This window comes from Enterobacter sp. Tr-810, assembly GCF_011752765.1.
Classification (GTDB): Bacteria; Pseudomonadota; Gammaproteobacteria; order Enterobacterales; family Enterobacteriaceae; genus Enterobacter; species Enterobacter soli.
The window spans coordinates 1-111,922 of the sequence record NZ_VWWW01000004.1 but is presented as its reverse complement, the minus strand read 5'-3'; the positions used below and the strand labels follow the sequence as shown (position 1 = coordinate 111,922).

Sequence of the window (111,922 nt, the reverse complement as noted above, 5' to 3'; positions counted from 1 at the left end):
TGCCTTCCCGGAACTGAAGCACGTCATTCTGGTGGATGAGGACGTGGATATTTTCGACAGCGACGACGTGATGTGGGCGATGCAGACCCGCTACCAGGGCGATGTGGACACCGTATTCATTCCCGGCGTGCGCTGCCATCCGCTCGACCCGTCACAGGTGCCGGAATACAGCCCGAGCATTCTCCAGCAGGGGATGTCGTGCAAAACCATTTTCGACTGCACCGTACCGTTCCACCTCAAACACCATTTTGAACGTTCGAAATTCAAAGAGGTCGATGTGAAACGCTTCCTGCCAGACTTCGAGTAAGAGGAATTAACGTGACCACACAACGTATCATCATCGGGATCAGCGGAGCATCGGGATTCCAGTATGGCGTTAAAGCGCTTGAGCTACTGAAACCACTGGATCTGGAAGTGCATCTGGTGGTCTCAAAAGGGGCTGAGCGCACCTGCGAACTGGAAACCGACTATCAGCTCGATAAGGTGATGTCGCTGGCGGATGTCGTTCATCCCATTAGCAATCTGGGGGCGTCGATATCCAGTGGTTCGTTTAAAACGCTGGGGATGCTGGTTGCCCCTTGCTCCATGAGAACGCTTGGCGCAGTGGCTCACTGCCTGACGGATAATCTGCTGACCCGCGCCGCCGATGTGGTGCTGAAAGAGCGGCGTCGCCTGGTCCTGCTGGCCCGCGAAACACCACTGAATCTTGGGCATATCCGCAACATGGCTGCGGTAACGGAAATGGGCGGGATTATCTTCCCGCCGGTTCCGGCGCTTTATCAGCGGCCGCAGAGTACAGATGAGATCATTAATCACAGCGTCAGCCGCGCACTGGACCTCTTCGGTCTGGACGTGAAAAACATCCCGCGCTGGGGCGAAGGCAACCTGCTCTACACAGAATAATATTTAGGAAAACATCATGTTAATTGGTCCTTATGTGAATGGCGCGGCCGTCATTCTGGGTGGATTCGCAGGTTCTCTGGTCGGGACACGCATCCCTGACCGGGTGAAAACCGCGCTGCCCTTGACGTTTGGCCTCTGCTCCGTGGGTCTGGGCATCAACCTGGTTATCAAAGTGAAGTTTATGCCCGCCGTGGTCCTGGCCATGGTTCTGGGCGCGGTGATTGGTGAACTCTTCTTTCTGGAAAAACAGATTGGCAAAGCGGCGGGAACCACGCGCGGGCTGATCAACCGTATTTTCCCGCCGGTTCAGGGGCTATCGCATGACGAATTTACGGAAAAATTTGTCGCCATTCTGGTGCTGTTTTGCGCCAGCGGAACGGGGATTTTTGGTGCGATGCATGAGGGAATGACCGGCGATCCGTCTATTCTCTACATCAAAACGGTGCTGGATCTCTTTACCGCGGCTATCTTCGCGACCATGCTCGGCTTCTCGGTGATGACCATCGGTATTCCGCTTATCGCTGTGCAGGTCGCACTGGCCACGCTCGCGGTGTTTATTCTGCACCTGATCACGCCTGATATGATGGCCGATTTCTCCTGCGCAGGCGGGCTTATCATGGTGGCGACCGGGCTTCGCATCTGCAACATTAAGGCATTCCCGGTGGCCAATATGTTACCCGGTCTGATACTGGTTATGCCTTTTTCAGCTCTGTGGGCCAAACTGTTCGTATAAGAATGCCGTATAATAAAGCCGCAGGTGGTGGTGCACAGCCCTAACCTGCGGTCTTTGTACTGGAGCAATAATGAGCATTCAAGAACACGTCATTTTAGTAAATGACCAGGGAACGGTAATTGGCACTCAGGAAAAATACGCCGCACACACGTCACATACCCCGCTGCATCTGGCCTTCTCATCCTGGCTGTTTAACGCAAAAGGCGAATGTTTGGTGACACGGCGCGCCATGAGCAAAAAAGCCTGGCCAGGCGTCTGGACCAATTCCGTGTGCGGTCACCCTCAATCCGGCGAAGAGATTGAACAGGCTATTATCCGCCGCTGCCGCTTTGAAGTGGGTGCAGAGATTACGGACATTACTGCCGTCGCGCCTGAATTTCGCTACCGTGAGGTCGATCCTTCCGGGATTGTCGAAAACGAGATCTGCCCGGTTTATGCCGCACGCGTCACTGCCGGCATCGTCATCAACCATGATGAAGTGATGGAATACCAGTGGGTCGCGCTGGAAGCGTTATTCTGTGCGCTGGACGCCACGCCGTGGGCATTCAGCCCGTGGATGGTGATGGAAGCCACCGCCGCCCGCGACGCGCTCCGCACGTTCGCCGCACAATAAAAAAGCCCCGGCGATAATCGCACGGGGCTTTTTTTACGTCCTGACGGCTTATTTCACCGGACGCATCGCCGGGAAGAGGATCACGTCACGGATGGTGTGGCTGTTAGTGAACAGCATGACCATACGGTCGATACCAATGCCCAGGCCCGCGGTTGGCGGCAGGCCATGTTCCAGTGCAGTCACGTAGTCTTCGTCGAAGAACATTGCTTCGTCGTCGCCTGCGGCTTTCGCATCAACCTGATCCTGGAAGCGCTGCGCCTGATCTTCCGCATCGTTCAGCTCGCTAAAGCCGTTGCCGATTTCGCGGCCACCGATGAAGAATTCGAAGCGGTCAGTGATTTCCGGGTTCTCGTCATTACGACGCGCCAGCGGAGACACTTCAGCCGGGTATTCAGTGATGAAGGTAGGCTGAATCAGGTGTGCTTCGGCCACTTCTTCGAAGATCTCGGTCACGATACGGCCCAGACCCCAGCTCTTCTCAACCTTGATACCGATGCTTTCCGCGATGGCTTTCGCAGAGTCGAAGTTATCCAGGTCAGCCATCTCAGTTTCTGGACGGTATTTCTTGATAGCTTCGCGCATGGTCAGCTTAACGAACGGCTTACCAAAGTCGAACACCTCATCACCGTAAGGCACTTCGGTGGTACCCAGAATGTCCTGTGCCAGGGTGCGGAACAGGGATTCGGTCAGCTCGATCAGGTCTTTGTAATCTGCATACGCCATATAGAGTTCCATCATGGTGAACTCTGGGTTATGACGAACGGAGATACCTTCGTTACGGAAGTTACGGTTGATTTCGAATACGCGGTCAAAACCACCCACCACCAGACGCTTCAGGTACAGTTCCGGCGCGATACGCAGGTACATGTCCAGGTCCAGGGCATTGTGATGCGTGATAAACGGACGTGCAGACGCACCGCCTGGGATCACCTGCATCATTGGGGTTTCCACTTCCATAAAGTCACGGTTAACCATGAACTGGCGGATACCGGCCATGATCTGGGAGCGGATTTTGAAGGTCTTGCGGGATTCATCGTTAGAGATGAGATCCAGGTAACGCTGACGATAGCGCGCTTCCTGATCCTGCAAACCGTGGAATTTGTCCGGCAGTGGGCGCAGTGCTTTGGTCAGCAGACGCAGTTCGGTACAGTGGATAGACAGCTCGCCGGTCTTGGTTTTGAACAGCTTGCCTTTCGCGCCCAGGATATCGCCCAGGTCCCACTTCTTGAACTGCTCGTTGTAGATGCCTTCTGGCAGATCGTCACGGGAAACGTACAGCTGAATACGGCCGCCAACGTCCTGTAAGGTCACGAAAGAGGCTTTACCCATGATACGACGCGTCATCATACGGCCAGCCACAGACACTTCTACGTTCAGCGCTTCCAGCTCTTCGTTTTCTTTACCGTCGAAGTCAGCGTGCAGTTGGTCTGAGGTGTGGTCACGACGAAAATCGTTCGGGAACGGCACGCCCTGCTCGCGCAGTGCTGCCAGCTTCTCGCGGCGGGTTTTCAGTTCGTTGTTAAGATCGACTACCGCGTCAGCGCCCTGTGCTTGTTGTTCAGACATGTTGGTTCCTCATAGCCCTGCTTTCAAACTTGCTTCGATAAATTGGTCCAGGCTGCCATCCAGCACCGCCTGCGTGTTACGGGTTTCAACCCCGGTACGCAGGTCTTTGATGCGGGAGTCATCAAGGACGTAAGAACGAATCTGGCTGCCCCAACCGATGTCAGACTTGTTGTCTTCCATCGCCTGTTTCTCAGCATTTTTCTTTTGCATCTCCAGTTCATAAAGCTTCGCTTTCATCTGCTTCATGGCCTGGTCTTTGTTCTTATGCTGGGAACGGTCGTTCTGGCATTGTGTCACCAGCCCGGTAGGAATGTGGGTAATACGTACCGCAGATTCCGTACGGTTAACGTGCTGACCACCCGCACCTGACGCGCGATACACGTCGATACGCAGGTCCGCTGGGTTGATTTCGATATCAATATCATCTTTCACTTCCGGGTAGACAAACGCGGAGCTGAAAGAGGTGTGGCGACGGCCACCAGAATCGAACGGGCTCTTACGTACCAGGCGATGAACACCCGTTTCGGTGCGCAGCCAGCCGTAAGCGTAATCGCCAATAATCTTGATGGTCACGGATTTCAGGCCCGCGACTTCACCTTCGGACTCTTCGATGATTTCGGTTTTGAAACCACGCGCTTCAGCCCAACGCAGGTACATACGCGTCAGCATACTGGCCCAGTCCTGAGCTTCTGTACCGCCAGAACCTGCCTGAATATCGAGATAGCAGTCAGCGCTATCGTACTCGCCGGAGAACATACGACGGAATTCAAGCTGCGCCAGCTTCTCTTCCAGCACGTCGAGCTCTGCTACGGCTTCGTTAAAGGTTTCTTCGTCGTCGGCTTCGACGGCCAGCTCCAGCAGACCGGAAACATCTTCCAGACCCTGAGCCATTTGATCCAGCGTATCTACGATGGCTTCGAGAGAGGAACGCTCTTTACCCAGCGCCTGTGCGCGTTCAGGTTCGTTCCAGACGTCCGGCTGTTCCAGCTCGGCGTTTACTTCTTCAAGACGCTCTTTCTTGGCATCGTAGTCAAAGATACCCCCTAAGAACGTCGGAGCGCTCGGTGAGGTCCTGAATGCGGTTTTTTACCGGATTAATTTCAAACATGGTCTGTTTTCTTTTATGGACTTGTCAAAATGCGGTGATAAGAGCGGGATTGTACCGAATCCACGCCCTTTTTTATAGAGATTACTGACGCTAAATTGGCCAGATATTGTCGATGATGATTTGCAGGGAGCGGTTACCGCGAAACTCGTTAATATCCAGCTTGTAGGCAAGCTCGACTTCACGCACGCCGTTGTCCGGCCAGATGGCGGTGTCGACGTTAAAGGCAATCCCGTCGAGCAGCGGGCCGCCGCCTGACGGCTCAACCATCACCTTAAGATGACGTTCGCCAACGATACGTTGTTGCAGCAGGCGAAAACGCCCATCGAACAGAGGTTCCGGGAACATCTGTCCCCACGGGCCTGCATCGCGCAGCATCTGCGCCACGTCCATGGTCATTTCCGCGGGCGTTAACGCGCCATCGGAAATCACTTCACCCTGTAACAAAGACGGGTCGATCCAGTCCGTCACCAGCTCGCCAAACAGGCGCTGGAACTCGTCGAACTTCGCCGCTTCCAGCGACAGACCCGCCGCCATCGCGTGCCCGCCGAACTTGATCATCAGCCCCGGGTGGAGTGTATCCAGGCGCTCCAGTGCATCGCGCATGTGCAACCCCTGAATCGAACGGCCCGAACCTTTTAGCGTGCCATCCCCTGCCGGGGCAAAGGCGATCACCGGACGGTGGAAACGCTCTTTGATGCGCGATGCCAGAATGCCCACCACGCCCTGATGCCACTCGGGGTGATACATCGCCAGGCCGCCCGGCAGCGTATCGCCACTGCGTTCCAGCTTTTCGCACAGGGTCAGCGCTTCGGCCTGCATCCCCTGCTCAATCTCTTTGCGGGTCTGGTTTAGCGCATCCAGTTCGTTTGCCAGCATCCGCGCTTCGCCGATGTTGTCACACAACAGCAGCGCAACGCCGACGGACATATCATCCAGCCTTCCGGCTGCGTTCAGACGCGGCCCGAGGGCAAAGCCCAGATCGCTTGCCGCCAGCTTAAGTGGGTCACGGTTGGAGATTTCCAGCAGCGCTTTAATGCCGGGACGACATTTGCCTGCGCGGATACGGCTTAACCCCTGCCAGGTTAAAATACGGTTATTGGTATCGAGCGGCACAACGTCCGCCACGGTGCCCAGCGCCACCAGGTCGAGATACTCCGCCAGGTTCGGCATCGCAATACCGCGGGCTTCAAACCAGCCTTTTTCACGCAGCAGCGTGCGCAGGGCCAGCATAAGATAAAACGCCACGCCCACACCAGCCAGTGATTTGGACGGGAATTCACAGTCGCGCAGGTTGGGGTTAATGATTGCCTCGGCGGCAGGCAGGGTATCACCCGGCAAATGGTGATCGGTAACCAACACCGGGATCCCCAGCTCATGTGCCCGATCGACACCAGCGTGTGACGAGATCCCGTTATCCACGGTCATGATCATCTGCGCGCCAAGCGCATGGGCCTGATCTACCACTTCCGGGCTCAGGCCGTAGCCATCTTCAAAGCGGTTAGGCACCAGGTAGGTGACGTTATCGCACCCGAGCGCGCGCAGGCTGAGCACGCTCAGCGCCGTACTGGTTGCGCCATCGGCATCAAAATCACCGACAACCACAATCCGCGTCCCTTCACGGAACGCGTCGTAGAGCATCGCGGTAGCGGTTTCTACGCCGCTCAGCTGCTGCCAGGGCAGCATCCCTTTCACGCTGCGTTCAAGATCGGCGGTATTTAACACGCCCCGGCTGGCATAAAGCCGACGTAAAAGCGGTGGCATATCCGCAGGGAGATCTGCGTTCTCATTAACTTCACGACGGCGGAGTTGGATGGGTGCTTTCACGCGGATTAGTTACCACCAAACTGTTTCTGGTGCGCGTCGAGGAACTCTTTCATCTCTTTCGGCCCCTGATAACCCGGCACAACGTAGCCATTGCTCAGCACGATAGCAGGTGTGCCGTTCACGCCAAACTGCACGCCCAGCGCGTAGTGGTTAGCGATATCAATGTCGCAGGACGCAGGCTTAACGCCTTTGCCGTTCATTGCATCATCAAACGCTTTGTTGCGGTCTTTCGCACACCAGATAGCCTTCATGTCCTGCTCTGGCTGGCTCTGCACGCCCGCACGTGGGAAGGCCAGATAGCGCACGGTGATACCCAGCGCGTTGTAGTCTTTCATCTCTTCATGCAGCTTGTGGCAGTAGCCACAGGTGATGTCGGTGAAAACAGTAATGACGTGTTTTTCCTGCGCCGCTTTATACACGATCATCTCTTTTTCGAGCGCGTTCAGGTTTTTCATCAGCAGCTGGTTAGTCACGTTCACCGGCTGTGCGCCGCTGACGTCATACATTGGCCCCTGAATGATGTGTTTGCCGTCTTCGGTCACGTACAGCACGCCGCTGTTGGTCAGCACGGTTTTCATACCGGCGACTGGCGCAGGCTGGATATCGCTGCTGGTCACACCAAGCTTGGTCAGCGATTGCTTGATTGCGGCATCGTCAGCGTGAGCAAAACCGGTAAAAGAGGCTGCCAGCAAAGAGAACAGCGCTAAAGACTTTTTCATATTCAATCCTATTACAATTCGTCGGCACTCACGCGCGTGGGTGGTGCTGTTGGTGAAGCTGCCGCAGGCGTTCCGTCGCGACATGGGTATAAATTTGCGTCGTTGAAAGATCGCTGTGCCCAAGTAGCATCTGCACCACGCGTAAATCAGCTCCGTGGTTTAGCAGATGCGTCGCGAAGGCATGACGCAAAACGTGCGGCGACAGTTTTTCGCTATCGATACCTGCCAGTGTGGCGTAATGCTTAATGCGATGCCAGAAAGTTTGCCGCGTCATCTGTTGCGCACGCTGGCTTGGGAAGAGCACATCAATAGAAACGCCGTTCAACAACCACGGGCGGCCGTGCTCCAGATACGTTTCCAGCCAGTACACCGCCTCTTCTCCCAGCGGCACCAGCCGTTCTTTGTTCCCTTTACCGATCACACGCACAACGCCCTGACGCAGGCTGATGTCACTCATCGTCAGCCCGACTAACTCAGAAACACGCAAACCGGTAGCATACAATAGCTCAAGCATGGCTTTATCGCGTAACTCCAGCGGCAGGTCAACCGCTGGCGATTGTAATAATCTCTCAACTTGTGCTTCGCTCAGATCTTTAGGCAGACGCTGCGGGAGTTTAGGCGAGGCCAGCATCGCGCTGGGATCGTCGGCACGAATTTTCTCGCGATAAAGGTGCTGGAACAGCCGCCGTATGGCGCTTAACAGGCGCGCGGAGCTGGTTGCTTTGTAGCCGCCTTCAATACGTTCGGCCAGCAATCCTTGCAGGTCATCGCTTTGCGCGTTCTCAAGCCCCAATTCCCTGTGCGCCAGCCACTCCACCAGCAGGGTGAGGTCACGTCGATAGGCGCTAATGGTGTTGTCGGCCAGGTTTTTCTCCAGCCACAGCGCATCGAGAAACTGTTCAATGAGTGCGAGATCCTTTTCCACATCAGCCCCTTTGTTTCTGCAATCCGCGCATTATGCCTGATTGCCACCGCTTTCTGGTACACTACGCGCAAAGTCAAAGCAAGAATTGAGATATTTACGCGATGAATATTGGTCTGTTCTACGGTTCCAGCACCTGCTACACCGAAATGGCGGCAGAAAAAATTCGTGACATCATTGGCCCGGAACTGGTGACGTTGCACAACCTGAAAGATGACGCGGTCGCGCTGATGGAGCAGTACGATGTGCTGATCCTTGGCATTCCGACATGGGATTTCGGTGAGATCCAGGAAGACTGGGAAGCCATCTGGGATCAGCTTGATACAGTCAACCTCGACGGCAAAATCATTGCCATGTACGGGATGGGCGATCAGTTAGGTTATGGCGAGTGGTTCCTTGATGCGCTGGGAATGCTGCACGATAAACTGGCTCTGAAAGGCGTAACGTTTATCGGTTATTGGCCGACCGAAGGGTACGAGTTCACCAGCAAAAAACCGATTATTGCCGATGGACAGCTTTTTGTCGGGCTGGCGCTGGATGAAACCAACCAGTACGACCTCAGCGAAGAGCGTGTGCAAAACTGGTGCGAGCAAATCCTGGGTGAAATGGCCGAGAAGTTTAGCTAGCCGCCCTATTCCTGCGTCGGTTGTTGCAACACCATCCGACGCAGATCCCGCCACTCCACTTCATCCATACTGTCCGCTGCCAGCCACAAGTGCTGGCGACGCCCGCCACCCACCTTACGTAGCCTGAGCATCATGCCGGAACTTAGCATCCATGGCGTGCCGATAATTTCCCACTCTTTCCCCTGCCAGCGCAGGCGTGAATCCATCATCAGTTTGATTTCGCCCTGACGGGCATTGATACGGCGCTGACTACGCACGCTGTCAAACACCACGAATGACAGTAACAGCAGCCAGAGAGGGGTATAGCTAAGCGGCCACGGCATCAGTAAAACAAATGCCGCGACCAGGCCGTGGAGCAATAAAGACATCCACTGTGAGCGCCATGAAACGCGAAGATCAGATTGCCACAGGACCACGTTCCCGATTCCGTGTTTGAATTAATTGCACCATCCGTTGCAACTCGGTGTCGGCGGGTTTGCCGTGGTTCATCAGCCAGTTGAACAAATCAGGATCGTCGGATTCAAGCAGGCGAACGAACAGACGCTTGTCATCTTCGCTTAAGCTGTCGTACTCGTATTCGAAGAAAGGCATGATGGAAATATCAAGTTCACGCATTCCGCGACGGCAAGCCCAGTGGATACGGGCCTTGTTGTTAATATCCATGTTCTTTTTCCTGCATTACGTTTGGCACAGTCGGTGTCCCGTTCGGTATGCTTTATTTCTGCCGGGAACTCTGGCTAGTGTAACGTGTTTTTGACCGTTTCTTTACTGGAATATTGCAAACCCGGAGCCGGGTTCCAGAATAAACCCTACAAAGAGAGCGGATTACACTATTTTGCGTTGCGCTACGCAGAAGTCAGATATGGCACGAATGGTCTGCTGAAAGCGCTTGCAATGACAACAGTCTCTTTTACCATTAGGCATTATCAAAGCGTTAAGCAATTCAGGATATCACTATGGCTTTTACTCCATTTTCTCCTCGCCAGCCCGTCGCCTCTGCGCGTCTGCCGCTGACGCTTATTACCCTTGATGACTGGGCGCTGGCAACACTGACCGGTGCCGACAGCGAGAAATATTTGCAGGGTCAGGTCACTGCTGACGTCAGCCAGATGACGGAACACCAGCATTTACTGGCTGCGCACTGCGACCCGAAAGGCAAAATGTGGAGCAACCTGCGTCTGTTCCGTCGCCAGGGCGGGTTCGCGCTTATCGAGCGCCGCAGCCTGCGCGATGCCCAACTGACCGAACTGAAAAAATACGCGGTCTTTTCTAAGGTCACCATCGCGCCTGACGATGAGCATGTCCTGCTTGGCGTTGCCGGGTTCCAGGCACGCGCGGCCCTGAAAAATCTGTTCAGCGAACTGCCGGATGCCGAAACACAGCTGGTGCACGACGGTGCAACCTCAATCCTGTGGTTTGAACACCCGACGGAGCGTTTCCTGCTGGTGACCGACGTCGCCACCGCTGAACGCGTCACCGACGCCTTGCGTGGTGAAGCTCAGTTAAATAATAGCCAACAGTGGCTGGCACTCAACATTGAAGCGGGGCTGCCGATCATTGACGCGGCAAACAGCGCGCAATTTATCCCGCAGGCTACTAACCTACAGGCGCTGGGGGGCATTAGCTTTAAGAAAGGTTGCTACACCGGCCAGGAAATGGTCGCGCGCGCAAAATTCCGCGGTGCGAATAAACGCGCGCTGTGGACGCTGGCAGGCCACGCCAGCCGCGTGCCGGAAGCCGGTGAAGATCTGGAGCTGAAAATGGGTGAAAACTGGCGCCGTACCGGCACGGTTTTAGCCGCAGTACAGCTGGACGATGGCCGCGTGCTGGTGCAGGCGGTCATGAATAACGACATGGAGCCAGACAGCGTGTTCCGCGTGCGTGACGATGCCAAAACCCTGAGCATTGAGCCACTGCCGTATTCGCTGGAAGAGTGATGATTACCCGCCCTCTCCCTGTGGGAGAGGGCATCAGACCGCACGGTGCAAAAACTACACCTGCCCCACGTACAAATAAATCGCCAGGAAGTGACACACGCTGCCGCCCAGTACGAAGCCGTGCCAGATAGCATGGTTGTATGGAATACGCTTACAGACGTAGAAAATCACGCCCAGTGAATAGACCACGCCGCCAACGGCCAGCAAGGTTACCCCACCCGCCGCAAGCTTGATTGCCAGCTGATACACCACAATCAGCGATAGCCATCCCATCGTCAGATACGTCACCAGCGACAACACCTTAAACCGGTGCGCAATGGTCAGCTTAAACAGAATACCCAGCAGTGCCAGGCTCCAGATAACAATCATCAGGCCACGCGACAGCGGCGAATTTAACCCCACCAGCAGAAACGGCGTGTAGGTGCCTGCAATAAGAAGATAGATAGCGCAGTGGTCAAATTTCTTGAGCCAGATCTTGGCCCGCTGATGCGGAATAGCGTGGTACAGCGTCGATGCCAGAAACAGCAGGATCATGCTCCCGCCGTACAGGCTGTAGCTGGTAATCGCCATGGCGCTGGCGTTGGTATCCGCCGCCTGCACCAGCAGTAACACTAAACCGACAATCCCAAATACCAGGCCAATGCCGTGGCTAATACTATTGGCTATTTCCTCAGCCAGCGAATATCCCTGTGCGATTAATGGCTTGCTCACCATAAGTAACTCCGGGAAAACAAAAGATGATTATTCATCGCCTGACTATGCTAACTGAGAATGATTCCAGTGAACACCTGTTAGCTAAAATAAAGTTAACTCTCAATTTTTCAATTTACAATCATAGGGTTACAAAAATATTTCAGCTAACAAATGTGTTTGTTTACATTAAAGACATTTAAAATCAATCACATAAAACTGGGTCTGCCCCGGATAGATTTCAGCGATCACACTTCTCAGCGTCCCCACCGTCATGTTTTCCTGCTCAGCATGTTTTTCCGTCAGCGTATCCAGCGTGACGGTCGACGTGCCCGTCACCTCGATGGTGCAAAAATAGCCGTCATCTTCATAACGCCCAACACGCAGGATATCGCCGGTTTTAAAATGGGATTCACTTTCGTCACGAATGGTGATGGTTTTACGCCCGGCCAGAATGTCATCCTGAAAGCGCTGAAAAAAAGTGATGTCGTTTGGCTGCATGTTATTATTCCCTGAAGATAAAGTCTGATGAGTGAGTGTAGCCACTGTGAGCATGTTCTCCCATTCCGCCGTTGCCAGTCTCAACAATCTGGAGATGATGGTCTACAACTATGTCATTAAAAATCGTGACAAAGTGATGTACATGACCATCCGTGAACTGGCGGATGCAGCGGGGGTTTCGACCACCACTATCCTGCGATTTTGCCGCAAGCTCAGTTGCGAAGGCTACTCCGAATTCCGCGTGCGCTTTAAACTCTATTTAGAGCAGAACGAACCCCAGCAGGCAAATTTCGGTGCCAGCGAAATTATTAGCTTCTTTAAAAGCGTTAATAATGAAGAGTTCGATGCGTTATTAGATGATGCCGTTGATATTATATTATCCTCTGAACGCATTATATTTGTCGGCGCTGGCACATCAGGATCGCTTGCAAAATATGGTGCACGTTTTTTCTCGAATATCGGAAAATTCAGCAACCATATCGATGATCCTTATTTCCCGGTAACCAACGACATGGCCAAAAATGCGCTGGCGATCGTGCTTTCCGTTTCGGGAGAAACAGAAGAGATCCTGCGCTTCGCCAGCCAGTTCAGCCTTCACCACTGCAAGGTGCTGTCGATTACCAGCCACGAGCACTCCCGGCTGGCAAAGCTGGCGGACTTTAATCTCTCCTGGCATGTTCCGCAAACGCGTATTGCCGGCGTTTACGATATTACAACGCAAATTCCCGTCATCTATATTCTGGAATCGCTGGGGCGTAAACTGGCGAAGAAATTAACAGAATAAAACACCCTGTTTTTTCGATGTGACAAATCACATTTTCTGAGAATTGTTATATCGTGACATTTAATTCCGCTTTGCTAGACTCGAACGCATTAAGTCATAAATTGAGAATAGCAAAGATGAAAAAACTCACCTTACCAAAAGATTTTTTATGGGGTGGCGCAGTTGCGGCACACCAGGTTGAAGGCGGCTGGAACAAAGGCGGTAAAGGGCCAAGCATTTGTGACGTGCTGACTGGCGGCGCCCACGGCGTACCGCGCGAAATCACCCAGCAAGTGGAGCCAGGCAAATACTACCCAAACCACGAAGCTATCGACTTCCATGGCCACTACAAAGAAGACATCAAGCTGTTTGCTGAGATGGGCTTCAAATGTTTCCGCACCTCTATCGCCTGGACCCGCATCTTCCCGAAAGGTGACGAAACGCTGCCAAATGAAGAAGGGCTGAAGTTCTACGATGACATGTTCGACGAACTGCTGAAATACAATATCGAGCCGGTGATCACCCTCTCCCACTTCGAAATGCCGCTGCACCTGGTGCAGGAATACGGCGGCTGGACCAACCGTAAAGTGGTGGATTTCTTTGTACGCTTCTCCGAAGTGGTCTTCGAGCGCTACAAAAACAAGGTCAAATACTGGATGACCTTCAATGAAATCAACAACCAGCGTAACTGGCGCGCGCCGCTGTTCGGCTACTGCTGCTCTGGCGTGGTCTATACCGAACACGACAACCCGGAAGAAACCATGTACCAGGTGCTGCACCACCAGTTCGTGGCCAGCGCTCTGGCGGTGAAAGCGGCACGCCGTATTAACCCGGAAATGAAAGTCGGCTGTATGCTGGCGATGGTTGCGCTCTATCCGTTCTCCTGCAAACCAGAGGATGTAATGTTTGCCCAAGAATCCATGCGCGAGCGCTATGTCTTTACCGACATGCAGTTGCGTGGTTACTACCCGTCTTACGTGCTGAACGAGTGGGAACGCCGTGGTTTCTCCATCAAAATGGAAGCGGGCGACGAACAGATCCTGCGTGACGGAACCTGTGACTATTTAGGTTTCAGCTACTACATGACCAACGCCGTGAAAGCGGAAGGCGGTACCGGCGATGCTATTTCCGGCTTCGAAGGCAGCGTGCCGAACCCGCACGTGAAAGCATCTGACTGGGGCTGGCAGATTGACCCGGTAGGTCTGCGTTATTCCCTGTGTGAGCTGTACGAGCGTTATCAGAAGCCGCTGTTTATCGTTGAAAACGGCTTTGGCGCATACGACAAAGTGGAAGAAGACGGCAGCATCAACGATGACTACCGCATCGACTATCTGCGTGCTCACGTGGAAGAGATGATGAAAGCGGTCACTTATGATGGCGTGGATCTGATGGGCTACACCCCGTGGGGCTGCATCGACTGTGTATCATTCACCACCGGCCAGTACAGCAAACGCTACGGCTTTATCTACGTGAACAAACACGACGACGGCACCGGCGACATGTCCCGATCCCGCAAAAAGAGCTTCGAGTGGTACAAAGGCGTGATCGCCAGCAACGGCGAACAGCTGTGATCCTTCGCCCTCTCCTCCCGCAGGAGAGGGTAAACCACTTATCTTCCAGACACTTCTTTACAGCTTTCGCGTTGCCAAAAAACCTGCGCCCTATAAGATAAGCCTCGTGAATATTTGAGGCGAACATGATCAAGCGACAACGCAAAGCAATTCTGCTTGTAGCCCTGGCCTGTCTGGTGGTGTTGGTATGCACCGCCCAGCGGATGGCCGGGATGCACGCGCTTGTCATGAATGCCACCGCCTCATCCCAGTCCGTTCAGCAGGGTCAGGAGAGCAGCGACGCGCCGGTGACGCCGTGCGAACTCAGCGCAAAATCACTGATGGCGGTGCCGCCTGTGCTGTTTGAAAGCGCACTGTTCGCCGTTACCCTTTTGCTGGCGCTGCTGGCAGCGATTCCACCGTGCCGCGAACGTCTGTGGCCTCCCCGCGTTATCTCCCCACCCCGATTGCGGGTGCATCTGCGATTATGCGTCTTCCGTGAATGAGCATTCGCCTGACACCTCAGGTTAATTCATCATTTACGGAGAAAATTTATGTTTACTGTATTCAGGCGACTGCTGGTCTGCCTGCTTTGGCTATGGCTACCCCTCAGCCAGGCCGCCGACACGGGCTGGCTGCGCGCCGCCGATAATCAACACGCCAGCGTCAGGCTGCGTGCCCAAACTGAAAACAGTGGCGAAACCCGCCTGCTGCTGGACGTTGCCTTACAGAAAGGCTGGAAGACCTATTGGCGATCGCCGGGAGAAGGCGGGATTGCCCCGGCGATAACCTGGCATCAACCGCTGGAGGCGCTGTGGCGCTGGCCAACGCCCGAGCGTTTCGACGTAGCGGGTATCACCACGCAGGGATATCACGGCGACGTCAGCTTCCCCATCACCCTGCGCGGCAACGTGCCCGAACGCCTTAGCGGAGTGCTGACGCTGTCCACCTGTAGCAACGTCTGTATTCTGACCGACTACCCGTTCTCACTGGATTTGACGGCCTCTACAGGCGGTGGCTTTGATTATGATTTCAACCGGGCGATGGGCACGCTACCGCTCAGCAGTGGATTGACGTCTGCGCTTAGCGTTCGCTACGCCTCCGGCAAGCTGACGGTGACCGCACAACGCGACGCGGGCTGGCAGCAGCCATCGCTATTTATCGACAGCATGGACGATATCGATTTCGGCAAGCCGAGCTTCTCCGTGCGCGACGGCACGCTCACGGCCACCTTGCCAGTGTCCGACAGTTGGGGCGAGACGGCACCGGATCTCAGCGGCAAAACCCTGTCTCTGGTGCTGGCCGATAGCGGTCAGGCGCAGGAGTCCAGCCTGCTTATCGGGCAAGGCAGCTCAGCGCCAGCCCCTGCCTTAGGCTGGGTATTGATGATGGCGCTGGTGGGTGGGTTAATCCTCAACGTGATGCCCTGCGTACTGCCCGTGCTGGCAATGAAGCTGGGCACGCTGATGCAAACCGAACATCAGGCGCGTGGTCAGGTACGCAGGCAGTTTCTGGCTTCGGTGTGCGGGATAGTCATTTCATTCCTCGCGCTGGCGCTGATGATGACCGTGTTACGTTTGGGCAATCAGGCGCTCGGCTGGGGCATCCAGTTCCAGAATCCATGGTTTATCACTGCGATGGCGCTGGTGATGGTGCTGTTCAGCGCCAGCCTGCTGGGGTTATTTGAGATCCGGCTTCCCTCTTCTGCCAGCACCTTCCTCGCCACACGCGGCGGCAATGGGCTGGCGGGCCATTTCTGGCAAGGCGCTTTTGCCACCCTGCTGGCGACGCCGTGTACCGCGCCGTTTCTCGGTACTGCCGTGTCGGTGGCGCTGGCGGCACCGCTCCCGCTGCTGTGGGGCATTTTCCTGGCGATGGGGATCGGAATGAGCCTGCCCTGGCTATTTGTCGTCGCCTGGCCGGGGCTGGCGCAGCGGCTGCCGCGCCCCGGTCGCTGGATGAATGTCGTACGGGTCGTGCTTGGCCTGATGATGCTCGGTTCGGCGTTGTGGCTGCTGAGCCTGCTGGGAGTGCACATCGGCACCCTGCCCGTCATCACGCTGGGTGTGGTGCTGATCCTCATTCTGCTGCTGGTGACGGCCTGGCGCTACCGCTGGCAAACGGCACTGCGCGCCGGAGCGTTAGCCGTTGTGGTTGCGGGTGCTGTCGCGTTTGTGAGCGGCGCCGGAGGAGAAAACTCCCGTCGCGATCGGGTGAACTGGCAGCCGCTTAGCGAACAGGCTATTGCCCGCGCACTGGCCGAGAACAAGCGCGTCTTCGTCGACGTCACCGCCGACTGGTGCGTGACCTGTAAAGCCAATAAATACAACGTGCTGCTTCGCGACGAGGTGCAGGACGCGCTTTCAGCGCCGGATATCGTCGCCCTGCGCGGAGACTGGAGTCGCCCCTCCGCCAGCATTAGCCAGTTCTTAACCACGCGCGGCAGCGCCGCCGTGCCGTTTAACCAGATTTACGGACCGGGACTGCCGCAGGGCCACGTGCTGCCTGCGCTATTGAGCCGCGAAGCGGTGTTAACCACCCTGTCCGATGCGAAAGGAAAATAACATGAGAGCTTTTGTTGCTTTACTGCTGCTGTCTTTATCAACGCTCAGCGTTGCGGCGCCATCCGAACAATCTTCTGATGACCAGCTGGCAGAACTGCTGTTTAACGACCCCTACAGCCCGCGAACCGGTGCCAAAGAGCCAAAACTGACCATTGTATCGTTCACTGACTACAACTGTCCTTACTGCAAGCAGTTCGACCCCATGCTGGAGAAAATCGTGCGCGATAATCCTGACGTGCAGCTGATCATTAAGCTGCTGCCGTTCAAGGGACAAAGCTCGGTGAATGCCGCTAAAGCGGCGCTCTCAGTATGGCGTCAGCAGCCCGATACGTTCTGGCCGCTGCACCAGCGTTTGATGATGAAAAAGGGCTATCACGATGATGCCAGCATCGCGGCGGCACGGGTGAAGACCGGCACGGACAACATCACGACGGATGAAAAAACCATGGACTCGCTGAAAATGAACCTGATTTTGTCGCAGGTGCTGAATATCCAGGGCACTCCGGCGACGATTATCGGCGACCAAATGGTTGCGGGTGCGATCCCCTATGACGATCTGGAGGAGCTGGTGAAAGCGCAGATGGCATCTGCCCGTGGCAAGTAAACTCACGCGCCTGCTGCGCGAGCTCGTTCTGTGGCTGTCGATTGGCGTTGCCGTGAGCATCGCGGTGGACTATTTCCGCCAGCCTGCGCTACCGCAGAATTTCTCCGCGACGGCGCTGCAAACCCTCGACGGTGAGCCCGTTGATCTTGCCGCCATGAGCAAGGAGCGGCCGCTGCTGGTCTACGTCTGGGCGACCTGGTGCGGCGTGTGTCGTTACACCACACCCGCGGTGGCGACGCTTGCCGCAGAGGGTGGTAACGTAATGTCCGTTGCGCTGCGCTCTGGCGATAACGCCATGCTGGAAAAGTGGCTTGCGAAGAAGAAGATGACGCTGCCGACGGTCAATGACGCCAGCGGAGAGCTGGCGCGTCAGTGGGACGTTCAGGTAACGCCGACGCTGGTGGTCATTTCTCACGGTGAGGTGAAGTCGATCACCACCGGCTGGACCAGCAGCTGGGGCATACGCCTGCGGCTGTGGCTGGCGTCGTAGGTTTTACTTTCCGCCAGCAAGCTCGAGGAAACTGCCGGTCACATAGGAAGCTTTGTCGCTCAGCAGCCAGGCAATGGCCTGAGCGACTTCCTCCGGCTGACCGCCGCGCTGCATTGGCAGCAGAGACTTGACCCTATCCACACGCCCCGGCTCGCCGCCGGAGGCGTGAATATCGGTGTAAATCAGCCCGGGACGCACGCAGTTGACGCGAATGCCCTGTGCGGCCACCTCCAGCGCTAAGCCGGTGGTCAGTGAATCCACCGCCCCTTTCGATGCGGCATAGTCCACATATTCCCCCGGCGCACCTAAGCGCGACGCCGCCGAAGAGACATTCACAATGGCCCCTCCCTGGCCGCCATGCTTATGCGACATGCGTTTCACCGCTTCGCGGCAACAGAGAAAATAGCCCGTCACATTGGTGGCCAGCACACGGTTGATACGCTCGGCAGACAGGTTTTCAATGGTGGATTGTTCAAACAGGATCCCGGCGTTGTTTACCAGCGCGGTCAGCGGCTCGCCTTCCCGGTCAAGGCTTTCAAACATCGCCAGTACCTGCGCTTCATCGCTGATATCCGCACGCACGGCAAAAGCTTTCCCGCCCGCATCAACAATCGTTCTGATGACATCCGTTGCCGCCTTGATGTTGCGGTGATAGTTCACCGCAACGGTATAACCTTCGCCTGCCAGCTGTAGCGCGGTGGCTTTACCAATTCCGCGGCTGGCGCCGGTCACAAGTGCAATAGCCATTCACAATCTCCAGATAAAAAAAAACCGGGTGGCGCTAGCGCTTACCCGGCCTACAGTATGGCAAAGAAATTACTGGTATTCGCTCATCGGCACACAGGAGCAGAACAGATTACGGTCACCGTAAACGTCATCAAGACGTTTCACGGTCGGCCAGTATTTGTTCGCCACGCCTGCCGGGAAGACCGCCAGCTCACGGGTATAGCTGTGGTTCCACTCGGCCACCAGCTCGTGCTGGGTGTGCGGTGCGTTAACCAGCGGGTTATCTTCCAGCGTCCATTCGCCGTCCAGCACGCGATCGATCTCTATGCGGATCGCCAGCATCGCATCAATAAAGCGGTCCAGCTCGGCTTTGCTCTCAGATTCCGTTGGCTCTACCATCAGCGTACCCGCTACCGGGAACGACATGGTTGGGGCGTGGAATCCGTAGTCGATCAGACGTTTGGCGATATCCAGTTCGCTGATGCCGCTCTGCTCTTTCAGCGGACGAATATCCAGAATACACTCGTGCGCCACGCGACCATCACGGCCGGTATAGAGCACCGGGAAGGCAGACTTCAGGCGAGTCGCAATGTAGTTGGCATTCAGAATTGCCACCTGACTTGCCTGCTTCAGCCCTTCCGCACCCATCATGCGGATATACATCCAGCTGATAGGCAGGATAGATGCGCTACCAAACGGTGCCGCAGATACCGCGCCCTGACGGGTCAGCATCCCTTCGATTTGCACGACGCTGTGGCCCGGAACAAACGGTGCCAGGTGCGCTTTCACACCGATTGGGCCCATACCTGGGCCGCCACCGCCGTGTGGAATGCAGAAGGTTTTGTGCAGGTTCAGGTGCGACACATCCGCGCCGATAAAGCCCGGAGAGGTAATGCCGACCTGAGCGTTCATGTTGGCGCCATCGAGGTATACCTGGCCACCAAACTGATGCACTACTTCGCACACTTCACGGATAGTCTCTTCGTACACGCCGTGGGTGGACGGGTAAGTCACCATGATGCAGGAGAGCTTATCGCCCGCCTGCTCGGCTTTTGCACGCAGGTCGGCCAGGTCGATATTACCGTTCTTATCGCAAGCCACAACAACCACTTCCATCCCTGCCATCTGTGCAGATGCCGGGTTAGTACCGTGGGCAGAGCTTGGGATCAGGCAGATATCGCGATGCCCTTCATTGCGGCTTTCGTGATAGTGGCGGATCGCCAGCAGACCGGCATATTCACCCTGAGCACCGGAGTTTGGCTGCATACAGAGTGCATCGTAACCGGTCAGTTTCACCAGCCAGTCTGAAAGCTGGTTGATCATCAGGTGATAACCTTCTGCCTGCTCTGGCGGGCAGAACGGGTGCAGCTCAGAGAACTCAGGCCAGGTGATTGGGATCATCTCGGCCGCGGCGTTCAGCTTCATGGTACAAGAGCCCAGCGGGATCATTGCCTGGTTGAGCGCCAGATCTTTGCGTTCCAGAGAGTGCATATAACGCATCATCTCGGTTTCGCTGTGATAGCGATTGAACACCGGGTGCGCCAGGATGGCATCGTCACGCAGCATGGTTGGCTGGATGGAGCGGCTGTCGTGCGCCACCTCTTTATCCAGTGAGTCAATGTCCAGGCCGTGAGCGTCACCCAGCAGCACATTAAACAGGTTCAGGATATCTTCACGCGCGGTGCTTTCATCCAGCGTAATGCCCACTGCGTTGTGAATATCGCTGCGCAGGTTAATTTCTGCCGCTTCGGCGCGTGCCAGCACGGCCGCTTTGTCTGCCACTTCAACACACAGGGTGTCAAAGTAGTGGGCGTGGCGCAGCTTGAGGCCTTTTTGTTGCAGGCCGCAGGCCAGAATATCCGCCAGACGGTGAATACGACCGGCAATGCGCTTCAGGCCAGCCGGGCCGTGGAAGACGGCATACAGGCTGGCGATGTTTGCCAGCAGAACCTGCGAGGTACAAATGTTGGAGTTCGCTTTCTCGCGGCGGATGTGCTGCTCACGAGTCTGCATCGCCATACGCAGTGCGGTGTTACCGGCAGCATCTTTCGATACCCCGATAATACGGCCAGGCATAGAGCGCTTGAATTCATCTTTCGCAGCGAAGAATGCCGCGTGCGGGCCGCCGTAGCCCATCGGTACGCCGAAGCGTTGTGCAGAGCCGAATACAATATCCGCACCCTGTTTGCCCGGCGCAGTCAGCAAGACCAGCGCCATAAAATCAGCGGCAACGCTCACTACCACTTTACGGGCTTTCAGCTCGGCAATCAGCGGGCTGTAGTCGTGAACTTCACCGGTGGTGCCTACCTGTTGCAGCAGCACGCCGAAGACATCCTGGTGATCCAGCACTTTGTCTGCATCATCAACAATCACGTCAAAACCGAAGGTTTCCGCACGGGTGCGTACCACGTCCAGTGTTTGCGGGTGAACATCTGCCGCCACGAAGAAGCGGTTGGCATTTTTCAGCTTGCTGACACGTTTGGCCATCGACATGGCTTCTGCCGCAGCGGTCGCTTCATCCAGCAGAGACGCGGAAGCGATATCCAGTCCAGTCAGATCCAGTGTGACCTGCTGGAAGTTCAGCAGCGCTTCCAGACGGCCCTGAGACACTTCTGGCTGATAAGGGGTGTAAGCGGTGTACCAGCCTGGGTTTTCCAGCATATTGCGCAGGATAACCGGCGGCAACTGCACGTTGGTATAGCCCATGCCAATGTAAGACTTGTAGCGCTTGTTCAGGCCGGCAATTGCCTTCAGCTCCGCCAGTGCGGCGAATTCTGTGGTGGCTTCCCCTACCTGCGGCGGTGTTGCAAGCTGGATGTCTTTTGGCACTATCTGGCCGATCAGTGCGTTTAATGAATCCGCGCCAACCGTGTTCAGCATCTCCTGCTGTTGCTGAGCATCCGGCCCAATGTGACGTTCAATAAAAGCGCCACGGTTTTCAAGCTGGCTTAAAGTCTGTGTCATGAGCGATGGTTCCTGAAACGTGCAGTGAATGTGTTTTCTCCCTCTCCCTTAGGGAGAGGGCTGGGGTGAGGGTGTCGTCTGTTCCCCTCACCCTACCCTCTCCCCAAGGGGGAGAGGGATAATGGCTTACTCGTCTTCTAACAGTGCTTCGTACGCGGTCGCGTCCAGCAGGGCGGCAACTTCCGCTTCGTCGCTGGCTTTAATTTTAAAGATCCAGCCGCCTTCATATGGCTCGCTGTTCACCAGCTCCGGGGAGTCGCTCAGTGCATCGTTCACGGCAACGATTTCGCCGCTGACGGGTGCATAGATGTCGGATGCCGCTTTAACAGACTCCGCAACTGCGCAATCATCGCCTGCGCCTACGGTCGCGCCCACTTCCGGCAGATCAACAAACACCATATCGCCCAGCAGTTCTTGCGCGTGCTCGGTGATCCCTACGGTGTAAGTGCCGTCCGCTTCTTTGCGCAGCCACTCATGTTCTTTGCTGTATTTCAGTTCTGCTGGCACATTGCTCATTGAATTTCTCCTGATAAAAATGATTAGGCGACCGGCTTACCGGCGCGAACAAAAATTGGTTTGGTCACGTTGACCGGCATTTCGCGGTTGCGGATTTGTACCACCGCCGTTTCGCCAATTCCCGCCGGTACACGTGCCAGTGCAATACTGTAGCCCAGAGTCGGAGAGAAGGTACCGCTGGTGATAATGCCTTCGAGGTGATTGCCGTTTGCATCGGTGAAACGCACTGGCAGTTCGCCGCGCAGCACGCCTTTTTCGGTCATCACCAGGCCCACCAGCTGTTCGGTGCCTTTTTCACGCTGGATTTCCAGCGCTTCACGACCAATGAATTCACGGTCAGCGGGTTCCCACGCAATGGTCCAGCCCATGTTGGCTGCCAGCGGAGACACGCTTTCATCCATTTCCTGCCCGTAGAGGTTCATCCCGGCTTCCAGACGCAGCGTATCGCGCGCGCCCAGGCCTGCCGGCTTAACGCCCGCATCTACCAACGCACGCCAGAAATCGGCGGCTTTCTCATTCGGCATAGCAATTTCGTAGCCCGCTTCACCGGTATAGCCGGTGGTCGCGATAAACAGATCGCCTGCCTGCACGCCGAAGAACGGCTTCATCCCTTCCGTTGCTTTGCGCTGTTCATCGCTGAACAGAGAAGCAGCTTTTGCCTGCGCGTTAGGTCCCTGAACGGCGATCAGCGACAGATCGTCACGAACAGTGATGTCGACAGAGAAAGGTTCAGCGTGTTGGGAAATCCAGGAGAGGTCTTTTTCGCGGGTGGCGGAGTTTACAACGAGGCGGAAGAAATCTTCAGTGAAGTAATAAACAATCAGGTCATCAATCACACCGCCGGACGCATTGAGCATCCCGGTGTAGAGCGCTTTGCCTGGGGTCTTCAGTTTTGCGACGTCATTTGCCAGCAGATAACGCAAAAACTCCCGGGTGCGGCTACCGCGCAGGTCGACAATGGTCATATGGGACACGTCGAACATGCCGGCATCGGTGCGCACCGCATGATGCTCATCAATCTGTGAGCCGTAGTGCAGCGGCATCATCCAGCCATGGAAATCCACCATGCGCGCGCCGCATAACACGTGTTGATCGTACAAAGGAGTCTGTTGAGCCATCTTTTCCTCGTTGAATAAGCAGGGCTATCTTGCGTTTCATGCGCCCAAAATCGCCACGAAACCCGGCGTCGGCATCACTTTACGGACGTCGACGCAAACGTTCTCTTTTACCTGAACTTACCACCGAAACCGGTGATTAACCATAAGGTAAAACGGGTCATCACATTAGCTTATGACCAAAAAACGCTAAAAAGCCTACAGAGTTATTCACTGGAAAAATGCGATTAAACCCGCACAAAATTAACATTGAACTAACAGGATTTAGCACATGGTGATATTTCATGCGGAAAAACGGGCCGAATTTCCGCAACATAAAAAACGTAAGATTAGATAATCTAATGCGAAAAATGGCGTGGAATTAGAATATTTCAAACGAGGGAATTTCCCCGGCGCAGAGGCCGGGAAAATAAAGTGTGACGGGTATCTAAGTTAGCGTAGCCAGTCCGGCAGATCGTTAAGACCCATTGCCTGACGCAGGAGTTGCGGTTTTACGCCCGGGAGAGTGTCGGCCAGTTTCAGGCCAATATCACGCAGCAGTTTTTTAGCCGGGTTTGCGCCAGCGAACAGCTCGCGGAAGCCCTGCATTCCTGCCAGCATCATTGCGGCACTGTGCTTGCGGCTACGCTCGTAGCGACGAAGGTATAAATGCTGACCAAAATCTTTGCCTTCACGGTGCAGACGGCGCAACTCATCAACCAGCTCTGCGGCATCCATAAAGCCCAGATTAACCCCCTGCCCGGCCAGCGGGTGAATGGTATGAGCCGCATCGCCTACCAGCGCCAGACGGTGCGCCGCGAACTGACGCGCATAGCGACCGGTAAGCGGGAAGACCTGTCGTTCGCTTTCAAGGGTGCACAGCCCCAGACGATTATCGAAATCAACGCACAGCGCCTGGTTAAACTCTTCAGGCGTAGCTTCCTGCATCTGTTGTGCTTTTTCAGGCACCAGCGACCAGACAATGGAGCACAGGTGCGGGTCGGCAAGCGGCAGGAATGCCAGGATACCGTCATTATGGAAAATTTGACGCGCCACGCCGCCGTGTGGCTCTTCGGTACGGATCGTGGCCACAAGCGCGTGATGGCGATAGTCCCAGAAGGTCAGCGGAATATCCGCTTTATTACGCAGCCAGGAGTTCGCGCCGTCGGCCCCCACCACCAGCCGCGCGGTGAGCATATCGCCACTTTGCAGGGTAAGGAATGCCTCATTTTCGCCCCAGGCTACCTGCTGGATTTGCGCCGGTGCCATCAGCGTGACATCACTACAGCTCTGGGCTTTTTGCCACAGCGCGTGGTGGATCACCGCATTCTCAATAATATGACCCAGATGGCTGTACCCCATGCTTTCGTCATCAAACGCAATGTGGCCAAAGCTGTCTTTGTCCCACACTTCCATTCCGTGATAGCAACTGGCGCGGTGCGCGACAATATCCGACCACACGCCCAGGTGAGTCAGCAGTTTTTCGCTGGCGGCATTGATGGCCGACACACGTAATTCTGGTGGCGCATCCTGTGCAACGGGCTGAGGCTGTTTTTGCTCAAGCACGGCCACACGCAGGCCGCTACCCTGTAAACCACAGGCCAGCGCCAGCCCGACCATTCCGCCGCCGACAATGGCGACATCAACATTCTGCACGGTGATAACTCCTTAACGAGCGACCCAACCAAGAGTCCTCTGCGCCAGCACATCACGTGCCGGGATAAATAATTCCATCGCCATCAGCCCGAGGTTGCGCCCGGCAACCAGCGGCGCCCAGCGATTCGCGAACAGATGCACCAGGCCATCCGTGACGCCGATTGTGGCCTCTTTATCGGCATGACGGCGCTTCTGATAATGGCTAAGCACCGAATACGCACCACAATCTTTTTGTTCACCCCACGCCTGAGCCAGCGATTCCGCCAGGCTCATGACATCGCGCAGGCCCAGATTAAAGCCCTGGCCCGCAATCGGGTGCAGGGTTTGCGCGGCATTTCCTACCAGCGCAACACGATGGGAGATCGACTGGGACGCGGTTGTCAGCGACAGCGGATAAACCGATCGTTTCCCCGCGTGGGTGATGCGCCCAAGCCGCCAGCCGAAGGCTTTTTGCAGCTCAGTGCAAAAGCGCTCATCGCTCCAGGACAGCACTTCATCCGCCTTATCTTGCGGGTGGCACCACACCAGCGAACAGCGATCTTGCGCCATCGGCAACATCGCCAGCGGGCCATGCTGGGTAAAACGCTCAAACGCACGCCCGTGATGCTCGCTCTGTGTAGAGACATTCGCAATGACCGCCACCTGCCCATACGGCTGCGAGCGCCATTCCACGCCACACTGTGTACCCAGCGCAGAGCGAGAACCATCTGCCGCGACCAGTAGCTTACCTTCAAGTGTCGAACCATCGTCGAGCGTGACGTTAACGGCATCTTCGCTGCGGCTAAAACTGGCCACGCGCGCCGGGCAGTGTAAGGTCACACCTGGTGCGTCCTGCAACAAGCGGAACAGGCGGAGCCCAACGTCGTGCAGCTCAACAACCTGTCCAAGCGCATCGATGCGATAATCCTGCGCATCAAGGGTAACAAACCCCGCATGGCCGCGATCGCTGACGTGCACTGTATCGATGGCGGTCGTACAGTCGGCGATAGCCTGCCAGATACCAATGCGCGCTAACTGCTGGCAGGTGCCTTGTGCCAGCGCAATTGCGCGGGCATCAAAGCCTGGATGCTCGGTGGTCTGAGGTGCGACAGCTTCAATCAGATGTACCGGAAGCTGCCCCTGCGTTAAATGAGAAATGGCCAGAGCCAGCGTGGCCCCGGTCATGCCACCGCCAACGATAATCACGCTCATACGCGTGCCGCTGCCATCAGCGCCTCAATGTCGTCGGCATTTTTCACAACAGAGGCGGTCAGGTTTTCATTGCCGGTTTCGGTGATGACGATGTCATCTTCAATACGAATGCCAATCCCACGGTACTCTTGCGGCACATCGGCGTCCGGGGCGATATACAGACCCGGTTCAACGGTTAACACCATGCCCGGCTCCAGCACGCGCGAGCGTTCAGAACCATAGGCGCCCACATCATGAACATCCAGCCCCAGCCAGTGGCTCAGGCCATGCATGAAGTACGGACGATGGGCATTTTCGGTGATCAGGGTATCCACTTCGCCCTTCAGAATGCCAAGACGCACCAGTCCGGCAATCATGATCCGCACGACAGCACCGGTGACTTCCTGAATGGAGGTGCCCGGGCGATAGAGCGTCAGCGCCGTTTCCAGCGACTCAAGAACGATGTCATAAATTGCGCGCTGCGCAGGCGTGAATTTGCCGCTTACCGGGAAAGTACGGGTGATGTCACCTGCATAGCCCTGATATTCGCAACCGGCGTCAATCAGCACCAGGTCGCCATCACGCAGTTCACTTTCGTTCTCGGTGTAGTGCAGGATGCAGCCGTTTTCTCCGCCGCCCACGATGGTGTTGTAGGACGGATAGCGCGCGCCGTGGCGGTTAAATTCGTGGTGGATCTCGCCTTCAAGCTGGTATTCAAACATCCCGGGACGGCACTTTTCCATCGCGCGGGTATGCGCCAGCGCACTGATTTCGCCTGCACGACGTAGCACTTCAATTTCTTCTTCAGACTTGAAGAGACGCATCTCGTGCACCACCGGACGCCAGTCCGTGAGCGTAGCTGGCGCAGATAAGTTCTGACGCGAACCTTTTCGCAGCTTATCCAGCGCGTTGAAGACAATCTCATCGGCCCAGGCATATTCGCCCTGTGCGTGGTAGAGCACGTCCAGGCCGTTAAGCAACTGATAAAGCTGCTGGTTGATTTCGCTAAACGCCAGAGCGCGATCGACACCGAGCTTTGCAGGAGCGGCCTCCTGGCCTAAGCGACGGCCAAACCAGATTTCGGCGGTTAAATCCCGTACGCGGTTGAAAAGCACGCTGTGGTTGTGGGTGTCATTGCTCTTAATCAGCACCAGTACTGCCTCAGGTTCGTTAAACCCGGTGAAGTACCAGAAATCGCTGCTCTGGCGATAGGGGTATTCGCTGTCGGCACTGCGCGTCACTTCAGGCGCGGCAAAAATTAGCGCGGCGCTTCCTGGCTGCATTTTTGCCAGCAGCGCCTGACGACGGCGAGAATACTCTTGATTCGAGATAACCATGACACCCTCCTGTGCGTTATTTTTCTTAATGTAAGGTTGGCTTGCGCACTTCCGGCGCGGTTGGCTGCGAGCGCGTAAAGGTGTCGTGGCACAGCAGCGCCGCGACGCGTACGTACTCAATAATCTCTTCGAGGGACATTTCCAGCTCTTCCTGGTCTTCCTCTTCGTCATAGCCAAGCTGCGCGATGTTGCGCAGATCGTCGATAGCTTCACCCGCTTCGCCGGTGACTTTATCGAGCTTAGGCTGTGTCACGCCAAGACCCAGCAGATAGTGGTTTACCCAACCTGCGAGCGCATCAGCGCGTTCGAAGACGCTAACGTCGTCGCCTTCAGGCAGATAAAGCTGAAAAAGGAAGCCGTCATCTTCCAGCGAGTCGCTGGTTGCGGAGTGCATTTTACGCAGCGCTTCAGCCAGTTCGTGACCAAACGCCAGCCCTTCGTTCGTCAGGTCGTGAACCAGCGGCTGCCATGAGCTGTCGCTGTTTCCGCCACACAGCATCCCGGCGATCAGACCATGCATTTCGGCAGGGGTTAACCCCACCCCTTGCTGGTTCAGTAACTGGCTTAATTCGTTGTAACCAGGCATTTCGTTCTGTATAGACATGCGCATTCGTCATCGTTGGGAGGAATATTCATGATATGCTACCACTTTGGACCCTGGTGATACCAGAAAAGGGCTTGTATCTTCACATCAGGGTAGCTATAGTGTCGCCCCTTCGCGGCCCCCGGGGCAGTAAGCGAAGGCAGCGCAGTCAATCAGCAGGAAGGTGGCATGTCTGCACAACCCGTCGATCTCCAGATTTTTGGCCGTTCACTGCGAGTGAATTGTCCACCTGAACAAAGGGATGCTTTGAATCAGGCTGCGGACGATTTGAATCAGCGGTTGCAAGATCTAAAAGAACGCACTAGAGTCACAAATACTGAGCAGTTGGTCTTCATCGCCGCGTTGAACATCAGCTATGAATTGACTCAGGAAAAAGCAAAGACCCGCGATTACGCGGCGAGCATGGAGCAGCGCATTAAAATGCTCCAGCAGACCATTGAACAGGCATTGCTTGATCAAGGTCGCACTCCCGAAAGACCGGGACCAAAGTTTGAATAACACTTCTCAGTTGACTATGGTAGAGTAACTGGGAAGACAAAATTTCTCTGAGATGTTCGCAAGCGGGCCAGTCCCCTGAGCCGATATTTCATACCACAAGAATGTGGCGCTCCATGGTTGGTGAGCATGCTCGGTCCGTCCGAGAAGCCTTAAAACTATGACGACACATTCACCTTGAACCAAGGGTTCAAGGGTTACAGCCTGCGGCGGCATCTCGGAGATTCCCTCTCTCTTCTTCTACCGACTACCATGACTCTACTTTCTGAAGTTTCTGCCTCACGCCAGGACATCCGTCAGTTAATCCGTAAACGCCGTCGTGCGTTACCCCCCGAACAGCAAACTCATTTCGCCCAACAGGCCGCCGCACGCATGATGGCATACCCGCCGGTTGTGATGGCACATACGGTCGCCCTGTTTCTGTCGTTTGATGGCGAACTGGATACCCAGCCGCTTATCGAACAGCTCTGGCGTGCCGGGAAAAAGGTTTACCTGCCGGTGCTGCATCCGTTTAGCGAAGGGAACCTTCTGTTCCTGAACTACCATCCGCATAGCGAACTGGTGGTCAATCGCCTGAAAATCACCGAACCGAAGCTGGACGTGCGCGACGTGCTCCCGCTTGCCGAGCTGGATGTGCTGGTAACCCCACTGGTGGCGTTTGATGAACAAGGCCAGCGGCTGGGTATGGGCGGCGGCTTTTATGACAGAACGCTGCAAAACTGGCAGCAGTATGGTTTGCAGCCGGTGGGCTATGCGCATGATTGTCAGGGTGTGGAGGCGTTGCCGGTGGAGAAATGGGATGTGCCGTTGCCAGCGGTGGTGACGCCGTCGAAGTTGTGGGAATGGTAAACCAAACGTGCGGCCTGATGCCCTCACCCCAGCCCTCTCCCACGGGGAGAGGGTGAAAACATAAAAAACGGTAACTATCGTTACCGTTTTGCATTTACCACGCTCTATCAGTAAAGCAGACGCGCGCGGATAGTCCCCGGGATCGCCTTCATGCTCAGCAGCGCTTTCTCAGCCACATCTTCATCCGCTTCAATATCGATAACCACGTAACCCATCTGAGAGTTCGTTTGCAGATACTGTGCGGCAATGTTGACGCCCTGCTCAGCGAAGATCTGGTTAATTGCGGTCAACACGCCTGGGCGGTTTTCGTGAATGTGCAGCAGACGGCGGCCACCGTGCAGCGGCAGAGACACTTCCGGGAAATTCACCGCAGAGAGCGTAGAGCCGTTGTCGGAGTATTTGCTCAGTTTACCTGCCACTTCCAGGCCGATGTTCTCCTGCGCTTCCTGAGTTGAACCACCGATGTGTGGCGTCAGGATCACATTATCGAACTCGCACAGCGGAGACGTAAACGGATCGGTGTTGGTTGCCGGCTCGGTCGGGAATACGTCGATTGCCGCCCCTGCCAGGTGTTTACGCTTCAGCGCATCACACAGTGCCGGGATGTCGACAACGGTGCCACGCGCGGCGTTGATCAGCAGTGAACCTGGCTTCATCAGCGCCAGCTCCTCTGCACCCATCATGTTTTTAGTGGACGCGTTTTCTGGCACATGCAGGCTCACGACATCACTCATGTTCAGCAGGTCAGACAGGTGTTGAACCTGGGTAGCATTCCCCAGCGGCAGTTTGCTTTCGATATCGTAGAAGAAGACGTGCATACCGAGGGATTCAGCAAGAATACCCAGTTGCGTACCGATGTGGCCGTAACCGATGATACCCAGTTTTTTGCCACGCGCTTCGAAAGAGCCGGACGCCAGTTTGTTCCACACGCCGCGGTGTGCTTTGGCGTTCGCTTCCGGAATACCGCGCAGCAACAGCAGCAGTTCGCCAATCACCAGTTCCGCAACAGAACGGGTGTTAGAGAACGGGGCGTTAAAGACAGGAATACCGCGCTTCGCAGCAGCACTCAGGTCAACCTGGTTGGTGCCGATGCAGAAGCAACCAATGGCAACCAGTTTTTCTGCCGCAGCGATAACGTCTTCAGTCAGGTGAGTACGGGATCGCAGGCCAATGAAGTGGGCATCACGGATGGACGCTTTCAGCTCTTCAGTATCCAGCGCGCCTTTGTGAAATTCGATGTTGGTGTAACCCGCTGCACGAAGGCTATCGAGTGCTTTCTGATGCACGCCTTCTACTAGCAGGAATTTAATCTTGTCTTTCTCCAGTGATACCTTTGCCATTTACCCGACCCTGTTTTTTGTCTGAACTGATGTTGTGCTGGATTTGAATCCGCTCTAGCCAACATATCAAAAAAAACTATTGCAGCAATATGAACGTTTGCGTCGGCACTCTGAAGAAAAGTCATACAGGGCAAAATGACAGAGGAAAATGCTGCGTAAATTTACGAAAGTGGCAGGATCGGCAAAAGAGGGGCAAAAACGTGACACAAGTCACCGAATTTAGCTTTCAAAAATTTTTTAGCGGGGGGAGTGCTCCCCCCGTCAGATCATTTCACGATGGTTTTCACGCCGTCAGCCGTACCGATCAGCGCGACATCCGCGCCACGGTTGGCGAATAACCCTACGGTGACTACGCCTGGAAGGCCATTGATGGCATTTTCCAGCGCAATGGCATCCAGAATTTCCAGACCGTGCACATCCAGGATCACGTTACCGTTGTCAGTCACAACACCCTGACGGTATTCCGGGCGGCCACCCAGCTTCACTAGTTCACGTGCCACTGCGCTGCGTGCCATTGGGATCACTTCGACTGGCAGCGGGAATTTGCCCAGAATATCGACCTGTTTAGAGGCATCCGCGATACAGATAAATTTATCCGCAACAGAAGCGATGATCTTCTCACGCGTCAGCGCCGCGCCGCCGCCTTTGATCATCTGCATGTGGCCGTTGATCTCATCAGCGCCGTCAACGTAGATCCCCAGGCGATCCACTTCGTTCAGGTCAAAAACGGTAATGCCAAGGCTTTTCAGCTTTTCCGTGGAAGCATCGGAGCTGGATACTGCGCCCTCGATCTGCCCTTTCATCGTGCCCAGCGCATCGATAAAGTGCGCCGCTGTAGAGCCCGTGCCGACACCGACAATCGTTCCCGGTTGCACGTACTGGAGAGCGGCCCATCCTACTGCTTTTTTCAGTTCATCCTGCGTCATGATCTTTTTGCCTGTGGTGTGAAAACTCAGGGCGCATTATAGAACACGTAAGCGGGAAATGTCCCTGTGACCACTATCACATAACCGCGCAAAGCCCTGACAGATCCGATGTGGGTGCATTTCGTCTGTATCAAACGTAAATTTGTGTCATAGTGCTGAATAAGCACATTTCAGGAGTAAGCCAGAGCAATGAAACGTCCGGACTACAGAACACTACAGGCACTTGATGCGGTTATTCGTGAACGAGGTTTTGAGCGCGCAGCGCAAAAGCTGTGCATCACTCAATCCGCCGTCTCACAACGTATCAAACAGCTTGAAAACATGTTCGGGCAACCGCTGCTGGTGCGTACCGTCCCGCCTCGCCCAACGGAACAAGGCCAGAAGCTCCTCGCTCTGCTGCGCCAGGTTGAACTGCTGGAAGATGAATGGCTGGGTGACGAACAGACCGGCTCTACGCCGCTGCTGCTGTCGCTGGCGGTGAACGCCGACAGTCTGGCAACCTGGCTGTTGCCGGCGCTTGCACCGGTACTGGCCGACTCCCCTATTCGCCTGAATTTACAGGTAGAAGATGAAACCCGCACTCAGGAACGCCTGCGTCGCGGTGAAGTGGTGGGTGCCGTCAGTATTCAGCCGCAAGCGCTGCCAAGCTGCCTTGTGGATCAGCTCGGTGCGCTGGATTATCTGTTTGTGGGGTCGAAGGCTTTCGCAGAACGCTACTTCCCGAATGGCGTTACCCGCGCAGCGCTGCTTAAAGCCCCGGCCGTTGCGTTCGACCATCTTGATGATATGCATCAGGCCTTCCTGCAACAAAACTTCGACCTGCCGCCTGGCAGCGTGCCGTGCCACATTGTGAACTCGTCCGAAGCCTTTGTGCAGCTCGCACGTCAGGGAACCACCTGCTGCATGATCCCGCATCTGCAAATTGAGAAAGAGTTAAAAAGCGGTGAGCTTATCGATTTAACGCCGGGGCTGTACCAGCGCCGGATGCTTTACTGGCACCGTTTTGCGCCGGAAAGCCGCATGATGCGCAACGTAACAGATGCACTGCTGGCATTCGGGCATAAGGTGTTGAGGCAGGATTAAAAAAATACGCCGGGTGGCGCTAGCGCTTACCCGGCCTACTGGTTTACTGAGTGGATTTTTGAGTGGGTTCCAGCTCAAATACCACATCAACCTGATCGTCGAACTGGATAGTCGGCTGCTCGTAAGTTTCCTGAGCAGAAACCGGCGCAGCATCGGCCTTCATCATCCGAACCATCGGGCTTGGCTGGTAGTTAGAGACGTGGTAACGCACGCTATACACTGGGCCAAGTTTGCTGTTAAACCCTGAAGCCAGCTGCTGCGCCTGATGAATTGCATCATCAATGGCCGCTTTGCGCGCCTCGTCTTTGTATTTTTCAGGTTGCGCAACGCCCAGTGAGACAGAACGGATTTCGTTCAGACCCGCTTTCAGCGCGCCATCCAGTAATGAATTAAGCTTATCGAGCTGACGCAGCGTGACCTCAACGGTACGCACCGCGCGGTAGCCTTTCAGAATACTTTTGCCGTTCTGGTAGTCGTAATCAGGCTGGGTGCGCAGGTTTGCGGAGTTGATATCCTTTTTCGCGACACCATTCTGTTCGAGGAAGGAGAGATATTGCGCAACACGATCGTCTGCCTGTTTTTTGGCAGAAGCGGCATCTTTTGCGGCCACATTTACTTCGATTGCCAGCGTTGCCACATCCGGGACGGCATCTACACTTGCCGTGCCTGAAGTCACAATGTGCGGGCCAGCAGGCAATTCATTCGCCTGAACCGATACCGCGCCTAAACTTACTAATGCCGCCAGGGCCATCACTTTAAACTTCACTGTCATTCCTCCATGTTGCGAAGAGTGCCCTATCAACAGGGCACATGCCAGCAAGCTTAGCGGGTCTTGTTCAGTTGTCCATAAGACAACACTTAGTTGAGTAAACCCTGTACATGCTGAATACCGTCTTTTGCCAGCTGGAAAGCGATAATCCACATCACGACCCCCACCAGCGTGTTAATGATGCGCTGTGCTTTTGCCGTGCGCAGACGCGGGGCCAGCCACGCCGCCAGTATCGCCAGACCGAAGAACCACAAGAAAGAGGCGCTGACCGTGCCAAGCGCAAACCAGCGTTTTGGCTCGACATCCAACTGCCCGCCCAGGCTGCCCAGGACGACAAAGGTATCGAGATACACATGCGGATTAAGCCAGGTGACCGCCAGCATGGTGACGATAATCTTCCAGCGCCCCTGTTTCATGACCTCGGCCGTGGCTAATTCAAGATTGCTACTCATGGCGGTTTTCAGCGCGCCGAAACCGTACCACAGCAGAAACGCTACGCCACCCCAGGTGACCAGCGCCAGCAGCCAGGGAGACTGCATCAGCAGTGCGCTACCGCCAAAAATTCCGGCGCAAATCAGCAGCAAATCACTTAACGCGCACAACAGCGCAATCATCAGATGGTACTGACGGCGAATGCCCTGATTCATCACGAATGCATTCTGGGGGCCGAGCGGAAGGATCATGGCCGCGCCTAACGCAAGGCCTTGAAAATAATAGGCTAACATGACTTCAATCTCACAAAATTGTCCTGGGAGCAGACTATACTGCGAGAGCGACATTAGAGGAAATTGATAATATTAATTGGGGATTAGCAGCGCTTATGAAAGTAAAGCCCGGTGGCGCTAGCGCTTACCGGGCCTACAGGTGGCGTTATTCTACTTCTTTCACTTTCTTAACGTTCACGTCCATCTGCGGGTACGGGAAGCTAATGCCATTGGCGTCAAAGTCACGCTTGATGCGTTCCAGAACATCCCAGTAAACGTTTTGCAGATCGCTGCTTTTGCTCCAGATACGCACCACGAAGTTGATGGATGACGCACCCAGCTCGTTCAGGCGTACCGTCTGCTCTTTGTCTTTCAGGATGCGATCGTCAGAGGCAATGATGTTAGTAATCAGCGACTTCACCTGATCGATATCCGAATCATACGCCACGCTTACCACCAGCTCATTACGGCGCACCGGCTCGCGGGAGAAGTTGATAATGTTACCCGCGATAATTTTACCGTTCGGTACCACTACAATACGACCGTCGACGGTACGCATGGTGGTGGAGAAGATCTGCACCTGGAGCACAGTTCCGGCAATACCACCCAAATCAACATATTCGCCAGAGCGGAATGGACGGAAGGTCACCAGAAGCACGCCTGCGGCGAGGTTCGACAGCGATCCCTGCAACGCCAGACCAATGGCCAGACCTGCGGCACCCAGCACTGCGATGACCGATGCCGTTTGCACACCGACACGCCCCAGGGCGGCAATCAGGGTAAAGGCAATAATCCCATAGCGCACCAGTGCAGAGAGGAAATCGGCAACCGTAGCATCAATGTTTCGCGCCACCATCACGCGATTAACGGTGTTTGACACGATCCGTGCCACGATCATCCCGACAATGATAATCGCAATTGCCGCAACGATGTTAACGGCATAACTCAGCAGTAACTCCTGGTTGCGCACAAGCCAGGTACCGGCGTTATTGATGCTGTCTACAACATCGAGTTGTTCCATTTATTCTTCCTTTTGTTAAACCAATACACAAAATCCATCCCCCATGGAGACAGGCAGGTCAGTAAAGGGTAAACAAAAAGGACAAATATTGCCAAACAGATCACAAAAAACAGACCAGCAGGCCATTGAAAAGCCATAAAAAAAGGCCCGCATTTGCGGACCTTTCTGAGGCGTTTAGCGACTCAAATTACAGAACGTCAACCGCGTTCAGCTCTTTGAATGCCTGCTCCAGACGAGTAATCATTGAAGTCTGTGCAGCACGCAGCCATACGCGTGGATCGTAGTATTTCTTGTTCGGCTGGTCTTCGCCTTTCGGGTTGCCCAGCTGGCCTTGCAGGTAAGCTTCGTTGGTTTTGTAGTATTGCAGGATACCGTCCCAGGTTGCCCATTGGGTGTCGGTATCGATGTTCATTTTCACTACGCCGTAGCTTACGGAGTCTTTGATTTCCTGAGCAGAAGAACCGGAACCACCGTGGAATACGAAGTTCAGGCTGTTGTGCGGCAGGTTGTGTTTCTTAGAAACGTATTCCTGAGAATCACGCAGGATAGTTGGGGTCAGAACCACGTTACCTGGTTTGTAAACGCCGTGCACGTTACCGAAGGACGCTGCGATAGTGAAGCGTGGACTGATTTTGCTCAGCTCGGTGTATGCGTAATCAACGTCTTCTGGCTGGGTGTACAGTGCAGAAGCGTCCATGTGGCTGTTGTCCACGCCGTCTTCTTCACCGCCGGTGCAACCCAGTTCGATTTCCAGAGTCATGTCCATTTTGGCCATGCGCGCCAGGTATTTAGAGCAGATTTCGATGTTTTCGTGCAGTGACTCTTCAGACAGGTCGATCATGTGAGAAGAGAACAGTGGTTTACCGGTTGCCGCGAAGTGTTTCTCACCAGCGTCCAGCAGACCGTCGATCCATGGCAGCAGTTTCTTCGCGCAGTGGTCGGTGTGCAGGATAACTGGAACACCGTAGTGCTCAGCCATCTGGTGAACGTGGTGCGCACCAGAGATAGCACCCAGGATTGCAGCGCCCTGAGGAACGTCAGTTTTCACGCCTTTACCTGCGATGAACGCAGCACCACCGTTAGAGAACTGTACGATTACCGGCGCTTTAACTTTTGCAGCGGTTTCCAGAACGGCGTTGATGGAGTCGGTACCTACGCAGTTAACTGCTGGCAGAGCAAAATTGTTCTCTTTAGCTACCTGGAACACTTTCTGAACGTCATCACCAGTGATCACGCCAGGTTTTACGAAATCAAAAATTTTAGACATGTTACGAGTCCTGTATCTTCGGCCTTGGAAAGAGGTGCGTGCCCTAAAGCGCGCTGAAAATTGGGCAGGTTTCCCTGCCCTTAAATGGCTTACTTCTTAGCGCGCTCTTCGAGCATTGCTACTGCTGGCAGTACTTTGCCTTCCACGAATTCGAGGAATGCGCCGCCACCAGTGGAGATGTAGGAGATTTTGTCAGCGATACCGAACAGGTCGATAGCTGCCAGCGTGTCACCGCCGCCTGCGATTGAGAACGCTTCGCTGTCTGCGATTGCGTTAGCAACGATTTCAGTACCTTTACGGAAGTTCGGGAATTCGAACACACCAACAGGACCGTTCCACAGGATAGTTTTTGCGTTTTTCAGGATTTCAGCCAGTTTCTGTGCAGAAACATCGCCCAGATCCAGAATCTGCTCTTCATCTTTGATGTCGTTTACAGATTTCAGGGTAGCGGTTGCTGTTTCAGAGAACTCAGTTGCAACACGAACGTCAGTTGGAACCGGGATATCACAGGTGGTCAGCAGGCGTTTCGCTTCGTCAACCAGGTCTGCTTCGTACAGAGATTTACCCACATTGTGGCCCTGAGCGGCAACGAAGGTGTTCGCGATACCACCGCCAACGATCAGCTGGTCAGCGATTTTAGACAGGGAATCCAGAACGGTCAGTTTGGTAGAAACTTTAGAACCACCAACGATAGCCACCATTGGGCGAGCTGGCTCTTTCAGCGCTTTACCCAGTGCTTCCAGTTCGTCAGCCAGCAGAGGACCTGCACAGGCTACGTCTGCGAATTTACCGATACCGTGGGTAGAAGCCTGAGCACGGTGAGCAGTACCGAATGCATCCATCACGAATACGTCGCACAGTGCAGCGTATTTTTTGGACAGTGCTTCGTCGTCTTTCTTCTCGCCTTTGTTGAAGCGAACGTTTTCCAGAACAACCAGTTCACCGGCAGCCACTTCAACGCCGTCCAGGTAATCTTTAACCAGGCGAACCGGGTTGGATAGTTTGTCTTTCAGGTAATTAACAACTGGCAGCAGAGAGAACTCTTCGTTGTACTCGCCTTCAGTTGGACGACCCAGGTGGGAGGTTACCATCACTTTTGCACCTTGCTTCAGTGCCAGTTCGATGGTTGGCAGGGATGCACGGATACGCGCGTCGCTGGTCACTTTACCATCTTTAACCGGTACGTTCAGATCAGCACGGATGAAAACGCGTTTACCAGCCAGATCCAGATCGGTCATCTTAATTACAGACATGGTGAATCCTCTCGTTGATTCTTAAAGTTTTGCAGACGCACGATGCGTCTTACCTGAAACCTTGAGCGGCCATTGCTAACGTGGTGTCGAGCATTCGGTTAGCAAAGCCCCATTCGTTATCACACCAGACCAGCGTCTTGATAAGGTGTGCGCCACTGACTCGCGTTTGAGTGCCATCAACAATGGCGCTGTGCGGGTCGTGGTTAAAATCTACTGAGACCAACGGCAATTCCGTATAGTCAACTATACCATGAAATGCACCCTGTGCCGCTTTTTGCAGCAACAGGTTGACTTCACAGGCTTTTACCGGTTTTTTCACCGTTACACTGAGGTCAATTGCGGTGACGTTAATCGTCGGGACACGCACGGCAATGGCTTCAAAACGGTCGTTAAACTGCGGGAAAATACGGGTAATCCCTGCTGCAAGCTTCGTATCCACCGGAATGATCGACTGGCTCGCCGCGCGAGTGCGTCGTAAGTCCGGGTGATAGGCGTCGATAACCTGCTGATCGTGCATGGCGGAGTGAATCGTGGTCACGGTGCCGGATTCAATGCCATACGCATCGTCTAACAGTTTGATGACCGGAATAATGCAGTTGGTGGTACAGGAGGCGTTGGAAACAATACGGTGTTCAGCTTGCAGCTCATGCTGGTTGACGCCAAACACGACTGTCGCGTCGAGGTCGTTACTGCCGGGATGAGAAAACAGGACTTTTTTCGCGCCTGCTGCCAGATGCGCTTCGCCGTGTTCACGGTTGCCGTACACGCCGGTGCAGTCCAGCACTACATCCACACCCAGCTCGCGCCACGGCAACTCTTCGATGCTGCTCTCATGCAGTACGCGAATCGCATCGTCACCAACAAAAAGCTGATCTCTTTCCTGGCGAACATCCCAGGCAAAGCGGCCATGACTGGTGTCGTATTTCAATAAATGCGCCATGCCCGTGGCATCCGCCAGTTCATTGATTGCCACCACGGTCATTTCCGCACGACGCCCGGATTCATATAAAGCACGAACCACGTTACGCCCGATGCGACCGAAGCCATTAATCGCTACGCGTACGGTCATAGATCTCCTGCAAAGCTATCCCTGGGTTTGAGGTGGCTGAAAGAGTAATCCAGCTACGCCCGAAGGGGAATCCTTGCCTGTCACAAACTGCGATTGATTGGTCAATTGTCGAACATTTAATCGACTGAAACGCTTCAGCTAGAATAAGCGAATCGGGGAATAAAAGGAATGTCTGTCCAGATGTATAAGCGAGCTATATGACTTGCGTCACACTTTCGATGGAATAATTTACAGTGATGTTACATGCCAGAGGAATAGTGCATACAAAAAAGCCGGGTGGCGTGGTGAAAGCAAAACGGTAACCCCAGGGTTACCGTTTTTAGCGTTTGCACCCTCTCCCGTGGGAGAGGGCCGGGGTGAGGGCACCAGCCCGCACCCAACCAGCAATTACAGCAGTTCTTTCGCTTTCGCGACAACGTTCTCTACAGTGAAGCCGAACTCTTCGAACAGCAGCTCTGCCGGTGCAGACTCACCGAAGGTGGTCATACCGACGATAGCGCCATTCAGGCCAACGTATTTGAACCAGTAGTCAGCGATACCTGCTTCCACTGCCACGCGAGCGGAAACCGCTTTAGGCAGTACGGATTCACGATAGGCCGCATCTTGCTTGTCGAACGCGTCGGTAGACGGCATGGAAACCACGCGCGCTTTAACGCCTTCGGCAGACAGTTTGTCCCAGGCCGCTACAGCCAGCTCAACTTCTGAACCAGTCGCGATGAAGATAAGCTCTGGCTGGCCAGCGCAGTCTTTCAGCACGTAACCACCGCGGGCGATGTTCGCCAGCTGCTCTTCGGTACGATCCTGCTGTGCCAGGTTCTGACGGGAGAGGATCAGTGCGGTCGGGCCGTCCTGACGCTCAACACCGTATTTCCACGCTACTGCAGATTCAACCTGGTCACATGGGCGCCATGTAGACATGTTCGGGGTCACACGCAGGGAAGCCACCTGCTCTACCGGCTGGTGAGTCGGGCCATCTTCGCCCAGACCGATGGAGTCATGGGTGTAGACCATCACCTGACGCTGTTTCATCAGCGCAGCCATACGCACGGCGTTACGTGCATATTCAACGAACATCAGGAAGGTAGAGGTGTACGGCAGGAAACCACCGTGCAGGGAGATACCGTTCGCAATCGCGGTCATACCGAATTCACGTACACCGTAATGGATGTAGTTACCGGCAGTATCTTCGTTGATCGCTTTAGAACCAGACCAGATAGTCAGGTTCGATGGTGCCAGGTCAGCGGAGCCGCCCAGGAATTCCGGCAGCAGAGGGCCGAATGCTTCGATCGCATTCTGGGACGCTTTACGGCTGGCGATTTTGGACGGGTTAGCCTGGAGTTTCGCGATGAACTCGTTCGCTTTCGCGTCGAAATCAGAAGGCATGTCACCTTTCATACGACGGGTGAATTCAGCTGCTTCCTGCGGGAAGGCTTTCGCGTACGCCGCGAACTTCTCGTTCCAGGCCGCTTCTTTCACCTGACCGGCTTCTTTCGCATCCCACTGCGCATAGATGTCAGACGGGATTTCGAATGCCGGGTGGTTCCAGCCCAGTGCTTCACGAGTCAGTGCGATTTCCGCGTCACCCAGTGGCGCACCGTGGGAGTCGTGGGTACCCGCTTTGTTCGGAGAACCGAAGCCGATGATGGTTTTGCACATCAGCAGGGACGGTTTGTCAGTCACAGCACGAGCTTCTTCTACTGCGCGTTTAATCGAGTCAGCATCGTGACCGTCAACGCCACGCACCACGTGCCAGCCGTAGGCTTCGAAACGTGCTGCGGTATCATCAGTGAACCAGCCTTCGACGTGACCATCGATGGAAATACCGTTGTCGTCATAGAACGCAACCAGTTTGCCCAGTTTCAGGGTACCTGCCAGGGAGCACACTTCGTGAGAAATGCCTTCCATCATGCAGCCGTCGCCCATGAACGCATAGGTGAAGTGGTCCACGATGTCGTGGCCAGGACGGTTGAACTGTGCTGCCAGCGTCTTCTCGGCAATCGCCATACCTACGGCGTTAGCAATACCCTGACCCAGCGGGCCGGTAGTGGTTTCTACGCCAGCGGTGTAACCCACTTCCGGGTGACCCGGGGTTTTGGAGTGCAGCTGACGGAAGTTTTTCAGCTCTTCGATTGGCAGGTCATAGCCAGTGAGGTGCAGCAGGCTGTAGATCAGCATTGAGCCGTGGCCGTTAGACAGTACGAAACGGTCGCGGTCAGCCCAGGCCGGGTTCTGCGGGTTGTGGTTCAGGAAATCACGCCACAGGACTTCGGCGATATCAGCCATACCCATAGGGGCGCCCGGGTGGCCGGATTTGGCTTTCTGTACTGCGTCCATGCTCAGCGCACGAATAGCATTAGCAAGCTCTTTACGTGAGGACATTTTAACTCCAGATCGGACTGTTAAAGGCCATGCCCTTGACGACAGCGCGTTTTGGGCTACGCCGGAAAAAAGTGCCAACAATGTAACCCAAGCGACAAGGCATGTACATGGAGCATTCTTTTGCCGCTTAAGAAATCTCTGGATCATGCTCGCATGTTGCGCAATCCGCTCGCCCGCTACCGTATATCTTCCTTATACTTAGCCCGACACTGGCTTTTTGGTCGGTGCACTTTTCGGATTAAATTCAGACTAACGAGTACGGAAGCAACATCATGAAAATGCGTGCAATTGTGCTGGCCCTGGGTACAACGCTCCTGCTGAGCGGCTGTCAGAATATGGATTCTAATGGCCTGATGACCTCTGGCGCTGAAGCATTTCAGGCGTATTCCCTGAGCGATGCACAGGTAAAAGCGCTGAGCGACCAGGCCTGTAAAGATATGGACGGAAAAGCCACTATCGCCCCTGCCAGCAGCACATACGCGCAGCGTCTGAATAAGATAGCCTCCGCTCTGGGCGACAATATCAACGGCCAGCCGGTGAACTACAAGGTCTACATGGCGAAAGACGTTAACGCATTTGCCATGGCAAACGGCTGTATTCGCGTCTACAGCGGGCTGATGGACATGATGAATGACAACGAAGTTGAAGCGGTCATCGGCCATGAAATGGGTCACGTTGCGCTCGGCCACGTGAAAAAAGGAATGCAGGTCGCGCTGGGTACCAACGCTGTTCGCGCCGCAGCGGCCTCCGCGGGTGGAATTGTCGGCAGTCTGTCCCAGTCTCAGCTTGGCGATATGGGTGAAAAACTGGTCAACTCTCAGTTCTCCCAGCGTCAGGAATCCGAGGCCGATGACTACTCCTACGACTTGTTGCGCAAACGCGGCATTAATCCGTCAGGGCTAGCCACCAGCTTTGAAAAACTGGCAAAACAGGAAGCGGGACGCCAAAGCTCAATGTTTGACGATCATCCGGCGTCAGCCGAACGCGCACAACATATTCGCGATCGTATGGCAGCAGACGGAATTAAATAATTTTTGAAGGAGGCAATATTGCCTCCTTTTTATTTCGCACGTATTGTCAATTTAACCGCACATATTGATAACACCCCCGCAAGCCGCGCCACATCAGCATCCAGACACTGAAACCTTTACTCACATAATTATTGCAATCGGTAAATTTTCCGGTAATTATCCCTTCGCAGTCTTTCAAATTAATATATCAAGACAGAGACGTTCCCTCCGTGAAAAAACAATTATCGTTAGTTGCTTTAAGTTTATTTGCCGCATTACCTGCTTTTGCAAGCCAGCAATCCGACAGCCAGGGTTTTATTGACGACAGCCATCTGGATCTGTTTTTACGCAATGCGTATATCAGCCGTGACTATCATCAGGGCCAGCAGGATAAAGCCGAATGGGGTCAGGGCATCGTCGCCACATTTGCATCTGGTTACACCGAAGGGCTGGTCGGTTTTGGCGTCGACGGCATTGCCCAGTACGGCGTACGCCTTGACGGCGGCCGTGGCAAGAGCGGCGCTGGCGGCATCGACTTCTTCAAACAGGAAGACGATGGTCGTGCAAAATCCGATCTGGCGAAATTTGGCGCGACCGCCAAAATGCGCATCTCCAATACCGTACTGAGCTACGGTAACCAGCGTCCTGAGCTTCCAATTGTAAATGCCGACAGCTCCCGCCTGCTGTTTGAAAGCTATACCGGGACGATGCTGACTTCTAAAGAGATAGACGGGCTGGAAGTCAATGCGGGTTACTTCACTGACGAACAACGCAAAAGCGACGACCGCCACGACAGCGGCCTGAAGAGCCTCTCCTTCGGCGGTGCCAGTTATCAGTTCAACGACCAGTTCAGCGGCGCACTTTACGCTTCTCACGTTGAAGAGGTGATGAACAAGCAGTATTTGGGCATGAACTTTAAACAACCGTTCAGTACCGGGCAACAGCTGGTTCTCGACTTTAACGGCTATAACTCACGTCTGGATCAAGGTTACGCTGACAGCCTCGATACGGGTCGCAGCAACACTATCTGGAGCATGGCGGCGAGCTATATCTGGGATATTCATACCTTTAAGGTGGCGTATCAGCAAAGCAGCGGCAGCACCGGTTACCACTATGGCAGCTATCGCGATCAGGGTGGCGTGGGCGATGGCGGTAATACCATCTGGCTCGCGAACTCTTACTGGTCTGATTTTAACGGTGAAGACGAACGCTCATGGCAGGCTTCTTACGGGCTGGACTTTGCAGGACTCGGCTTACCGGGCCTGAGCTGGACCACCGCTTACGTGCGCGGCGACAACATCAAAACGTCAGAAACCAGCAACGGTAAAGAGCATGAGTGGTTTAACCAGGTTCAGTACCAGGTGCAGGATGGCCCGGCGAAAGATCTGAAACTGAAACTGCGTTACTCTGTACTGCGCGTTTCCAGTAACGCCAGCGATTACAACGTGGGCGGGGACGAAATCCGCGTCTATGTGGAATACCCGTTTAACGTGTTCTAAGCGAAAAAAAGCCCTCACCTGCTGGTGAGGGCTTTTACTTAACCGCTAAGCTTACTCGCCTTTTTTCGCAGCCTGGATGTAGAGCATTTCCAGTGCCAGCGTCGCCGCAGCCAGTGCCGTGATTTCTGATTGATCGTACGCAGGCGCAACTTCCACCACGTCCATACCCACGATGTTTAAATCTTTCAGGCCACGCACCAGTTTGATGGCACGATCAGACGTCAGGCCGCCGATCACCGGCGTACCGGTACCCGGAGCAAATGCCGGATCCAGGCAGTCGATGTCGAAGGTCAGGTAAACCGGCATATCGCCCACAATCTGCTTAACCTGCGCAATGATGTCGTCCACGCCACGATCGTTCACCTGGCCTGCATCCAGTACGGTGAAGCCGTTGTCTTTATCGAACTCAGTACGAATACCGATCTGCACAGAGTGGTTCGGATCGATCAGGCCTTCGTTCGGCGCGGTGAAGAACATGGTGCCGTGATCAAATTCACAGCCGTTCGCGTAGGTGTCGGTATGCGCATCAAAGTGCACCAGCGCCATTTTCCCGAAGTGTTTCGCATGGGCACGCAGCAGCGGCAGCGTCACGAAATGGTCACCACCGAAGGAGAGCATACGCTTACCGGCAGCCAGCAGCTTCTCGGCGTGCGCCTGGAGTTTTTCGCTCATCTCACGCGCGTCGCCAAAGGCGTACACCAGGTCACCGCAGTCGACCACGTTCAGGCGCTCGCGCATGTCGAAGTTCCACGGGAAGCGGTTGTGCTCCCAGGCCAGGTTAGTCGATACCTGACGAATGGCTGCCGGGCCATGACGACCACCAGCACGGCCAGAGGTGGCCATATCAAACGGCACGCCGGTGATAACCCAGTCAGCATCGCTATCGTATGGCTGGAAGTTCATCGGAAGGCGTAAAAAACCAAACGCGTTAGATACCAGAGAGTTATCGTACTGATGACCTAAAGTGCTCATGTCCTGACCTCTTTTAAAGTCGATTCATTAAAAACAGATGAAAAAAAATCCCCTCCGCGTCGTTAAACCCGACGAGGAAGGGATTGATTCGTAAATAGCATATTGGGGCGAATTATCGCCGTTAATTCATACGGGTTCAAGAGAGTATAGGGCATTGTGCGGTCTGATGCCCTCACCCCAACCCTCTCCCACAGGGAGAGGGAGGTTTTCTTACTCGTCTTCCAGATAAGTATACCCGTACAGACCCGCTTCAAACTCTTCCAGGAACTGCTGCTGCAATGCATCGTCCAGACCGGTGTTTTTCACCTGATCGCGGAACTGCGTCAGCAGAGTTTTCGGATCCAGCTGAACGTATTCCAGCATGTCCGCCACGGTGTCCCCTTCGTCGGACAACTCAACTTCTACGCTGCCGTCAGGGAAGACAAACACGTCAACCGCTTCGGTATCACCGAACAGGTTGTGCATGTTCCCGAGGATTTCCTGATACGCACCGACCATAAAGAAGCCCAGCATTGGCGGGTTCTCCGGGTCGTATTCCGGCATTGGCATCGTGGTCGCGATACCGTCACCATCGACGTAATGATCGATAGCACCGTCTGAGTCACAGGTGATATCCAGCAGCACCGCGCGGCGTTCCGGAGCGTGGTTCAGCCCTTCCAGCGGCAGTACCGGGAACAGCTGATCAATACCCCATGCATCCGGCATCGACTGGAACAGTGAGAAGTTGACGTAAATCTTATCCGCCATACGTTCCTGCAACTCGTCGATAATCGGACGGTGCGCGCGGTTACTCGGGTCGAGCTGTTTCTGCACTTCATGGCACATGTTCAGATAGAGCTGCTCTGCCCACGCGCGCTCCTGCAAGCTAAAGGTGCCTGAAGAATAACCGACGTGGATGTCATGCAGATCCATCTGGCTGTCGTGCAGCCATTCGCGCAATGAACGGCGCGTACCCGGCTCGTGCATCTCCTGCCAGGTTTCCCACATGCTTTGCAGGGAACGCGGGGCATCGTCTGACGGCGGGGTCGCTTCGGTGGTTTCGCTGCGCTCAACGCCGATAATGTTAGACACCAGCACCGTATGGTGCGCAGTCACCGCGCGGCCCGATTCGGTGATCACCGTCGGGTGCGGCAAGCCGTGTTCTTCACACGCATCGCCAATTGCCCAGATGATGTTGTTCGCGTATTCGTTCAGGCCGTAGTTCACAGAGCAGTCAGACTGCGAGCGTGTACCTTCATAGTCCACACCCAGGCCGCCACCTACGTCGAAGCACTGAATATTTACGCCAAGTTTATGCAGCTCAACGTAGAAACGCGCTGATTCACGCACACCCGTGGCGATGTCGCGGATATTAGCCATCTGCGAACCGAGGTGGAAGTGCAGCAACTGAATGCTGTCCAGACGACCGCGCTCGCGCAGGATCTCCACCAGTTGCAGAACCTGGTTTGCTGCCAGGCCGAATTTGGATTTTTCGCCGCCGGAAGACTGCCATTTACCGGAACCCTGAGAGGCCAGACGCGCACGCACGCCAAGGCGTGGGATCACGTTCAGACGCTCGGCTTCTTCCAGCACGATAGCAATTTCGGACATCTTCTCGATAACCAGATAGACCTTGTGGCCCATCTTCTCGCCAATCAGTGCCAGACGAATGTATTCACGGTCTTTATAGCCGTTACAGACAATCACCGAACGGGTCATCCCCGCGTGTGCCAGAACAGCCATCAGTTCCGCTTTTGAACCCGCTTCCAGCCCCAGCGGTTCGCCAGAGTGGATCAGGGATTCAATGACGCGGCGATGCTGGTTTACCTTGATCGGGTAAACCAGGAAGTAGTCGCCTTTATAGCCGTACGATTCACGCGCGCGTTTGAAGGCGGCATTAATAGAACGCAGGCGATGTTGCAGGATCTGCGGGAAGCAGAACAGTGCAGGCAAACGCTGGCCCTGCGCTTCACGGGCTTTCACCAGTTTGGCGAGATCCACGCGCGCTTCAGGGACGTCGGGATCCGGGCAAACGCTGATGTGGCCCAGTTCGTTGACGTCATAATAGTTATTGCCCCACCAGGCAATATTGTAAGTGCGCAGCATCTTGCTGGCTTCCTGGGAGCTCATCGCAACCTCCTGCATAGAACGTAGTACACCCTGTTCGCCTGCTGACGAAGGCGAAACCGAAGACATGTCGTCAGACATAGCGAACCTCAACTCTTTGTATTAAGTGTAAAACAGTTGACTACTATCGCAGCGTTATACGGCGATAACAACCCATAAACGGCTCCGTTTTCCAGCATAGTATGCTGAAATCCTGACCGTGCGACCGGTTTCTTATTCATATCATTGTAAAACACGTATCCGAACTCTGTATGACAAGGTTCGGCGAAACCACGAGAAAACTCTTGTATTAACAAGAGCGCCCTTGTTCAGTTTTCACAAAGCGTGACCGGCCCTGGAATCCTGAGAAGCGCCGAGATGGGTATAACATCGGCAGGTTTGCAGACTAGAAATGCGGGTTGCGGGAATCAAATGCGCGCCAGAACGGCTGCGCTGAATTAGCGGAAAACGATGGTTCATTATCTCGTATCACCTCCACGGCCGCTCCTGTTGAAACGGACCACAAGCCAAAGCTAAAAGTTCACTGCTTAACCCGGCTGGAAGTGGCGACACGATGAGTTCATCGAGCGCTTTTTTTGTATGAGCCGCGCGCCGCGTTTTATACCGAGAAGGTGGCTAAAAAGCAAAACAAAAATATGCGTGTTGCCAGCGCCGTCAGGAAATATTTCCAGCTTCGATTTCAACACAGTGAGAGCTTAGTCAAAAAAAACTGGAAATCGGGTGAAGAAGTGACCTAAAATAGACGTCCAGATGTTAATCCATCCATACTGATTAACACTCAGACTGCCAGTGTCAAAATCCTGCAGGCCTTGGTAGAATTATCTCCTATGGCTATTCCACACAGCAGCTTGAGCTAACCAAATTCCTCTTAGGTGAAATAAAACATGGCAAAACACCTGTTTACGTCCGAGTCCGTATCAGAAGGACATCCTGATAAAATTGCTGACCAAATCTCCGATGCAGTGCTGGATGCGATCCTTGAGCAGGATCCTAAAGCGCGCGTAGCGTGTGAAACCTATGTCAAAACCGGCATGGTTCTGGTTGGCGGTGAGATCACCACCAGCGCATGGGTTGATATCGAAGAGATCACCCGTAACACGGTGCGTGAAATCGGTTATGTGCATTCTGATATGGGCTTTGATGCCAACTCTTGCGCTGTACTGAGCGCAATCGGCAAACAGTCTCCGGACATCAACCAGGGTGTTGACCGTGCCGATCCGCTGGAACAGGGCGCGGGCGACCAGGGTCTGATGTTCGGTTATGCAACCAACGAAACTGACGTGCTGATGCCAGCACCAGTGACCTACGCACACCGTCTGGTGCAGCGTCAGGCTGAAGTGCGTAAAAACGGCACCCTGCCGTGGCTGCGCCCGGATGCGAAAAGCCAGGTCACCTTCCAGTATGACGACGGCAAAATCGTCGGTATCGATGCCGTGGTTCTGTCCACTCAGCACGCCGAAGATATTGATCAGAAATCTCTGCAAGAAGCCGTGATGGAAGAGATCATCAAGCCGGTTCTGCCTACCGAGTGGCTGAGCGCATCGACCAAATTCTTCATCAACCCAACCGGACGTTTTGTTATCGGTGGCCCAATGGGTGACTGTGGCCTGACCGGTCGTAAAATCATCGTTGATACCTACGGCGGCATGGCGCGTCACGGTGGCGGCGCATTCTCTGGTAAAGATCCGTCTAAAGTTGACCGTTCTGCTGCGTACGCTGCACGTTATGTTGCGAAAAACATCGTTGCTGCGGGCCTGGCTGACCGTTGTGAGATTCAGGTTTCCTACGCAATTGGCGTAGCTGAACCAACCTCCATCATGGTTGAAACCTTCGGTACTGAAAAAGTGCCTTCTGAACAGCTGACCCTGCTGGTGCGCGAGTTCTTCGACCTGCGTCCATACGGCCTGATTCAGATGCTGGATCTGCTGCACCCAATCTACAAAGAAACCGCTGCGTACGGTCACTTTGGTCGTGAGCATTTCCCATGGGAAAAAACCGACAAAGCCGCTCTGCTGCGTGAAGCTGCCGGTCTGAAATAACCGACTCACAGCGTTAAACAGGCCAGCCTTCGCGCTGGCCTTTTTTATGTCGGGTGGCGGCTATGCCTTACTCGACCTACAAGTATTGAGGTACCTGTAGGCCGGGTAAGGCGCAGTCGCCACCCGGCAATGTTTGAAACCGCTTACACCACACCAAATATACCCTCCTTTCAGAATAATCTCTTTGCATGATCGCCTTTCCTCTGCTGTTACATTTCATTTCAGTTAAGTCTGAAATTCAAACAAATCTGATGTGCATCACTCAATTTATATCTATGTTTTCAATGTCTTAATTAAAGTTACATCTGCACACTAGTGTAACCGATTACACCAATGTGATTTGTCTCACATATTTTTACGCTCTACTAACCTACCCTTTACATCGATAAAACTGATAACCCAACTGGAGGGCATAATGCCTGACAATAAAAAACAGGGGCGTACGTCCAACAAGGCGATGACTTTCTTCGTCTGCTTCCTCGCCGCCCTGGCAGGATTACTCTTTGGCCTGGATATCGGCGTCATTGCCGGCGCACTCCCCTTCATCACCGATGAATTCCAGATAACCGCCCACACTCAGGAATGGGTAGTAAGCTCCATGATGTTCGGTGCGGCCGTCGGCGCAGTCGGCAGCGGCTGGCTCTCCTTCAAACTGGGCCGTAAAAAAAGCCTGATGATCGGCGCTATTCTGTTCGTGGCCGGTTCACTGTTTTCTGCGGCGGCACCCAACGTAGAAGTACTGCTGGTATCCCGCGTGCTGCTCGGCCTGGCGGTTGGTGTGGCCTCTTATACCGCTCCGCTTTACCTGTCAGAAATCGCACCTGAGAAAATCCGTGGCAGCATGATTTCGATGTACCAGTTGATGATCACCATCGGTATTCTGGGAGCCTACCTTTCCGATACCGCGTTCAGCTACAGCGGCGCCTGGCGCTGGATGCTCGGCGTCATTATCATCCCTGCGATCCTGCTGCTGATTGGTGTGTTCTTCCTGCCGGACAGCCCGCGCTGGTTTGCCGCGAAACGCCGCTTCGTGGATGCTGAGCGCGTGTTGTTACGCCTGCGCGATACCAGCGCAGAAGCGAAAAATGAACTGGAAGAGATCCGCGAAAGCCTGAAGGTAAAACAATCTGGTTGGGCGTTGTTCAAAGAGAACAGCAACTTCCGCCGCGCCGTATTCCTGGGCGTACTCCTTCAGGTGATGCAGCAGTTCACCGGGATGAACGTCATCATGTACTACGCGCCAAAAATCTTTGAGCTGGCGGGTTACACCAATACTACCGAGCAGATGTGGGGCACCGTGATCGTGGGCCTGACCAACGTGCTGGCTACCTTTATCGCCATTGGTCTGGTTGACCGCTGGGGACGCAAACCAACGCTAACCCTGGGCTTCCTGGTGATGGCGGTGGGGATGGGCGTCCTCGGTACAATGATGCATGTGGGCATTCACTCACCTTCTGCACAGTACTTTGCCGTGGCCATGCTGCTGATGTTTATCGTCGGTTTTGCGATGAGCGCCGGCCCGCTAATTTGGGTACTGTGCTCTGAGATCCAGCCGCTGAAAGGGCGCGATTTTGGTATCACCTGCTCTACCGCAACCAACTGGATTGCCAACATGATTGTCGGCGCAACCTTCCTGACCATGCTCAATAGCCTGGGTAATGCCAACACCTTCTGGGTTTACTCTGGTCTGAACCTGTTCTTTATTGTGCTGACGGTGTGGCTGGTTCCAGAAACCAAACACGTGTCGCTGGAACATATCGAACGTAACCTGATGAAAGGTCGCCCATTGCGCGAGATTGGCGCACACGACTGACCTGCCTGCGGGGAGGTGCCTCTTGCACCTCCCTTTCGCAAGCTCTATGCTCTGCCCCTATGAAAACTTCCCGTCTTCCCATTGCTATTCAGCAGGCCGTGATGCGCAGCCTGCGGGAAAAACTCGCTCTGGCAAACCAGAAGCTCGGTCGCAATTACCCGGAACCTAAGCTCGTCTATCAGCAACGCGGAACCTCTGCCGGAACGGCCTGGCTGGAGTCTTATGAAATTCGTCTGAACCCGGTGCTGATGATGGAAAACCAGCAGGCGTTTATCGATGAAGTGGTTCCGCACGAGCTGGCGCACCTGCTGGTCTGGAAACACTTTGGGCGCGTGGCGCCGCACGGCAAAGAGTGGAAATGGATGATGGAAGCCGTACTTGGCGTTCCTGCACGCAGAACCCATCAGTTCGAGCTTGAGTCTGTTCGCCGCAATACCTTTCCCTACCGCTGTCAGTGCCAGCAGCATCAGCTGACTGTTCGCCGTCATAATCGCGTGGTACGCGGTGAAGCTACCTATCGCTGCGTCAAGTGCGGCGAGCCACTGGTTGCAGAATAATCAATTGAACAATCAGGAACTTTCCTGATCTGACTGATTGCATACAGGAACAACTTTCGTTACGTTGCGGGCTCGTTTTGACACGGAGTTAACGATGTCCCGTACTATTTCTCTCGCGGTCGCTTTTCTGGCGACGGCATTCTCAGGCTATACGCTGGCCGACGGTATCAACAGTTTCTCTCAGGCTAAGACCGCTGGTGTAAAGGTTAACGCTGACGTTCCAGGCGATTTCTACTGTGGCTGTAAGATTAACTGGCAGGGTAAAAAAGGGGTCGTTGATCTCGAATCCTGCGGCTATAAAGTGCGTAAAAACGAAAACCGCGCCAGCCGAATCGAATGGGAACACGTTGTCCCGGCATGGCAGTTTGGCCATCAGCGCCAGTGCTGGCAGGACGGTGGGCGTAAAAATTGCGCCAAAGACCCGGTCTATCGCCAGATGGAAAGCGATATGCACAACCTGCAACCGGCGGTGGGCGAAGTGAACGGCGATCGCGGCAACTTTATGTACGGCCAGTGGAATGGCGGCGAGGGTCAGTACGGACAGTGCGCCATGAAGGTAGATTTTAAAGAGAAAGTGGCTGAGCCACCGGCTCGTGCGCGCGGCAGTATCGCCCGCACCTACTTCTATATGCGCGACCGTTACGACCTCACCCTCTCCCGCCAGCAGACACAGCTGTTTAATGCCTGGGATAAGCAGTATCCGGTCACCGACTGGGAGTGTCAGCGCGACGAACGCATCGCCAAAGCCCAGGGGAATCATAACCCTTATGTCCAGCGCGCTTGCCAGGCGCAAAAGAGCTAACCTACACTAGCGGCAATTCGCTTACATTGCATGACACACGGAATTTCTGACTATGCGCATTCCCCGCATCTACCACCCTGAACTGATTACCGCAGGTCGCGAAATCGCCCTGTCCGACGAAGCCGCTAACCATGTTGGCCGCGTGCTGCGCATGGGCGCAGGCCAGGCTATCCAGCTTTTCGACGGCTCAAATCAGGTTTTCGACGCTGAAATCACCCGTGCTGATAAGAAGAGCGTGCACGTCAATGTGCTGCGTGGCGAAGTGGATGACCGTGAATCGCCGCTGCATATTCATTTAGGCCAGGTGATGTCACGCGGTGAAAAGATGGAATTCACCATCCAGAAATCGATCGAACTGGGTGTAAGCCTCATTACGCCACTTTTTTCTGAGCGCTGTGGCGTTAAACTGGATGCGGAACGTCTGAACAAAAAGATCCAGCAGTGGCAGAAAATTGCCATTGCTGCCTGTGAACAGAGTGGCCGCAACCGTATCCCGGAGATCCGCCCGGCGATGGATCTGGAAGACTGGTGCGCTGAACAGGACTGTGGGCTTAAGCTCAACCTCCACCCGCGCGCCAGCGCCAGTATTAATACGCTGCCGCTGCCCGTTGAACGCGTTCGCCTGTTGATTGGCCCGGAAGGCGGCCTGTCCGCTGACGAAATTGCTATGACGGCACGTTACGAGTTTACTGATATTCTGTTGGGACCTCGCGTTCTGCGCACTGAGACAACGGCACTCACTGCCATTACCGCGCTGCAAGTGCGGTTTGGCGATCTGGGTTGAAGCATTATTGGAGAGGAACATGATCAAGCTCGGCATCGTGATGGATCCCATCGCAAACATTAACATCAAGAAAGATTCCAGCTTCGCTATGCTGCTGGAAGCACAGCGTCGCGGCTATGAACTCCACTACATGGAGATGAACGATCTCTACCTGATCAACGGCGAAGCCCGCGCACGCACCCGTATTGTTAACGTCGAGCAGAACTACGATAAATGGTACGAATTCGGCACCGAGCAGGATATCCAGCTAGCCGATCTCGATGTGATCCTTATGCGTAAAGATCCGCCGTTCGACACCGAATTTATCTACTGCACCTATATCCTTGAGCGCGCAGAAGAGAAAGGCACGCTGATCGTGAACAAACCGCAGAGCCTGCGCGACTGTAACGAGAAGCTCTACACCGCCTGGTTCTCGGACCTGACGCCGGAAACGCTGGTGACCCGCAGTAAGGCCCAGCTGAAAGCCTTCTGGCAGAAGCACGGCGATATCATCATGAAACCGCTGGACGGTATGGGCGGCGCATCGATTTTCCGCGTGAAAGAAAGCGACCCGAACATTGGTGTGATTGCCGAAACGCTGACCGAACTGGGTACCCGTTACTGCATGGCGCAAAACTATCTGCCTGCCATTGTCGATGGCGACAAGCGCGTTCTGGTGGTGGATGGCGAACCGGTTCCTTACTGCCTGGCGCGTATCCCGCAGGGTGGCGAAACCCGTGGTAACCTGGCGGCCGGTGGCCGTGGCGAACCGCGTCCGTTGACCGAAAGCGACTGGGAAATTGCCCGCCGAGTAGGCCCAACGCTTAAAGCCAAAGGCCTGATCTTCGTCGGCCTGGATATCATCGGCGACCGTCTGACCGAAGTGAACGTCACCAGCCCAACCTGCATTCGTGAAATCGAGGCCGAATTCCCTGTCTCGATCACCGGAATGCTGATGGACGCTATCGAAAAACGTTTACAGAAATAACCTGTGACAGCGCCTGAGTTTGTCCCCATACTGGGCGCTGTCGCTTTTTAAACCAGGAAACAGAACCTCTGACAATGAATTTACAGCATCACTTTCTTATTGCCATGCCTGCTCTCCAGGATCCCATTTTCCGCCGTTCCGTCGTTTATATCTGTGAATACAATGAAGACGGTGCGATGGGTATCATCATTAATAAGCCTCTGGAAAACCTGCAAATCGAAGGCATTCTGGAAAAACTAAAAATCACCACTGAAGAGCGTCTGCCTGAAATCCGTCTTGATAAGCCGGTGATGTTAGGCGGGCCGCTGGCTGAAGATCGCGGTTTTATCCTGCATACGCCGCCGGGCTTCTCTTCCAGCATCCGGATCTCGGATAACACCGTAGTCACCACTTCGCGCGACGTGCTTGAAACACTGGGTACCGCCGAACAGCCTTCGGAAGTGCTGGTTGCGCTGGGCTATGCGTCCTGGGAAAAAGGCCAGCTCGAGCAGGAGATCCTGGATAATGCATGGCTGACTGCGCCTGCGGATCTGAACATCCTGTTTAAGACCCCTATCGCCGATCGCTGGCGTGATGCGGCTAAACTTATCGGCATTGATATTCTGACCATGCCGGGCGTAGCGGGGCACGCGTAATGAGCGGTACGCTTTTAGCTTTTGATTTTGGCACCCGCAGTATTGGCGTTGCCGTCGGCCAGCGCATTACCGGCACGGCGCGCCCGCTGACGGCGTTAAAAGCGAACGATGGCACGCCAGACTGGACGCTGATCGAGCGCCTGCTCAAAGAGTGGCAACCGGATGACGTTATCGTTGGGCTACCGCTGAATATGGATGGCACCGAACAGCCGCTCACCGCGCGCGCACGTAAGTTCGCCAACAAAATCCACGGCCGCTTTGGGGTATCGGTAAAGCTGCACGACGAACGCCTGAGCACCGTCGAAGCCCGCGCAGGCCTGTTTGAGCACGGCGGTTTCAGGGCGCTCAACAAAGGCAGCGTGGACTCAGCCTCTGCCGTAGTGATCCTCGAAAGCTATTTCGAACAGGGCTACTGAGCTTCTTCTGAATTGCCCGTAAAATCGGGCATTTCCAGCAGCTTAGCGTTGAGTTCCTGTAGCGCCTGAAGACGTGCTTCCACCACCTCTTTCCCGACACCCCACATCCCGGCAAATGCCAGCGCAGCATGATGCGCACCAACCGGAATCGCCATCGACACTTCCCCATCATCGTGATGCCAGATAACGCGGCCAGTTTTACGCTGTTGCTCAACGTGGGGCGCCAGGTTGCGCCACTGCTCGTCGGTGAAGCGTAATTTCAGCTGTTCGTCGCTCTCTTCTGCCAGCAATGCCATGCCAATGACGGACTGCCAGGCCGGAAGCATCCGATAACCGGCCAGCGCCTGTGTCGTTTGGCTGCCAGGCACCGAGTGCCAGATATAGATAATCTGATCCTCCCACAGCACGCCGAGCGCGACGACAATATCGCGAGGCGCGTAACGCTCCAGTATGGGCAGGGCACGGGAAAAAAGCGCTGAGCCACGAATGGACTGCGCCGCCAGGGCATGGATACCCGGCCCGGGCAGATAGCGGCGGTGTTCGTCCTGCATCGTCAGGCCAATCGAGGCCATTGTCATCAGCAGGCGGTTAGCGCGAGTGGTGTTAATTCCCATCAGACGCGCCAGCTCGCGACACCCAATCGCACGATCGCTGGACACCAGGTATTGCAGACAGCGTATACCGTCAATCAGGCTTTGATTTGGTTGTGATGACATGGTTTCGTTTGCTCAAAAGGTAGAGAGTCGATTCTACCGCTCGCACGGATGGAAACAAGGTCAACCAGACGCAACGACTGACCTTTCGTGAAGCCGCCCCTGCGCTCTGCGTTCAGCAAAGCTTTGGTCAAAATTTTGCATCCCTGCCTGTTGCCCGGTCTGGATAATACCGGGCAACTGCCAGGTTTTGCCCTCGCGGATAAGGTTTGCTGCCGCTGAGGTATTCACCAGCAGTTCGTACAGCGCCACGCGTCCTCCCTGGACGTCCCGACAAAGCTTTTGCGCCAGCACTGCGCGCAGACTACCCGCCAGCTGATTACGCACCGGGTCTTTTTCCTGTGCCGGAAAGGTATCGACCAGGCGCTCTATTGCCTGCGCAGCCCCACGCGTATGCAGCGTTGCCAGCACCAGATGGCCAGTTTCCGCCGCCGTAAGGGCCAGCCTGATCGTTTCGCTATCGCGAAGCTCACCTAATAAAATCACGTCAGGATCTTCACGTAATGCAGCGCGAAGCGCCTCTGCAAATGAAGGGCAGTGCTGGCCTATCTCCCGCTGATGGATAAGACAGCGATCGCTTTGATAAATAAACTCAACCGGGTCTTCCAGCGTCAAAATGTGTTTATCGTAGTGGCGGTTAAGATGATCCACCATTGCCGCAAGCGTAGTGGATTTGCCACTTCCGGTTGCCCCCGTCACCAGAATCAGACCGCTGTCGTTGTCCAGCAGTACCGGAAGCGTACGCGGCGCCCCCAGCGCCGAAAGCTGCGGGCAGTTTGCTGGCAAGAGTCTGAGCGTGAGTGAGGTACCGTTAATGTGGCTGAATGCGCTGCCGCGTAAACGCTGCTGGCTGGCGAGCGTCACGGCAAAATCGACCTGCCCGTTTGCCCACCAGGTCCCCTGTTGTTCGTCGTTAAGCCATGTTTTTAATAGCTGAGTAATATCCGGCGGCGGGAATGGCGCAGGTTCAAGCGTACCAGCCCTGCGCCAGCGTGGCGGTGAATCACTGCACAGGTGTAGATCCGACACGTTATGCTTTACACTAAGGGCCACCATTTCTTCCATCACCACACGACTCTCCTTGGAAAATGAACGACATTGCGCATAACCTGGCACAGGTCCGGGACAAAATCTCAGCCGCTGCAACGCGTTGCGGCCGTGCTCCAGAAGAAGTTACTTTACTTGCAGTGAGCAAAACCAAGCCTGCGAGCGCCATCGCAGAAGCGATTGCCGCTGGCCATCGCGCGTTTGGTGAAAACTACGTGCAGGAGGGCGTGGACAAAATTCACTATTTCCAGGAATTGGGAAATAGCGACCTGCAATGGCACTTTATTGGCCCGTTGCAGTCGAACAAAAGCCGTCTGGTTGCAGAGCACTTTGACTGGTGTCATACCCTTGACCGCCTGCGGATTGCGACCCGTCTCAACGAGCAACGTCCGGCCGGGCTTGCGCCACTTAACGTGCTGATTCAAATCAATATCAGTGACGAAAACAGCAAGTCAGGCATCGCGCTAAACGAGCTGGATACGTTGGCGGCAGAGGTGGCCGCGCTGCCCGGGTTAACCCTGCGCGGATTAATGGCCATCCCGGCGCCTGAGTCAAGTTACGAAAGGCAGTTTGCCGTGGCACAGCAAATGGCTGTAGCATTTGAGGCGCTTAAAGCGCGCTACTCCACGGTAGATACGCTTTCTCTGGGCATGTCGGACGATATGGAAGCCGCAATTGCGGCAGGCAGCACTATGGTGCGCATTGGCACAGCTATTTTCGGTGCGCGCGATTACCCCCAAAAATAAGGAAACCTGAGGAACGCCATGAAGACGTTGACTTTCCTGCTCTCAACGGTGATTGAACTGTATACGATGGCGCTTTTACTGCGCGTCTGGATGCAGTGGGCGCGTTGTGATTTTTATAATCCCTTCTCGCAGTTTGTTGTGAAAATCACGCAACCTGTAGTGGGGCCGCTGCGCCGTGTGATCCCGGCGATGGGCCCAATTGACAGTGCCTCTTTACTGGTCGCTTTTATACTCAGCGTCATTAAGGCCATCGTGCTGTTTATGGTGGTGACGTTCCAGCCGATTATCTGGATCGCCGCCGTTCTGATTCTGGTCAAAACCATCGGGTTGTTAATCTTCTGGGTCTTGCTGGTGATGGCAATCATGAGCTGGGTAAGCCAGGGCCGTAGTCCGGTGGAATATGCCCTGATTCAGCTTGCCGAGCCGCTGCTGCGCCCGATCCGCAGTCTGTTGCCTTCGATGGGCGGCATCGACTTTTCACCGATGATTCTGGTGTTGCTGTTGTACGTCATCAACATGGGTATCACCGAGCTGCTACAGGCTACGGGCAACATGCTGCTGCCGGGGCTGTGGATGGCGTTATGAGTGCAGTAAGCACCTGCGCCGATGGGCTGGTTTTACGGTTGTATATTCAACCGAAAGCCAGCCGCGATAGTATTGTTGGACTGCATGGCGACGAATTAAAAGTCGCCATCACCGCCCCACCCGTTGATGGCCAGGCGAATGCGCATCTGACCAAATATCTGGCTAAACAGTTTCGCGTTGCTAAAAGCCAGGTCATCATTGAAAAGGGTGAACTTGGGCGTCATAAACAGGTAAAAATCCTCGATCCGCAATCCATCCCGACGGAAGTCGCGGCTCTGAAAGAACAGGAATAAACGATGCAGAAAGTTGTTCTCGCTACCGGTAACGCCGGTAAAGTGCGCGAGCTGGCCTCGCTGTTGAATGATTTTGGTCTGGATGTCGTTGCACAGACAGAACTGGGCGTAGAGTCCGCTGAAGAGACAGGCCTGACATTTATTGAAAACGCGATCCTGAAAGCGCGCCACGCGGCACAGGTGACCGGCCTGCCCGCCATTGCCGATGACTCCGGCCTGGCTGTTGATTTTCTGGGTGGTGCGCCGGGGATCTATTCCGCGCGTTATTCAGGCGTTGATGCCACTGACCAGCAGAATCTGGAAAAGCTGCTTGTCGCCCTGAAAGATGTTCCTGACGAAAAGCGCCAGGCACAGTTCCACTGCGTGCTGGTGTATATGCGCCATGCGGAAGACCCTACGCCAATCGTCTGCCACGGCAGCTGGCCGGGTGTGATTACCCGCGAAGCGGCAGGCAACGGCGGCTTTGGCTATGACCCGATTTTCTTTGTCCCGACCGAGGGCAAAACCGCTGCGGAACTGACCCGCGAAGAGAAAAGTGCGATTTCTCACCGTGGACGCGCACTGAAACTGTTACTGGAAGCATTACGTAATGGCTAATTTGCCACCTCTGAGTCTTTATATTCATATCCCGTGGTGCGTGCAGAAATGCCCGTACTGCGATTTCAACTCTCATGCGCTGAAAGGCGAAGTACCGCATGACGATTACGTTGCGCATCTGCTGGCTGACCTGGATGCCGACGTGCCTTACGCACAGGGACGTGAAGTTAAGACCATTTTTATTGGTGGCGGTACGCCGAGCCTGCTGTCAGGCCCGGCAATGCAAACGCTGCTGGATGGCGTGCGAGCGCGCCTCAATCTGGCGGCGGATGCTGAAATTACGATGGAAGCCAACCCCGGAACCGTTGAAGCTGACCGTTTTGTCGAGTATCAGCGTGCGGGTGTGAACCGTATTTCCATCGGCGTGCAGAGTTTTAGCGAGCCAAAATTAAAACGTCTGGGACGTATTCACGGCCCGGAAGAGGCAAAACGCGCGGCACACCTGGCAACAGGCCTGGGTCTTCGCAGTTTTAACCTCGATTTAATGCACGGCCTGCCGGATCAGTCCCTGGAAGAGGCGCTGGACGACCTGCGCCAGGCCATTGCGCTGAACCCGCCGCATCTCTCCTGGTATCAGTTGACCATTGAACCGAACACGCTGTTTGGCTCCCGCCCACCGGTGCTACCGGATGACGACGCGCTGTGGGATATCTTTGAGCAGGGGCATCAGCTTCTGACCGCCGCTGGCTATCAGCAGTACGAAACCTCCGCCTATGCGAAGCCAGGTTACCAGTGTCAGCACAACCTGAACTACTGGCGATTTGGTGATTATCTGGGTATTGGCTGCGGTGCACACGGTAAAGTGACCTTCCCGGACGGGCGCATTCTGCGTACCGCCAAGACGCGTCATCCACGCGGGTTTATGGAAGGACGTTATCTGGAACGCAGTCACGATGTTGAGGCTGCTGATAAACCGTTCGAGTTCTTCATGAACCGCTTCCGCCTGCTGGAAGCCGCCCCGCGTGCGGAGTTTACGCTGTATACCGGGTTGCCGGAGTCGGTTATACGCCCGCAGATTGACGAAGCGCTGGCACAGAAGTATCTCACCGAGTGTGATGATTTCTGGCAGATAACTGAGCATGGAAAACTGTTCTTAAACTCCCTTCTTGAGCTGTTCCTCGCCGAAGATCCTGAACGCTGATTCCGGATTTTGCATCCCGTTCTGCCAGCTGAGAGAAAGGCTGGCAGAGTGTGGGGATGGACAATATTCGTTCTTATGCAAAACAGCTCAGACACGAGCTCACAATGGAAGAAAAACGGCTCTGGTATTTATTACGTAGCCGTCGCTTCTCTCACTATAAATTCCGTCGGCAACACCCTGTGGGTCATTACATTCTGGATTTTGCCTGTTGCGAAGCACGTCTGGCAATCGAGCTGGATGGTGGGCAACATGATGAAAAGCAGGGATATGATTGGCAAAGGACGATCTGGTTAAATCAACAAGGCTGGCGTGTCATTCGATTCTGGAACAACGAGCTCTGGGATAACGAAGAGGGCGTGTTAGAAAATATCCTTGAGACACTGCAAGCACTTCTACCCTCACCCCGGCCCTCTCCCTGAAAGGGAGAGGGAGCAAACCATCCCCTCGCCCCTTTGGGGAGAGGGTTAGGGTGAGGGGCCCAGCGCGCAGAAGCGTTACTTCAGCGTCCCCACCAGCGCCTTACGGCTGTCCTCCAGCGACACTACGCGCTTACACACGTCTTTACCGAACTGCTGGAAATCATCTTCCTGATTCTTCCATTCGTTCTGAATCGAGGTCTGAAGGCCGCCCAGGCTACCTAAAACGCCCTGCAATGGGTTTCCGCCGCCTTTCAGCACGGCTTTGGCGCCCATTTCGTTGATGCTGTCCTGCAAGATACCGCCCATCGCCTGATTCACCAGTTGCTGGCCGTCGGCACGGACCTGGTCAATCGCCTTATAGTGGAACGTCAGGCCATCGGTGCGATGCTCAATAATACGGTTCATCTGCTCTTTCAGCTGTTTGTCCAGCTTGGTGAGGCGAGTACGCATATTGCTGCTCTCACCCACCTCTTTGGTGATGATTTTATCCAGTGCGACACGGCTCTTTTCCACGCGTGTCAGCGCACCTTCATCAATCCACGGCAGTGCGGTACGCAAATCTGCCTGATAATCTTTTGCCTGCTCGCGCTGCGCGGCGCTCAGGTTGTACTGTTTGCCGTTAAACGTTACGTTGCCATCCGGCGTAATCACCAGATTGCCGTTTTCGCCTTTAACCTGCACGGTTTGCGGGCTTAATACCACATCGTCGCGCGGCGTCACGCCACATTTGTACTCCGCATGGGCGGTGAATCCGGTTGCCATTAAAGCAACAGCCAGCAACGTTTTGCGCATCATAAAAACTCCCTCAGACAAAATGGGCCAGCTAATGCTGGCCCCTTGATGCTTACTTAGTCCCACCAAATATCGAAAAGTTCGCTGATGCGCACGTCTTCAAATTTGCGGTCTTCAAGCCATTTACGTACTGCTGCCTGATGTTCTTCAGTACATTTACCCACTTCTTGCAGGCAAATCAGGCCTTCCCATGCCAGGTAGCCACTGCCGTCAAACGCCAGCTTGTTTGGCTCAATCACGTCGCTGATGAAGGCATCAACATCCTGATCAATTTGCTCTACGCTGGTACCTTCCGGGAAACGCCATGCAATAGAGAAACCGACTTCCTGGAATTCCTCGATGTGCATTTTTTTACGCAGACGACGGCTACGGTTCTTTGCCATTATTTCACCCTCTCGAACATTAAGTCCCATACACCGTGACCAAGACGATGGCCACGCTGTTCAAATTTCGTCACCGGACGTGAGTCCGGGCGCGGTACATAGTCGTTGCTCTCAGACTGGTTTTTATACCCGTCCAGAGACGACATCACTTCCAGCATATGTTCCGCATAAGGTTCCCAGTCGGTCGCCATGTGGAAGACGCCGCCCAGTTTAAGTTTGCTTTTTACAAGCTCAGCAAACTGCGCCTGAACGATACGGCGTTTATTATGACGTGCTTTGTGCCACGGGTCAGGGAAAAAGAGCTGAACCATGTTCAAAGAATTGTCAGGAATCATTTTGTGCAGCACTTCAACCGCGTCGTGACACATCACGCGCAGGTTTTCTACGCCCTCTTCATGGGCAGTCGCCAGACATGCACCCACGCCCGGCGAGTGAACCTCAATACCGAGGAAGTTCTGCTCCGGGCGCGCTTTAGCCATGGTCACAAGCGACGTGCCCATGCCAAAACCAATCTCAAGCGTAACCGGCGTTTCGCGGCCAAACAGTTCGGCGAAATCAACAGGCTGTTCACTGAACTCAACGCCCATCACCGGCCAGTAGTTGTCCAGCGCATGTTGCTGCCCTTTGGTCAGGCGGCCCTGACGGCGGACAAAGCTGCGAATACGGCGCAGCGGGCGGCCGTTTTCATCAAATTCCGGTGAAATGACGTCGTTTTTCATAAAAGAGTTGTCTGCTTGTGAGAATGTTCGGGAAACGGGCATTATCCAAAGTTAAGGCTTCTATGCAAGCATGGGAAAGATCCGGTTTACAGCAGATTGACGCTGTGCTGCAATCTGCGTCCCTGATTATGTGAATCGATAACCATGCAAGCCTCTCAATTTTCAGCCCAGGTGCTGGACTGGTACGACAAATACGGGCGTAAAACCCTGCCCTGGCAAATTGAAAAAACGCCTTACAAAGTATGGCTCTCCGAAGTGATGTTGCAACAAACGCAGGTCGCTACGGTTATTCCTTACTTTGAGCGTTTTATGGCACGCTTCCCGACGGTGACCGATCTGGCGAATGCTCCGCTGGACGAGGTGCTGCACCTGTGGACGGGGCTTGGCTATTACGCCCGTGCGCGTAACCTGCACAAAGCCGCACAGCAGGTTGCCACCCGCCATCAGGGCAAATTCCCTGAAACCTTTGAAGAAGTTGCAGACTTACCCGGTGTTGGGCGCTCAACCGCTGGCGCGATCCTCTCTTTGTCATTAGGCAAACATTTCCCAATCCTCGACGGTAACGTCAAGCGCGTGCTCGCACGGTGTTATGCCGTGGGCGGCTGGCCAGGCAAGAAAGAGGTTGAGAAACGTCTGTGGGAAATCAGCGAAGAGGTTACCCCGGCGAAAGGTGTGGAACGTTTTAATCAGGCAATGATGGATCTGGGCGCGATGGTCTGTACCCGTTCCCGACCTAAGTGCGAACTCTGCCCGGTGAATAATATTTGCGTGGCGTATGCCAACAACAGCTGGGCACAGTACCCGGGCAAAAAACCGAAACAGACGATTCCGGAGCGCACTGGCTACATGTTGCTGATGCAGCAGGGTGATGACGTATTCCTCGCCCAGCGCCCGCCAAGCGGCCTGTGGGGTGGTCTATACTGCTTCCCACAATTTGAAGATGAAGCATCGCTGCGGGAATGGCTTAAGCAGCGTGGGATTGCTGCCGATAACCTCACGCAACAGACCGCGTTTCGCCACACCTTTAGCCATTTCCATCTGGATATTGTGCCAATGTGGCTTCCCGTGTCCTCATTTGCCGCGTGCATGGATGAAGGCCCGGCTCTCTGGTATAACTTAGCGCAACCGCCATCAGTCGGGCTCGCGGCTCCCGTAGAGCGTCTGTTACAGCAATTACGTGCCGGTGCAATGGTTTAGCATTGGCAAGATAAAGAGGAATGAGTATGGCCAGAACCATTTTTTGCACTTTTTTACAGCGCGACGCTGAAGGACAAGACTTTCAGCTCTATCCAGGCGAATTAGGCAAGCGCATCTATAACGAGATCTCCAAAGAAGCCTGGGGACAATGGCAGAAGAAGCAGACCATGCTGATTAACGAGAAAAAACTCAGCATGATGAACCCGGAACACCGCAAGCTGCTGGAACAGGAAATGGTGAACTTCCTGTTCGAAGGTAAAGACGTACACATCGAAGGCTATACGCCACCGGAAAAATAATATTCTGCGGGCTGGTGCCCGGCGGCGCTTTGCTTGCGCGGGCCTACGGTTTTGTAGGCCGGGTAAGCGCAGCGCCACCCGGCAAAAGCAACGACTAAGCAAACACAACACGCACTCCCGGAATGATGAAAAAATTTTTAGCGCTAGCTCTTATTGCGCCGTTGCTTGTGTCTTGTTCATCTAAAAAAGGCGATGATTACAACGAAGCCTGGGTAAAGGACACCAACGGTTTTGACATTTTGATGGGGCAATTTGCCCATAACATCGAAAATATTTGGGGATTTAACGAAGTTCTTATCGCTGGCCCTAAGGACTACGTTAAGTACACCGACGCTTACCAGACCCGTAGCCACATCAATTTTGATGAGGGTACGATCACGGTCGAAACTATCGCGGGCACTGAACCTGCCGCACGCTTACGCCAGGCTATTATCAAGACCCTGCTGATGGGCGATGATCCGGGCTCTATCGACCTCTACTCCGATGCTGACGACATTACTATCTCCAAAGAACCGTTCCTGTACGGTCAGGTTGTCGATCAGACCGGTCAGGCGATTCGCTGGGAAGGTCGCGCCACAAAATTCGCCGACTACCTGCTGCAAACGCGTCTGAAAAGCCGGACTAACGGGCTGCGCATTATTTACAGCGTGACCATCAATCTGGTGCCAAACCACCTTGATAAACGTGCACATAAATACGTGGGCATGGTGCGTCAAGCGTCGCGGAAATACGGCGTGGATGAGTCGCTGATTCTGGCGATTATGCAGACCGAATCCTCCTTTAACCCATACGCCGTGAGCCGTTCTGATGCATTAGGCCTGATGCAGGTTGTCCAGCACAGCGCCGGGAAAGATGTTTTCCGTTCACAAGGAAAATCGGGTACGCCAAGCCGTAGCTACCTGTTCGATCCGCAAAGCAACATTGATACCGGCACGGCGTATCTGGCGATGCTGAACAATGTCTATCTGGGCGGAATTGATAACCCAACCTCACGTCGCTATGCGGTGATCACCGCGTATAACGGCGGTGCGGGCAGCGTACTGCGCGTCTTCTCCAGTGACAAAGTGCAGGCGGCGAACATCATCAACAGCATGGCACCGGGCGATGTCTATTCGACGCTGACCTCCCGCCACCCGTCGGCGGAATCCCGTCGTTATCTGTACAAGGTGAATACGGCGCAGAAGAACTACCGCCGCCGTTAGTCCCCTCACCCTACCCTCTCCCCCAAGGGGAGAGGGTAAAAAGAACCCACCCATACGAAAATGTTATTTGCATCACAATCCAAACTGCAAATTAATGTGGATTGCATTTTTTTGCGGGAGGTAACAAAACATATCGTTGCCTGCTGATAGAATTGCATCAAATACCAACCCTGAATGTTTCAATAACAACATATCTCCCGCTCACTTGTGAGGAAAGTAACATGAACCTTAAGCTGCAGCTTAAAATCTTGTCGTTTCTGCAGTTCTGCCTGTGGGGTAGCTGGCTGACTACACTCGGCTCCTATATGTTTGTGACGCTCAAGTTCGATGGTGCGTCTATCGGTGCCGTATACAGCTCGCTCGGTATTGCGGCTGTCTTCATGCCAACGCTGCTGGGTATCGTGGCGGACAAATGGTTAAGCGCAAAATGGCTGTACATGCTTTGTCATCTGGTGGGTGCGGGGACGCTGTTTATGGCAGCCGAAGTCACCACGCCTGGCGCGATGTTCATGGTGATCCTGCTTAACTCGCTGGCCTATATGCCAACGCTTGGCCTTATCAACACCATCTCCTACTACCGCCTGAAATCAAACGGTATGGATATCGTGACTGACTTCCCGCCAATCCGTATCTGGGGCACTATCGGTTTTATCATGGCGATGTGGGGCGTGAGCTTCGCGGGCTTCGAACTGAGCCATATGCAGCTCTATATCGGTGCTGCGCTGTCTGTTGTGCTGGCGATCTTCACCCTCACCCTGCCGCACATTCCGGTGTCTAACCAGCAGAAAAACCAGAGCTGGAGCACCATGCTAGGCCTGGATGCATTTGCGCTGTTCAAAAACAAACGCATGGCGATTTTCTTTATCTTCTCCATGCTGCTGGGTGCGGAACTGCAAATCACCAATATGTTCGGCAACACCTTCCTGCACAGCTTCGATAACAACCCGCTGTTCTCCGGTAGCTTTATCGTTGAACACGCGTCGGTGATGATGTCTATCTCTCAGATCTCTGAGACGCTGTTCATCCTGACCATCCCGTTCTTCCTGAGCCGCTACGGTATCAAGAACGTGATGCTTATCAGTATCGCGGCCTGGATGTTGCGCTTCGGCCTGTTCGCTTACGGCGACCCAAGCCCGTTCGGCACCGTGCTGCTGGTTCTGTCGATGATTGTTTACGGCTGCGCCTTCGACTTCTTCAACATTTCAGGTTCCGTGTTTGTGGAAAAAGAAGTGAAGCCTGAAATCCGCGCCAGTGCACAGGGTATGTTCCTGATGATGACCAACGGCTTCGGCTGTATTCTGGGCGGTGTGGTGAGCGGTAAAGTGGTTGAGATGTACACCACCAACGGTATCACTAACTGGCAGCCAGTGTGGCTCATCTTCGCCGCATACTCGCTGGTACTGTTCTTCGCGTTTATCGCGCTGTTCAAGTACAAGCATGTTCGCGTGCCAAACGGTGCGCAGCCGATTGCGCATTAATTGTGGTGCCCGGTGGCGGCTTCGCCTCACCGGGCCTACAAAAACACAGAGAATAGGCCGGGTAAGCGTTAGTGCCACCCGGCTATTTTATTGCAGAAAGCACCCACCCCACAGACAGCAAATCCGCACTGCCTCCCGGGCTCAGGTTCCGTTCAATCAACGCGTTATCCATTTTAAGCAGCGCGTCACGATCCCAGCCGTTGGTGATTAATTCCCGCGCGTAGCCCTGCACGTAGCGCAGCCCGTCGATACCGCCGCGCGATACCAGGTTACTGTCCTGATTTATCGCCATCAGGCCTAGCAGCAACTCATGAAGCGAACGCCCGCGCCACTTCGCCAGTGCGTCGCGTACCGTTGAAAAACCGCTTTCGGCCTCACCGCGCGCGCCGGTTAAGCCATACAGCTTAAACTGCCGCTCGCCCGCCGTCGCCTGCCCACTGCGCTCTGTCAGCTCGCGCGCCACCAGCCCACAACAGATGTTACTCACCTCACAGCACAGGCTCTGTGCGCTCACATTTTTCACCCGTCCGGAAGCAAAACAGAGCAGGCCGAGGGCAAAAATCCCGCCTTTGTGGGTGTTCACTCCACCCGTTGCGGTATACATCGCCTGTTCGCAGGCCATGCCCATCGGGCGGATAAGGCGCAGCTGTTCTGCCACAGGTTTATCTGCATGGGCATCGCCCAGCGCGGCAAAGCGCGTAAACCACGGCGTAATGGCCGCAATGCTGCGGGCAAACAGGGCGTGGTCCATATCACGATGGGAACCGTTATTGAGCTTATCCACCAGCCCCGGTTTGGGCGTCAGCTCCAGCTCCTGCCAGAGCGCCTCTTCCGCCAGCCCGGGCACATCCCACAGGCGCGGTTTAGTCGCGAGCAAACCAGTCATCAATCATCTTCTCCACGCGAGCCGTCACCTGTTCAACAGGATGATTTCGCGAACGGGAACAGGCGTGGGCGGGCTCGTCACAAATCAGGCAGCGACGCAGGTTCGCACCTAACGATACCCGGCCAACATGGCCGTTTTGGGGGCAAATCACATCCAGATCCCAGAGCCTGCCGAGCGGATGCGTCTGTTCCAGCTCTGCACAGTGGGCTTTCATTTCCGCCGCCTGATGGGCTACACACCACAGTGCCTCTGGCCCTGTCGGCAGCCACAAAACCTGACGGTCGAGCACCTGCCAGCGGTTCTCCCACAGCAGTTGATCGCACATCTGTAACGCCACGCCCATCGTATTGCGATAACGCAGGCTGTCTTTGATTTCACCCGGTGTGACCAGGGTAAGAGAAATCACCGGTTGTTGATAATGCGCAAGCCAGTCAGCCTGGCGTGCTGCGCGGTGCTCTTTCGCCGCCAGCAACGCTTCCAGGCTGACACCCGCCTGCACGGGTGTCGCTGTTGTCATGATGACTCCTTCACCTGTCTGACGGTGTCGATCACACTGCCGTCTCGGTAGCGGATCACACCCACAATTTTGTCGGTAAATTCAATCGCTTTTGGCACGCCCGTGAGCGAAATAGCCCGCTCGTACAGCGCATTGATATCGACGATTTTCAGCCCGGCCTCAAGCAGGCGCTCGCGGATCTCCGGGCGCGCCGGGTTGACCGCAATACCGTGGTCAGTGACTAACACATCGATGCTCTCCCCCGGCGTCAGACGAGTGGTCACGCGCTTCACCACCGTCGGAATGCGGCTACGTAACAGCGGTGCTACCACAATCGTCAGGTTCGCCGCCGCGGCAACATCGCAGTGTCCGCCAGATGCTCCGCGCATTACCCCGTCAGAGCCGGTGATCACGTTCACGTTAAAATCGACGTCAATTTCCAGAGCACTAAGGATGACAACGTCAAGCTGGTCGCAACATGCGGCTTTGCTGCCAGGGTTGGCGTAAACATTGGTGGAAATCTCAACGTGATTCGGGTTGCGCGCCAGCGATGCCGCCGCCTGCCCGTCAAAACACTGGGTATCAAGCAGCTTTTCGATAAGCCCTTTTTCGTGCAGATCCACCAGGCTGCCGGTGATGCCGCCGAGCGCAAAGCGTGCTTTCACGCCGCTACGCTCCATCTTTTCTTCCATAAAGCGCGTGCAGGCAGTGGCCGCCGCGCCGGAACCGGTCTGCATGGAGAAACCTGGTTTGAAATAGCCGGAGTGTTCAATCACATCCGCCGCGTAACGGGCAATCATCAGCTCGCGTGGATTGCTGGTCACGCGCGCAGCGCCAACGCTGATTTTGGCCGGGTCACCCACGCTCTCGACCTGCACGATGTAGTCCACCTGATCCTGCACCAGGCTGGCGGGCATATTAGGGAATGGCACCAGCTCTTCGGCCAACAGCACCACCTTGCGGGCAAAGTGGGCGTCCACCATGGCGTAACCCAGCGAACCGCAGCTCGATTTCCCGTGCGTGCCGTTGGCGTTACCAAATTCATCGCTGCACGGGACGCCGAGGAACGCAACGTCGATATTCAGCTCCCCGTCCTGCAATAATTTGACGCGCCCGCCGTGGGAGTGGATTTGCACCGGCTCGTCCATCAGCCCGTGAGAGATGGCATCTGCCAGCTTGCCGCGCATCCCGGAGGTGTAAATACGGCTGATCACGCCGCTTTGGATATGTTCAATCAGCGCATCATTACAGGTCATCAGCGAGCTGGAGGCCAGGGTCAGGTTTTTGAAGCCCATCTTCGCCAGCAGGGCCACCACGGTGTTGATCACCCGATCGCCTTCGCGAAACGCATGGTGAAACGAAATGGTCATGCCGTCCTGCAAGCCGCTGCGTAACACCGCCTCTTCAACGGATGCGCACAGCTTACGGGTATGCTTCTCTTCCGGGCTGTTCAGCCACGGCGTCGCGCTGTGGGCGGTATCGAAAGGGGCTAACGCCCGCAGATGGGGAAAATTCACATGGAGAAGTTCTGTCTGATTCATTTTGTAATCCTTAACGACGCACGCCGGAGGCCGCCGCGCGTTCCAGCACCATCTGCGCGTGGTTAATAATCGGGGCATCGACCATTTTGCCGTTGAGCGATACCACGCCAAGGCCGTTACGTTCGCCCTCTTCTGCTGCTTCGATCACCCGTCTGGCGTGATCCACTTCCTGCTGGGTTGGCGCATAGGCGTTGTGCAGCAGGTCAATCTGGCGCGGGTTAATCAGCGATTTGCCGTTGAAACCCATCTTGCGGATCAGTTCCACTTCACGCAGGAACCCGGCTTCGTCGTTTACGTCTGACCACACCACGTCAAAGGCGTCGATACCGGCGGCACGCGCCGCGTGCAGCACGGCACAACGGGCGTAGAACAGCTCGGTGCCGTCGCCGCGCTCGGTTTGCATGTCCATCACGTAGTCAAAGGCCGCCAGCGCGATACCGATTAAACGCGGGGAGCTGCGGGCAATAGCCACGGCGTTAATGACGCCAATAGCCGATTCAATGGCCGCCATCACACGGGTTGATCCCACTTCACGCCCGCATTCGCGCTCGATGCGCTCCAGGTGGCCTTCCAGTTCAGCAATATCGTCAGGCGTATCGGTTTTCGGCAGACGGATCACGTCCACACCGGCATGCACGGCGGCTTCCAGATCCAGCAAGCCAAACGGCGTGCTCAGTGGGTTAATACGCACCACGGTTTCGATATCCTGATACATCGGGTGTTGTAGCGCGTGGAAGACCAGCAGGCGCGCGGTGTCTTTCTCGCGTAGCGCCACCGCATCTTCAAGGTCGAACATGATGGAGTCAGGACGGTAGATAAACGCCGTTGAGAGCATGGCGGCATTCGCCCCCGGCAGGAACAGCATACTGCGACGGAGTTTGCTCATTTCAGCGCCCCCCAGTTGATGGTCTGTTCTTCTGCGGCGCGCATAATCGCGCTTTGCAGACGGGCGCGGATCACACAATCCAGCGCCCCTTTATCTTCAACAATGATCAATCCCTGCTGTACGTTCATCGCGCGTAATGTCTCATCAACGACCTGGCGGATCTGTTCGCCAAACTGCTTGATCACTTCACTGTGAATGACAATCTCCAGCTCACCGTGAGCGGGAGCGATTTTCACCATCAGGTCGCTGGACTCCTGCGTTCCGGCCAGCGCCTCCCTTACAATTTTCATGATAAATTCCTGAGAGTTATGCGACTTCCGCGCGCGCACTGTAGTGCGCTTCGAGATGCGCGAAAGTGGATTCCGGGACAATCTCCCGGATCCGGGTAAACTGCTGTGTCTTGAGTAAACGGCGTACTTCTGAGGCGGAAATGGCGTTGCCGGTAGCTTTTATGCGCGGCATTTCCACCACCTCGATGCGGGAAGAAAGCAGCGCGTGTAGCGTCTGGTTGTACTGACGGGTGATATCGCAAAACGGCTCTGAACCGATAAACCGGTGGGTGATCCCCAGGGCAGGTGCAATGTGATCCCGGAAGATCAACACATCGATTTCACTCCACGCCTGCTGCACTTTGCCGGTATCTTTCAGGAAATAGGCCGGGAAAGTCGCGCGAGAGATGATGTACTGCGAGCCTTCATGCACAATCACGTTTGTCAGATGCGCCACACCTGCACGCACCATCTCCAGACGTGCGCTGAACGGGAAGAAAGACGCGTCTTCACGCACCACAATCAGATGCAATACATCGCACTGCTGCGCGGCCTGCTCCACCAGATGACGGTGGCCGAGAGTGAACGGGTTAGCGTTCATCACAATCGCCCCCACCTTCTCGCCACACTTGCGCTTAGCGCTAAGCGCACGGCAGTAACGTTCAATGCCCTGCGGCGTGTTCTCCATTAACACGGCGTTGTTACCGCTCTGGGCAATGGGCCAGAAGCCACTGCGGGAAAAGCGTTCTTTATTGCACGGACGTGTGCACAGAAAGAGATGAAAGTGACCACGTGCCAGCGCCGCGTTCTCCACTTCTGCCAGTAGCCGCGCGCTTAGGTTCTCGCCACGAAGCTGCTCGTTTACCGCCACACATTTGATGACGTTACCGGCAAGGCCTGCGCAACCCACCAGCTGCATTCCGGCCCAGGCCTCAACGAACAGCGTAATGTCGTTGTCCAGGCCAAGACCGCTGTCTGCCAGTAAATAACGGATCTGACTTAAGCGTTCCGGGTGTTTCGCCACGTCTGTCAGACGAAAATCGATAGTGGGTTGCGATTGCATACTGCCGCCTTACTTAATGTGCTGCCGCAAGCGTGGTTGCTGGCGCTTCCATGATCACGTTACTCAGATGGCCGATATGTTCGATCTCCACCTCAATGCGATCCCCCTCTTTCATAAACAGCGGTGGGTTGCGCTTTTTACCTACGCCACCCGGGGAACCGGTGATGATCACATCGCCCGGGCTCAGTCGGGTGAAGGTGCTGATGTACTCGATCAGTTCCGCGACCTTGTGGATCATGCTGCTGGTGTTGTCTTCCTGCACCATGCGGCCATTCAGCCAGGTGCGGATCGCTAACTGGTGCGGGTCCGGGATTTCATCCGCCGTGGCCATCCACGGACCGAACGCCCCGGTCTGACGCCAGTTCTTCCCGGCGGTAAACCAGGTGTGCTGCCAGTCGCGGGCTGAACCGTCCATGTAGCAGCTGTAACCGGCCACGTGGCGCAGGGCATCGTCGCGGCTGATGTTTTCTCCACCTTTACCGATGATCACCGCCAGCTCGCCTTCATAATCGAACTCGCTGGAGTGGCGTGGTTTCAGCACCGGCTCGTTGTGGCCGGTCTGGGAATCCGGGAAGCGGACAAACAGCGTTGGCGCCGGGTTGTGCTGGTCGAACTCCTTGCGCTTGTCGGCATAATTCATGCCCACACAGAGGATTTTTTCCGGCTGCTCAATCACCGGTAAAAAGGTGATGGCGCTCATCGGCACATCCACAGCATCGTTGAGATAACGGGTGGCCTGTGCCAGCCCATTCCCCTGCAACAACGCTTTAAGGTCGCTGTAGCGGTCACCCAGACGGCGACCTAAATCAATCACACCTTCGGCCTGCACGATGCCGTAGCTGCGTTTACCCTGGTATAAAAAGCTTGCGAGTTTCATTGTTCTTTCCTGAAAACTTAAACGAGGAAGTTGCCCAGAATCAGCAGTGAGACGGAGACGTTAATCGCACCGCCAATACGGGTAGCAATCTGAGCGAATGGCATCAGGCTCATGCGGTTGCCTGCGGTCAGGATCGCCACGTCACCGGTACCGCCCTGGCCGCTCTGGCAGCAAGAGACGATGGCGACATCAATCGGGTGCATCCCAATCTTTTTACCGACGAAGAAGCCGGTTGCGACCAGCGCAGAGACGGTGCTCACAATCACCAGCAGGTTGCTGATGGTGAACGCAGCCACCAGTTCGTGCCACGGGGTGATAGCCACACCGACAGCAAAGAGGATCGGGTAGGTCACAGAGGTCTGGAAGAATTTGTACACCACCTGAGAGCCTTCAAGCAGACGCGGGGACGCGCCGTTGCAGAGCTTCACCAGCACCGCCATAAACAACATGCCAACCGGTGCAGGCAGGCCAATCAGCTTGTGGCCGAGCATTCCGAGCATGTACAGCAGTACCGCCAGCAGTGCGCCAGACGCAATCGTGGTGACATCGGCTTTGCCAGAGAATGCAGGCTGAGTCACGGTTGTATCGGCATTGGCGCGGTTTGGCATCAGCTGGCCTTCACCGGTCAGATGCGGGTAGCGTTTACCGAGCTGGTTCAGGCAGCCAGAGATAATGATTGCCGTCAGACCACCGAGCATCACCATCGGCAGCACGCGGCCAAGCGCAACGCCCTGGTCCATATGCAGCAAGGTGGCATAACCAATCGAGAGTGGAATAGCCCCTTCGCCTACGCCGCCCGCCATGATTGGCAGAATGATGAAGAAGAAGATCTGGAAGGGTTCAAGACCCAGCGCCAGGCCAACACCCATCCCAACAATCATGCCGACGATTTCACCGCACAGCATCGGGAAGAAGATGCGCAGGAAGCCCTGGATGAGCACAGTACGGTTCATACTCATGATGCTGCCGACGATAATGCAGCAGATGTAGAGATAGAGAATGTTGGTAGATTTGTAGAACTTGGTTGTGGATTCGACCACCACGTCCGGCAGCAGACCATAATAGACCAGCGCAGACGGGATAAAGGTGGCGCAAATCGCCGCCGCGCCCAGCTTGCCGATAATCGGCAGGCGTTTGCCAAATTCACCGCAGGCAAAGCCGAAGAACGCCAGTGTCGCCACCATCACCACGATGTCGCTTGGCAGTTTTCCACCCAGACAGTCAATGGCTATCAGCGCGCCCGCCAGGATAAACAGCGGCAGAGGAATAATCCCGACTTTCCAGGTATCCATAATATGCCACCAGCGCTCCTTGAGCGATGGCCGCTGAATATCAATCGGGTCGTGGGTAACAGAGAAAGAATCGTCAGTTGTGCTCATAATAAGCCCCTTGGTTATTTTGTGCGTTCAGCTTAAAGTCACAAAGGCTTACTTTATGTGAGGAATGGCATATTAAAACCGAAGTTTTAATGGCAGCTATGGTTTTAATGGTTTCTTTTATTTAGTGTGATTTATGCCTTATTAATTGCCGTGGTTTTTATGGTTTTTTTTTCTAAATTGAACAAACAAATAACATTTATGAATTTCGTTTCAGGGCGAGAAACCTTTCAGATAAATCTTTTACAGGCCGTGCTGTGCAAGGGATCACAAGTTTTCGGCAAACCGGGGGCTGGCGCGAGAAAAGATGATATATTGGCGCTTCTCATTGATACCCTGCGTGATAGTTATGAAAGTATCGTTTCAGATTAAGCTGTTTATTTCGCTGGTAGCCTTTTTCTCAGTGCTATTTACTTTACTGGGGGGATATTATTATGTCGATGTTGGCAGGCAGCTTTATCAGGAAATGAGTGCGCGCGCTAAAATACAAGCAGAAGAAATTGCGCTTATTCCGACTTTACGTAATGAAGTCGAACAAAAAGATATCAAGTCAATCCATGACTTTATGCAAAAAATAGCCGCCCACAGTGATGCCAGTTTTATTGTGATTGGCGATAACAAAGGGCAGCATCTGTTCCATTCCGTGTTTGCTGACCGGGTAGGTACAACGCTTGTCGGCGGCGATAACGAAGAAGTGCTGCAGGGGAAAAGCACCACCACCATTCGCAAAGGCGGGCTGGGCATTTCTCTGCGCAGCAAAGCGCCCATCTTTAACGATGCCGGCCAGGTAGTGGGGATTGTTTCGGTGGGGTATCTCACCAGCTATCTCGACACCATTACCGTGAATAAGGTCGTCAATATTCTGATTGCCGCAGTACTGCTGCTTATCGCCCTGTTTATCTTCTCGTGGTTCTTCACCCGCAGTATAAAGAAGCAGATCTTCTCTCTCGAACCACGCGAAATCGGCCTGCTGGTGCGCCAGCAAAAAGCGATGATGGAGTCCATTTATGAAGGGGTGATCGCCATTGATGATGACCTGCGCATTGAAGTGATCAACCAGGCGGCCAGAAAGCTGCTGGGGTTAAGCCAGCCCGCTCGTGAACTGCGCGGCCAGCTGATTAGCCAGGTTATCGATCCTGTCCCCTTCTTCGCCCCGCAAACCATGCTGGCGAAAGACACCCACGATGAGATCTGCCGCTTTAACGATCTCACCGTAATCGCCAGCCGGGTCCGCATCATGCTGGAAAATTCCCTTCAGGGATGGGTGATCACCTTCCGCGATCGCAATGAGATAGACACCCTGAGCGCCCAGCTCAGCCAGGTAAAACGCTATGTCGATAACCTGCGCATTATGCGCCATGAGCAGCTTAACCGCATGACCACGCTCTCAGGCCTGCTGCATATGGGCCGTTATGAAGAAGCCATTGGCTACATTCAGGCGCAATCGGAACACGCTCAGGAGCTGCTGGACTTTATTTCATCCCGCTTTAGCTCACCCACGCTGTGCGGCCTGCTGCTGGGTAAAACGGCCCGCGCGCGTGAAAAAGGGGTCGAGCTGAATTTCGATCCGGCCTGTAGGATGGATACCGTGTTCCAGCCCCTGCACGAAGCCGAGCTGATCTCAATCATTGGTAATTTGCTGGATAACGCCATCGAAGCGACGCAACGTTCTGCGCTGCCACACGCACCGGTGGAGGTGTTGATCAAACTGAACGAACAGGAACTGATCATTGAAGTTGCCGATCAGGGTGTGGGCATCACACCGGAGATCCGCGAGCGGATTTTTGAGCGCGGCATCACCACCAAAACACGCGGCGATCATGGTATTGGCCTGTACCTGATCGAAAGCTATGTCACGCAGGCTGGCGGCTCGATAGAAGTTGCCGATAACATGCCGCGTGGCGCAATTTTCTCATTGTTTATTCCCGCCACGGGAGCCGCCCGGCGTTCCGTACAGGAACTGGAAGATACCGATTATGCAACATGAACTTATCGACGTACTGATTGTTGAAGACGAGAGCGCGCTGGCACAACTCCACGCCGAGCTAATCAGCAAACACCCGCGCCTGCGTCTGGTGGGTATTGCATCATCCCTGGCTGACGCGCAAATGCAGCTCGAAAGCAAACAACCGCAGCTGATGCTGCTGGATAACTATCTGCCCGATGGCAAAGGGATCACGCTTATCAGCAACCCGATGCTGACGCGCGCCAACTGCTCGGTGATTTTCATCACTGCGGCAAGCGACATGGACACGTGCAGCCAGGCCATTCGCAACGGCGCGTTTGATTACATTCTAAAGCCTGTCTCCTGGAAAAGGCTCAGCCAGTCGCTTGAGCGCTTTGTGCAGTTCGCCGAACAGCAGCGAGTCTGGAAGATTGTCGATCAGCAGAACGTTGATTCGCTGTATCAGCTCCAGGCCAAAAACTATCGCCAGGATAATGGCAGTAAAGGCATTGAAGAGAACACGCTGGCGCTGGTGCAGGCCCTGTTTAACCAAAAATCAGCCCACTTTTTTTCGGTTGACGAAGTCGTGACCGAGACGGGATTGAGCAAAACGACAACCCGGCGCTATCTGGAGCACTGCGTGGAGGCGGGATTTTTGAGTGTGGAAATGTTGTACGGGAAAATTGGGCATCCGCGGAGGATGTACAAACGTAGTGCGGCTTAACTCCCCTCACCCCGGCCCTCTCCCCAAAGGGGCGAGAGTGAAAAGACGGCTCCGTGCAATCCCCTCTCCCCTTTGGGGAGAGGGTTAGGGTGAGGGGTCTACTTCAACACATACCCGTACAACCGCTTAATTCCGTCGGCGTCTTTTTCGCTGTAAACGCCCTGCAACTCCGGTGAGAAGCCCGGCAGCAGGTTAACGCCCTCTTCCAGCGCCAGGAAATAACGCTGCACCGCCCCACCCCAGATTTCGCCAGGTACCACGCACAGCACACCTGGCGGGTACGGCAGCGCCCCTTCAGCCGCAATGCGCCCTTCGGCATCACGAATGCGCACCAGCTCGACATTACCGCGAATGTACTCCTGGTTAGCATCCTGCGGGTTCATCACCACCGCAGGCAGGCTCTCCTTGCGGAACATCGCCTTTTGCAGATCTTTCACGTTAAAACTGACGTACAGATCGTGCATCTCCTGGCACAGCTGACGCAATGTGTAGTCGCGATAGCGCACCGGGTATTTCTGATAAATAGTCGGCAGCACGTCCGCAAGCGGGGTGTCATCTTCAATATGCTGCTCAAACTGCCCCAGCATCGCCACCAGCTGCGCCAGCTTCTCGCTGCTTTCGGCAGGCGTCAGCAGGAACAGGATCGAGTTCAGATCGCACTTCTCCGGCACGATGCCATTTTCACGCAGGTAGTGCGCGAGGATGGTCGCGGGGATGCCAAACTCAGTGTAGTGACCGGTTTCCGCGTCAATACCCGGAGTGGTCAGCAGCAGTTTGCAGGGATCGACAAAATATTGCTCGCGGGCATAGCCTTCAAAACCATGCCATTTCGCGCCTGGCTCAAAACTGAAGAAACGACGCTCGCTGGCGATGGTCGATGTCGGGTGATCCTGCCACGGACGCCCTGCCACCACTGGTGGGATAAAGGGTTTGATCATATGGCAGTTCGCAATGATCGCCTTACGCGCTTCAATACCCAGCTCCACACACTCCGCCCAGAGCCTGCGGCCACTTTCGCCTTCATGAATTTTGGCGTTTACATCAAGCGCGGCAAACAACGGATAAAACGGGCTGGTCGAGGCGTGCAGCATAAACGCGTTGTTAAGCCGCTTGTGCGGGCAGAAACGTGCCTGGCCGCGAATATGGTTATCTTTTTTATGGATCTGCGACGTTTGCGAGAACCCGGCCTGCTGCTTGTGCACAGACTGGGTCACGAAAATGCCCGGATCGTTCTCGTTGAGTTCCAGCAATAGCGGGGATGTTTCCGCCATCATCGGGATAAATTGTTCGTAACCCACCCAGGCGGAGTCAAACAGGATGTAGTCACACAGATGACCGATCTTATCGATCACCTGACGGGCGTTGTAGATCGTGCCATCGTAAGTACCAAGCTGAATGATTGCCAGGCGGAACGGCCTTGCCTCATCAGCCTTTTCCGGCGCCGCCTCGCGGATCAGCTCCCGCAGATACCCGTCGTCAAAGCAGTGCTCATCAATACCGCCGATAAAGCCGAACGGGTTACGCGCCGCTTCAAGATACACCGGTGTAGCACCGGCCTGGATCAGCGCACCGTGGTGGTTGGACTTATGGTTATTGCGATCGAAGAGCACCAGGTCGCCACGGGTCAGCAGCGCGTTGGTCACCACCTTATTGGCGGCAGATGTTCCGTTGAGCACGAAGTAGGTTTTATCCGCATTAAAGACTTTTGCCGCGAACTTTTGCGCGTGCTTGGCAGAACCTTCGTGAATTAACAGATCGCCGAGCTTTACATCGGCATTGCACATATCGGCGCGAAACACATTCTCGCCGAAGAAATCATAGAACTGCCGTCCCGCAGGGTGTTTTTTGAAAAACGCACCATGCTGATGCCCAGGGCAGGCAAACGTGCTGTTCCCCATCGCTACATACTGACTCAGGGTGTCAAAAAACGGCGGCAGCAGATCCTCTTCATAACGACAGGCTGCCGTTTCCAGCTCCAGAAACTCCTGCGCTTTACCGGCGATGACTGCCGTCACGCCATCAGGAACATCCGTTGGCTCTTGCGAGAACATAAACACCGGTAACTGGAAGCCGGTACGCTTCAGTAACGCAAGGATGCCGCTGCAACTCTCAGCGACCGTAATGACGACTGCCGCCACGTCGGTAAAATCGGTATTGTCCAGCGTCACCTTTTCGCGGTGCGTAGACACGGTGGACACCAGCTCGCGGCTGACGGCAATTTTCATTGATTTCATAAGCGCAAATACCCGTTTCAGGGGAGAAAAGGCCCCGGACAGGGTAAATACCCTGCCCAACGAATGTGTCTGATCGGAATCAGCTCCGACCGCCAGACATCAGTAAAATCAGAACGCGTCTGGTTTTACTGTTGTCCTGCAGTGAGCCAGCGTTACCCTCACCGCACGGTGAGACAAGAGTAGAATGGCGTGATACGGACAGGCATTCGCGCAGCGGTAAGCAGTGTCAACATTGGCGACTCCGTATCAGAAGAGGAGAAAATTCGCGCAATCATGTCACCTTTTATTTTAGGGTGCAAGAAGGAATCATTATGCACTTAATCATCTAAAGCTAAGCCTTTGTTAGCGAGTCCGTGCAATAATAATGCAATATCAATGATTAAATAACAGGAGCTTACTTTGGTTATCGGTCCTTTTATTAATGCGGGTGCCGTATTACTGGGCGGCGTACTCGGCGCCGTATTAAGCCAGCGGTTACCGGAGCGTATTCGCTCTTCAATGCCTTCCATTTTTGGCCTTGCATCGTTAGGCATTGGTATTCTGCTGGTCATTAAATGTGCCAACCTGCCGGTGATGGTGCTCGCGACCCTGCTCGGCGCGTTGATTGGCGAGTTTTGCTATCTGGAAAAAGGGATCAACAACGCGGTAAGTAAAGCGAAGAACCTGATTACGCGCCCGGGCAAAGCGAAGCACGGCAATCATGAGTCGTTTATTCAAAACTATGTCGCGATAATTATTCTGTTTTGCGCCAGCGGCACGGGGATATTTGGCTCGATGCAGGAAGGGATGACGGGTGACCCTAGCATATTGATTGCCAAAGCATTTCTGGATTTCTTTACCGCCACTATTTTTGCGACCACCCTCGGCATAGCCGTAGCAGCGATTTGTGCGCCGATGCTGCTGATCCAGCTGGCACTGGCAACCTGCGCGACGCTAATCCTGCCACTGACCACTCCGGCGATGATGGCAGATTTTACCTCCGTGGGCGGTTTGCTGCTGCTGGCAACCGGGTTGCGCATTTGCGGGATTAAGATGTTTGCGGTAGTGAATATGCTGCCTGCCCTGCTGATAGCAATGCCGCTTTCTGCGCTCTGGACGCATTTTTTCGCCTGAGATGGCCACAAACTGGCGAGAGAGTGTGCAGTCTGTAACGAAAACAACAAATTTCGTTGACGGCAGAAGGTGGATCAGGTTTAATGCGCCCCGTTGCCCGGATAGCTCAGTCGGTAGAGCAGGGGATTGAAAATCCCCGTGTCCTTGGTTCGATTCCGAGTCCGGGCACCACTATTCAGAAAAACCAGCCTTAGGGCTGGTTTTTTGCTTTTGGGGAAAATGATCCATCCCTCAAACCTCTCAAGGCTACTTGCAGTAATTTCCCACTGTCCAACGTGCTAGCCCAAGTGAATATTCAACGGTAATAAAACATCTGGATATTTGTATTTTTCATCTATTTAATTAGCACCCAGGAAACGGATTCTTCAGTAATTGCGGCCAAATTGCCGCCCAGTCGGAACTGTGCGTCATGCCACTGACAACCTCCACGCGCACGCAATTTCCCCCGACAGCCTGCTGGAAACGCCTTGCAACATCGACAGGAACCGTTTTATCTGCATCACCGCTGTAATGAATTTGCGGCAACGTACGCAATTCAACAGCACTATCGATTGCACTGATGGCATTTGGCATCGGCGTAACATTATGCAAGGTATTCACCCATGCAACGTCGAGATTCCCTGCAACGGTACGTAATGACTGAACATCATGGCGGCGAGCAGCGAGCAACGCCGCGATGTTTCCGCCACCGGAATACCCCACCATATCGAGTTTCACCCCTGGGTAGCGGCTGACAAATACGTCCAGCGCCTCATTCATGGCATCAATCACTACCGCCGAAAAACGATCGTTGGTCCACCAGTTCACCTGACAAGTTGCTGGCAGCGGGGGGCCGATAAACTGGCAAGGCCTGGCAAGATACAGCACATTCTGCTCCGGATCGGCGGCGGCCAGTTTCAACCCGGTAGGCAGATGAGGAGTGGGATCATCAGAGGGCTGGGTACGGCTTTTCCAGGCAAATCCATCGCCTTCAATATAAACACGCATTGATTTCACGGGCGGTGTGAACCGGCCCCATGTCGCTATCACGAAGGAACGTGTCGGTATGTTTTCACTGTTCAGACCAGCGGCACTGGCGATCCGGGCGGCTTCGGTCCGGGAATCGACAGAAACACAGCCTGCAAATAAAAAAGATAAGCTAATCAATATGCCAGCGAATAATACCTTGCCCTTTATTTGCATACCGCTCCATCACCTTAAGTTAAATTAATACCAACATTAAAAACAGGGTCTTATTTCAATATGAAATAATTAAACAAACCTTATTGTTTTCTGCAACAAATTGTATATTCTTCGCCACAACAATATCGGATTAATCCGAATAACATTGCACCTGCAACTACACATATCGCAACTTTGTGGCGGCTCATCATGGAAAAAAAACAACTCAGCCAGCTGATTTCTCTGCTGGTTGCCTCTACGGCAGCACAAGGATTATTAATTAATCCTGCTTTTGCAGTTCCTGGTGTTATTACTATCGACTCAGCACAAAGTAGCATGCAGTTTGCAGGCACTATTCCTGAGATACATATCACCAACACCGGATCGCTGACAGGCAGCCCTACAACGGCATTTACCTTAAGTCAGGGTGGGACACTCACGTCACTGACCAATGATGGCACCATTAGTGATCTTAACGATAATCTCCCAGATCCCGCCAACAGTAGCATTGTTCAAATTGATGGCTCAATTGACACGTTCACCAATAACGGTCTGATTACCAGCACCGATCTCTATAATTATGGTGATATCGTTTCAATCAGCGCTTCAGGTTCTGTAGATACCTTCATCAATAATGGAACCATACAGAACAACCCAAATGGTTATAATTTCGGCATGGTAAATGCCGGCGCTGTCGACAACCAGGGTCATATTCATCAGCTGACCAATACCACTGATGCCGTCATTAGTGGTTATCTTGGCATTAATAACCAGGGCACTATCGATAATATTACTAACAACGGTCTTATTATCTCGAACAACGCTAGTTTTATGCCAATGCCCGGTCAGAATGGTGCGATTAATAATAATGGCATTATTGGGACATTGTATAATTCAGGAACCATCAGCAATGGTGTCACGGGTTTCTTCGATGCTGGTGCCGTCATTAACTGGGGTACTATCCATAACATCGTTAACGACAATGTAATAAGCGGTAGTAATTACGGTATTTCCAACTACGGGTATATTGATACCATTGAAAACAATGGCCAGATCAGTTCCAACAGTTCAGGGATTTATGCCAACACCTCAGGCACCGAAGTCGTCAGTAACATTATTAACAATGGGACTATCTCCGGTGGCTTCTCCGGCATTTACCTCTCAAGCTACAGCAGCCAGAACCTTGAAACGAGCATTGTTAACAACGGTACGTTAACCGGCTCGGGTTATGCGCTTTATATTTATAACGATACCAACGCCAGCTCCAGCATCACGCTGACCAACAGCGGGGTCGTTTCCGGTGATATTTACTCCTCCGGCTCGATGCCATTAGTCATCAATGGCGGGACGGGAACGACAGGAACCTTAACCGGGCTGGCGGGTATCGGTAATATCAGCAGTAGCCGTTCCGACGTCGTGTTTGGCTCAGGCTCACTGCTGCTGAATGATAATGTCTTAACCGGCAGAGTGCTCAACGACACAGCCTCGTTACAGGTTAACAATAACATCAACATTACTGGCGATTATCACCAGAATGCCGCTGCAACGCTGATCTCCGGGATTTCCGACCTGGTCGCAGCAGATGGCAATGTGCAGAGCGATTTCGGCTATGGCCGTTTGAACGTAAGCGGGAACGCCACAATCGATGCGGGCTCCAGCGTGAACCTGCTGCGCACCGGCAACACCTATAACTTCGCCGAAGGGCAACGTTATGTGGTTGTTACTGCTGGCGGTGCGAGCACCAATTTCAATGCAGATCAGCTGAATTACAAAGCGGTAGGCTACACCGGAGCAGTGACAGGAACAGTCGTCGATGACGGTTCCAGTAAAGCACTGGTCTTAACCGTAGGTGCTGAACCCGTGGTCACCCCGCCGCCAGTGGTTACCCCTCCGGTTGTAACCCCACCTGTTGTCACACCTCCGCCGGTTGTGACACCGCCTGTGGTCACCCCTCCGGTTGTGACGCCACCTGTGGTTACCCCACCAGTGGTCACGCCTCCGGTTGTAACGCCACCTGTGGTTACCCCACCAGTGGTCACGCCTCCGGTTGTGACACCACCTGTGGTTACCCCACCAGTGGTCACGCCTCCGGTCGTTACCCCGGAACCAACCCGACCTGAGCTAGCGACCATGCCTGGCGCGAAAGCCGCTCTGGGTGGGCTGGCGAATTACACCGGGATTGCCTCCCCACAACTGCTTGACCTCTACAACGCGTCCCTGGCGATTGAGGGCAAGCGGGAAGCAAACCGTGTTGGTGAGAGCCTGTCATCCGCACAAAACCTCAACACCAGTTCCGCAGCAACGGTTGCTACGTCGACGGCGCAAGCTGTGGTCGGGGCGCATATCGATGCCGTGCGTAACCCGGGCAGCGCCGGAACAAGCGGTGTTGCAACCGGTGACGACTACGAAAGCAACTGGATTGTCTGGGGTCAGCCATTTGGTGGATACGCTCGCCAGGACAGTACCGCAGATGTGAGCGGCTACACGGCGAAATTTGGTGGTTTGATCCTCGGTGCTGACCGTTCGCTGGGCGACGACTGGCGTCTGGGCGCAGCGCTGAACTACAGCAATACCTCTGTTCGCGGTAAAGATAACCTGAGCGGCAACACCTCTACCGCCGACAACTACGGGATCATCGGCTATGCCGGATATACGGGTCAGCCGTGGTATCTGAACCTGTCTGCGGGTCTGAACCGTCAGAATTACAGTTCTGTTCGTCGCGCTGAATTTACCGGTTTCTCCGGCTCTGCCGACGGTAAATTTAACGGTCAGTCCATCACGTTGCAGACCGAGTTCGGCTATCCGTTCACGTTGCCAACGAATGTAGTGTTAACACCGCTTGCTAGTCTGACTTACGGCTACCAGCACGTTGATGGCTACAAAGAAACCGGCGGCAACGGTATGGCGCTTGACGTCAGCAGCAGCCACACACAGTCTGTTGTCAGCGAAATAGGGACTCGCGTTGAGAAAACCTTCGCCACCAGCATGGGTAACCTGACGCCGTTCGTTCAGGTCACCTGGCTGCACCAGTACGATACAAGTCAGGCCAGCAGCCATGCGTCTTATGCCGCAGATGCTGTGGGTGAAACTGGCTTTATCTCCAAAGGTGCCGCCCCGGTGGAAGACATGGCTGGCGTAGCTATCGGCAGCACGCTGTACAGCGAAAATAGCCTGAACCTGGATGCTCGCTACGATCTGCAAGCGGGCGACCGTTACCAGGCGCACACCTTCAGCCTGCGTTTACGCAAAATGTTCTAATCGTGACCGTAAAACGGGGCCTCTGATGGCCCCGTTTTTTTATCCTCAACGTAGCGCAACCCACTTCCAGCCCACGCCCATCGTCCCCAGTACAATCGTCACCACCGCCGCCACATGCAGCAGAAAATCCAGCGGATGCACCTCAACGGGATGGCAAAACGAGAGCAACATTAACGCCATGCAGGCTACACCGGCTCCCGCCACAGCAAGTGTGCGCAGCGGATACAGCGCCCGGGTTCGCCGCAAATAGCCGATCACAAGTACCACCATCGGCGCGCTCACCACCATCATAAAGACATAACAGTTCACCTCATCAGGATGATGGGCCTGCACATGCGTCTGGCCGAGACTTAACCCAACGCTGCCCAGCCAGAGCACCACCAGCGGCACAAACCATCGCCAGCTCAATGGGTTACGCCCGGCGATGCTGAGCAAAAACGCGTTACGAATAGCCAGCGTGCCGGTAACAAACGCCAGGATTAGCTGAAGCACAGCTAACACCGCACCCGGCTGTGACCAGTCGGTTGCGACACGCTGAAACATCAGGCTACTCAGGGCACCGCAAGGCAACGCCATCAGCAGCCAGGCGATGACTCTCCTGCTGTTTGTCCAGGGACGATAAACAGGCTTTGCGTCCCGGCTCAGCTGTTCAATTAACACCTCATGACTGCCCATGATTCGCTCCCATACGGCGAAGATTGGTTAATGCTCTGTGGAGTAATGATTTCACGGCGGCGATGCTCAGGTTATGGCGTGCAGCAGCCTCCGCGAGGCTCATCTCCTGCAAATGGATATGTTCAACAATTTGCCGCTGTCGCGACGGAAGCTGGTCTAATATCCGCGCCAGCTGTTCTTCATTTTCCCGATGTTCCGGGTTTTCTACCATGGCGCCGTCATACGCCCTTTCGTCTTCCGTTTCTCGCTGCTGATAACGCCCACGGCGACGCAACGCGTCAACGGCGCGCGCCTGCACGATAGCCATCAGCCAGGGAAGAAACGGAAACGCCGGGTCGTAGGTGTGGCGAACCCGATGCACCGTCAGCAGGACATCCTGGATGACATCGTCAACCAGTACGCTATCGGCAATCTGCTTACGAACCAGCACCCGAATGGCCGGGACGATGGCCCGCAGCAGTTGCGTATAGGCTTCGCGATCCCCCGCCTGAGCGGATGCCATTAGTGCAGGCCAGCTCTCACGCGGGGCGAGATCGTTATCCATAGTCCGCCACGATATTGTTACCTCATGCTTTTTTACCGGATGCCTGATTCAGGGCATTCACCACAATCGACGGCGTAAGCACCTGCGGCAGCACTTTCGGCGCACTGCCATCCGCCGGGTAGACCACATACAGCGGCAGCCCGCCCTGCCCGAAGGCATTCATCGCATCGTCGATATCAGCATTAAATTTAGTTGAATCGGCGACCATGTAGACGGTTCCGGTGCGGGAAATCGCCTGCTTCACTGCCAGGGTGGATAACGACGTGCGATCGTTTACCTGGCAGGTAATGCACCAGGATGCGGTGAAGTTGACGAAAATAGCTTTGCCGTGGCCGCGCATTTCTGCCACGGTCTGCGGCGACCATTTCACCTCGGTAATGTTACCCGCAAGCTGGCTTTCCGGCTGGGCAGGTTGCGTGTGCATCACGCCCGGTAACGGAGTAATTGCGGCCAGAAACAACACGACTGTCACCGCCAGCAGCGCTTTATAGCTGTGCCCGATAAAGCGCCTGCGCTGGGCGATCCCGTACAGCCACGCGGTAAAACTCACCACCACGGCGCAGGCCAGCATCGCCGCCAGCGCGGTGGTTCCCGCTTGCTGCGCCAGTACCCAGACGAGCCAGGCAAAAGCGCCAAACATGGGAAACGCCAGACCGCGTTTGAGGATATCCATCCAGGCACCCGGGCGCGGTAAGCGCTTCGCCATCCCCGGAAAGAGTGAAATCGCGGTAAATGGCGCGGCAAACCCAAGTGCCAGCGCCAGGAATATCGCCAGCGCCACGACAGGCGGCTGAACCAGCGCATAACCCACGGCCCCTGCCATAAACGGCGCTGAGCAGGGAGTAGCCACCACAATAGCCAGCGCGCCGGTTAAGGCTGAACGCACAAACGCACCGCGCCCTTCGGCGTTGATTTCCCCTGCCCGCTGAAGCGACAACCCAACTTCAAACACCCCAAGCAGGTTCAGCGCCGCGCCCAGAATAATCAGCGCCAACGCAGCGATCACCAGCGGCGATTGCAGCTGGAATCCCCAGCCCACCGCCGTTCCTCCGGCGCGCAGTGCCAGCAGCACGGCCGCCAGCGCCATCATGGTAAATATAACGCCAAGCAAAAAGCCCAGTCCTTCCGTGCGAGCGCTCGCGCTGTTGCCCTGATGACGCAAAAGCCCCAGCGCCTTCAGCGAAATCACCGGAAAGACGCACGGCATAAAGTTGAGAATAATGCCGCCCGCGAAGGCGGCCAGAATAGCCGTTAACATAGAAAACCCCGGAGGCTAAGTTACGAGTGCGATTGCACGTATTTTTTCACGGCATCCATCGTTTTCTGGATATGTTCATCCGGGTTACGGTCGGTGTAACTCAGCAGGATCTTGCCGTCCGGAGCGATAACGTACGAGGTACGGTCAGACAGGGTTTTGCCATTCATCTGCATCAGCGTTTTATACTCTGCCGCCACTTTTGCCCCTGGGTCGGCCGCCACCGCGAATTTGTCGCGGCATTCCAGTTTCGAGAACTCGTCCACCTGGTCGACATTCCCGGCGGTCACCCCCACCACGGTTGCCCCAAGTTTTTTAAAGTCATCCGTGGCTTCGGCAAAGGCGTGAGCCTCCAGCGTACAGCCCTTTGTAAATGCCGCCGGGAAGAAATAGAGCACCACCGGCCCTTTCTGTAGCGCCTGCTGCAACGAGAAGGTCAGCGGTTTACCGCCCAGCGCCCCTTGCAGGCTAAAGTCCGGGGCTTTGTCCCCCACTTCCAGCGCAGCCTGTGTGTTCATGGCAAAAAGGGAAAAGCTCAGTACAGCGGCGGCAGACAACGTTTTCAACGGTTTCATGGTCAGCTCCATCAGGGAAAAAATGCATTACCTGAAGAGTAGTTCGCTAATGATGTCGAAAAGGTTTCGCGGGCCACGAAAAATTTTTCACGTTCCCAATCCCCCTGCAAACGAAGGGTGTTCCTGCCCCTCACTTCGGAATTAAAAATGATTAATAATTAATGGGTTAATAATACTGACTAAGAGAAATACATGACCCCGAAAAAAATAAACAGCCAATACTATTAACGCGTTTTCATCCTGGTTTCATCAACACTCAGTGAGGCGTAATGCAATGTCTGACACTGTGAGGTTACTTATGCACCGAGTTTATGAAACCGATAAATGGCCTTTTGTCGAAGCGCGTTTTTTTACGACAGTGAAAGAACACCGTGATGTTTTGTATGTCGTTATCCACACGATGGAAGCCCCCGGGAAACCCGATACCGCCGAGAAAGTCGCCAAATACTTTAAAACGACAGATCGTGAAGCATCTGCGCATGTCTGCATCGACAGTGACAGCGTGGTGCAGTGTGTGCTGGATAACAACGTGGCCTGGGCAGCCCCGGGAGCCAACCGGACAGGTGTTCACCTGGAGTTGGCAGGCTACGCTAAAACAACGCCAGAAGAGTGGAAAAGCGCGTACAACGGCTTACTGCTGAATAACGCAGCCGATGTGGTGGCACAATATTGCCTGAAATATGATATCCCGGTGAAAAGACTCACCAATAATCAGCTCGGGGCTGGCGATGTGAAAGGAATTATCGGCCACGATCAGGTGACGGCAGTTTTCAGAAAAGGCACACATACCGACCCCGGGAAAAACTTCCCGTGGGAATTTTTAATCGACCGCGCCAACTATTTTTATGCCAAAAGAAAATAACGCAGAAGATCAACCGCTCCGGGGATAACGTCCCCGGAGCGGTTAGCATTACTTATTCTTCTCGACAATTAACGGCTCAATATCGCTCTCTTTTTTCACCACCAGCGTATCGTCCCCGCGCAAACAGGTGCCGCCATAGTTTCCGCCCACGGTAAAGGTACATACCTGAATGTACTTGCCATCGACGTTTGGCAGGCACCACAGCTGCTGGTAGATGTTTTTACGGTCAGCAAATTTGCCGCTGGATTTGTCCAGCAGTTCATCCTGCGGGCTTATCAGGTCGATATTGCTGCCGCAACGCCCGGCAATCGGTTTAGCGGCATAGCCGGTCTGTTTCAGCAGATCGTTAACCTCAAAATCGGTATCCAGCAGGTAACGGTGGTTCGGGAAGAGCTGCCACAGCACCGGCAGGATCGCCTTGTTGCCCGGGATGACCGTCCACAGCGGCTCGAACACCAGCACTTCCGGGCGCAGCAGCACATCAATCAGGCGTACGTCACCTTCAGGATGCCCGGTACGGATCGGCACAGCGGCGTATTCGGTTTCGCTCACTTCACGGATTTGCTCAATCGCCGTTTCCCAGGCCCAGGTTTTCCATACGCAGTTCACGTGGCGACCTTCGTCATCGACCAGCTGCCCGGCGTTGTCCCAGCTTAGCGCGCCAAGTCCGTGCAGGATCCTGGTTTCAAACCCGGCCTGGATTAGCGAACGCTGGATAAACAGGGCGTGGTAATCCTCTTCGATATCGTTGTCCTGCATGATGTGAACAAATGGCCGTGCGTGGCTGTGTTTCCATGCGCCGGTAAGTTCTTCCAGCAGCCCTTCAGCCGGATTGTGGCCGTTTCCGCGATAGCCGTTTTTCACCCACTCTTCGAGGATCAACCCACCCTCGGTGTGACAGGAAGCAGAATCGGCGTTGTACTCGTACACCTTCAGGCCGCGCTCATCCATACAGAAATCCATACGACCGGTGATCATATGGTGACGACGCCATTGCCAGGAAAGACGCAGACGCGGCCAGAGAATTTTCGGGATGTCGAAAAGCGCCAGTAAGTTATCGTCTTTCAGCACCTTGTCGGTGGCGTGCAGGTACATCAGATGCAGTTCGTTGGTGGCTTTGATAAGTTCCTGCTCGGCACTTTCGGTGATGGTGAAATACTGGCAGGGATCTTTATTGATAAAGTGGCCGTTCGCCTGGACGTAGGCCTTCTGAAGGGCATCGTCTTCGTTGAGCCATTTCCCGTCGAACTGACGTTTATTTTTCAGCCGCGCACCGCTGATTTTCAGCAGCTCGCCGTCGATTTCCGGCTGCGGCAGGCTGTGTTCGGTGTCATCGGTCTGGATCATCCAGCCGAGGATCTCGGTGTCGTTAAAGGTGTCATGAAGGGTGTAACACCCGTTCTCAACACTCAGGCGCAGTTCGCGCGTCCATTGCTGCCCCAACGGCAGCGGCGAGTGAATCACGTTCTGCTCCGCAATGCGGATCTTATCGTCCAGCAGCTGGGTGATTACGGCAACGTGCCCGGTTTCGTGGAACTCGCCGCCCTTTTGCCAGATCAGTAACGCCCCGGCCTGCGGCGCGCGTTTTGAGCCATTGGCAAAGGCCTGCAAGGGCAAGATGTTATCGTTTACCACTTCACGCAAAAAGCGCAGCGAGAAGATCTCCCACGCCATGCCGACATCGGTAAAGACAACACCGTAGTTGAGGAACAGGAAACGGCGGGCGAACTCAACACACTGCCACTTGTGGCCCATGTATTCGTTGCTGATATAGCTTCTGAAATCCGCGTCTTCCGGGTAGTTACGCGGATCAAGGCTGCCGTAATTTGAAGAGTAAATCGCCACGCCACCCGGCGCATAACCTAACAACGTCCCGAACGGAGCGTCACTGCTTAACTTTCCTTTACGCATGTATCCAACCTAAAACAGGCAGGCGGCAATTTTTTGAAGGGTTGTCGTCGTCTGCACGTTGTAATTAACCTGACAGAGGTGGATTTATCATACACCTGCGTGGCAAATTATTCGTCGCGACAATAACTAAAAAATTCACAACATCAGGAGTCAACATGAGCTTACAGGCGCAACCGCTGGAATGGGGTCACGGCCCACGCACTTTTGAAGTGTTCCTGGAACCAACCTGCCCTTTCTCGGTTAAAGCATTCAACAAGTTAAACGCGTTCCTGGAACGGGCTGGCGCGGATAACGTGACGGTCAAAATCCGTTTACAGTCTCAGCCGTGGCATCTGTTTTCCGGCGTGATTGTGCGCTGCATTCTGGCAGCGTCGACACTGCCGGATGGCAAAGCCGCAGCGCATAAGGTGATGCAGGCCGTGGCCGATCATCGCGAAGAGTTTGAATTTACCGACCACTGTAGCGGCCCGAATATGCAGGCGACGCCGGAAGAGATCGTCGCGCGCATTGAACGTTACAGCGGGGTGCAGGTTGCAGAGGCGTTTGCCCGCCCGGAATTGCAAACCGAGATTAAGTGGCACTGTAAATATGCGCGCCAGAACGGTACTCACGTCTCTCCGACGTTTATGGTCAATGGCCTGGTGCAGGCGGATTTGGGCAGTGGCGATGACGTCGACGTGTGGGCGAAGCGGGTTCTGGGGTGATCTCAGTCCGTCTGTAATGCCGGGTGGTGGCTACGCCTTACCCGGCCTACAAAACATCATCTCTCACATCTTAAACAACCAACACGCCGTAAAATGCCCTGGCGCTATCTCCTGCATCGCAGGCTCCTGCGTCTGACAAACCGGCATGGCATGTGGACAGCGGCTGCAAAACTTACAGCCCGGCAACGCTGAGGTTGGCCCCGGAATTTCCCCGCGCAGAGTCGCTTCTTCAAGGTTGCGAATACGTGGGTCCGGCTGCGGCACCGCTGCCAGCAGCGCGCGCGTGTAAGGATGCGCCGGATGCAGATACAGCTCGTCTGCTGGCGCAACCTCCACCAGCTTGCCGAGATACATCACTCCGATACGGCTGGAGATATGGCGCACCATCGACAGGTCATGAGCGATAAACAGATAGGTCAGATCCAGCTCCTGCTGGAGATCCTGCAAAATGTTCACCACCTGCGCCTGCACTGACACGTCCAGCGCCGACAGCGGCTCGTCACACAGCACAAACTCCGGGCGCACGGACAACGCTCGCGCGATACTGATACGCTGACGCTGCCCGCCGCTGAACTCATGCGGGAACCGTTCAAGATGTTCCTTTTTAAGCCCGACCTTATACAACAGCGTTTCCGTTCGCTCCCGCTGCTCTTCCCGGCTATAGCCGTGGATCTGCATCGGCTCGGCCACCAGCTGTTGCACCGTCATACCGGGGTTAAGCGACGAATACGGGTCCTGAAAAATCGCCTGCATTCTTTTACGCAGCGGCTTCAGCGCTTTTTCGCGGGCGTGAGCTATCTCCTGCCCGGCAAAATGGATCTCACCCGATGTGATATCGAACAGGCGCAAAATGGCACGCCCGAGGGTCGATTTCCCGCAGCCAGATTCCCCGACCAGACCAAAGGTTTCACCGCGCTGAATATCAAAGCTCACCCCGTCAACCGCTTTCACCGCCACGCCTTTACGCAGCAGGCCAGCGTTAAGCTGATAATGTTTGCGCAGTTCCCGTACGCTCACTAAAGGCGAATGTTGTTCGCTCATGCCTGAATCTCCTTATCTGCCCATAACCAGCACGCGGCGCGATGGCCTTCTCCTGTGGTGTAAAACGCCGGCTGTCTTTCGCACTGGGGCATCCGTGTCGGACAACGTTCGGCAAACGGGCAGCCCTGAGGCGGGTTGAGCAAACCCGGCGGCGAGCCTTCAATAGGCGAAAGGCGATGATTCACCTCGTCCGGGCGCGGCAGCGAGGCCAGCAGCCCCCGGGTGTATGGATGTGCAGGACGATAGAAAATGTCCTCTACGCTTCCTTCTTCCATCACCAGCCCGCCGTACATCACCACCACGCGGCTGCACACCTGAGCCACTACGCCAAGATCGTGGGTGACCAGCAAAATGGCGGTCTGCGTTTTCTGTTGCAGGCTTTTCAGCAGACGCAGGATCTGCGCCTGAATGGTCACGTCCAGCGCGGTAGTGGGCTCGTCGGCAATCAACAGTTTCGGGTTGCAGGAGAGCGCGATAGCAATCATCACACGCTGGCGCATCCCGCCGCTGAACTCGTGCGGATATTGGTTGTAGCGGCGCTCAGGCTCGGCAATCCCGACCTGCTCCAGCATGGCAATGGCCGCAGCTTTTGCCGCTTTTTTTGCCATGCCTTTGTTGCGCACCAGGATCTCAGACATCTGCTTGCCGATGGTCAGCACCGGATTCAGGGCCGTCATCGGATCCTGGAAAATCATCGCAATGTCGTTGCCACGAATAGCGCGCAATTGCTCGGGGGTTTTCTGTGCCAGATCATCATTCTGAAAACGGATGCTGCCGCCAGTTATCCGCCCGTTACTGCCCAGAAGCTGAATGATCGACTTGCAGGTGACGCTTTTGCCGCAGCCGGACTCACCCACAATGCCGACAAGTTCCCCAGGCTGAACCTGAAAGCTCACGCCGCGCACGGCATGAACATCACCATCGCGCGTGTGAAAGGTGGTTTGCAGGTTATCGAGTTCTAATAAATTACTCATCGCGGTTCGCTCCCGGCTCAAAGGCGGTACGGAACACATCGCCCAGCACGTTAAAACTGAACACCGTCAGCAGGATCAAAATGCCGGGGAACATCGCAAGCCATGAGGCTTCACCAATGTACGACTGCGCATTGTTAAGCATACTGCCCCAGGACGCGGCAGGCGCCTGGACGCCAAGCCCGAGGAAGCTGAGCGTCGATTCCATCAAAATGGCCGACGCAATGTTAAGCGTGGCGGCCACAATAATGGTCGGCAGGACACCGGGAATAATATGGCGCACAATAATACGCAGCGGGTGTTCTCCTGATGCGCGGGCGTAGAGCACATACTCGCGCTCTTTCACCGACAAGGTTTCGGCACGCACCAGCCGCGACATGCTCATCCACGTCAGCAGGCTGATAATCAGGATGATGTTATCCACCCCGGGCTTGAGGTAGGCGTTCACCACCAGCAGCAGGAAGAAGGCCGGAATGGCCATCAGGATATCGACGGCGCGCATCATCAGGTTATCGAGCCAGCCGCCAAAATAGCCGCTTACCGTACCAACGACCGTGCCAATCAGCGTGGAAAATACCATCGCCAGAAAACCAACCATCAATGAAATCTGCCCGCCGTACAGCGCACGGGTGAAGTAGTCACGCCCGTATTCGTCGGTGCCAAACCAGTGCGCGGCATCCGGGGGTAAGGTGCGGGCACCCAGCGCCATCTGGTCGGGATCGTAAGGACTCAGCCCCGCGCACAGAGCCGCGATGACGAAAATAAACAGAACAAATAACGAAAACTGCGCCGGACGATTGCGGCGCAACTGGTGACGAACCTGTTGCCAGCGTCTGCTCATCCGGGTTACCTCAGTGTACGAATGCGGGGATCGGCGAAGCGATAAAGCAGATCCGCAATCAGGTTGCCGAGGATCAGCATCATCGAGGAGAGCATGATGATCGCCATGATCAGCGGGTAATCCAGCGAGGTGATCGACTGGATCCCAAGCAGGCCCATCCCCGGCCAGGAGAAGACACTTTCCGTCACATACGCGCCCACCACCAGTTCACCAAACGACAGGCCAAACAGGGTGATCACCGGCAGCAGCACATTTTTCAGCACATGACGGAACAGAATGCCGGAACGTGTCGCACCGTAGGCAAGCTGGGTTTGCACGTAGTCGGCAGAAAGCTGCGAAATGGTATTCGAACGGATGTAACGCACATACCTGGAGAGGTTGTAAAAGGTGAGCGCGATACACGGCAGCACGCCATGACGCAGTACATCCAGCCAGTTGTCGTCCATGCCGATGGTGCGCATTCCCATACTGGGGAACCAGTTCAGTTGCACGGCAAAAACGGTAATGAGAAGAATACCGAACCAGAAAATCGGCACCGAGATACCGATATAGGCGAATAAGTTCAGCACGTGATCCAGCCAGCGGTGCTTAAATGCTCCAGCCAGCAGCCCCAGCGGGATGGCCAGCACAATCGCCATCAGCAGCGAGGCCCCCATCAGCCCTAAGGTTGCCGGAATACGCTCGCCGATCATCTCCAGCACCGGGCGGTGGTAAATCAGCGAATATCCGAGATCGCCCTGGAAAACGTTCTTCAGCCACAGCACGTACTGCGTCACCAGGGGTTTATCCAGCCCCATACTCTGGCGGATACGCTCAATATCTTCCGGGGCCATGCGTGGCGTAATGTACGCCGCCACCGGATCGCCGGGTGCAAGCTTGACCAGCAAAAACGCCACCAGCGAAATAAAGAAAAGCATCGGCAGCAGTTGCAGCAGCCGACGCGTGAGTAATGTGTTCACGACATGCCCTTAAACGACTCACCCTACGAAAAACCCCGGTCAGGTGACCGGGGCAACTGCTTATTTTTGGTATATTTTTGACAGATCCTGGAACAGATAAACCGGCTTCGGTTCCGCATCCTGCGTGCCGCCGAAGCGTTTATCCACGGCAACGGTCGCGTTGGTGTAAGCAATCGGGTAGTAGGTCATGTCGTTTGCCACGGTCTGCTGAATTTGCTTGTAGATATCAGCACGTTTCGCGGCGTCGGTTTCCACTGCGCCTTTGTCCCACAGGGCATCAAACTGTGGATTTTTATAGTGGGCGTAGTTGTAGGCTTCGTTGCTCATAAACAGCGATTTGTAGCCGTCCGGCTCTGAACCCATGATGTAACCGCCCAGATTCAGCTCCCATGCGGTGTTGTTCATGTCGAGGCTACGCTGGGACATGGCGTTGGAGTCCAGCGGCATCAGTTCGACGTTCACCCCAATGCCCTTCAGCGCCTGCTGAATGTAGAGCGCCATACTCTCCTGGGTTTTGTTGGTGTTCACATATGCCAGATGCAGCTTCAGGTTTTCCGGCGCACCGGAAGCCTTGAGCAGATCTTTGGCTTTTTGCAGATCGAACTTGTACTGCTCGACGTCGTCAGTCTGATACAGCGTATCCGGCGTCAGGAACGAGGTTGCAGGCTTGGCGTAGTCCAGCGAAGTAAACGCGGTCTGGGTCAGCTCATCTTTGTTGATGGCATACGCGATGGCCTGACGCAGCTCTTTGCTTTTCATGACCGGCACGTTCTGGTTAAAGGTCATGTAAGCCAGGCGCCCTTCCGGGTAAACCACAAAGTCAAATTTCCCGGTGTTTTTCAGGCGGTTCACGTCCTGCGGGTCAACCATTTTGAGGTTGATTTCACCGTTTTGCAGCGCAAGGTTGGCGGAGTTGCTGTCTTTGGCAAAACGGTAGGTCACGGAATCGAGCTTCGCTTTACCGTTCCAGTAATCGTCAAAACGGGTCAGGGCGTAATACTGTCCGGCACGGTATTCTTTAAACTTGAACGGCCCGGAGCCTACTGGAGCATCGTTTTTGGTGCTTTTTTCCAGATCGCCTTCATTCGCGAACACGTGCTGCGGGATCGGGTAGATTTGCACCAGGGTGCCGGTAAAGGCTGCGCTCACCTGCGGTAAGGTGAACTTCACGGTGCGATCGTCGACCTTGCTCACTGCTACGGGTTTGTCGCCGTAGGTGAACATGCTGCGGAAGAAGCTGTGCTGTTTGGCATCCAGCAGTTTATTGAAGGTGAACACGACGTCGTCCGCCGTCAGCGGCTGACCGTCCTGCCATTTAAGATTCGGTTTTAAGGTCAGGGTGTAACTCAGATTATCGGCGGATGGCGTCAGGCTTTCAGCCAGGCCCCATTCAATTTTACCGTTGTTGAAGCTATACAGCGGAGCATAAAGCGCCTGCATGATGGTTAAGGTGGTACGGTCGCTGGCATAGAGTGGGTTAACCGCTAACGGGTCGCCGGAGGTAATACCGATAATCAGCGAGCCACCCTCTTTTGGCGCGTCGCTTTTCGCTGCTGGCGCATTTGCCGTCTCTTTATTTTTCGCATCATCACAGCCTGCCAGACCTAACGCGAGCGATACTACAACTGCGGATAACAGAAGCTTACGCATCTCACTAACTCCTTGCCTGATAAAGTATTTACTACTGATAATTTTCTTTATATGACAGCATCATATTCAGCTTTGCGGTAATACGCATTAACAATGAAAATGCGATTTTCGATTAAGCTTATAACGCTTTTGATATATATAAGCGCCAGAAGGAATAGCCGCGACTCTAATGCGCTCAGTTCGTTAAACCATTCACAAATCTCCTGCTACACTGCCTCAACACATCACTCAAAAGGCAGGCCAACATGTCAGACAACACTTACCAGCCACCGAAAGTGTGGGAATGGAAACAGAACAACGGCGGTGCATTCGCCAACATCAACCGTCCGGTATCGGGCGCAACCCATGAAAAAACGCTGCCCGTGGGCTCGCACCCGTTACAGCTTTACTCACTGGGCACACCGAACGGCCAGAAAGTCACTATCATGCTCGAAGAGCTGCTGGCGCTGGGCGTGACGGGCGCAGAGTATGATGCGTGGCTGATCCGCATCGGTGAGGGGGATCAGTTCTCCAGCGGCTTTGTGGACGTGAACCCGAACTCGAAAATACCGGCACTGCGTGACCACTCCACCACCCCGCCAACGCGCGTATTTGAATCCGGCAATATCCTGCTGTATCTCGCAGAGAAATTTGGCCACTTCCTGCCAAAAGATCCGGCGGGCCGGGTGGAAACCCTGAACTGGCTGTTCTGGTTACAAGGCTCAGCACCGTTCCTCGGCGGCGGTTTTGGCCACTTCTACAACTATGCGCCAGTGAAGATTGAGTACGCGATTGACCGCTTTACCATGGAGTCAAAACGCCTGCTCGACGTGCTGGACAAACAGCTGGCGCGAAGCCGCTATGTTGCGGGAGAAGAGTACACCATCGCCGATATGGCTATCTGGCCGTGGTTCGGCAACGTGGTGCTCGGGAACGTGTATAACGCCGCAGAATTCCTGGATGCGCAGCAGTACACCAACGTGCAGCGTTGGGCAAAAGATGTGGCGCACCGCCCGGCAGTGAAGCGCGGTCGTATGGTTAACCGCACCTTTGGTGAGCCGAGCGAGCAGCTGCATGAACGCCATGCGGCGAGCGACTTTGATACAAATACCGAGGATAAGCGTCAGGGGTGATGCCTTCGGTCTGATGCCCTCACCCTAACCCTCTCCCACAGGGAGAGGGAATCAAAAGTAGGCCGGGTAAGCGCAGCGCCACCCGGCTGAACTACGCCCCGAACCCTGCCTGTTGCAGGATCATTTTCGCCTCTGCTGACACCAGATAATCCGCGAGCGCTCTGCCCTTCAGCGTCATCACTGCACACGCATACTCCGCGCGCGGGTTAAACGGTGCGGGGATATCAATAACCGTCAGCCCGCTGATTTCTCGCAATTTTGCGGCATAGCTGGCATAGCCGATAAACACCTCCGCCTGGCCGCCATGAATGATCCACTCAGCCGCCAGTTTACCCGCCGGAATGGATGCGGAATGTCGCCCGCCCACCAGCGCTTTCGCCCGTGCTCTTACCCCATCACCTGCCTCGCCCATGCGGGTAAATAGCTCCTGGGTGTAATCTCCGGACGGATCGGCGCCTGCCGTCGAGGTCGCGATACGCACATCATCACGGGTAAGCAAAGAGAACCAGTCATCCCCGGAGCGCAGCACATCGCTGCGCACCGTCAGGCAAAGCTGATTGCTGGCAAAAGGCACCACCGATAACGCCTGCCCGGCCGCGAATAACGCCTGCGGATGGGCCAGATTTGCCGAAGCAAACAGGTCGCACGACTCACCGGTTTCAATACGTTCCCGTAACAGCCCGGCCGGGCCGAACTGGGTTTCCACCGGTTCAGGAAAATGCGCCATCAGGTTCTGCCACACCACCCGCAGGCTGCCCGCTGCCAGCACGTACATCAGTCGATCCCCTGATAACTGGTGCGATAAAAACGCTGATACCAGTCGTTTGCAACCTTGCGCATATCCACGTCTTTAAACTTCTCCGGGTAGAGCTTTTTCGCCATCCACAGCTCGCCAATGCCCATGGCTTCCGGCATCGGATAGCCCCAGGCTTTGGCGTAATCCGGCATCAGGTAAACACGCTGATTTTTCACCGCGTCGATGGTCTGCCACTGCGCACCGGTTTTGATCTCGTTCACCACGGACGGATAGCGATCCTGCACGAAGATCACCTGCGGGTTCCAGGCAATCACCTGTTCCATCGCCACGGTTTTAAAGCCCTGAATGGTTGCCGCTGCCACGTTAACCGCACCCGCATGCGCCATCATCAGGCCGGTGTATTTTCCGGAGCCGTAGGTGGTGAGTTCCGGGTTAGCCATGTAAGCGCGAACACGTTTTTCTGCCGGGATATCTTTCAGACGGTCGCTGACCATCTTGCGGCCATTGTCGGTCGCGGCAATCAGGGCTTTCGCTTCTGGCTGTTTATTGACTATCTCGCCAATCAGGGTGATCCCTTCGCGCAGGCCCAGATCGTAGGCCTGTTCTTCATCTGCCATCGTCGGGTTTAGTTTGGCTTTTTCACCGGCAGCATCGTGGCGCAGGGAAATGGCGACCACCGGAATACCCAGGCTGCTGATCTTGTCGATCATCTCCTGCGGCGCGTAGTTAGTGACGAACACCACCTGCGGCTTCAGCGCCACCAGTTTTTCCGGGTCGACGTGGGTGAGGTCGCCAAGCGCGGCTTTCTGATTCAGCTCTGGTGCCAGGCGCGCGTAGCCGTCGCCAAGTTGCTGTTTCCAGTTCGCCATCACGCCGACAATTTTGTCCGTGGCGTTCATTTGCACCAGCAGGTTCAGGGTCTGGTGCTGAAGCACAACCACACGATCAACTTCATCAGGAATAGTGACGGTACGGCCAATCTGGTCAGTTATCTGGCGGGATGCCTGGGATGATAACGGGAGTAAAATCAGTACGCTAAACGCGACTGCCTGCCAAAAGCGCTGTTTCATATAATCCTCACATTTTCGTTATGCAAAATATTATACAGCGATAGCGCATCAGAGTCGTGGTGTGCTTTGGGGGTAGGTAAACAAGCATTATTGGCCTATCGGCTATACAGACCGGCTGGCAGACTTCACGGCGATATGTGATTTACGACAACAAGGAACCGTCATGAAATACCTCAAAACATCCCTTCTTCTCAGCACCCTTATTATTTCAGCCTCCACCATGGCGATGGATAAAACCGCAGCCGGTGCGGTAGCAGGCGCTGCCATTGGTGCCGTTGCCGGCAAAGATGTGAAGTCTACTGTGGGCGGCGCCGTCGTCGGTGCAGGTACGGGGGCAATGTTCAAAAACGGCGATAAAGGAAAAGCCGCGCGCAAAGGCGGCGCAGTGGGTGCAGTCGTTGGCGCGGGCGCGGCGGCTGTAACCGGTAAGAGTGTACTGAAAGGGGCAGCCGTAGGGGCTGGCTCCGGCGCGCTGATTGGTGAAGCCACGCACTAAATACCTCGCCGGGCGGCACTACGCTTGCCCGGCCTACGCACATCCCTCATATGACCTGCCACTCTATTCCTTTTTTGCGATCAGCTTTCAGAAGTAACAACTTCATCCTGCCATTACGGTGTGAACAGTTGTCTGTCGTAGCCTGAAGGTTACAATAATGGCCTTGATTGCAGGATATAAGAGGTAATCGTAATGGCTAAATCAGTACTTCATGATGATGCAATGGTTCAACTCCTGAAAGATTCCCCGGATTTCGCACCGGTTTACCTTCATCAGGCGTTCATCGAAATTGACGAGCCTGGAGGCTATGAAGCATTTATGCTCGCATTACGCCATGTTATTGAAGCCTCTGGCGGAATGACCCTGATTGCAAAACGTGCTGGCATATCCCGCGAATCGCTTTACAAATCACTTTCTCCAAACGGTAACCCCTCTTTTAAGCGAATCGCAGAAGTGGCCTCCGCGACGGGATACCCGATCTCCCGAATTGCGTCTGCCGGGCCACGCGCAACAGCGTAAGAGGCGCACAGCGTACGCCCGAATAAATGCCGATATTAATGGTGATCATCATACTGATGTTCAATCACCATCCCTTCAGCCACACTCGCCACATGGCGTGCACGCGGGTGATAAACCGGCGCAGGTGCGGCATAGGTGGTGGGTGCAGGGGCTGGTGCCACGGTCACTGCCTCGGGGACCGTGGCCGATGACGGGACAATCACCACTTTATAACCGCTCGGCACATCCACGGTAACGCTTTGCGCCATGGCCGAATTGGTCATGGCTAACCCGGCCAGAGCGGCCAGTAAAATAAAGATATTCTTCATCGTAAATTATATTCCAGGTACAGTTCAGAAATAGAATTATGACGAGCCTTTCTTAAGACAATATTAATTTTCGCTCTTTGCAATGTGCAGAAAATGCCAAATTTATTGTTACATTAATAAATAGAAAAAATAGCACAGGCCGGGTAAGGCGCGGCCCCCCCGGCAACTGACGGCATTTTAATTAATCGCGATATTTCCTTCCAGCGTATTTATCCAGCGCGGCGCTTTCAGCGTATCGGCGAAATAACTCACCAGCTCACAGAGCAAACTTTCCATAACCGTAGCCATCTCTTGTGGCAATGCCCGGCTTATCAGCAGTTGGGTTAATACCTGACAATATTGTGCCAGCTGGTCACTTTCAGGCTCAAAAGCAGGCAGTCTCGACGGCAGATCGTCCACGGTGAAATGCGGGATTAAGTGCGCCGGAACAGGATCGTTCAGCGTGGGTTGCAGCAAAGCGAGACAGGCAGAAAGACGCCCGCAAAGCGCCAGTTTTTCGGTGATGTTATTGCATTCCACCAGAGAATAAGCGTACTGCTCGCAGTTATCCGCCAGCTCGGTGAAATCGGTGGTATTGGCAAAGGGGGTGGTAAATAACGCGTGTGCCTGGGTTGGGGTCGTAGCCATGATGGCAGCCTCCGATAAAGTTTTTAAAACCCACCGTTAGAGGTTCCAATCTCATGGCGGTGGACTGAGCGAGGTTGGAACTACCGGCTTTATCGGATACCGGCGCATCTTTCGATGCCCCCGCCAGCCCACCATTGAGGTGCAGCAAAGCGTACGACATAAAGCCTCTTATGTCGCCGATAAAGTCAGTCAGGGTTCCAATCCCGACGCCTGATTTTGCAGGCGCGGCAAAAAGATACTGCGATTAAGACGAGGCGACAAGGGGCATTCCCGGAAGCCGCCTCGCAAAACAGATCAATACTTTATGTCCCGTGCTTATTGCCGTCCGGCCTGTTTCATCTGTCGCTTGTCCTGCCGGCAATCATAATAAGGATTAATGAGATGAACGTAATGGCAGGAATAATCTCTGCGGAGATATCTCAACGGCACGTTAATCACTCTGCGTCGCACTTAACGCAAATCTCCCTCTTTTTTCAACATCATATTTACAAGCTCAGATAAACTGGCAAAAATCATTCTTATTTTCCGAAGAATCTTCGCATGTCAGAACAGGCGCTAAAACAACAGATCCAGAATCTGAAGAAGCACAACGCCCGGCTTGCAAGGCTGGCGCGTGACGCCCACAGCAAACTCAGCGCCGCTCTCGACGGCACGGGTCTGTGTCTGTGGCAGCTCGACGTGCCTACGGGAAAACTGATTATTTATAACCGGCGCTGGGGCTCAATGCTCGGTTATCAGCCAAAAGAGCTGAGCGCGCAGTTTGACGTCTGGCGCGAACATCTTCACCCGGAAGATAAACAACAGGTACTGGATGCGTTCTACGACCACCTGAACGGTAAAACGCCCTTCTACGAAGCACTGCACCGGATGCAGCATAAAAACGGCACCATTACCTGGGTGCTGGACCGGGGTCGCGTCAGCGAATGGGACGACGAGGGGAATCCCCTCAAGGTGACCGGCACCCACATCGACATGACCAAAGAGAAGCAGTACGAAGAACAGCTCGCACAGCTTGCCAACCACGACCCGCTCACCGGGCTTGCCAACCGCCATGCGCTTATCCAGCATTTTGCCGAACGAAAAGAAGCCGGCCCGCTGTGCGTGGCGTTTATCGATCTCGACGACTTTAAGACCGTGAACGACACGTTCGGCCACCGTAGCGGTGATGAACTCTTAATTCAGCTTAGCCAGCGCCTGCGCAAGAGTTGCCCGGAAGGCACGATCGTCGGCCGCCTCGGTGGAGATGAATTTGTGCTGCTGCTGCCCTTCCCGCTCTCCAGTTTACTGGTCAACAGCACGGCGCACAGTTGCCTGCGGGCAGCGCTGATGCCGTTCGAACTGGATAACGGCGAGGCGCGGGTAGGCGCATCAATCGGCATTGATGAGGTACAGGCGCAAGATGATTTTGTGGATGCACTCAGACGCGCGGATCAGTCGATGTACCAGATTAAACACACCGGGAAAAACGGCGTGGCGATTGGCACAACGCTTATCTCTATCTCACGCACCGGAACCGACGCATGAAGGAAAGCCGACAGCAAAGCATCGTTGAACTGCTGAGCAACAGCGACTGGCTCACCACCGACGCGCTGGCAGAGCATCTCGGCGTCAGCAAAGAGACCATCCGCCGCGATCTGAGCGGCCTGCAACAGCAGGGGAAGATCCTGCGCCAGCACGGACGGGCACGGCTGATCCACCCCGACAGTCGCGATAGCGGCGAGCCATTTGGCGCGCGGCTCAAAAGCCATTACGCCGATAAAGCCGATATTGCCCGGCACGCGCTGGAATACATCAGCGAAGGCATGACGATAGCGCTGGATGCCAGCTCAACCTGTTTTCATCTGGCGCGACAGCTACCCGACCTGGAGTTGACCGTTTTTACCAACAGTCTGCCCATCTGCCATGAAATGGCCCGCCGCGAGAAAATCACGCTGATCTGTTCTGGCGGAACGCTGGAGCGCAAGTACCGTTGTTACGTCAATCCGGCGCTGGTGACCCAGCTCAAGTCGCTTGAGATAGATCTGTTTATCTTTTCCTGCGAAGGCGTGGATGAACAGGGAATCATGTGGGACCCGGTTGCGCACAACGCCGCGTTTAAAGCCCAGCTGTTAAGCCGCGCCAGCCAGTCTTTGCTGTTGATCGACAAAAGTAAGTTTCAGCGTTCGAGCGAAGTGAAAATCGGCCAGCTTTCGCAGGTGACGCATGTCATTCAGGGCTGTCAGCCTTCCAGGCGATAACCCGCCATAAAATAGCGCAACGCAGTGCTGGAGTGGCTCTCTTTGAAGAAGTCCATCACCATGTCTCGCTCCAGCCCGTAACGACGGGTTAAAATCCCCGCCTCCCACGCGCTAAGCTGGCGATCGCCGGTTTTCTCAAACATCCGGTGCGAAAAGCCCAGTACAAACCCACGCTTATAGTCAGCACAGAAGTGCGCCACATTTTTCGCCGTGTCGGCCTGCGCCGCCCGCATCCCCGCCATCAGCCCTTTGCCAAAATGGTTTTCCATCGCTTCGCCCTCAATCGTTATATATTAAATTATATAGCGATATTTTGAGCGATAGCCAGAGATAATTAAGGCCGCACAAGGCGGCCTTTACAATGGGGATTTAGAACGAAACCCAATCGTCCGGCGTCGCCTCAGGTTTAGCACGTGCGGGAGTTTTGAGCGGGGTAGCAGCAGCCTGAGTTTGTGGCTCCTGGGCTGATAAACGGAATTTCTGCACCGAGCGTTGCAGATCTTCGGTCTGGCGCTCCAGCGCGGATGCCGCAGCGGAAACTTGTTCCACCAGCGAGGCGTTCTGCTGCGTTACGCCGTCCATCTGGCTGATGGCCACGCCAACCTGCGAGATACCTTTGCTCTGCTCTTCCGATGCAGACGCAATTTGCTTCATGATGGTGGTCACTTCGGTGACGGCACGCAGAATGGCTTCCATGGTTGTGCCGGTGTCGTTAACCAGCTGCGCGCCCTGCTCCACGCGGTTGACGGAATCAGCGATCAGCCCTTCGATCTCTTTTGCCGCATTGGCGCTGCGGCTTGCCAGGTTACGCACTTCTCCGGCGACAACCGCAAAACCACGTCCCTGCTCGCCTGCACGCGCGGCTTCTACCGCGGCGTTAAGCGCCAGAATGTTGGTCTGGAAAGCAATGCTGTTAATCACGTTGGTGATTTCAGCGATTTTCTTCGAGCTGTCGGAAATCCCGCTCATGGTGGTGACAACATCGTCCACCAGCGAGCCGCCACGGCTGGCCGTGGTTGAAGCCACATCCGCTAACTGGCTGGCCTGACGCGCGCTTTCGGCATTCAATTTCACCGTTGCGGTCAACTGCTCCATACTGGCTGCGGTCTCTTCCAGCGCGGCGGCCTGTTCTTCAGTACGGGAAGAGAGATCGTTGTTACCGCTGGAGATTTCCGTCGCGCCGCGCCAGATATTTTCACTTCCCGAGCGGATAGTACTTACGGCTTCGCGCAGGCTGTCCTGCATGGCGCTCAGCAGCGGAACCAGCTGCCCCACGCAGTTGCGGCCAAAAGGCTCAATCGGATGGCTGAGGTCGCCCTGCGCAATCTGGCGGAACTGCTGACGGATACGATCCAGCGGTTTGACCAGCATCGCCACCAGGTAGCGGTCGGTGAAGAGCAAGATCAGCAGGCCAATAATGGTGGCGGCAATAATCACAGTGCGGGTCATGGCGGTCAGACCATCAACCACCACACGGGTGGAGTCCAGACGGTCGCCCGCGGCTTTGTTAAAGCTTTCAGCGGCAGCACCGAACGCGCGACTCAGCGGCGGAGTGACGTTGTTCGCCTGCTGGCGATAGCCGTCCAGTTGCCCCTGTTGCGCCTGCTGCATTTGCGGTGCGACACCCTGGTCGAGCAGCGCCTGCCAGGAGCTGATCACCTGAGCGGAAACCTGCTCATCCATGGGGCCAGGAGAGATAGCTTTCATCTGCTCCAGCTTTTTGCTCATGTTGTCCAGCGCCTGCTGTGCAGAGGCCAGATCAGGGTTACCCCCGCTGGCTTTGACTTCCATCGCGCGGCTCAGGCGTGTAACAAAGCGGAAATACTGATCGTTGCCCTGGCTGAGCACGGTCATCTGCTGCACCAGCTGTCTGTCGACCTCGTTGCCATCAGACACCCGGGAGAGCGACCAGGTGCTGTACAGGCCAACGCCCGCCCACATTAAACAAAAGATCCCCAGTATCGTCAGCATGACGAAGCGGATCGTGAAATTACGAAGCATCTGCATAGAGTGTTCCTTGCCGTGAGGGTGAATTCGCCCAGAGGCGAGACTTACCCTCGTTATCGGCAGATGCTGCGGAAAATCTAACCTTTTATGATGAATTTTGGCGGCGTTTTTTTAATCAATTCAGGTACTTTTCAAACCAGCTTAACGTTCTCTTCCAGGCAAGCTCCGCTGCGGGTTCGTCGTATCTTGGGGTAGAATCGTTGTGAAATCCGTGGTTTACGCCCGGATAGATGTACGCCTCGTAAACCTTATTATTCAATTTAAGCGCTGCTTCATAGGTAGACCAGCCCTCATTAATATTTTTATCCAGCCCGGCATAATGCAGCAAAAGTGGCGCTTTTATTTTCGGAACATCGGCTGCGGCGGGCTGGCGTCCGTAAAACGGCACGGCACAATCCAGCTCCGGGTACGCCACTGCGGCGGCATTTGAAACACCTCCGCCGTAGCAAAATCCGGTGATCCCCACTTTGCCGCTGGCATCCGGGTGCTTTTTCATAAACTCAACGGCGGCAAAGAAGTCGTTCATCAACTTTGTCGGGTCGACCTTCTGCTGCAAAACTTTCCCTTCTTCGTCATTGCCTGGATAACCGCCCACCGAGCTTAAACCGTCTGGTGCCAGCGCGATGTACCCGGCTTTTGCCACGCGTCTTGCCACATCTTCGATATACGGATTAAGACCCCGGTTTTCATGGACCACCACCACGGCAGGCACTTTTCCGTGGGCTTTAGCCGGTTTCACCAGATAGCCGCGCACTTCGCCGTGGCCGTTTGGCGAGGGGTAGTGAATATATTCAGGCAGGATATCGGGATCGGTGAATTTGACCTGCTCGGCCAGCGCGTAGTTGGGCTTGAGCATATTGAACAGGGCCAGCGCCGTTACGCCCCCCACGGCGTAGCGAGCCGCGAGATTCAGGAACTCGCGTTTGTTGATTTTACCGTGGGCGTAGTAGTCGTAATAGTCGAGCAATTCTTGTGGAAAATCTTTGGCGGTCAGGCGCGTCATCGCATATCTCCATGAATTGTGATTTGATAAGCATAGAATGAAAACGTTGTTTCGAAAATTCATCGACAAGAAAGGAGACATCATGTCCTGGCACCCTTACTCCGGCCGCTATGAAAATATGCAGTACCGCTACTGCGGAAAAAGTGGCCTGCGCCTGCCTGCGCTGTCACTTGGGCTGTGGCACAGTTTTGGCCACGTTCAGGCGCTCGATTCCCAGCGCGCACTGTTGCGTAAAGCCTTCGACCTCGGCATTACCCATTTTGACCTTGCCAACAACTACGGCCCGCCCGCGGGCAGCGCCGAAGAGAATTTTGGCCGCCTGCTGCGCGAGGATTTTGCCGCGTACCGCGACGAGCTGATTATCTCGACCAAAGCGGGATACGACATGTGGCCTGGGCCGTACGGCTCGGGTGGGTCGCGCAAGTATCTGCTGGCCAGCCTCGACCAGAGCCTGAAACGCATGGGCGTGGAGTATGTTGATATTTTCTATTCCCACCGCGTAGATGAAAACACGCCGATGGAAGAGACGGCCTCTGCACTAGCGCAGGCGGTTCAGAGCGGTAAGGCGCTGTATGTGGGTATTTCTTCCTACTCAACAGAGCGTACGCAGAAAATGGCAGAACTGCTGCGCGAGTGGAAAATCCCGTTACTTATCCACCAGCCGTCCTACAACCTGCTCAACCGCTGGGTGGATAAAACCGGGCTGCTGGATACCCTGGCGAAAAACGGCACCGGCTGTATCGCCTTTACGCCGCTGGCGCAGGGGTTGCTGACGGGGAAATACCTGAACGGCATTCCTGATGGCTCGCGGATGCAGCGTGAAGGCAAGAAAGTGCGTGGTCTGACGGAAAAAATGCTGACGGAAGCTAACCTTAACAGCCTGCGATTGCTGAACGAGATGGCCCACGCCCGCGGGCAGTCAATGGCGCAAATGGCCCTGAGCTGGCTGCTGAAAGATGAACGCGTGACGTCGGTGCTGATTGGCGCAAGCCGCCCGGAACAGCTGGAAGAGAACGTCCAGGCGCTGAATAACCTGCGCTTTACGGACGATGAGCTGAAGCGGATTGACCAGCATGTTACGGATGGGGAGTTGAATCTGTGGCAGGCGTCGTCGGATAAATAGAGTAGTCTGAGGGGTTCCAAAGTGATTTTGGTCTTTGTGAAGCGATTTAAGACGTCATTAAAATAAAGGAGCTACAGCGGCGCCATGGTCCGGCTGAAAATCGCCGAAGCATTTACGGAAGGCCGGGGCGACGCGCATGGATGCGCGGCGAGGGCGGCTTTACAGGGACGTTTCATCCGCCCGTCCCTGATTAGCCTGGAGCAAACGCTGAGGGCATCGCGAAGCGACGATTTTCTTGCCGGGAGCCCGGGTCGCCAGGGTGGTGGCGGTGAGCCACCCTGGCACGTTCACGGGTAATGTGGTGACAGAGTAGCAGGGAACGTAAAGTGAACGGAATGACTACCCGAGCTGTCTGTTCCCCCTCACCCCAACCCTCTCCCGTAGGGAGAGGGAGCCGTACGTGCTCGTATCTTTTGTGGGGAACCCTGTCCAGATTTACTTCTTACTCAGCTTATCCAGATACCCCATCAAAAACGCCGATAACACGAACGTCAGGTGGATAATCACATACCACATCAGCTTGTTATCCGGGATATTCTTCGCGTCCATAAACACGCGCAGCAGGTGGATGGAAGAGATAGCCACAATCGAGGCGGCGACTTTGTTCTTCAGCGACGAGGCGTCCATTTTGCCCAGCCAGCTCAGTTTTTCTTTATGCTCGTCGATATCCAGCTGAGACACAAAGTTCTCATAGCCAGAAAACATCACCATTACCAGCAAACCGCCCACCAGCGTCATATCCACCAGTGACAGCAGCACCAGGATCAGATCGGATTCAGCAACGGAAAAAATGTTGGGTAAGACGTGAAAAATTTCCTGAAAAAACTTAATGCTCAGTGCGACCAGTGCCAGAGAAAGGCCGAAATAGACGGGTGCCAGTAACCAACGAGAGGCATACATTGCATTTTCAAAAAAGCGTTCCATAAAGTCCTTTGTGCAAAAAAATAAGCGCAGTATATCTTAACGGCGCTTACTCTTTGCAACAACTAACCAACAAAACACCTACACATCATCCGGGTTTACTTCAGGGCGTGCATATTCAGGCCATACCAGCACAACCAGCTCCGGGTAAGCTTCCAGGCTGAACTCACGAAAGCATTGACGCAAATTTAAAACATCCAGATCGGAATACGACACTTTCTCACCATTAAGACAACGCTTCTTGATATTGTCGTAATATTTATACACAGCGGAATTCAGGTCGCTGCAACGGCGCTGAGCTTCAAACAGCCCAGGCGTGTCATTAATTTGCGACATCTTCATGCGTTTTATTGTGGCATGAAGAAAGTCGATATATTCGTGGTTAACTCGCCAGTACCAAACCGGCGTCACAGAGTTCATCAAAACGGAAAAATGATCTTCCCCTTCCTCTTTGCTCATCAGTTCAGATTTAGGCGGTTCACTGGCGTCTTTTGACACTTTCGTTTTATTGAACTCTTGCATCAATAAAAGAACACCAGCGGTCAGTAATAGTAATGTGATGACCGTAAAAAAAATGCTGTTCATGGGTAGGCTCCATTTTTTTTGATTTTAAAATTGCCTCATGTTATTGTCAACGAATCTCACGCCTTTACCAACCCCACCTTTTTGAAATTAAAGGAAATTAAAAATGCTGCCCGACAATCTTGTCCCGGCTAAGTACCACATTGCGCCTGTGGAACAGCAACCGGTGAAAGCAGAAAAAGAGGCTAATTTCACTCAGGGGAAAAGAAAACTCTCCGATTTTGAAGCAGACATATTAATTGGTGTTTCCCGAACCGGGAAGTCTCGTAATATGTTGCTGGAAGAGCACGATCGTCATATAAAAGACCGGTTATTTCGCGTTGTTAAAATCGAAGCCTTTGTTCACCTTCTGGATGACTTGCAGGCCGAGGGCGAAATAGATGCCCAGTCACTAAGTCAAATAATGGTCGAAAAAACAAAAGAAATAAATGAAGCCGGCAACGAAATTTGGCTTAATTTAATTACCCGCGAAAAAACCAACCCTATTTTTTATACCCTGGGGGATGATTAACGTGAAAGGTATTGAAGAGAATAATGCTTATTTGACTTTAGATAACAAAAAAAGTGACGAGTTTATCTTAGAGCAAAATCTCGAAGCGTTGAGAAACACAAAAAATGAAGAAATGACGCGTATTACGCAAGACCTGGTTTCCATACCCGCCACGCTGGTGCGCCTGAAATGGCAGAACCGCCGTGAGATTTATGCGATCCAGGTTAAAGAAGAGATTTACGGCGCAGTGATTAATGCGCTGATTGAGCAGCGGCCAGAGCTCAAAGAGAAGATCCTCGGGCGTCTGGAAGCCAACTACCAGTACCTGCTAGCCAGAGAAACAGCCACCCTGCGCTTGACCCGTAAACTCTCCGACGGTGAATACCGCACGTCGAATGTCACCTATGTCGCGCTGAATGAAGACACGCTGGCATCCAGTACCAACGCGCCCACTGAACCACAAAGCTAATCAAATCTAAATACCGCTATCGCCTCTTTTAACTGTCCGGTCTGCTGCTGTTGCTGCTCAGCAACCTGTATCGTCTGCGCAACATGACGCACATTCTCCTGCACGCTGGCATCAATACTGGCAATACTGCCGTTCATTTGCGCGATGCTGGCTCGTTGATCTTCACTCATCTGCGAAAGTTCCTCCAGCAGCGAACGCAATCCCTCGATGCTCTCAATAATGGATTTCATCGTCTGTCCGGCGTGTTCAACGTGCTCTACACCCTGCTGTGTGGTTGTCTGGGAAGTGGTCAGCAACTGACGGATCTCTTTTGCCGCCTCTTCACTGCGCTGGGCCAACATGCGTACCTCAGAGGCCACCACGGCGAACCCTTTCCCGTGCTCCCCTGCTCTTGCCGCCTCGACAGAAGCATTGAGCGACAGAATATTCGTCTGGAATGCAATACCGTCAATCAGCTCAAGAATGGCGTAAATTCGCTGAGACTCTTCGCGGATCTGATCCATAGCCGCAACGGCCCGGCGAACGTTCTCCCCCCCCTGTTCTGCCACCTCACTGGCACTCAGCGCCATCTCCCTCACCTGAATGGCCTTCTGGCTGGTCTGGGTCGCCACGGTGCTGAGATGCTCCATTGCGCTGGCCGCCGTCGCAAGCGATGACGCCTGATGGTCGGTTCGCTCAGAGAGCGCGCTGTTACGCTGCCGCAATGTCCGGGAGGCCTCCAGCAGCTGCCCGATATTGGCGCTCACCTGCTCAAGCGTGGAACGCATTGTGCCGAGCGTCAGGCTGAAGGTGCGGGCGAAAGAGGAGTCGGCAGGTTCGCTATCCACCGCCAGTGTCAGATAGCCAGGTTCGCGGTTGATAACACCCGCCAGTCTCGCCACCTCGCTGGCCGAGCGGGCATCCTGCTCCATACGTACCGCCAGCAGGACAAGAATGGCCGTCTGTACCACCACAAACAGACCGTGGAAGACCACCATATGAAAACCGGTGTGCATAAAGACCACCACGCCGTACAACCCATTTTCCTGAAGATAATTAAACACCAGATGGTGCAGCGCGATAACCGCTGCGCCCATCACCAGCGGACGCCAGTCACGCCAGGCCAGCAGCGCCGAAAGCAGGACAAAAACAGAGAAGTGATATTCTGTCTCCCCTTCCCCCAGATGAATAAGCAGCGCGGAAAACGCCATCAGAACGAAGGCAAAGCTCAGGCGCAACAGTAGCGAACCGGGGAAAAGCATGGCCAGCAGGGTCGAGACACAGGTCAGCAGTGTGCTGACAATCGCCCCCTGCGCCATATTGTCGTTCATATATCCCACGCACAGTGAAACGCCCCACATGGCCCAGATAAGCACCAGCATTAAGCGGTCAGCACGTTGTCGTATTGCAGTTAAAGAGATGAGGTCGCGTTGAGGTGCGTGCGGGTGCAGCCATGTCGTCATCGCCATAGAGAGTCTCTTGCTGTGCAGGTGAAATAAGCCCTTCAAAAGAAGGTATTTTTTATTATCTGTTTTAAGCGTAGTGGGTATATTCCACGATGCCATTTCAGCAAAAAGATATATTCTAATAAGGCAGCCGAATACTGATATTTTCTTAACTATCAATAGATTATTAACTATGGCTTTATTGATAAATAAATATGAAGAGTGGGGATATACAGCAGAAAAAAGCTGGCTTTCGCCAGCTTAATGCCAGTCAGTTAAGCGATATTAAGCCACTCTGTTATTTTAGTGGCATCGTTCCGTTCACTCAGACTTTCCTGCTACCTGCATAATCCGCTGCGGTGAACGTGTTAAGGGGGCTATCGCGCCCCCTTAACAATCCCGTCTCCCGGCTAA

The 111,922-nt window shown here is 54.6% G+C and carries 114 protein-coding genes, 1 tRNA gene, 1 other RNA gene and 1 pseudogene (1 of these 117 cut by a window edge); 52 read left to right on the top strand and 65 right to left on the bottom strand.

What is annotated here, in order from left to right; all coding sequences use genetic code 11:
- The 4 genes from F3J30_RS13350 to idi form a co-directional block, all read left to right on the top strand.
- Positions 1 to 307, top strand: the final stretch of a protein-coding gene (locus tag F3J30_RS13350) for a UbiD family decarboxylase (protein ID WP_014071643.1). It extends 1,175 nt beyond the left edge of the window; only the last 307 of its 1,482 coding nucleotides appear in the window; its start codon lies beyond the left edge, outside the window; it ends in the stop codon at positions 305 to 307.
- Positions 308 to 318: 11 nt separating this feature from the next.
- The gene (locus F3J30_RS13345) at positions 319 to 903 is read left to right on the top strand and encodes a UbiX family flavin prenyltransferase (protein ID WP_166717548.1); all 585 of its coding nucleotides are present in this window, start codon (positions 319 to 321) and stop codon (positions 901 to 903) included.
- Positions 904 to 919: 16 nt separating this feature from the next.
- The gene (locus F3J30_RS13340) at positions 920 to 1,636 is read left to right on the top strand and encodes a DUF554 domain-containing protein (protein WP_014071645.1); all 717 of its coding nucleotides are present in this window, start codon (positions 920 to 922) and stop codon (positions 1,634 to 1,636) included.
- A 70-nt stretch (positions 1,637 to 1,706) separates the two neighbouring features.
- Positions 1,707 to 2,249 (top strand): isopentenyl-diphosphate Delta-isomerase, encoded by a 543-nt coding sequence (gene idi / locus F3J30_RS13335; RefSeq protein WP_166717547.1) that lies wholly within the window; start codon positions 1,707 to 1,709, stop codon positions 2,247 to 2,249.
- Positions 2,250 to 2,297: 48 nt separating this feature from the next.
- On the opposite strand, the gene lysS is transcribed toward idi, so the two are convergent.
- The 5 genes from lysS to xerD all read right to left on the bottom strand — a co-directional run bounded on the left by lysS (position 2,298) and on the right by xerD (position 8,391).
- Complete coding sequence (lysS, locus tag F3J30_RS13330) at positions 2,298 to 3,815, bottom strand: lysine--tRNA ligase (RefSeq protein ID WP_014071647.1); 1,518 nt, start codon at positions 3,813 to 3,815, stop codon at positions 2,298 to 2,300.
- Between the two features lie 9 nt (positions 3,816 to 3,824).
- A protein-coding gene (gene prfB / locus F3J30_RS13325; RefSeq protein ID WP_014071648.1) for a peptide chain release factor 2 occupies positions 3,825 to 4,923 on the bottom strand; the annotation gives its coding sequence in 2 pieces (ribosomal slippage) (positions 3,825 to 4,847 and positions 4,849 to 4,923; 1,098 coding nt in all).
- Positions 4,924 to 5,013: 90 nt separating this feature from the next.
- A complete protein-coding gene (gene recJ, locus F3J30_RS13320) occupies positions 5,014 to 6,747 on the bottom strand; it encodes a single-stranded-DNA-specific exonuclease RecJ (protein ID WP_166717546.1) in 1,734 nt (577 codons plus the stop codon).
- A 5-nt stretch (positions 6,748 to 6,752) separates the two neighbouring features.
- The gene (gene dsbC, locus F3J30_RS13315; RefSeq protein ID WP_014071650.1) at positions 6,753 to 7,466 is read right to left on the bottom strand and encodes a bifunctional protein-disulfide isomerase/oxidoreductase DsbC; all 714 of its coding nucleotides are present in this window, start codon (positions 7,464 to 7,466) and stop codon (positions 6,753 to 6,755) included.
- 28 nt (positions 7,467 to 7,494) lie between these two features.
- Entirely contained in the window at positions 7,495 to 8,391 is an 897-nt protein-coding gene (xerD, locus tag F3J30_RS13310; protein ID WP_014071651.1) for a site-specific tyrosine recombinase XerD, read from the bottom strand.
- A 101-nt stretch (positions 8,392 to 8,492) separates the two neighbouring features.
- Here xerD and fldB point away from each other — a divergent pair, with 101 nt between their 5' ends.
- Positions 8,493 to 9,014, top strand: coding sequence for a flavodoxin FldB (gene fldB, locus F3J30_RS13305; protein ID WP_166717545.1), 522 nt, complete (start codon positions 8,493 to 8,495; stop codon positions 9,012 to 9,014).
- Positions 9,015 to 9,019: 5 nt separating this feature from the next.
- On the opposite strand, the gene F3J30_RS13300 is transcribed toward fldB, so the two are convergent.
- Together F3J30_RS13300 and sdhE are read right to left on the bottom strand one after the other, a co-directional pair.
- Positions 9,020 to 9,430: a protein YgfX gene (locus F3J30_RS13300; RefSeq protein ID WP_014071653.1), complete on the bottom strand. Its 411-nt coding sequence runs from the start codon at positions 9,428 to 9,430 to the stop codon at positions 9,020 to 9,022.
- Entirely contained in the window at positions 9,411 to 9,677 is a 267-nt protein-coding gene (gene sdhE / locus F3J30_RS13295) for an FAD assembly factor SdhE (protein WP_014071654.1), read from the bottom strand. Before sdhE ends, F3J30_RS13300 begins: the two co-directional genes overlap by 20 nt.
- A 293-nt stretch (positions 9,678 to 9,970) precedes the next feature.
- Here sdhE and ygfZ point away from each other — a divergent pair, with 293 nt between their 5' ends.
- Positions 9,971 to 10,951, top strand: a complete 981-nt coding sequence (gene ygfZ, locus F3J30_RS13290) for a tRNA-modifying protein YgfZ (RefSeq protein WP_166717544.1) — start codon at positions 9,971 to 9,973, stop codon at positions 10,949 to 10,951.
- 54 nt (positions 10,952 to 11,005) lie between these two features.
- On the opposite strand, the gene F3J30_RS13285 is transcribed toward ygfZ, so the two are convergent.
- Both F3J30_RS13285 and yqfB read right to left on the bottom strand, forming a co-directional pair.
- Positions 11,006 to 11,665, bottom strand: a complete 660-nt coding sequence (locus F3J30_RS13285) for a hemolysin III family protein (RefSeq protein WP_014071656.1) — start codon at positions 11,663 to 11,665, stop codon at positions 11,006 to 11,008.
- 165 nt (positions 11,666 to 11,830) lie between these two features.
- Positions 11,831 to 12,142 carry a N(4)-acetylcytidine aminohydrolase gene (gene yqfB / locus F3J30_RS13280; protein WP_166717543.1) on the bottom strand — a complete coding sequence of 104 codons (312 nt, stop codon included), beginning with the start codon at positions 12,140 to 12,142 and terminating at the stop codon, positions 11,831 to 11,833.
- A 52-nt stretch (positions 12,143 to 12,194) separates the two neighbouring features.
- Here yqfB and F3J30_RS13275 point away from each other — a divergent pair, with 52 nt between their 5' ends.
- The 6 genes from F3J30_RS13275 (at position 12,195) to F3J30_RS13250 (ending at position 18,113) form a co-directional block, all read left to right on the top strand.
- Complete coding sequence (locus F3J30_RS13275; protein ID WP_014071659.1) at positions 12,195 to 12,926, top strand: MurR/RpiR family transcriptional regulator; 732 nt, start codon at positions 12,195 to 12,197, stop codon at positions 12,924 to 12,926.
- Positions 12,927 to 13,042: 116 nt separating this feature from the next.
- Positions 13,043 to 14,476 carry a 6-phospho-beta-glucosidase gene (locus tag F3J30_RS13270; protein ID WP_166717542.1) on the top strand — a complete coding sequence of 478 codons (1,434 nt, stop codon included), beginning with the start codon at positions 13,043 to 13,045 and terminating at the stop codon, positions 14,474 to 14,476.
- Between the two features lie 125 nt (positions 14,477 to 14,601).
- The gene (locus tag F3J30_RS13265) at positions 14,602 to 14,961 is read left to right on the top strand and encodes a copper resistance protein (RefSeq protein WP_166717541.1); all 360 of its coding nucleotides are present in this window, start codon (positions 14,602 to 14,604) and stop codon (positions 14,959 to 14,961) included.
- 48 nt (positions 14,962 to 15,009) lie between these two features.
- A complete protein-coding gene (locus tag F3J30_RS13260) occupies positions 15,010 to 17,019 on the top strand; it encodes a protein-disulfide reductase DsbD domain-containing protein (protein ID WP_166717540.1) in 2,010 nt (669 codons plus the stop codon).
- Between the two features lies 1 nt (position 17,020).
- Positions 17,021 to 17,623, top strand: a complete 603-nt coding sequence (locus F3J30_RS13255; RefSeq protein ID WP_166717539.1) for a DsbA family protein — start codon at positions 17,021 to 17,023, stop codon at positions 17,621 to 17,623.
- Positions 17,613 to 18,113 carry a protein disulfide oxidoreductase gene (locus tag F3J30_RS13250; protein ID WP_166717538.1) on the top strand — a complete coding sequence of 167 codons (501 nt, stop codon included), beginning with the start codon at positions 17,613 to 17,615 and terminating at the stop codon, positions 18,111 to 18,113. Before F3J30_RS13255 ends, F3J30_RS13250 begins: the two co-directional genes overlap by 11 nt.
- A gap of 3 nt (positions 18,114 to 18,116) precedes the next feature.
- On the opposite strand, the gene F3J30_RS13245 is transcribed toward F3J30_RS13250, so the two are convergent.
- The 8 genes from F3J30_RS13245 to F3J30_RS13210 form a co-directional block, all read right to left on the bottom strand.
- Entirely contained in the window at positions 18,117 to 18,860 is a 744-nt protein-coding gene (locus tag F3J30_RS13245; RefSeq protein ID WP_014071665.1) for an SDR family oxidoreductase, read from the bottom strand.
- Between the two features lie 69 nt (positions 18,861 to 18,929).
- Positions 18,930 to 21,803, bottom strand: a complete 2,874-nt coding sequence (gene gcvP, locus F3J30_RS13240; protein ID WP_166717537.1) for an aminomethyl-transferring glycine dehydrogenase — start codon at positions 21,801 to 21,803, stop codon at positions 18,930 to 18,932.
- 126 nt (positions 21,804 to 21,929) lie between these two features.
- The gene (gcvH, locus tag F3J30_RS13235; protein WP_166717536.1) at positions 21,930 to 22,319 is read right to left on the bottom strand and encodes a glycine cleavage system protein GcvH; all 390 of its coding nucleotides are present in this window, start codon (positions 22,317 to 22,319) and stop codon (positions 21,930 to 21,932) included.
- Between the two features lie 23 nt (positions 22,320 to 22,342).
- Positions 22,343 to 23,437 carry a glycine cleavage system aminomethyltransferase GcvT gene (gcvT, locus tag F3J30_RS13230; protein WP_166717535.1) on the bottom strand — a complete coding sequence of 365 codons (1,095 nt, stop codon included), beginning with the start codon at positions 23,435 to 23,437 and terminating at the stop codon, positions 22,343 to 22,345.
- A 429-nt stretch (positions 23,438 to 23,866) separates the two neighbouring features.
- Entirely contained in the window at positions 23,867 to 25,069 is a 1,203-nt protein-coding gene (gene ubiI, locus F3J30_RS13225; protein ID WP_166717534.1) for an FAD-dependent 2-octaprenylphenol hydroxylase, read from the bottom strand.
- A gap of 12 nt (positions 25,070 to 25,081) precedes the next feature.
- Complete coding sequence (ubiH, locus tag F3J30_RS13220) at positions 25,082 to 26,260, bottom strand: 2-octaprenyl-6-methoxyphenyl hydroxylase (RefSeq protein WP_166717533.1); 1,179 nt, start codon at positions 26,258 to 26,260, stop codon at positions 25,082 to 25,084.
- Positions 26,257 to 27,576, bottom strand: a complete 1,320-nt coding sequence (pepP, locus tag F3J30_RS13215; RefSeq protein ID WP_166717532.1) for a Xaa-Pro aminopeptidase — start codon at positions 27,574 to 27,576, stop codon at positions 26,257 to 26,259. Before pepP ends, ubiH begins: the two co-directional genes overlap by 4 nt.
- Before the next feature lie 25 nt (positions 27,577 to 27,601).
- A complete protein-coding gene (locus F3J30_RS13210) occupies positions 27,602 to 28,180 on the bottom strand; it encodes a YecA family protein (protein ID WP_074392699.1) in 579 nt (192 codons plus the stop codon).
- A 168-nt stretch (positions 28,181 to 28,348) separates the two neighbouring features.
- Here F3J30_RS13210 and zapA point away from each other — a divergent pair, with 168 nt between their 5' ends.
- From zapA to F3J30_RS13195, 3 genes are all read left to right on the top strand, one after another.
- Complete coding sequence (gene zapA / locus F3J30_RS13205; protein ID WP_014071673.1) at positions 28,349 to 28,678, top strand: cell division protein ZapA; 330 nt, start codon at positions 28,349 to 28,351, stop codon at positions 28,676 to 28,678.
- Positions 28,679 to 28,719: 41 nt separating this feature from the next.
- A non-coding RNA gene (gene ssrS / locus F3J30_RS13200) (6S RNA) lies at positions 28,720 to 28,903 on the top strand.
- Positions 28,904 to 28,927: 24 nt separating this feature from the next.
- A complete protein-coding gene (locus tag F3J30_RS13195; protein WP_166717531.1) occupies positions 28,928 to 29,524 on the top strand; it encodes a 5-formyltetrahydrofolate cyclo-ligase in 597 nt (198 codons plus the stop codon).
- Between the two features lie 107 nt (positions 29,525 to 29,631).
- Here F3J30_RS13195 and serA read toward each other — a convergent pair whose 3' ends face one another.
- Both serA and rpiA read right to left on the bottom strand, forming a co-directional pair.
- Positions 29,632 to 30,864: a phosphoglycerate dehydrogenase gene (gene serA, locus F3J30_RS13190; protein ID WP_166717530.1), complete on the bottom strand. Its 1,233-nt coding sequence runs from the start codon at positions 30,862 to 30,864 to the stop codon at positions 29,632 to 29,634.
- 266 nt (positions 30,865 to 31,130) lie between these two features.
- Positions 31,131 to 31,790, bottom strand: coding sequence for a ribose-5-phosphate isomerase RpiA (rpiA, locus tag F3J30_RS13185; protein WP_014071676.1), 660 nt, complete (start codon positions 31,788 to 31,790; stop codon positions 31,131 to 31,133).
- 189 nt (positions 31,791 to 31,979) lie between these two features.
- Between rpiA and argP the strand changes: the two genes are divergently transcribed.
- The gene (gene argP, locus F3J30_RS13180; protein WP_003860089.1) at positions 31,980 to 32,873 is read left to right on the top strand and encodes a DNA-binding transcriptional regulator ArgP; all 894 of its coding nucleotides are present in this window, start codon (positions 31,980 to 31,982) and stop codon (positions 32,871 to 32,873) included.
- A 43-nt stretch (positions 32,874 to 32,916) separates the two neighbouring features.
- Here the strand turns inward: argP and F3J30_RS13175 are convergent, their stop codons facing one another.
- From F3J30_RS13175 to tkt, 7 genes are all read right to left on the bottom strand, one after another.
- On the bottom strand, positions 32,917 to 33,639 hold the full coding sequence (locus F3J30_RS13175; RefSeq protein ID WP_166717712.1) for an oxidative stress defense protein: 723 nt from the start codon (positions 33,637 to 33,639) through the stop codon (positions 32,917 to 32,919).
- Positions 33,640 to 33,731: 92 nt separating this feature from the next.
- Entirely contained in the window at positions 33,732 to 34,367 is a 636-nt protein-coding gene (gene argO / locus F3J30_RS13170) for an arginine exporter ArgO (protein ID WP_166717529.1), read from the bottom strand.
- A gap of 145 nt (positions 34,368 to 34,512) precedes the next feature.
- Positions 34,513 to 35,367: a small-conductance mechanosensitive channel MscS gene (mscS, locus tag F3J30_RS13165; protein WP_166717528.1), complete on the bottom strand. Its 855-nt coding sequence runs from the start codon at positions 35,365 to 35,367 to the stop codon at positions 34,513 to 34,515.
- Positions 35,368 to 35,554: 187 nt separating this feature from the next.
- On the bottom strand, positions 35,555 to 36,634 hold the full coding sequence (gene fbaA, locus F3J30_RS13160) for a class II fructose-bisphosphate aldolase (protein ID WP_014071680.1): 1,080 nt from the start codon (positions 36,632 to 36,634) through the stop codon (positions 35,555 to 35,557).
- Positions 36,635 to 36,723: 89 nt separating this feature from the next.
- Entirely contained in the window at positions 36,724 to 37,887 is a 1,164-nt protein-coding gene (gene pgk / locus F3J30_RS13155; RefSeq protein ID WP_134348805.1) for a phosphoglycerate kinase, read from the bottom strand.
- 49 nt (positions 37,888 to 37,936) lie between these two features.
- Positions 37,937 to 38,956 (bottom strand): erythrose-4-phosphate dehydrogenase, encoded by a 1,020-nt coding sequence (epd, locus tag F3J30_RS13150; RefSeq protein WP_166717527.1) that lies wholly within the window; start codon positions 38,954 to 38,956, stop codon positions 37,937 to 37,939.
- A gap of 387 nt (positions 38,957 to 39,343) precedes the next feature.
- The gene (gene tkt / locus F3J30_RS13145) at positions 39,344 to 41,335 is read right to left on the bottom strand and encodes a transketolase (protein ID WP_014071683.1); all 1,992 of its coding nucleotides are present in this window, start codon (positions 41,333 to 41,335) and stop codon (positions 39,344 to 39,346) included.
- A gap of 272 nt (positions 41,336 to 41,607) precedes the next feature.
- Here tkt and F3J30_RS13140 point away from each other — a divergent pair, with 272 nt between their 5' ends.
- Together F3J30_RS13140 and F3J30_RS13135 are read left to right on the top strand one after the other, a co-directional pair.
- The gene (locus F3J30_RS13140; protein ID WP_166717526.1) at positions 41,608 to 42,366 is read left to right on the top strand and encodes a M48 family metallopeptidase; all 759 of its coding nucleotides are present in this window, start codon (positions 41,608 to 41,610) and stop codon (positions 42,364 to 42,366) included.
- Positions 42,367 to 42,575: 209 nt separating this feature from the next.
- Positions 42,576 to 43,844 (top strand): OprD family outer membrane porin, encoded by a 1,269-nt coding sequence (locus F3J30_RS13135; protein ID WP_014071685.1) that lies wholly within the window; start codon positions 42,576 to 42,578, stop codon positions 43,842 to 43,844.
- Between the two features lie 51 nt (positions 43,845 to 43,895).
- Here F3J30_RS13135 and speB read toward each other — a convergent pair whose 3' ends face one another.
- The 4 genes and pseudogenes from speB to F3J30_RS22715 all read right to left on the bottom strand — a co-directional run.
- On the bottom strand, positions 43,896 to 44,816 hold the full coding sequence (gene speB / locus F3J30_RS13130; protein ID WP_014071686.1) for an agmatinase: 921 nt from the start codon (positions 44,814 to 44,816) through the stop codon (positions 43,896 to 43,898).
- Positions 44,817 to 45,026: 210 nt separating this feature from the next.
- On the bottom strand, positions 45,027 to 47,003 hold the full coding sequence (gene speA, locus F3J30_RS13125) for a biosynthetic arginine decarboxylase (RefSeq protein WP_014071687.1): 1,977 nt from the start codon (positions 47,001 to 47,003) through the stop codon (positions 45,027 to 45,029).
- A gap of 8 nt (positions 47,004 to 47,011) precedes the next feature.
- Positions 47,012 to 47,143: an acid stress response protein YqgB gene (gene yqgB / locus F3J30_RS13120; protein WP_166717525.1), complete on the bottom strand. Its 132-nt coding sequence runs from the start codon at positions 47,141 to 47,143 to the stop codon at positions 47,012 to 47,014.
- Between the two features lie 94 nt (positions 47,144 to 47,237).
- Positions 47,238 to 47,327: pseudogene (locus F3J30_RS22715) on the bottom strand (hypothetical protein); the annotation flags it as partial.
- A 479-nt stretch (positions 47,328 to 47,806) separates the two neighbouring features.
- Here F3J30_RS22715 and metK point away from each other — a divergent pair.
- The 8 genes from metK to ruvX all read left to right on the top strand — a co-directional run bounded on the left by metK (position 47,807) and on the right by ruvX (position 54,935).
- Complete coding sequence (gene metK / locus F3J30_RS13110; RefSeq protein ID WP_014071689.1) at positions 47,807 to 48,961, top strand: methionine adenosyltransferase; 1,155 nt, start codon at positions 47,807 to 47,809, stop codon at positions 48,959 to 48,961.
- A 415-nt stretch (positions 48,962 to 49,376) separates the two neighbouring features.
- Positions 49,377 to 50,774, top strand: a complete 1,398-nt coding sequence (gene galP, locus F3J30_RS13105; RefSeq protein WP_014071690.1) for a galactose/proton symporter — start codon at positions 49,377 to 49,379, stop codon at positions 50,772 to 50,774.
- A gap of 59 nt (positions 50,775 to 50,833) precedes the next feature.
- The gene (locus F3J30_RS13100) at positions 50,834 to 51,331 is read left to right on the top strand and encodes a SprT family zinc-dependent metalloprotease (protein ID WP_166717524.1); all 498 of its coding nucleotides are present in this window, start codon (positions 50,834 to 50,836) and stop codon (positions 51,329 to 51,331) included.
- Between the two features lie 94 nt (positions 51,332 to 51,425).
- The gene (gene endA / locus F3J30_RS13095) at positions 51,426 to 52,133 is read left to right on the top strand and encodes a deoxyribonuclease I (RefSeq protein WP_166717523.1); all 708 of its coding nucleotides are present in this window, start codon (positions 51,426 to 51,428) and stop codon (positions 52,131 to 52,133) included.
- Positions 52,134 to 52,185: 52 nt separating this feature from the next.
- On the top strand, positions 52,186 to 52,917 hold the full coding sequence (gene rsmE / locus F3J30_RS13090) for a 16S rRNA (uracil(1498)-N(3))-methyltransferase (protein ID WP_166717522.1): 732 nt from the start codon (positions 52,186 to 52,188) through the stop codon (positions 52,915 to 52,917).
- A 19-nt stretch (positions 52,918 to 52,936) separates the two neighbouring features.
- Positions 52,937 to 53,884, top strand: coding sequence for a glutathione synthase (gshB, locus tag F3J30_RS13085; RefSeq protein ID WP_014071694.1), 948 nt, complete (start codon positions 52,937 to 52,939; stop codon positions 53,882 to 53,884).
- A 74-nt stretch (positions 53,885 to 53,958) separates the two neighbouring features.
- Positions 53,959 to 54,519, top strand: a complete 561-nt coding sequence (locus tag F3J30_RS13080) for a YqgE/AlgH family protein (protein WP_014071695.1) — start codon at positions 53,959 to 53,961, stop codon at positions 54,517 to 54,519.
- Positions 54,519 to 54,935, top strand: coding sequence for a Holliday junction resolvase RuvX (gene ruvX / locus F3J30_RS13075; protein WP_014071696.1), 417 nt, complete (start codon positions 54,519 to 54,521; stop codon positions 54,933 to 54,935). Before F3J30_RS13080 ends, ruvX begins: the two co-directional genes overlap by 1 nt.
- Here the strand turns inward: ruvX and F3J30_RS13070 are convergent.
- Together F3J30_RS13070 and F3J30_RS13065 are read right to left on the bottom strand one after the other, a co-directional pair.
- Positions 54,929 to 55,651: an IclR family transcriptional regulator gene (locus F3J30_RS13070; protein WP_166717521.1), complete on the bottom strand. Its 723-nt coding sequence runs from the start codon at positions 55,649 to 55,651 to the stop codon at positions 54,929 to 54,931. The two genes, ruvX and F3J30_RS13070, sit on opposite strands and share 7 nt — an antisense overlap.
- A 60-nt stretch (positions 55,652 to 55,711) precedes the next feature.
- On the bottom strand, positions 55,712 to 56,719 hold the full coding sequence (locus tag F3J30_RS13065; RefSeq protein ID WP_166717520.1) for a type IV pilus twitching motility protein PilT: 1,008 nt from the start codon (positions 56,717 to 56,719) through the stop codon (positions 55,712 to 55,714).
- Between the two features lie 17 nt (positions 56,720 to 56,736).
- Between F3J30_RS13065 and F3J30_RS13060 the strand changes: the two genes are divergently transcribed.
- From F3J30_RS13060 to F3J30_RS13035, 6 genes are read left to right on the top strand one after another with little or no spacing between them, the layout of a single operon-like run.
- Positions 56,737 to 57,441 (top strand): YggS family pyridoxal phosphate-dependent enzyme, encoded by a 705-nt coding sequence (locus F3J30_RS13060; protein WP_166717519.1) that lies wholly within the window; start codon positions 56,737 to 56,739, stop codon positions 57,439 to 57,441.
- Between the two features lie 18 nt (positions 57,442 to 57,459).
- On the top strand, positions 57,460 to 58,026 hold the full coding sequence (locus F3J30_RS13055) for a YggT family protein (protein WP_014071700.1): 567 nt from the start codon (positions 57,460 to 57,462) through the stop codon (positions 58,024 to 58,026).
- Positions 58,023 to 58,319: a DUF167 family protein YggU gene (gene yggU, locus F3J30_RS13050; protein WP_014071701.1), complete on the top strand. Its 297-nt coding sequence runs from the start codon at positions 58,023 to 58,025 to the stop codon at positions 58,317 to 58,319. The genes F3J30_RS13055 and yggU overlap by 4 nt, the downstream gene beginning before the upstream one ends.
- A 3-nt stretch (positions 58,320 to 58,322) precedes the next feature.
- Positions 58,323 to 58,916 carry an XTP/dITP diphosphatase gene (locus tag F3J30_RS13045; RefSeq protein WP_014071702.1) on the top strand — a complete coding sequence of 198 codons (594 nt, stop codon included), beginning with the start codon at positions 58,323 to 58,325 and terminating at the stop codon, positions 58,914 to 58,916.
- Complete coding sequence (gene hemW, locus F3J30_RS13040) at positions 58,909 to 60,057, top strand: radical SAM family heme chaperone HemW (protein WP_166717518.1); 1,149 nt, start codon at positions 58,909 to 58,911, stop codon at positions 60,055 to 60,057. Before F3J30_RS13045 ends, hemW begins: the two co-directional genes overlap by 8 nt.
- A 56-nt stretch (positions 60,058 to 60,113) precedes the next feature.
- Positions 60,114 to 60,476 carry an endonuclease domain-containing protein gene (locus tag F3J30_RS13035; protein WP_166717517.1) on the top strand — a complete coding sequence of 121 codons (363 nt, stop codon included), beginning with the start codon at positions 60,114 to 60,116 and terminating at the stop codon, positions 60,474 to 60,476.
- Between the two features lie 75 nt (positions 60,477 to 60,551).
- Here the strand turns inward: F3J30_RS13035 and F3J30_RS13030 are convergent, their stop codons facing one another.
- The 3 genes from F3J30_RS13030 to trmB are packed head-to-tail and all read right to left on the bottom strand — an operon-like array spanning position 60,552 to position 62,370.
- Positions 60,552 to 61,271, bottom strand: coding sequence for a DUF2884 domain-containing protein (locus tag F3J30_RS13030; RefSeq protein ID WP_014071705.1), 720 nt, complete (start codon positions 61,269 to 61,271; stop codon positions 60,552 to 60,554).
- 53 nt (positions 61,272 to 61,324) lie between these two features.
- Positions 61,325 to 61,651 (bottom strand): YggL family protein, encoded by a 327-nt coding sequence (locus F3J30_RS13025; protein WP_014071706.1) that lies wholly within the window; start codon positions 61,649 to 61,651, stop codon positions 61,325 to 61,327.
- Positions 61,651 to 62,370, bottom strand: coding sequence for a tRNA (guanosine(46)-N7)-methyltransferase TrmB (gene trmB, locus F3J30_RS13020; protein ID WP_014071707.1), 720 nt, complete (start codon positions 62,368 to 62,370; stop codon positions 61,651 to 61,653). Before trmB ends, F3J30_RS13025 begins: the two co-directional genes overlap by 1 nt.
- Before the next feature lie 144 nt (positions 62,371 to 62,514).
- On the opposite strand from trmB, the gene mutY reads away from it, so the two are divergent.
- The 4 genes from mutY to F3J30_RS13000 all read left to right on the top strand — a co-directional run bounded on the left by mutY (position 62,515) and on the right by F3J30_RS13000 (position 66,546).
- Positions 62,515 to 63,567, top strand: coding sequence for an A/G-specific adenine glycosylase (gene mutY, locus F3J30_RS13015; RefSeq protein WP_166717516.1), 1,053 nt, complete (start codon positions 62,515 to 62,517; stop codon positions 63,565 to 63,567).
- 26 nt (positions 63,568 to 63,593) lie between these two features.
- A complete protein-coding gene (locus F3J30_RS13010; RefSeq protein WP_013098674.1) occupies positions 63,594 to 63,866 on the top strand; it encodes an oxidative damage protection protein in 273 nt (90 codons plus the stop codon).
- Positions 63,867 to 63,991: 125 nt separating this feature from the next.
- Positions 63,992 to 65,068 carry a membrane-bound lytic murein transglycosylase MltC gene (gene mltC, locus F3J30_RS13005; protein ID WP_041162124.1) on the top strand — a complete coding sequence of 359 codons (1,077 nt, stop codon included), beginning with the start codon at positions 63,992 to 63,994 and terminating at the stop codon, positions 65,066 to 65,068.
- Positions 65,069 to 65,289: 221 nt separating this feature from the next.
- Entirely contained in the window at positions 65,290 to 66,546 is a 1,257-nt protein-coding gene (locus F3J30_RS13000; RefSeq protein WP_166717515.1) for a nucleoside permease, read from the top strand.
- An 82-nt stretch (positions 66,547 to 66,628) separates the two neighbouring features.
- Here F3J30_RS13000 and citG read toward each other — a convergent pair whose 3' ends face one another.
- The 8 genes from citG to F3J30_RS12960 are packed head-to-tail and all read right to left on the bottom strand — an operon-like array spanning position 66,629 to position 73,943.
- Positions 66,629 to 67,432 (bottom strand): triphosphoribosyl-dephospho-CoA synthase CitG, encoded by an 804-nt coding sequence (gene citG, locus F3J30_RS12995; protein ID WP_166717514.1) that lies wholly within the window; start codon positions 67,430 to 67,432, stop codon positions 66,629 to 66,631.
- Positions 67,410 to 67,949 (bottom strand): citrate lyase holo-[acyl-carrier protein] synthase, encoded by a 540-nt coding sequence (gene citX, locus F3J30_RS12990; RefSeq protein ID WP_166717513.1) that lies wholly within the window; start codon positions 67,947 to 67,949, stop codon positions 67,410 to 67,412. The genes citG and citX overlap by 23 nt, the downstream gene beginning before the upstream one ends.
- Positions 67,946 to 69,469 (bottom strand): citrate lyase subunit alpha, encoded by a 1,524-nt coding sequence (citF, locus tag F3J30_RS12985; protein WP_166717512.1) that lies wholly within the window; start codon positions 69,467 to 69,469, stop codon positions 67,946 to 67,948. The genes citX and citF overlap by 4 nt, the downstream gene beginning before the upstream one ends.
- A 10-nt stretch (positions 69,470 to 69,479) precedes the next feature.
- On the bottom strand, positions 69,480 to 70,355 hold the full coding sequence (citE, locus tag F3J30_RS12980) for a citrate (pro-3S)-lyase subunit beta (RefSeq protein WP_014071714.1): 876 nt from the start codon (positions 70,353 to 70,355) through the stop codon (positions 69,480 to 69,482).
- Positions 70,352 to 70,645 carry a citrate lyase acyl carrier protein gene (gene citD, locus F3J30_RS12975; RefSeq protein ID WP_014071715.1) on the bottom strand — a complete coding sequence of 98 codons (294 nt, stop codon included), beginning with the start codon at positions 70,643 to 70,645 and terminating at the stop codon, positions 70,352 to 70,354. The genes citE and citD overlap by 4 nt, the downstream gene beginning before the upstream one ends.
- A gap of 16 nt (positions 70,646 to 70,661) precedes the next feature.
- Positions 70,662 to 71,687, bottom strand: a complete 1,026-nt coding sequence (gene citC, locus F3J30_RS12970) for a [citrate (pro-3S)-lyase] ligase (protein WP_166717511.1) — start codon at positions 71,685 to 71,687, stop codon at positions 70,662 to 70,664.
- A 13-nt stretch (positions 71,688 to 71,700) separates the two neighbouring features.
- Positions 71,701 to 72,564 carry a fumarylacetoacetate hydrolase family protein gene (locus tag F3J30_RS12965; RefSeq protein WP_014071717.1) on the bottom strand — a complete coding sequence of 288 codons (864 nt, stop codon included), beginning with the start codon at positions 72,562 to 72,564 and terminating at the stop codon, positions 71,701 to 71,703.
- Positions 72,565 to 72,581: 17 nt separating this feature from the next.
- Positions 72,582 to 73,943 carry a 2-hydroxycarboxylate transporter family protein gene (locus tag F3J30_RS12960; protein WP_166717510.1) on the bottom strand — a complete coding sequence of 454 codons (1,362 nt, stop codon included), beginning with the start codon at positions 73,941 to 73,943 and terminating at the stop codon, positions 72,582 to 72,584.
- Positions 73,944 to 74,289: 346 nt separating this feature from the next.
- Between F3J30_RS12960 and F3J30_RS12955 the strand changes: the two genes are divergently transcribed.
- Both F3J30_RS12955 and F3J30_RS12950 read left to right on the top strand, forming a co-directional pair.
- Positions 74,290 to 75,927, top strand: coding sequence for a sensor histidine kinase (locus tag F3J30_RS12955; RefSeq protein ID WP_166717509.1), 1,638 nt, complete (start codon positions 74,290 to 74,292; stop codon positions 75,925 to 75,927).
- Positions 75,917 to 76,609 carry a response regulator gene (locus F3J30_RS12950; RefSeq protein ID WP_166717508.1) on the top strand — a complete coding sequence of 231 codons (693 nt, stop codon included), beginning with the start codon at positions 75,917 to 75,919 and terminating at the stop codon, positions 76,607 to 76,609. Before F3J30_RS12955 ends, F3J30_RS12950 begins: the two co-directional genes overlap by 11 nt.
- 98 nt (positions 76,610 to 76,707) lie before the next feature.
- On the opposite strand, the gene F3J30_RS12945 is transcribed toward F3J30_RS12950, so the two are convergent.
- The gene (locus tag F3J30_RS12945) at positions 76,708 to 78,843 is read right to left on the bottom strand and encodes an ornithine decarboxylase (protein ID WP_166717507.1); all 2,136 of its coding nucleotides are present in this window, start codon (positions 78,841 to 78,843) and stop codon (positions 76,708 to 76,710) included.
- A gap of 399 nt (positions 78,844 to 79,242) precedes the next feature.
- On the opposite strand from F3J30_RS12945, the gene F3J30_RS12940 reads away from it, so the two are divergent.
- Positions 79,243 to 79,956: a DUF554 domain-containing protein gene (locus tag F3J30_RS12940; protein ID WP_166717506.1), complete on the top strand. Its 714-nt coding sequence runs from the start codon at positions 79,243 to 79,245 to the stop codon at positions 79,954 to 79,956.
- A 95-nt stretch (positions 79,957 to 80,051) separates the two neighbouring features.
- A tRNA-Phe gene (locus F3J30_RS12935) sits at positions 80,052 to 80,127 on the top strand.
- Between the two features lie 171 nt (positions 80,128 to 80,298).
- On the opposite strand, the gene F3J30_RS12930 is transcribed toward F3J30_RS12935, so the two are convergent.
- On the bottom strand, positions 80,299 to 80,943 hold the full coding sequence (locus F3J30_RS12930) for an alpha/beta hydrolase (protein ID WP_348771118.1): 645 nt from the start codon (positions 80,941 to 80,943) through the stop codon (positions 80,299 to 80,301).
- A gap of 384 nt (positions 80,944 to 81,327) precedes the next feature.
- Here F3J30_RS12930 and F3J30_RS12925 point away from each other — a divergent pair, with 384 nt between their 5' ends.
- Positions 81,328 to 84,375: an autotransporter domain-containing protein gene (locus F3J30_RS12925; RefSeq protein ID WP_247650584.1), complete on the top strand. Its 3,048-nt coding sequence runs from the start codon at positions 81,328 to 81,330 to the stop codon at positions 84,373 to 84,375.
- Between the two features lie 45 nt (positions 84,376 to 84,420).
- Here F3J30_RS12925 and F3J30_RS12920 read toward each other — a convergent pair whose 3' ends face one another.
- From F3J30_RS12920 to F3J30_RS12905, 4 genes are read right to left on the bottom strand one after another with little or no spacing between them, the layout of a single operon-like run.
- Positions 84,421 to 85,050 carry an NrsF family protein gene (locus F3J30_RS12920; protein WP_166717504.1) on the bottom strand — a complete coding sequence of 210 codons (630 nt, stop codon included), beginning with the start codon at positions 85,048 to 85,050 and terminating at the stop codon, positions 84,421 to 84,423.
- Complete coding sequence (locus tag F3J30_RS12915; RefSeq protein ID WP_166717503.1) at positions 85,037 to 85,594, bottom strand: sigma-70 family RNA polymerase sigma factor; 558 nt, start codon at positions 85,592 to 85,594, stop codon at positions 85,037 to 85,039. Before F3J30_RS12915 ends, F3J30_RS12920 begins: the two co-directional genes overlap by 14 nt.
- Positions 85,595 to 85,616: 22 nt before the next feature.
- The gene (locus tag F3J30_RS12910; RefSeq protein ID WP_166717502.1) at positions 85,617 to 86,852 is read right to left on the bottom strand and encodes a thioredoxin family protein; all 1,236 of its coding nucleotides are present in this window, start codon (positions 86,850 to 86,852) and stop codon (positions 85,617 to 85,619) included.
- 20 nt (positions 86,853 to 86,872) lie between these two features.
- Positions 86,873 to 87,424, bottom strand: coding sequence for a peroxiredoxin (locus F3J30_RS12905; RefSeq protein ID WP_166717501.1), 552 nt, complete (start codon positions 87,422 to 87,424; stop codon positions 86,873 to 86,875).
- 298 nt (positions 87,425 to 87,722) lie between these two features.
- On the opposite strand from F3J30_RS12905, the gene F3J30_RS12900 reads away from it, so the two are divergent.
- On the top strand, positions 87,723 to 88,286 hold the full coding sequence (locus F3J30_RS12900; protein ID WP_166717500.1) for an N-acetylmuramoyl-L-alanine amidase: 564 nt from the start codon (positions 87,723 to 87,725) through the stop codon (positions 88,284 to 88,286).
- Positions 88,287 to 88,334: 48 nt separating this feature from the next.
- Here the strand turns inward: F3J30_RS12900 and gss are convergent, their stop codons facing one another.
- Positions 88,335 to 90,197 carry a bifunctional glutathionylspermidine amidase/synthase gene (gss, locus tag F3J30_RS12895; protein ID WP_166717499.1) on the bottom strand — a complete coding sequence of 621 codons (1,863 nt, stop codon included), beginning with the start codon at positions 90,195 to 90,197 and terminating at the stop codon, positions 88,335 to 88,337.
- 155 nt (positions 90,198 to 90,352) lie between these two features.
- On the opposite strand from gss, the gene F3J30_RS12890 reads away from it, so the two are divergent.
- Entirely contained in the window at positions 90,353 to 90,901 is a 549-nt protein-coding gene (locus F3J30_RS12890; RefSeq protein WP_166717498.1) for a thioredoxin, read from the top strand.
- Between the two features lie 63 nt (positions 90,902 to 90,964).
- Here the strand turns inward: F3J30_RS12890 and F3J30_RS12885 are convergent, their stop codons facing one another.
- Genes F3J30_RS12885 through F3J30_RS12865 form a run of 5 tightly spaced genes read right to left on the bottom strand, consistent with a single transcriptional unit; the run spans position 90,965 to position 96,363 of the window.
- Positions 90,965 to 91,942, bottom strand: a complete 978-nt coding sequence (locus tag F3J30_RS12885; RefSeq protein ID WP_166717497.1) for an ABC transporter ATP-binding protein — start codon at positions 91,940 to 91,942, stop codon at positions 90,965 to 90,967.
- Positions 91,939 to 92,916: an ABC transporter ATP-binding protein gene (locus F3J30_RS12880; RefSeq protein WP_166717496.1), complete on the bottom strand. Its 978-nt coding sequence runs from the start codon at positions 92,914 to 92,916 to the stop codon at positions 91,939 to 91,941. The genes F3J30_RS12885 and F3J30_RS12880 overlap by 4 nt, the downstream gene beginning before the upstream one ends.
- Complete coding sequence (locus tag F3J30_RS12875; RefSeq protein ID WP_014071734.1) at positions 92,909 to 93,754, bottom strand: ABC transporter permease; 846 nt, start codon at positions 93,752 to 93,754, stop codon at positions 92,909 to 92,911. Before F3J30_RS12875 ends, F3J30_RS12880 begins: the two co-directional genes overlap by 8 nt.
- Before the next feature lie 5 nt (positions 93,755 to 93,759).
- Positions 93,760 to 94,713, bottom strand: coding sequence for an ABC transporter permease (locus F3J30_RS12870; RefSeq protein WP_166717495.1), 954 nt, complete (start codon positions 94,711 to 94,713; stop codon positions 93,760 to 93,762).
- A gap of 60 nt (positions 94,714 to 94,773) precedes the next feature.
- Positions 94,774 to 96,363: an ABC transporter substrate-binding protein gene (locus tag F3J30_RS12865; protein ID WP_166717494.1), complete on the bottom strand. Its 1,590-nt coding sequence runs from the start codon at positions 96,361 to 96,363 to the stop codon at positions 94,774 to 94,776.
- 245 nt (positions 96,364 to 96,608) lie between these two features.
- Here F3J30_RS12865 and yghU point away from each other — a divergent pair, with 245 nt between their 5' ends.
- Positions 96,609 to 97,475: a glutathione-dependent disulfide-bond oxidoreductase gene (gene yghU, locus F3J30_RS12860; RefSeq protein WP_014071737.1), complete on the top strand. Its 867-nt coding sequence runs from the start codon at positions 96,609 to 96,611 to the stop codon at positions 97,473 to 97,475.
- A gap of 91 nt (positions 97,476 to 97,566) precedes the next feature.
- Here the strand turns inward: yghU and F3J30_RS12855 are convergent, their stop codons facing one another.
- A complete protein-coding gene (locus tag F3J30_RS12855) occupies positions 97,567 to 98,250 on the bottom strand; it encodes a molybdate ABC transporter substrate-binding protein (RefSeq protein WP_166717493.1) in 684 nt (227 codons plus the stop codon).
- Complete coding sequence (locus F3J30_RS12850; protein ID WP_014071739.1) at positions 98,250 to 99,302, bottom strand: ABC transporter substrate-binding protein; 1,053 nt, start codon at positions 99,300 to 99,302, stop codon at positions 98,250 to 98,252. The genes F3J30_RS12855 and F3J30_RS12850 overlap by 1 nt, the downstream gene beginning before the upstream one ends.
- Before the next feature lie 163 nt (positions 99,303 to 99,465).
- On the opposite strand from F3J30_RS12850, the gene F3J30_RS12845 reads away from it, so the two are divergent.
- Both F3J30_RS12845 and F3J30_RS12840 read left to right on the top strand, forming a co-directional pair.
- Positions 99,466 to 99,798 carry a glycine zipper family protein gene (locus F3J30_RS12845; protein WP_166717492.1) on the top strand — a complete coding sequence of 111 codons (333 nt, stop codon included), beginning with the start codon at positions 99,466 to 99,468 and terminating at the stop codon, positions 99,796 to 99,798.
- Between the two features lie 192 nt (positions 99,799 to 99,990).
- A complete protein-coding gene (locus tag F3J30_RS12840) occupies positions 99,991 to 100,317 on the top strand; it encodes a DNA-binding protein (protein WP_166717491.1) in 327 nt (108 codons plus the stop codon).
- A 35-nt stretch (positions 100,318 to 100,352) separates the two neighbouring features.
- Here the strand turns inward: F3J30_RS12840 and F3J30_RS12835 are convergent, their stop codons facing one another.
- Both F3J30_RS12835 and F3J30_RS12830 read right to left on the bottom strand, forming a co-directional pair.
- Entirely contained in the window at positions 100,353 to 100,625 is a 273-nt protein-coding gene (locus tag F3J30_RS12835) for a hypothetical protein (RefSeq protein ID WP_211053254.1), read from the bottom strand.
- 177 nt (positions 100,626 to 100,802) lie between these two features.
- Positions 100,803 to 101,252, bottom strand: a complete 450-nt coding sequence (locus F3J30_RS12830; RefSeq protein ID WP_166717490.1) for a hypothetical protein — start codon at positions 101,250 to 101,252, stop codon at positions 100,803 to 100,805.
- Positions 101,253 to 101,792: 540 nt separating this feature from the next.
- On the opposite strand from F3J30_RS12830, the gene F3J30_RS12825 reads away from it, so the two are divergent.
- Positions 101,793 to 102,776, top strand: a complete 984-nt coding sequence (locus tag F3J30_RS12825) for a sensor domain-containing diguanylate cyclase (RefSeq protein WP_166717489.1) — start codon at positions 101,793 to 101,795, stop codon at positions 102,774 to 102,776.
- Entirely contained in the window at positions 102,773 to 103,489 is a 717-nt protein-coding gene (gene fucR, locus F3J30_RS12820; RefSeq protein WP_166717488.1) for an L-fucose operon activator, read from the top strand. Before F3J30_RS12825 ends, fucR begins: the two co-directional genes overlap by 4 nt.
- Here the strand turns inward: fucR and F3J30_RS12815 are convergent.
- From F3J30_RS12815 to yghX, 3 genes are all read right to left on the bottom strand, one after another.
- The gene (locus F3J30_RS12815; protein ID WP_014071745.1) at positions 103,471 to 103,758 is read right to left on the bottom strand and encodes a DUF2623 family protein; all 288 of its coding nucleotides are present in this window, start codon (positions 103,756 to 103,758) and stop codon (positions 103,471 to 103,473) included. The two genes, fucR and F3J30_RS12815, sit on opposite strands and share 19 nt — an antisense overlap.
- Positions 103,759 to 103,858: 100 nt before the next feature.
- On the bottom strand, positions 103,859 to 105,496 hold the full coding sequence (locus tag F3J30_RS12810; RefSeq protein ID WP_166717487.1) for a methyl-accepting chemotaxis protein: 1,638 nt from the start codon (positions 105,494 to 105,496) through the stop codon (positions 103,859 to 103,861).
- 115 nt (positions 105,497 to 105,611) lie between these two features.
- Entirely contained in the window at positions 105,612 to 106,499 is an 888-nt protein-coding gene (gene yghX, locus F3J30_RS12805) for a YghX family hydrolase (RefSeq protein ID WP_166717486.1), read from the bottom strand.
- Positions 106,500 to 106,581: 82 nt separating this feature from the next.
- Between yghX and F3J30_RS12800 the strand changes: the two genes are divergently transcribed.
- The gene (locus F3J30_RS12800; RefSeq protein WP_166717485.1) at positions 106,582 to 107,622 is read left to right on the top strand and encodes an aldo/keto reductase; all 1,041 of its coding nucleotides are present in this window, start codon (positions 106,582 to 106,584) and stop codon (positions 107,620 to 107,622) included.
- Positions 107,623 to 107,706: 84 nt separating this feature from the next.
- Positions 107,707 to 107,919, top strand: a complete 213-nt coding sequence (locus tag F3J30_RS12795; protein WP_166717481.1) for a hypothetical protein — start codon at positions 107,707 to 107,709, stop codon at positions 107,917 to 107,919.
- Positions 107,920 to 108,057: 138 nt separating this feature from the next.
- On the opposite strand, the gene F3J30_RS12790 is transcribed toward F3J30_RS12795, so the two are convergent.
- Together F3J30_RS12790 and F3J30_RS12785 are read right to left on the bottom strand one after the other, a co-directional pair.
- On the bottom strand, positions 108,058 to 108,546 hold the full coding sequence (locus F3J30_RS12790; RefSeq protein ID WP_014071750.1) for a TIGR00645 family protein: 489 nt from the start codon (positions 108,544 to 108,546) through the stop codon (positions 108,058 to 108,060).
- A gap of 78 nt (positions 108,547 to 108,624) precedes the next feature.
- On the bottom strand, positions 108,625 to 109,128 hold the full coding sequence (locus tag F3J30_RS12785) for an RNA helicase (protein WP_166717484.1): 504 nt from the start codon (positions 109,126 to 109,128) through the stop codon (positions 108,625 to 108,627).
- Between the two features lie 103 nt (positions 109,129 to 109,231).
- On the opposite strand from F3J30_RS12785, the gene F3J30_RS12780 reads away from it, so the two are divergent.
- Together F3J30_RS12780 and F3J30_RS12775 are read left to right on the top strand one after the other, a co-directional pair.
- Complete coding sequence (locus F3J30_RS12780) at positions 109,232 to 109,636, top strand: hypothetical protein (protein ID WP_014071752.1); 405 nt, start codon at positions 109,232 to 109,234, stop codon at positions 109,634 to 109,636.
- Positions 109,629 to 110,084 carry a cytoplasmic protein gene (locus F3J30_RS12775; protein ID WP_166717483.1) on the top strand — a complete coding sequence of 152 codons (456 nt, stop codon included), beginning with the start codon at positions 109,629 to 109,631 and terminating at the stop codon, positions 110,082 to 110,084. Before F3J30_RS12780 ends, F3J30_RS12775 begins: the two co-directional genes overlap by 8 nt.
- On the opposite strand, the gene F3J30_RS12770 is transcribed toward F3J30_RS12775, so the two are convergent.
- Positions 110,081 to 111,532, bottom strand: coding sequence for a methyl-accepting chemotaxis protein (locus F3J30_RS12770; protein WP_166717482.1), 1,452 nt, complete (start codon positions 111,530 to 111,532; stop codon positions 110,081 to 110,083). The genes F3J30_RS12775 and F3J30_RS12770 overlap by 4 nt on opposite strands.
- Positions 111,533 to 111,922: the final 390 nt, after the last annotated feature.

What these genes read in the sequence shown, in the direction of transcription:
- F3J30_RS12855 (WP_166717493.1), bottom strand. Translation starts at nt 98,250, where the DNA reads ATGTACGTGCTGGCAGCGGGCAGCCTGCGGGTGGTGTGGCAGAACCTG.
- ruvX (WP_014071696.1), top strand. Translation starts at nt 54,519, where the DNA reads ATGAGCGGTACGCTTTTAGCTTTTGATTTTGGCACCCGCAGTATTGGC.
- trmB (WP_014071707.1), bottom strand. Translation starts at nt 62,370, where the DNA reads ATGAAAAACGACGTCATTTCACCGGAATTTGATGAAAACGGCCGCCCG.
- citC (WP_166717511.1), bottom strand. Translation starts at nt 71,687, where the DNA reads ATGCAATCGCAACCCACTATCGATTTTCGTCTGACAGACGTGGCGAAA.
- argO (WP_166717529.1), bottom strand. Translation starts at nt 34,367, where the DNA reads ATGTTAGCCTATTATTTTCAAGGCCTTGCGTTAGGCGCGGCCATGATC.
- rpiA (WP_014071676.1), bottom strand. Translation starts at nt 31,790, where the DNA reads ATGACGCAGGATGAACTGAAAAAAGCAGTAGGATGGGCCGCTCTCCAG.
- yghX (WP_166717486.1), bottom strand. Translation starts at nt 106,499, where the DNA reads ATGACGCGCCTGACCGCCAAAGATTTTCCACAAGAATTGCTCGACTAT.
- F3J30_RS12960 (WP_166717510.1), bottom strand. Translation starts at nt 73,943, where the DNA reads ATGAGCACAACTGACGATTCTTTCTCTGTTACCCACGACCCGATTGAT.
- F3J30_RS13060 (WP_166717519.1), top strand. Translation starts at nt 56,737, where the DNA reads ATGAACGACATTGCGCATAACCTGGCACAGGTCCGGGACAAAATCTCA.
- F3J30_RS12845 (WP_166717492.1), top strand. Translation starts at nt 99,466, where the DNA reads ATGAAATACCTCAAAACATCCCTTCTTCTCAGCACCCTTATTATTTCA.
- F3J30_RS12840 (WP_166717491.1), top strand. Translation starts at nt 99,991, where the DNA reads ATGGCTAAATCAGTACTTCATGATGATGCAATGGTTCAACTCCTGAAA.
- F3J30_RS12900 (WP_166717500.1), top strand. Translation starts at nt 87,723, where the DNA reads ATGCACCGAGTTTATGAAACCGATAAATGGCCTTTTGTCGAAGCGCGT.
- F3J30_RS13140 (WP_166717526.1), top strand. Translation starts at nt 41,608, where the DNA reads ATGAAAATGCGTGCAATTGTGCTGGCCCTGGGTACAACGCTCCTGCTG.
- galP (WP_014071690.1), top strand. Translation starts at nt 49,377, where the DNA reads ATGCCTGACAATAAAAAACAGGGGCGTACGTCCAACAAGGCGATGACT.
- mscS (WP_166717528.1), bottom strand. Translation starts at nt 35,367, where the DNA reads ATGGAACAACTCGATGTTGTAGACAGCATCAATAACGCCGGTACCTGG.
- tkt (WP_014071683.1), bottom strand. Translation starts at nt 41,335, where the DNA reads ATGTCCTCACGTAAAGAGCTTGCTAATGCTATTCGTGCGCTGAGCATG.
- gcvH (WP_166717536.1), bottom strand. Translation starts at nt 22,319, where the DNA reads ATGAGCAATGTGCCAGCAGAACTGAAATACAGCAAAGAACATGAGTGG.
- gshB (WP_014071694.1), top strand. Translation starts at nt 52,937, where the DNA reads ATGATCAAGCTCGGCATCGTGATGGATCCCATCGCAAACATTAACATC.
- gcvT (WP_166717535.1), bottom strand. Translation starts at nt 23,437, where the DNA reads ATGGCTCAACAGACTCCTTTGTACGATCAACACGTGTTATGCGGCGCG.
- F3J30_RS12950 (WP_166717508.1), top strand. Translation starts at nt 75,917, where the DNA reads ATGCAACATGAACTTATCGACGTACTGATTGTTGAAGACGAGAGCGCG.
- rsmE (WP_166717522.1), top strand. Translation starts at nt 52,186, where the DNA reads ATGCGCATTCCCCGCATCTACCACCCTGAACTGATTACCGCAGGTCGC.
- F3J30_RS12780 (WP_014071752.1), top strand. Translation starts at nt 109,232, where the DNA reads ATGCTGCCCGACAATCTTGTCCCGGCTAAGTACCACATTGCGCCTGTG.
- F3J30_RS12825 (WP_166717489.1), top strand. Translation starts at nt 101,793, where the DNA reads ATGTCAGAACAGGCGCTAAAACAACAGATCCAGAATCTGAAGAAGCAC.
- pepP (WP_166717532.1), bottom strand. Translation starts at nt 27,576, where the DNA reads ATGGTTATCTCGAATCAAGAGTATTCTCGCCGTCGTCAGGCGCTGCTG.
- F3J30_RS13260 (WP_166717540.1), top strand. Translation starts at nt 15,010, where the DNA reads ATGTTTACTGTATTCAGGCGACTGCTGGTCTGCCTGCTTTGGCTATGG.
- F3J30_RS12800 (WP_166717485.1), top strand. Translation starts at nt 106,582, where the DNA reads ATGTCCTGGCACCCTTACTCCGGCCGCTATGAAAATATGCAGTACCGC.
- F3J30_RS13010 (WP_013098674.1), top strand. Translation starts at nt 63,594, where the DNA reads ATGGCCAGAACCATTTTTTGCACTTTTTTACAGCGCGACGCTGAAGGA.
- F3J30_RS13080 (WP_014071695.1), top strand. Translation starts at nt 53,959, where the DNA reads ATGAATTTACAGCATCACTTTCTTATTGCCATGCCTGCTCTCCAGGAT.
- F3J30_RS12965 (WP_014071717.1), bottom strand. Translation starts at nt 72,564, where the DNA reads ATGAAACTCGCAAGCTTTTTATACCAGGGTAAACGCAGCTACGGCATC.
- yqfB (WP_166717543.1), bottom strand. Translation starts at nt 12,142, where the DNA reads ATGCAGCCAAACGACATCACTTTTTTTCAGCGCTTTCAGGATGACATT.
- fbaA (WP_014071680.1), bottom strand. Translation starts at nt 36,634, where the DNA reads ATGTCTAAAATTTTTGATTTCGTAAAACCTGGCGTGATCACTGGTGAT.
- F3J30_RS13055 (WP_014071700.1), top strand. Translation starts at nt 57,460, where the DNA reads ATGAAGACGTTGACTTTCCTGCTCTCAACGGTGATTGAACTGTATACG.
- citD (WP_014071715.1), bottom strand. Translation starts at nt 70,645, where the DNA reads ATGAAAATTGTAAGGGAGGCGCTGGCCGGAACGCAGGAGTCCAGCGAC.
- F3J30_RS12795 (WP_166717481.1), top strand. Translation starts at nt 107,707, where the DNA reads ATGGTCCGGCTGAAAATCGCCGAAGCATTTACGGAAGGCCGGGGCGAC.
- F3J30_RS12865 (WP_166717494.1), bottom strand. Translation starts at nt 96,363, where the DNA reads ATGCGTAAGCTTCTGTTATCCGCAGTTGTAGTATCGCTCGCGTTAGGT.
- epd (WP_166717527.1), bottom strand. Translation starts at nt 38,956, where the DNA reads ATGACCGTACGCGTAGCGATTAATGGCTTCGGTCGCATCGGGCGTAAC.
- F3J30_RS13195 (WP_166717531.1), top strand. Translation starts at nt 28,928, where the DNA reads ATGACTCTACTTTCTGAAGTTTCTGCCTCACGCCAGGACATCCGTCAG.
- F3J30_RS12775 (WP_166717483.1), top strand. Translation starts at nt 109,629, where the DNA reads ATGATTAACGTGAAAGGTATTGAAGAGAATAATGCTTATTTGACTTTA.
- gcvP (WP_166717537.1), bottom strand. Translation starts at nt 21,803, where the DNA reads ATGACACAGACTTTAAGCCAGCTTGAAAACCGTGGCGCTTTTATTGAA.
- F3J30_RS12905 (WP_166717501.1), bottom strand. Translation starts at nt 87,424, where the DNA reads ATGAAACCGTTGAAAACGTTGTCTGCCGCCGCTGTACTGAGCTTTTCC.
- speB (WP_014071686.1), bottom strand. Translation starts at nt 44,816, where the DNA reads ATGAGCACTTTAGGTCATCAGTACGATAACTCTCTGGTATCTAACGCG.
- yqgB (WP_166717525.1), bottom strand. Translation starts at nt 47,143, where the DNA reads ATGAATAAGAAACCGGTCGCACGGTCAGGATTTCAGCATACTATGCTG.
- F3J30_RS12930 (WP_348771118.1), bottom strand. Translation starts at nt 80,943, where the DNA reads ATGCGTGTTTATATTGAAGGCGATGGATTTGCCTGGAAAAGCCGTACC.
- F3J30_RS13265 (WP_166717541.1), top strand. Translation starts at nt 14,602, where the DNA reads ATGATCAAGCGACAACGCAAAGCAATTCTGCTTGTAGCCCTGGCCTGT.
- F3J30_RS13245 (WP_014071665.1), bottom strand. Translation starts at nt 18,860, where the DNA reads ATGGCTATTGCACTTGTGACCGGCGCCAGCCGCGGAATTGGTAAAGCC.
- F3J30_RS12890 (WP_166717498.1), top strand. Translation starts at nt 90,353, where the DNA reads ATGAGCTTACAGGCGCAACCGCTGGAATGGGGTCACGGCCCACGCACT.
- sdhE (WP_014071654.1), bottom strand. Translation starts at nt 9,677, where the DNA reads ATGGATATTAACAACAAGGCCCGTATCCACTGGGCTTGCCGTCGCGGA.
- F3J30_RS12810 (WP_166717487.1), bottom strand. Translation starts at nt 105,496, where the DNA reads ATGCAGATGCTTCGTAATTTCACGATCCGCTTCGTCATGCTGACGATA.
- lysS (WP_014071647.1), bottom strand. Translation starts at nt 3,815, where the DNA reads ATGTCTGAACAACAAGCACAGGGCGCTGACGCGGTAGTCGATCTTAAC.
- F3J30_RS12925 (WP_247650584.1), top strand. Translation starts at nt 81,328, where the DNA reads ATGGAAAAAAAACAACTCAGCCAGCTGATTTCTCTGCTGGTTGCCTCT.
- citX (WP_166717513.1), bottom strand. Translation starts at nt 67,949, where the DNA reads ATGACAACAGCGACACCCGTGCAGGCGGGTGTCAGCCTGGAAGCGTTG.
- F3J30_RS12850 (WP_014071739.1), bottom strand. Translation starts at nt 99,302, where the DNA reads ATGAAACAGCGCTTTTGGCAGGCAGTCGCGTTTAGCGTACTGATTTTA.
- F3J30_RS13285 (WP_014071656.1), bottom strand. Translation starts at nt 11,665, where the DNA reads ATGGTGAGCAAGCCATTAATCGCACAGGGATATTCGCTGGCTGAGGAA.
- F3J30_RS13070 (WP_166717521.1), bottom strand. Translation starts at nt 55,651, where the DNA reads ATGTCATCACAACCAAATCAAAGCCTGATTGACGGTATACGCTGTCTG.
- fldB (WP_166717545.1), top strand. Translation starts at nt 8,493, where the DNA reads ATGAATATTGGTCTGTTCTACGGTTCCAGCACCTGCTACACCGAAATG.
- F3J30_RS13100 (WP_166717524.1), top strand. Translation starts at nt 50,834, where the DNA reads ATGAAAACTTCCCGTCTTCCCATTGCTATTCAGCAGGCCGTGATGCGC.
- gss (WP_166717499.1), bottom strand. Translation starts at nt 90,197, where the DNA reads ATGCGTAAAGGAAAGTTAAGCAGTGACGCTCCGTTCGGGACGTTGTTA.
- F3J30_RS12815 (WP_014071745.1), bottom strand. Translation starts at nt 103,758, where the DNA reads ATGGAAAACCATTTTGGCAAAGGGCTGATGGCGGGGATGCGGGCGGCG.
- yghU (WP_014071737.1), top strand. Translation starts at nt 96,609, where the DNA reads ATGTCAGACAACACTTACCAGCCACCGAAAGTGTGGGAATGGAAACAG.
- F3J30_RS12785 (WP_166717484.1), bottom strand. Translation starts at nt 109,128, where the DNA reads ATGAACAGCATTTTTTTTACGGTCATCACATTACTATTACTGACCGCT.
- F3J30_RS13270 (WP_166717542.1), top strand. Translation starts at nt 13,043, where the DNA reads ATGAAAAAACTCACCTTACCAAAAGATTTTTTATGGGGTGGCGCAGTT.
- citE (WP_014071714.1), bottom strand. Translation starts at nt 70,355, where the DNA reads ATGAGCAAACTCCGTCGCAGTATGCTGTTCCTGCCGGGGGCGAATGCC.
- F3J30_RS13340 (WP_014071645.1), top strand. Translation starts at nt 920, where the DNA reads ATGTTAATTGGTCCTTATGTGAATGGCGCGGCCGTCATTCTGGGTGGA.
- F3J30_RS12835 (WP_211053254.1), bottom strand. Translation starts at nt 100,625, where the DNA reads ATGAAGAATATCTTTATTTTACTGGCCGCTCTGGCCGGGTTAGCCATG.
- F3J30_RS12875 (WP_014071734.1), bottom strand. Translation starts at nt 93,754, where the DNA reads ATGAGCAGACGCTGGCAACAGGTTCGTCACCAGTTGCGCCGCAATCGT.
- argP (WP_003860089.1), top strand. Translation starts at nt 31,980, where the DNA reads ATGAAACGTCCGGACTACAGAACACTACAGGCACTTGATGCGGTTATT.
- F3J30_RS12920 (WP_166717504.1), bottom strand. Translation starts at nt 85,050, where the DNA reads ATGGGCAGTCATGAGGTGTTAATTGAACAGCTGAGCCGGGACGCAAAG.
- F3J30_RS13030 (WP_014071705.1), bottom strand. Translation starts at nt 61,271, where the DNA reads ATGATGCGCAAAACGTTGCTGGCTGTTGCTTTAATGGCAACCGGATTC.
- citG (WP_166717514.1), bottom strand. Translation starts at nt 67,432, where the DNA reads ATGACTGGTTTGCTCGCGACTAAACCGCGCCTGTGGGATGTGCCCGGG.
- ygfZ (WP_166717544.1), top strand. Translation starts at nt 9,971, where the DNA reads ATGGCTTTTACTCCATTTTCTCCTCGCCAGCCCGTCGCCTCTGCGCGT.
- F3J30_RS12915 (WP_166717503.1), bottom strand. Translation starts at nt 85,594, where the DNA reads ATGGATAACGATCTCGCCCCGCGTGAGAGCTGGCCTGCACTAATGGCA.
- F3J30_RS13255 (WP_166717539.1), top strand. Translation starts at nt 17,021, where the DNA reads ATGAGAGCTTTTGTTGCTTTACTGCTGCTGTCTTTATCAACGCTCAGC.
- dsbC (WP_014071650.1), bottom strand. Translation starts at nt 7,466, where the DNA reads ATGAAAAAGTCTTTAGCGCTGTTCTCTTTGCTGGCAGCCTCTTTTACC.
- F3J30_RS12880 (WP_166717496.1), bottom strand. Translation starts at nt 92,916, where the DNA reads ATGAGTAATTTATTAGAACTCGATAACCTGCAAACCACCTTTCACACG.
- F3J30_RS12830 (WP_166717490.1), bottom strand. Translation starts at nt 101,252, where the DNA reads ATGGCTACGACCCCAACCCAGGCACACGCGTTATTTACCACCCCCTTT.
- metK (WP_014071689.1), top strand. Translation starts at nt 47,807, where the DNA reads ATGGCAAAACACCTGTTTACGTCCGAGTCCGTATCAGAAGGACATCCT.
- F3J30_RS13045 (WP_014071702.1), top strand. Translation starts at nt 58,323, where the DNA reads ATGCAGAAAGTTGTTCTCGCTACCGGTAACGCCGGTAAAGTGCGCGAG.
- mltC (WP_041162124.1), top strand. Translation starts at nt 63,992, where the DNA reads ATGAAAAAATTTTTAGCGCTAGCTCTTATTGCGCCGTTGCTTGTGTCT.
- citF (WP_166717512.1), bottom strand. Translation starts at nt 69,469, where the DNA reads ATGAATCAGACAGAACTTCTCCATGTGAATTTTCCCCATCTGCGGGCG.
- F3J30_RS12945 (WP_166717507.1), bottom strand. Translation starts at nt 78,843, where the DNA reads ATGAAATCAATGAAAATTGCCGTCAGCCGCGAGCTGGTGTCCACCGTG.
- pgk (WP_134348805.1), bottom strand. Translation starts at nt 37,887, where the DNA reads ATGTCTGTAATTAAGATGACCGATCTGGATCTGGCTGGTAAACGCGTT.
- F3J30_RS13275 (WP_014071659.1), top strand. Translation starts at nt 12,195, where the DNA reads ATGTTCTCCCATTCCGCCGTTGCCAGTCTCAACAATCTGGAGATGATG.
- F3J30_RS12790 (WP_014071750.1), bottom strand. Translation starts at nt 108,546, where the DNA reads ATGGAACGCTTTTTTGAAAATGCAATGTATGCCTCTCGTTGGTTACTG.
- fucR (WP_166717488.1), top strand. Translation starts at nt 102,773, where the DNA reads ATGAAGGAAAGCCGACAGCAAAGCATCGTTGAACTGCTGAGCAACAGC.
- F3J30_RS13025 (WP_014071706.1), bottom strand. Translation starts at nt 61,651, where the DNA reads ATGGCAAAGAACCGTAGCCGTCGTCTGCGTAAAAAAATGCACATCGAG.
- F3J30_RS13000 (WP_166717515.1), top strand. Translation starts at nt 65,290, where the DNA reads ATGAACCTTAAGCTGCAGCTTAAAATCTTGTCGTTTCTGCAGTTCTGC.
- F3J30_RS12910 (WP_166717502.1), bottom strand. Translation starts at nt 86,852, where the DNA reads ATGTTAACGGCTATTCTGGCCGCCTTCGCGGGCGGCATTATTCTCAAC.
- mutY (WP_166717516.1), top strand. Translation starts at nt 62,515, where the DNA reads ATGCAAGCCTCTCAATTTTCAGCCCAGGTGCTGGACTGGTACGACAAA.
- F3J30_RS12885 (WP_166717497.1), bottom strand. Translation starts at nt 91,942, where the DNA reads ATGAGCGAACAACATTCGCCTTTAGTGAGCGTACGGGAACTGCGCAAA.
- speA (WP_014071687.1), bottom strand. Translation starts at nt 47,003, where the DNA reads ATGTCTGACGACATGTCTTCGGTTTCGCCTTCGTCAGCAGGCGAACAG.
- serA (WP_166717530.1), bottom strand. Translation starts at nt 30,864, where the DNA reads ATGGCAAAGGTATCACTGGAGAAAGACAAGATTAAATTCCTGCTAGTA.
- ubiH (WP_166717533.1), bottom strand. Translation starts at nt 26,260, where the DNA reads ATGAGCGTGATTATCGTTGGCGGTGGCATGACCGGGGCCACGCTGGCT.
- endA (WP_166717523.1), top strand. Translation starts at nt 51,426, where the DNA reads ATGTCCCGTACTATTTCTCTCGCGGTCGCTTTTCTGGCGACGGCATTC.
- hemW (WP_166717518.1), top strand. Translation starts at nt 58,909, where the DNA reads ATGGCTAATTTGCCACCTCTGAGTCTTTATATTCATATCCCGTGGTGC.
- yggU (WP_014071701.1), top strand. Translation starts at nt 58,023, where the DNA reads ATGAGTGCAGTAAGCACCTGCGCCGATGGGCTGGTTTTACGGTTGTAT.
- F3J30_RS12955 (WP_166717509.1), top strand. Translation starts at nt 74,290, where the DNA reads ATGAAAGTATCGTTTCAGATTAAGCTGTTTATTTCGCTGGTAGCCTTT.
- zapA (WP_014071673.1), top strand. Translation starts at nt 28,349, where the DNA reads ATGTCTGCACAACCCGTCGATCTCCAGATTTTTGGCCGTTCACTGCGA.
- idi (WP_166717547.1), top strand. Translation starts at nt 1,707, where the DNA reads ATGAGCATTCAAGAACACGTCATTTTAGTAAATGACCAGGGAACGGTA.
- F3J30_RS12770 (WP_166717482.1), bottom strand. Translation starts at nt 111,532, where the DNA reads ATGGCGATGACGACATGGCTGCACCCGCACGCACCTCAACGCGACCTC.
- F3J30_RS13210 (WP_074392699.1), bottom strand. Translation starts at nt 28,180, where the DNA reads ATGTCTATACAGAACGAAATGCCTGGTTACAACGAATTAAGCCAGTTA.
- F3J30_RS13035 (WP_166717517.1), top strand. Translation starts at nt 60,114, where the DNA reads ATGGACAATATTCGTTCTTATGCAAAACAGCTCAGACACGAGCTCACA.